This window comes from Bifidobacterium sp. LH_450 (assembly GCF_056356715.1).
On the sequence record NZ_JBKEUU010000001.1, the window covers coordinates 458,598 to 573,940 of the forward strand.

Annotated in this window: 93 protein-coding genes, 1 tRNA gene, 1 other RNA gene, 2 pseudogenes and 1 riboswitch (1 of these 98 only partly in view); of the genes and pseudogenes, 33 read left to right on the forward strand and 64 right to left on the reverse strand. The window is 65.8% G+C overall.

Annotation, left to right across the window (positions count from 1 at the left end):
• From AC1AXT_RS01985 to infC, 6 genes are all read right to left on the reverse strand, one after another.
• Positions 1–170 carry the 5' end (the start) of an MFS transporter gene (locus AC1AXT_RS01985; RefSeq protein WP_476540525.1) on the reverse strand. The gene continues 1,258 nt to the left of window position 1, outside the view, so the window shows 170 of its 1,428 coding nt (coding positions 1–170); it begins with the start codon at positions 168–170; the stop codon falls past the left edge of the window.
• 230 nt (positions 171–400) lie between these two features.
• Positions 401–1,240: a ParA family protein gene (locus AC1AXT_RS01990; RefSeq protein WP_476540235.1), complete on the reverse strand. Its 840-nt coding sequence runs from the start codon at positions 1,238–1,240 to the stop codon at positions 401–403.
• Positions 1,241–1,397: 157 nt separating this feature from the next.
• Positions 1,398–2,333, reverse strand: coding sequence for a site-specific tyrosine recombinase XerD (xerD, locus tag AC1AXT_RS01995; RefSeq protein WP_476540237.1), 936 nt, complete (start codon positions 2,331–2,333; stop codon positions 1,398–1,400).
• A 63-nt stretch (positions 2,334–2,396) separates the two neighbouring features.
• Positions 2,397–2,780, reverse strand: a complete 384-nt coding sequence (gene rplT, locus AC1AXT_RS02000) for a 50S ribosomal protein L20 (protein ID WP_476540238.1) — start codon at positions 2,778–2,780, stop codon at positions 2,397–2,399.
• 55 nt (positions 2,781–2,835) lie between these two features.
• On the reverse strand, positions 2,836–3,030 hold the full coding sequence (gene rpmI / locus AC1AXT_RS02005; protein ID WP_476540240.1) for a 50S ribosomal protein L35: 195 nt from the start codon (positions 3,028–3,030) through the stop codon (positions 2,836–2,838).
• A 12-nt stretch (positions 3,031–3,042) separates the two neighbouring features.
• Entirely contained in the window at positions 3,043–3,756 is a 714-nt protein-coding gene (infC, locus tag AC1AXT_RS02010) for a translation initiation factor IF-3 (protein WP_476540242.1), read from the reverse strand.
• Here infC and AC1AXT_RS02015 point away from each other — a divergent pair.
• The 3 genes from AC1AXT_RS02015 to gap all read left to right on the forward strand — a co-directional run bounded on the left by AC1AXT_RS02015 (position 3,755) and on the right by gap (position 6,140).
• The gene (locus AC1AXT_RS02015; RefSeq protein ID WP_476540244.1) at positions 3,755–3,982 is read left to right on the forward strand and encodes a hypothetical protein; all 228 of its coding nucleotides are present in this window, start codon (positions 3,755–3,757) and stop codon (positions 3,980–3,982) included. The genes infC and AC1AXT_RS02015 overlap by 2 nt on opposite strands.
• A gap of 177 nt (positions 3,983–4,159) precedes the next feature.
• Entirely contained in the window at positions 4,160–4,981 is an 822-nt protein-coding gene (locus AC1AXT_RS02020; protein ID WP_476540246.1) for a thiamine diphosphokinase, read from the forward strand.
• 103 nt (positions 4,982–5,084) lie between these two features.
• Positions 5,085–6,140, forward strand: coding sequence for a type I glyceraldehyde-3-phosphate dehydrogenase (gene gap / locus AC1AXT_RS02025; protein WP_476540248.1), 1,056 nt, complete (start codon positions 5,085–5,087; stop codon positions 6,138–6,140).
• A 180-nt stretch (positions 6,141–6,320) separates the two neighbouring features.
• On the opposite strand, the gene ybaK is transcribed toward gap, so the two are convergent.
• Positions 6,321–6,824 (reverse strand): Cys-tRNA(Pro) deacylase, encoded by a 504-nt coding sequence (ybaK, locus tag AC1AXT_RS02030; RefSeq protein ID WP_476540250.1) that lies wholly within the window; start codon positions 6,822–6,824, stop codon positions 6,321–6,323.
• Positions 6,825–6,864: 40 nt separating this feature from the next.
• The gene (locus AC1AXT_RS02035) at positions 6,865–7,836 is read right to left on the reverse strand and encodes a 4-hydroxy-3-methylbut-2-enyl diphosphate reductase (RefSeq protein WP_476540252.1); all 972 of its coding nucleotides are present in this window, start codon (positions 7,834–7,836) and stop codon (positions 6,865–6,867) included.
• Between the two features lie 158 nt (positions 7,837–7,994).
• Between AC1AXT_RS02035 and AC1AXT_RS02040 the strand changes: the two genes are divergently transcribed.
• Together AC1AXT_RS02040 and AC1AXT_RS02045 are read left to right on the forward strand one after the other, a co-directional pair.
• Positions 7,995–8,960, forward strand: coding sequence for an aldose 1-epimerase family protein (locus AC1AXT_RS02040; protein ID WP_476540254.1), 966 nt, complete (start codon positions 7,995–7,997; stop codon positions 8,958–8,960).
• A gap of 59 nt (positions 8,961–9,019) precedes the next feature.
• A complete protein-coding gene (locus AC1AXT_RS02045; RefSeq protein ID WP_003817083.1) occupies positions 9,020–9,094 on the forward strand; it encodes a 50S ribosomal protein bL37 in 75 nt (24 codons plus the stop codon).
• 310 nt (positions 9,095–9,404) lie between these two features.
• Here AC1AXT_RS02045 and AC1AXT_RS02050 read toward each other — a convergent pair.
• Together AC1AXT_RS02050 and AC1AXT_RS02055 are read right to left on the reverse strand one after the other, a co-directional pair.
• Positions 9,405–10,409: pseudogene (locus AC1AXT_RS02050) on the reverse strand (lipid II:glycine glycyltransferase FemX); the annotation flags it as partial.
• Positions 10,410–10,484: 75 nt separating this feature from the next.
• Positions 10,485–12,044 (reverse strand): UDP-N-acetylmuramoyl-L-alanyl-D-glutamate--2,6-diaminopimelate ligase, encoded by a 1,560-nt coding sequence (locus AC1AXT_RS02055; protein ID WP_476540256.1) that lies wholly within the window; start codon positions 12,042–12,044, stop codon positions 10,485–10,487.
• A gap of 135 nt (positions 12,045–12,179) precedes the next feature.
• On the opposite strand from AC1AXT_RS02055, the gene AC1AXT_RS02060 reads away from it, so the two are divergent.
• Both AC1AXT_RS02060 and AC1AXT_RS02065 read left to right on the forward strand, forming a co-directional pair.
• A complete protein-coding gene (locus tag AC1AXT_RS02060; RefSeq protein WP_476540258.1) occupies positions 12,180–12,947 on the forward strand; it encodes a sigma-70 family RNA polymerase sigma factor in 768 nt (255 codons plus the stop codon).
• 2 nt (positions 12,948–12,949) lie between these two features.
• A complete protein-coding gene (locus AC1AXT_RS02065) occupies positions 12,950–13,186 on the forward strand; it encodes a hypothetical protein (protein WP_476540260.1) in 237 nt (78 codons plus the stop codon).
• Between the two features lie 92 nt (positions 13,187–13,278).
• Here AC1AXT_RS02065 and AC1AXT_RS02070 read toward each other — a convergent pair whose 3' ends face one another.
• Positions 13,279–14,931, reverse strand: coding sequence for a bifunctional folylpolyglutamate synthase/dihydrofolate synthase (locus tag AC1AXT_RS02070; protein WP_476540262.1), 1,653 nt, complete (start codon positions 14,929–14,931; stop codon positions 13,279–13,281).
• 179 nt (positions 14,932–15,110) lie between these two features.
• Between AC1AXT_RS02070 and AC1AXT_RS02075 the strand changes: the two genes are divergently transcribed.
• The 3 genes from AC1AXT_RS02075 (at position 15,111) to AC1AXT_RS02085 (ending at position 18,974) form a co-directional block, all read left to right on the forward strand.
• A complete protein-coding gene (locus AC1AXT_RS02075; RefSeq protein WP_476540264.1) occupies positions 15,111–16,637 on the forward strand; it encodes an aminopeptidase P family protein in 1,527 nt (508 codons plus the stop codon).
• Between the two features lie 171 nt (positions 16,638–16,808).
• Complete coding sequence (locus tag AC1AXT_RS02080; protein ID WP_476540266.1) at positions 16,809–17,423, forward strand: NAD(P)H-binding protein; 615 nt, start codon at positions 16,809–16,811, stop codon at positions 17,421–17,423.
• 405 nt (positions 17,424–17,828) lie between these two features.
• Positions 17,829–18,974, forward strand: coding sequence for an ROK family protein (locus tag AC1AXT_RS02085; protein WP_476552798.1), 1,146 nt, complete (start codon positions 17,829–17,831; stop codon positions 18,972–18,974).
• Here AC1AXT_RS02085 and AC1AXT_RS02090 read toward each other — a convergent pair.
• The 6 genes from AC1AXT_RS02090 to AC1AXT_RS02115 all read right to left on the reverse strand — a co-directional run bounded on the left by AC1AXT_RS02090 (position 18,968) and on the right by AC1AXT_RS02115 (position 27,201).
• Positions 18,968–20,413 carry a UDP-glucose--hexose-1-phosphate uridylyltransferase gene (locus AC1AXT_RS02090; RefSeq protein ID WP_476540270.1) on the reverse strand — a complete coding sequence of 482 codons (1,446 nt, stop codon included), beginning with the start codon at positions 20,411–20,413 and terminating at the stop codon, positions 18,968–18,970. The two genes, AC1AXT_RS02085 and AC1AXT_RS02090, sit on opposite strands and share 7 nt — an antisense overlap.
• Complete coding sequence (locus tag AC1AXT_RS02095; protein ID WP_476540271.1) at positions 20,410–21,483, reverse strand: phosphotransferase enzyme family protein; 1,074 nt, start codon at positions 21,481–21,483, stop codon at positions 20,410–20,412. Before AC1AXT_RS02095 ends, AC1AXT_RS02090 begins: the two co-directional genes overlap by 4 nt.
• Before the next feature lie 148 nt (positions 21,484–21,631).
• On the reverse strand, positions 21,632–23,800 hold the full coding sequence (gene gnpA, locus AC1AXT_RS02100; protein WP_476540273.1) for a 1,3-beta-galactosyl-N-acetylhexosamine phosphorylase: 2,169 nt from the start codon (positions 23,798–23,800) through the stop codon (positions 21,632–21,634).
• 63 nt (positions 23,801–23,863) lie between these two features.
• Positions 23,864–24,820: a carbohydrate ABC transporter permease gene (locus AC1AXT_RS02105; protein ID WP_476540274.1), complete on the reverse strand. Its 957-nt coding sequence runs from the start codon at positions 24,818–24,820 to the stop codon at positions 23,864–23,866.
• On the reverse strand, positions 24,817–25,803 hold the full coding sequence (locus tag AC1AXT_RS02110) for a carbohydrate ABC transporter permease (RefSeq protein ID WP_476540275.1): 987 nt from the start codon (positions 25,801–25,803) through the stop codon (positions 24,817–24,819). The genes AC1AXT_RS02105 and AC1AXT_RS02110 overlap by 4 nt, the downstream gene beginning before the upstream one ends.
• 93 nt (positions 25,804–25,896) lie before the next feature.
• The gene (locus AC1AXT_RS02115; RefSeq protein WP_476540277.1) at positions 25,897–27,201 is read right to left on the reverse strand and encodes an ABC transporter substrate-binding protein; all 1,305 of its coding nucleotides are present in this window, start codon (positions 27,199–27,201) and stop codon (positions 25,897–25,899) included.
• A 253-nt stretch (positions 27,202–27,454) separates the two neighbouring features.
• Between AC1AXT_RS02115 and AC1AXT_RS02120 the strand changes: the two genes are divergently transcribed.
• The 4 genes from AC1AXT_RS02120 (at position 27,455) to ssrA (ending at position 31,767) form a co-directional block, all read left to right on the forward strand.
• Entirely contained in the window at positions 27,455–28,927 is a 1,473-nt protein-coding gene (locus tag AC1AXT_RS02120; RefSeq protein WP_476540279.1) for a right-handed parallel beta-helix repeat-containing protein, read from the forward strand.
• Positions 28,928–29,026: 99 nt separating this feature from the next.
• Positions 29,027–30,226 carry an ROK family transcriptional regulator gene (locus tag AC1AXT_RS02125; protein ID WP_476540281.1) on the forward strand — a complete coding sequence of 400 codons (1,200 nt, stop codon included), beginning with the start codon at positions 29,027–29,029 and terminating at the stop codon, positions 30,224–30,226.
• A gap of 71 nt (positions 30,227–30,297) precedes the next feature.
• On the forward strand, positions 30,298–31,215 hold the full coding sequence (locus AC1AXT_RS02130; protein WP_476540283.1) for a carbohydrate kinase family protein: 918 nt from the start codon (positions 30,298–30,300) through the stop codon (positions 31,213–31,215).
• Between the two features lie 153 nt (positions 31,216–31,368).
• Positions 31,369–31,767: a transfer-messenger RNA gene (gene ssrA / locus AC1AXT_RS02135) on the forward strand.
• Positions 31,768–31,913: 146 nt separating this feature from the next.
• Here ssrA and AC1AXT_RS02140 read toward each other — a convergent pair.
• From AC1AXT_RS02140 to mraZ, 12 genes are all read right to left on the reverse strand, one after another.
• Entirely contained in the window at positions 31,914–33,311 is a 1,398-nt protein-coding gene (locus tag AC1AXT_RS02140; protein WP_476540286.1) for a cell division protein FtsQ/DivIB, read from the reverse strand.
• Positions 33,312–33,316: 5 nt separating this feature from the next.
• Entirely contained in the window at positions 33,317–34,834 is a 1,518-nt protein-coding gene (gene murC, locus AC1AXT_RS02145) for a UDP-N-acetylmuramate--L-alanine ligase (protein WP_476540527.1), read from the reverse strand.
• A gap of 77 nt (positions 34,835–34,911) precedes the next feature.
• Positions 34,912–36,105, reverse strand: coding sequence for a UDP-N-acetylglucosamine--N-acetylmuramyl-(pentapeptide) pyrophosphoryl-undecaprenol N-acetylglucosamine transferase (locus AC1AXT_RS02150; RefSeq protein WP_476540288.1), 1,194 nt, complete (start codon positions 36,103–36,105; stop codon positions 34,912–34,914).
• A gap of 51 nt (positions 36,106–36,156) precedes the next feature.
• The gene (gene ftsW, locus AC1AXT_RS02155; RefSeq protein ID WP_476540290.1) at positions 36,157–37,437 is read right to left on the reverse strand and encodes a putative lipid II flippase FtsW; all 1,281 of its coding nucleotides are present in this window, start codon (positions 37,435–37,437) and stop codon (positions 36,157–36,159) included.
• Complete coding sequence (gene murD, locus AC1AXT_RS02160) at positions 37,430–38,851, reverse strand: UDP-N-acetylmuramoyl-L-alanine--D-glutamate ligase (RefSeq protein ID WP_476540292.1); 1,422 nt, start codon at positions 38,849–38,851, stop codon at positions 37,430–37,432. Before murD ends, ftsW begins: the two co-directional genes overlap by 8 nt.
• Before the next feature lie 50 nt (positions 38,852–38,901).
• Entirely contained in the window at positions 38,902–40,008 is a 1,107-nt protein-coding gene (mraY, locus tag AC1AXT_RS02165) for a phospho-N-acetylmuramoyl-pentapeptide-transferase (RefSeq protein WP_476540294.1), read from the reverse strand.
• A gap of 106 nt (positions 40,009–40,114) precedes the next feature.
• Positions 40,115–41,581: a UDP-N-acetylmuramoyl-tripeptide--D-alanyl-D-alanine ligase gene (locus tag AC1AXT_RS02170; protein ID WP_476540529.1), complete on the reverse strand. Its 1,467-nt coding sequence runs from the start codon at positions 41,579–41,581 to the stop codon at positions 40,115–40,117.
• 115 nt (positions 41,582–41,696) lie between these two features.
• Positions 41,697–42,578, reverse strand: a complete 882-nt coding sequence (locus AC1AXT_RS02175) for a UDP-N-acetylmuramyl peptide synthase (RefSeq protein ID WP_476540296.1) — start codon at positions 42,576–42,578, stop codon at positions 41,697–41,699.
• Positions 42,579–42,614: 36 nt separating this feature from the next.
• Positions 42,615–44,408 (reverse strand): peptidoglycan D,D-transpeptidase FtsI family protein, encoded by a 1,794-nt coding sequence (locus AC1AXT_RS02180; protein WP_476540298.1) that lies wholly within the window; start codon positions 44,406–44,408, stop codon positions 42,615–42,617.
• Entirely contained in the window at positions 44,405–44,863 is a 459-nt protein-coding gene (ftsL, locus tag AC1AXT_RS02185; protein WP_476540300.1) for a cell division protein FtsL, read from the reverse strand. Before ftsL ends, AC1AXT_RS02180 begins: the two co-directional genes overlap by 4 nt.
• A 1-nt stretch (position 44,864) precedes the next feature.
• Positions 44,865–45,932: a 16S rRNA (cytosine(1402)-N(4))-methyltransferase RsmH gene (gene rsmH / locus AC1AXT_RS02190; protein WP_476540302.1), complete on the reverse strand. Its 1,068-nt coding sequence runs from the start codon at positions 45,930–45,932 to the stop codon at positions 44,865–44,867.
• Between the two features lie 6 nt (positions 45,933–45,938).
• Positions 45,939–46,373: a division/cell wall cluster transcriptional repressor MraZ gene (gene mraZ / locus AC1AXT_RS02195; protein ID WP_476540531.1), complete on the reverse strand. Its 435-nt coding sequence runs from the start codon at positions 46,371–46,373 to the stop codon at positions 45,939–45,941.
• Positions 46,374–46,740: 367 nt separating this feature from the next.
• Between mraZ and AC1AXT_RS02200 the strand changes: the two genes are divergently transcribed.
• Positions 46,741–48,993 (forward strand): HelD family protein, encoded by a 2,253-nt coding sequence (locus tag AC1AXT_RS02200; RefSeq protein WP_476540304.1) that lies wholly within the window; start codon positions 46,741–46,743, stop codon positions 48,991–48,993.
• A gap of 19 nt (positions 48,994–49,012) precedes the next feature.
• A complete protein-coding gene (gene serA / locus AC1AXT_RS02205) occupies positions 49,013–50,212 on the forward strand; it encodes a phosphoglycerate dehydrogenase (RefSeq protein WP_476540306.1) in 1,200 nt (399 codons plus the stop codon).
• 183 nt (positions 50,213–50,395) lie between these two features.
• Here the strand turns inward: serA and nrdR are convergent, their stop codons facing one another.
• Positions 50,396–50,842, reverse strand: coding sequence for a transcriptional regulator NrdR (gene nrdR, locus AC1AXT_RS02210; protein WP_476540308.1), 447 nt, complete (start codon positions 50,840–50,842; stop codon positions 50,396–50,398).
• Positions 50,843–51,197: 355 nt separating this feature from the next.
• Here nrdR and lexA point away from each other — a divergent pair, with 355 nt between their 5' ends.
• Positions 51,198–51,833 (forward strand): transcriptional repressor LexA, encoded by a 636-nt coding sequence (gene lexA / locus AC1AXT_RS02215; protein WP_476540533.1) that lies wholly within the window; start codon positions 51,198–51,200, stop codon positions 51,831–51,833.
• 216 nt (positions 51,834–52,049) lie between these two features.
• On the opposite strand, the gene AC1AXT_RS02220 is transcribed toward lexA, so the two are convergent.
• Entirely contained in the window at positions 52,050–53,012 is a 963-nt protein-coding gene (locus AC1AXT_RS02220) for an L-lactate dehydrogenase (RefSeq protein WP_476540310.1), read from the reverse strand.
• A gap of 293 nt (positions 53,013–53,305) precedes the next feature.
• Complete coding sequence (gene hflX, locus AC1AXT_RS02225; RefSeq protein WP_476540312.1) at positions 53,306–54,829, reverse strand: GTPase HflX; 1,524 nt, start codon at positions 54,827–54,829, stop codon at positions 53,306–53,308.
• 210 nt (positions 54,830–55,039) lie between these two features.
• On the opposite strand from hflX, the gene AC1AXT_RS02230 reads away from it, so the two are divergent.
• From AC1AXT_RS02230 to AC1AXT_RS02240, 3 genes are all read left to right on the forward strand, one after another.
• Positions 55,040–55,654, forward strand: coding sequence for a class I SAM-dependent methyltransferase (locus AC1AXT_RS02230; RefSeq protein WP_476540314.1), 615 nt, complete (start codon positions 55,040–55,042; stop codon positions 55,652–55,654).
• A gap of 42 nt (positions 55,655–55,696) precedes the next feature.
• Positions 55,697–59,734, forward strand: a complete 4,038-nt coding sequence (hrpA, locus tag AC1AXT_RS02235) for an ATP-dependent RNA helicase HrpA (protein WP_476540316.1) — start codon at positions 55,697–55,699, stop codon at positions 59,732–59,734.
• 264 nt (positions 59,735–59,998) lie between these two features.
• On the forward strand, positions 59,999–60,907 hold the full coding sequence (locus AC1AXT_RS02240; RefSeq protein ID WP_476540317.1) for a hemagglutinin: 909 nt from the start codon (positions 59,999–60,001) through the stop codon (positions 60,905–60,907).
• Between the two features lie 197 nt (positions 60,908–61,104).
• On the opposite strand, the gene AC1AXT_RS02245 is transcribed toward AC1AXT_RS02240, so the two are convergent.
• The 17 genes from AC1AXT_RS02245 to AC1AXT_RS02325 form a co-directional block, all read right to left on the reverse strand.
• Positions 61,105–62,442: a glutamine synthetase family protein gene (locus AC1AXT_RS02245; protein WP_476540319.1), complete on the reverse strand. Its 1,338-nt coding sequence runs from the start codon at positions 62,440–62,442 to the stop codon at positions 61,105–61,107.
• Between the two features lie 111 nt (positions 62,443–62,553).
• Positions 62,554–63,282, reverse strand: a complete 729-nt coding sequence (gene priA / locus AC1AXT_RS02250; RefSeq protein WP_476540320.1) for a bifunctional 1-(5-phosphoribosyl)-5-((5-phosphoribosylamino)methylideneamino)imidazole-4-carboxamide isomerase/phosphoribosylanthranilate isomerase PriA — start codon at positions 63,280–63,282, stop codon at positions 62,554–62,556.
• 250 nt (positions 63,283–63,532) lie between these two features.
• Positions 63,533–64,177, reverse strand: a complete 645-nt coding sequence (gene hisH, locus AC1AXT_RS02255) for an imidazole glycerol phosphate synthase subunit HisH (protein WP_476540322.1) — start codon at positions 64,175–64,177, stop codon at positions 63,533–63,535.
• A gap of 134 nt (positions 64,178–64,311) precedes the next feature.
• Positions 64,312–65,079: a hypothetical protein gene (locus AC1AXT_RS02260; RefSeq protein ID WP_476540324.1), complete on the reverse strand. Its 768-nt coding sequence runs from the start codon at positions 65,077–65,079 to the stop codon at positions 64,312–64,314.
• A complete protein-coding gene (gene hisB, locus AC1AXT_RS02265; RefSeq protein WP_476540326.1) occupies positions 65,079–65,678 on the reverse strand; it encodes an imidazoleglycerol-phosphate dehydratase HisB in 600 nt (199 codons plus the stop codon). Before hisB ends, AC1AXT_RS02260 begins: the two co-directional genes overlap by 1 nt.
• A 59-nt stretch (positions 65,679–65,737) precedes the next feature.
• The gene (locus tag AC1AXT_RS02270; protein WP_476540328.1) at positions 65,738–66,901 is read right to left on the reverse strand and encodes a histidinol-phosphate transaminase; all 1,164 of its coding nucleotides are present in this window, start codon (positions 66,899–66,901) and stop codon (positions 65,738–65,740) included.
• Positions 66,898–68,280 (reverse strand): histidinol dehydrogenase, encoded by a 1,383-nt coding sequence (gene hisD, locus AC1AXT_RS02275; RefSeq protein WP_476540534.1) that lies wholly within the window; start codon positions 68,278–68,280, stop codon positions 66,898–66,900. Before hisD ends, AC1AXT_RS02270 begins: the two co-directional genes overlap by 4 nt.
• Before the next feature lie 105 nt (positions 68,281–68,385).
• Positions 68,386–71,946: a DNA polymerase III subunit alpha gene (gene dnaE / locus AC1AXT_RS02280; protein WP_476540329.1), complete on the reverse strand. Its 3,561-nt coding sequence runs from the start codon at positions 71,944–71,946 to the stop codon at positions 68,386–68,388.
• Positions 71,947–72,055: 109 nt separating this feature from the next.
• Complete coding sequence (locus AC1AXT_RS02285; RefSeq protein WP_476540331.1) at positions 72,056–72,448, reverse strand: hypothetical protein; 393 nt, start codon at positions 72,446–72,448, stop codon at positions 72,056–72,058.
• A 232-nt stretch (positions 72,449–72,680) separates the two neighbouring features.
• The gene (locus AC1AXT_RS02290) at positions 72,681–73,604 is read right to left on the reverse strand and encodes an RluA family pseudouridine synthase (RefSeq protein ID WP_476540333.1); all 924 of its coding nucleotides are present in this window, start codon (positions 73,602–73,604) and stop codon (positions 72,681–72,683) included.
• 109 nt (positions 73,605–73,713) lie between these two features.
• Positions 73,714–74,322 (reverse strand): signal peptidase II, encoded by a 609-nt coding sequence (lspA, locus tag AC1AXT_RS02295; protein WP_476540335.1) that lies wholly within the window; start codon positions 74,320–74,322, stop codon positions 73,714–73,716.
• A gap of 156 nt (positions 74,323–74,478) precedes the next feature.
• On the reverse strand, positions 74,479–76,002 hold the full coding sequence (locus AC1AXT_RS02300) for a DivIVA domain-containing protein (RefSeq protein ID WP_476540336.1): 1,524 nt from the start codon (positions 76,000–76,002) through the stop codon (positions 74,479–74,481).
• 154 nt (positions 76,003–76,156) lie between these two features.
• A complete protein-coding gene (locus AC1AXT_RS02305; protein WP_476540338.1) occupies positions 76,157–76,447 on the reverse strand; it encodes a YggT family protein in 291 nt (96 codons plus the stop codon).
• A 138-nt stretch (positions 76,448–76,585) separates the two neighbouring features.
• Positions 76,586–77,059: a cell division protein SepF gene (locus AC1AXT_RS02310; RefSeq protein ID WP_476540340.1), complete on the reverse strand. Its 474-nt coding sequence runs from the start codon at positions 77,057–77,059 to the stop codon at positions 76,586–76,588.
• A 47-nt stretch (positions 77,060–77,106) separates the two neighbouring features.
• On the reverse strand, positions 77,107–78,348 hold the full coding sequence (gene ftsZ, locus AC1AXT_RS02315) for a cell division protein FtsZ (RefSeq protein WP_476540536.1): 1,242 nt from the start codon (positions 78,346–78,348) through the stop codon (positions 77,107–77,109).
• Positions 78,349–78,512: 164 nt separating this feature from the next.
• Positions 78,513–79,793: a tRNA dihydrouridine synthase DusB gene (gene dusB, locus AC1AXT_RS02320; RefSeq protein WP_476540342.1), complete on the reverse strand. Its 1,281-nt coding sequence runs from the start codon at positions 79,791–79,793 to the stop codon at positions 78,513–78,515.
• Between the two features lie 103 nt (positions 79,794–79,896).
• Positions 79,897–81,372 carry a glycine--tRNA ligase gene (locus AC1AXT_RS02325; RefSeq protein ID WP_476540344.1) on the reverse strand — a complete coding sequence of 492 codons (1,476 nt, stop codon included), beginning with the start codon at positions 81,370–81,372 and terminating at the stop codon, positions 79,897–79,899.
• A gap of 75 nt (positions 81,373–81,447) precedes the next feature.
• Positions 81,448–81,548: riboswitch (TPP riboswitch) on the forward strand.
• Between AC1AXT_RS02325 and thiM the strand changes: the two genes are divergently transcribed.
• The 10 genes and pseudogenes from thiM (at position 81,540) to AC1AXT_RS02375 (ending at position 91,489) form a co-directional block, all read left to right on the forward strand.
• A complete protein-coding gene (thiM, locus tag AC1AXT_RS02330; protein ID WP_476540346.1) occupies positions 81,540–82,433 on the forward strand; it encodes a hydroxyethylthiazole kinase in 894 nt (297 codons plus the stop codon). Its footprint overlaps the riboswitch before it by 9 nt.
• A 138-nt stretch (positions 82,434–82,571) precedes the next feature.
• A pseudogene (locus tag AC1AXT_RS02335) lies at positions 82,572–83,186 on the forward strand (thiamine phosphate synthase); the annotation flags it as partial.
• A gap of 108 nt (positions 83,187–83,294) precedes the next feature.
• Positions 83,295–84,107: a bifunctional hydroxymethylpyrimidine kinase/phosphomethylpyrimidine kinase gene (gene thiD / locus AC1AXT_RS02340; RefSeq protein ID WP_476540537.1), complete on the forward strand. Its 813-nt coding sequence runs from the start codon at positions 83,295–83,297 to the stop codon at positions 84,105–84,107.
• Between the two features lie 46 nt (positions 84,108–84,153).
• A complete protein-coding gene (locus AC1AXT_RS02345; protein ID WP_476540538.1) occupies positions 84,154–84,591 on the forward strand; it encodes a thiamine-binding protein in 438 nt (145 codons plus the stop codon).
• Positions 84,592–84,943: 352 nt separating this feature from the next.
• The gene (locus AC1AXT_RS02350; protein ID WP_476540348.1) at positions 84,944–86,293 is read left to right on the forward strand and encodes an oligosaccharide MFS transporter; all 1,350 of its coding nucleotides are present in this window, start codon (positions 84,944–84,946) and stop codon (positions 86,291–86,293) included.
• A gap of 121 nt (positions 86,294–86,414) precedes the next feature.
• Positions 86,415–87,992 carry a glycoside hydrolase family 32 protein gene (locus AC1AXT_RS02355; RefSeq protein ID WP_476540350.1) on the forward strand — a complete coding sequence of 526 codons (1,578 nt, stop codon included), beginning with the start codon at positions 86,415–86,417 and terminating at the stop codon, positions 87,990–87,992.
• 173 nt (positions 87,993–88,165) lie between these two features.
• A complete protein-coding gene (locus AC1AXT_RS02360; RefSeq protein WP_476552795.1) occupies positions 88,166–88,987 on the forward strand; it encodes an ABC transporter permease in 822 nt (273 codons plus the stop codon).
• Positions 88,988–89,069: 82 nt separating this feature from the next.
• Positions 89,070–90,158 (forward strand): ABC transporter substrate-binding protein, encoded by a 1,089-nt coding sequence (locus AC1AXT_RS02365; RefSeq protein WP_476552793.1) that lies wholly within the window; start codon positions 89,070–89,072, stop codon positions 90,156–90,158.
• A gap of 276 nt (positions 90,159–90,434) precedes the next feature.
• On the forward strand, positions 90,435–91,025 hold the full coding sequence (locus AC1AXT_RS02370) for an NAD-dependent epimerase/dehydratase family protein (RefSeq protein WP_476552791.1): 591 nt from the start codon (positions 90,435–90,437) through the stop codon (positions 91,023–91,025).
• Positions 91,022–91,489 (forward strand): RrF2 family transcriptional regulator, encoded by a 468-nt coding sequence (locus tag AC1AXT_RS02375; RefSeq protein WP_476552789.1) that lies wholly within the window; start codon positions 91,022–91,024, stop codon positions 91,487–91,489. The genes AC1AXT_RS02370 and AC1AXT_RS02375 overlap by 4 nt, the downstream gene beginning before the upstream one ends.
• Positions 91,490–91,593: 104 nt before the next feature.
• Here the strand turns inward: AC1AXT_RS02375 and AC1AXT_RS02380 are convergent, their stop codons facing one another.
• The 5 genes from AC1AXT_RS02380 to AC1AXT_RS02400 form a co-directional block, all read right to left on the reverse strand.
• A complete protein-coding gene (locus AC1AXT_RS02380) occupies positions 91,594–91,974 on the reverse strand; it encodes an MmcQ/YjbR family DNA-binding protein (protein ID WP_476552787.1) in 381 nt (126 codons plus the stop codon).
• Positions 91,975–92,225: 251 nt separating this feature from the next.
• Entirely contained in the window at positions 92,226–93,269 is a 1,044-nt protein-coding gene (locus AC1AXT_RS02385; protein WP_476552785.1) for a hypothetical protein, read from the reverse strand.
• A 97-nt stretch (positions 93,270–93,366) separates the two neighbouring features.
• The gene (locus tag AC1AXT_RS02390) at positions 93,367–93,609 is read right to left on the reverse strand and encodes a hypothetical protein (protein WP_476552783.1); all 243 of its coding nucleotides are present in this window, start codon (positions 93,607–93,609) and stop codon (positions 93,367–93,369) included.
• Positions 93,610–93,855: 246 nt separating this feature from the next.
• Positions 93,856–94,473, reverse strand: coding sequence for an NUDIX hydrolase N-terminal domain-containing protein (locus AC1AXT_RS02395; protein ID WP_476552781.1), 618 nt, complete (start codon positions 94,471–94,473; stop codon positions 93,856–93,858).
• Positions 94,474–94,574: 101 nt separating this feature from the next.
• A complete protein-coding gene (locus tag AC1AXT_RS02400; RefSeq protein WP_476552779.1) occupies positions 94,575–95,792 on the reverse strand; it encodes an AAA family ATPase in 1,218 nt (405 codons plus the stop codon).
• 330 nt (positions 95,793–96,122) lie between these two features.
• Between AC1AXT_RS02400 and AC1AXT_RS02405 the strand changes: the two genes are divergently transcribed.
• Positions 96,123–100,928, forward strand: coding sequence for a BspA family leucine-rich repeat surface protein (locus AC1AXT_RS02405; RefSeq protein WP_476552777.1), 4,806 nt, complete (start codon positions 96,123–96,125; stop codon positions 100,926–100,928).
• Between the two features lie 132 nt (positions 100,929–101,060).
• On the opposite strand, the gene AC1AXT_RS02410 is transcribed toward AC1AXT_RS02405, so the two are convergent.
• The 6 genes from AC1AXT_RS02410 to AC1AXT_RS02435 all read right to left on the reverse strand — a co-directional run bounded on the left by AC1AXT_RS02410 (position 101,061) and on the right by AC1AXT_RS02435 (position 108,639).
• Positions 101,061–101,858 (reverse strand): isoprenyl transferase, encoded by a 798-nt coding sequence (locus AC1AXT_RS02410; protein WP_476552775.1) that lies wholly within the window; start codon positions 101,856–101,858, stop codon positions 101,061–101,063.
• A 6-nt stretch (positions 101,859–101,864) separates the two neighbouring features.
• Complete coding sequence (recO, locus tag AC1AXT_RS02415; RefSeq protein WP_476552773.1) at positions 101,865–102,623, reverse strand: DNA repair protein RecO; 759 nt, start codon at positions 102,621–102,623, stop codon at positions 101,865–101,867.
• Positions 102,623–104,257 carry an alpha/beta hydrolase family protein gene (locus AC1AXT_RS02420; RefSeq protein WP_476540539.1) on the reverse strand — a complete coding sequence of 545 codons (1,635 nt, stop codon included), beginning with the start codon at positions 104,255–104,257 and terminating at the stop codon, positions 102,623–102,625. The genes recO and AC1AXT_RS02420 overlap by 1 nt, the downstream gene beginning before the upstream one ends.
• A 99-nt stretch (positions 104,258–104,356) precedes the next feature.
• The gene (ispG, locus tag AC1AXT_RS02425; RefSeq protein ID WP_476540389.1) at positions 104,357–105,544 is read right to left on the reverse strand and encodes a flavodoxin-dependent (E)-4-hydroxy-3-methylbut-2-enyl-diphosphate synthase; all 1,188 of its coding nucleotides are present in this window, start codon (positions 105,542–105,544) and stop codon (positions 104,357–104,359) included.
• Positions 105,545–105,687: 143 nt separating this feature from the next.
• Positions 105,688–106,875, reverse strand: a complete 1,188-nt coding sequence (dxr, locus tag AC1AXT_RS02430; protein WP_476540391.1) for a 1-deoxy-D-xylulose-5-phosphate reductoisomerase — start codon at positions 106,873–106,875, stop codon at positions 105,688–105,690.
• Positions 106,876–108,639 (reverse strand): DivIVA domain-containing protein, encoded by a 1,764-nt coding sequence (locus tag AC1AXT_RS02435; protein WP_476540392.1) that lies wholly within the window; start codon positions 108,637–108,639, stop codon positions 106,876–106,878.
• Positions 108,640–108,801: 162 nt separating this feature from the next.
• Here AC1AXT_RS02435 and AC1AXT_RS02440 point away from each other — a divergent pair.
• Positions 108,802–108,875, forward strand: a tRNA-Val gene (locus tag AC1AXT_RS02440).
• A 173-nt stretch (positions 108,876–109,048) separates the two neighbouring features.
• On the opposite strand, the gene AC1AXT_RS02445 is transcribed toward AC1AXT_RS02440, so the two are convergent.
• A complete protein-coding gene (locus AC1AXT_RS02445) occupies positions 109,049–109,480 on the reverse strand; it encodes a DUF3052 domain-containing protein (RefSeq protein ID WP_476540394.1) in 432 nt (143 codons plus the stop codon).
• 146 nt (positions 109,481–109,626) lie between these two features.
• Positions 109,627–110,604, reverse strand: a complete 978-nt coding sequence (locus AC1AXT_RS02450) for a YlbL family protein (protein ID WP_476540396.1) — start codon at positions 110,602–110,604, stop codon at positions 109,627–109,629.
• 120 nt (positions 110,605–110,724) lie between these two features.
• Here AC1AXT_RS02450 and AC1AXT_RS02455 point away from each other — a divergent pair, with 120 nt between their 5' ends.
• The gene (locus AC1AXT_RS02455; RefSeq protein WP_476540397.1) at positions 110,725–112,347 is read left to right on the forward strand and encodes a zinc-dependent metalloprotease; all 1,623 of its coding nucleotides are present in this window, start codon (positions 110,725–110,727) and stop codon (positions 112,345–112,347) included.
• Positions 112,348–112,460: 113 nt separating this feature from the next.
• Here AC1AXT_RS02455 and AC1AXT_RS02460 read toward each other — a convergent pair whose 3' ends face one another.
• Both AC1AXT_RS02460 and AC1AXT_RS02465 read right to left on the reverse strand, forming a co-directional pair.
• Positions 112,461–112,646, reverse strand: a complete 186-nt coding sequence (locus AC1AXT_RS02460) for a hypothetical protein (RefSeq protein ID WP_476540398.1) — start codon at positions 112,644–112,646, stop codon at positions 112,461–112,463.
• 552 nt (positions 112,647–113,198) lie between these two features.
• Positions 113,199–115,061 carry an isopeptide-forming domain-containing fimbrial protein gene (locus tag AC1AXT_RS02465; protein WP_476540399.1) on the reverse strand — a complete coding sequence of 621 codons (1,863 nt, stop codon included), beginning with the start codon at positions 115,059–115,061 and terminating at the stop codon, positions 113,199–113,201.
• Between the last annotated feature and the right edge of the window lie 282 nt (positions 115,062–115,343).

A 115,343-nucleotide genomic window follows, 5' to 3' on the forward strand; every position in this document is an offset into this window, starting at 1 on the left:
ACGTCCATCGCATCGAATGCCCAGCCAATGCCGGAAGCGACCAGCAGGTTCTTGTGGGCCTTGTTGAGCGGCAGCCGGTCAAGCCGTTCATTGCGCGTGAGCGTGCCGGAGTCTGCCGCCGGCGCGCCTTGCGGCTCCCCTTCGCGCCGCGAGGGCGCGTCGAGCCGCATCGTTCCTTCAAAGGAAGTCATCGGGATTGCCTTTCACGATTCGCCCGGCATGGCGGCGCGAAGGCATGGACTGCTTTCCGCCGGCATACCGATGGCGAAAAGCCGGATATGACGACGGCCGCGATGAATCTTCATAGCAGTCTTTCGTTGGCGGCCTCGAATACCGTACTCCGTTCGCCCAAAGCGTAGCGGCGCGAAGTCCGCAATGTGAACGCCGGCGTTCCGGAACGCTAGGCGACGATGCCGCGGGCGATGAGCTCGCGGGCCACTTCGCGGTACTCCTTCGCCGTCTTGTGGTTCGGCGCGTAGATCGTGATCGGGGCCGCCGCAACGTTGGCGTCGGGCAGCTTGATGGAGCGGGAGATGACCGAATGGAACACCTTGTCGCGGAATGCCTCGTAAATGCGCTGGAGCACCTCGTCGCAATGCAGCGTGCGCGTGAACATCGTCACCAGCACGCCATAGACCTCGAGCGACGGGTTGATGCGCATCTGGACCTTCTCGATCGACTGCATCAGCAGCGCCACGCCGCGCAGCGCGAAGAATTCGGCCGCCACGGGGATGATGACGCCGTCGGCGGCCGTCAGCGCGTTGACGGTCAGCAGCCCGAGCGATGGCTGGCAGTCGATGATGATGACGTCGTATTCGTCCTTGATCGGGCGCAGCACGCTCGCCAGCACCTGTTCGCGGGCCACCTCGGTGACCAGCTGCACCTCCGCGGCCGACAGGTCGATGTTGGCCGGCATGATGTCGAGCCCCTCGAACTTCGTATGCTGGATGACCTCGTGGACGTCCATGCGCGGATTGAACAGGGCCGTATAGACGGTGTTTTCCAGCGCGTTCGCGTTGATGCCGAGGCCTACGGTGGCGGCGCCCTGCGGATCGAAGTCGACGATGAGCACGCGGCGGCCATACTGGGTCAGCGCGCCGGCGATGTTGATGGAGCTGGTGGTCTTGCCTACGCCGCCCTTCTGGTTGCACATGGCGATGACCCGCGCCGGTCCATGCTGCTTCAATGGCTCCGGCGCCGGGAAGGTCTGGTATTCGCGTCCAAGCAGGTCCGTAGGCATACGTCTCACTTTATCAGTTGCCAAACAGGCGACGGCTGGTAGGGCGCCCCCGCTGCCCGTTTCGCTTGTTCGAGGGTTTTCAATTCGTATCGTTTTCGTTTGTTCTGTTCAACAGTGTACAGCGTTTGGCGCCGCGCAGGCTTTTCAGCGAGTGGCTTCAGGCACCCGCACGATGGCGCTGCGCCCGCGGATGGGACATGAGGTACGCCTCGACGAGCGCGTCGGGGGTGACATGCGTATAGATCTGCGTGGTCTGCACCGACGAATGGCCGAGCAGCTCCTGCACGGTGCGCACATCCGCGCCTCCGGCGATCAGGTGCGTGGCGAACGAATGGCGCAGCGTATGCGGATGGATCGGACGGTCCAGATGCGCCTTGGACGCCGCCTTGCGCAGGATTTCCCATGCGGACTGGCGCGACAGGCGAGCACCGCGCAGATTGAGGAATACGGCGCGCTGCTCGGGCTGCCGGGTCTTCGGGTTGGCCTTGGCCTGCAGCGCGGGCCGCCCGTCGGCCAGGTACGCCGACAGCGCCACGGCTGCGTAGCTGCCGAACGGCACCAGGCGCTGCTTGCCGCCTTTGCCGTTGACGCGCACGACATGGTCGTCCCAGTCGATGTCGTCGAGATCGAGCCCGACGGCTTCCGATACGCGCGCCCCGGTGCCGTACAGCATTTCCAGCAACGCGCAATCGCGCAGTTCGGCCGGCGTCGAGGAGATGGGGCGCACCGCATCGAGCAGGCGCGCCACTTCATCGACGCTCAGCGCTTCAGGCAGCGTCTGCGCCGCTTTCGGGGCCTTGACCCGCGCCGACACGTCGGCGGCCACGGCGCCTTCCGCCACCAGGAACCGGTGCAGCATGTGGATGGCGGCCAGATGCCGGCGGATGCTCGAGGGGGCCGCGCCCCCGTCGGACAAATCGGCGACGTAGTCCTCCACCAAGCGCTGCGTCACGTCGCCCGGCGCCGACGCCCCGTGCGCTTCAAGCCATGCGCGGTAGCTTTCAAGGTCGCCTGCGTAGGCATCCAGCGTTTTGGAAGCCAGCCCCCTCTCCACGTCGCAATACGCCAGGAACCGGCAGATCCAGTTTTCCATGCCTACACTATACAAAACCCGCCGGCGCGCAGCCGGCGGGTCGGTAGGTCCATATGCCAGGAATCAGGCGTTGGCCGGGGCGTTCACGTCCTCGGGCAGCGCGGCCTTGGCCTGGGCGACGATGGCCTTGAAGGTGTCCGGATCGGACACGGCGAGCTCGGCGAGAGCGCGGCGGTCCAGCTCGATGCCGGCAAGGCGCAGGCCCTGGATGAAGCGGTTGTAGGTGATGCCTTCCGCACGGCAGGCGATGTTGATGCGCTGGATCCACAGCTTGCGGAAATCGCCCTTGCGAGCCTTGCGGTCGCGGTAGTTGTAGTTAAAGGAGTGGAAGAGCTGTTCCTTGGCCTTGCGATACAGGCGGGAACGCTGGCCGCGGTAGCCCTTTGCGCGTTCCAGAACGACGCGACGCTTCTTCTTGGCATTCACTGCGCGCTTGACACGTGCCATAGATTTTTCCTCTGCTTTCTAATTACGCTTGCTTGTGCCGATGCCCTTGGCCGGTTCAGCGGCCGAGCAGGCCCTTCATCTTCTTGGCCTGGGCCGTGGCGAGGACCTTGTTCTCGCTCATGCGGCGACGCTGGCGGGCGGACTTGTGCTCAAGGTTGTGGCGCATGCCGCTGCCATTGTGGACGACCTTGCCGGTGCCGGTCACGCGCACGCGCTTCTTGGCGGCGGAATTTGTTTTCATCTTCGGCATTGCTGCCCCTCCTTATTGGTTCTTCGTTTCACCAGTCGAAGCCTTGGGCTCGGCATCGCCGGCCACTGCGGACTGCGCCTGGGCGGCGGCTGCCGCCTTCGCTTCCTGCTTGGCGGCCAGGCGTGCAGCCTGGCGGGCCTGGCGCTCGGCGCGGGATTCAGCGCCGCGGCGGCGCTGCTCCGACTGCGTATGCACCTTCTTGCCCTTCGGCGCGAGCGTCATGATGATGTTGCGGCCCTCCTGCTTCGGCGCCGATTCGATCGAGCCGTACTCGCTGACTTCGTCGGCCAGACGCTGCAGCAGTTCAACGCCGCCGATCGGACGGGACTGTTCGCGTCCGCGCAGCATGATCGTCACCTTCACCTTGTCGCCGCCATTGAGGAAGCGGGCCACATGGCCCTTCTTCACTTCGAAATCATGGTCGTCGATCTTGAGGCGGAAACGGATTTCCTTGATTTCCGCCGTGCTCTGGTTGCGGCGCGCTTCGCGCTGCTTGATCTTCTCGTTGTACTTGTACTTGCCGTAATCGATGAGCTTGGCAACAGGAGGCTTCGCATTGGGCGCCACCTCGACGAGATCGAGGTTCGCTTCCTTTGCCAGGTTCAGTGCGACGGAAGTCGCGATGACCCCCACCTGTTCGCCATTCGGTCCGATAAGGCGTACCTGGGAGACGCGAATCTCGTCGTTAATGCGTGGTTCGTCGCTAATGATGACTCCAATCCTCATGGTTCATGCAGCGGAAATCTGCCTGCGCGCCATGCACGGACGGATCGAAACGCCAAGCTCGCGCATGCGCAGCCGCATTGCAGCGACCAATCGCACGTTGTTGCCGGCACGTCGAAAACGTCCGGCATGGCATACCGTACAGGCCGTACGGCCGTATGCCGCGCAAGGCTTTGCGCCTGGACCCGAGGCCATGGAAGGCTTCCAGGTGGGTTTCCCGCTTTCTTGATTTCTCAAGCCTTATGGATAGTATCACGCCCCCTCCATTACGGCGTGTCGCGATCTGTCGCCCCGCGCCCGCATAGAGGCGCCCAGTATACAGGAAGCGCAGTCGACCCTCCTGCCACTGCCAGGGCTTGCGACACCGCCTGCATGCGAGTAGGGGGCGCGGGGCACAATCGGGGGCATGGAAACGAACAGGCACGGCATCCTGCTGGCTGCGGGAAGCTATACGGACGAACCGATCGCGCCGGCCTGCGGCGATACCGTCATCGCCGTGGACGGCGGCTACGACGAGGCATGCCGGCGCGGCATCGTGCCCGGCTATGTCGTCGGGGACCTCGATTCGGTGCATGGCGCCCTCCCCCAGGGCACGCGCACCGTCGTGCTGCCTCCGGAAAAGGACGACCCCGACCTGCTCAGCGCGCTGAAATTCGGGTGGTCGCTCGGCTTGCGCGAATTCGACGTCTTCGGCGCCACCGGCTCGCGCATCGACCATGTGATTTCCGCCATGCAGCTGATGGCGCTGCTCGCCGAACGCGGCGGCGCCGGCTACCTGCATGCGGGCCGCCAGGTCGTCACGGCCGTCTGCGACGGCGAGCTCGCGTTCGCCGCGCACGAACCGGCCGCCACCGGGTGCCAGGAAGACGTCATGGTGTCGGTCTTCGCCCATTCGGACGTGGCCGCCGGCGTCAGCGAACCGGGGCTGAAATACGAACTGCGCGACGCCACGCTGACCAACGACGTCGTGCAGGGCGTGAGCAACGAATTCCTTCCCGGCGTCGAGGGGCGCGTCAGCGTGGCCCACGGCACGCTGCTGGTCACCTACCCGGCGCTCGTGGCGGCGCCGCGGCGCCGGCTGTTCCACGCATTCGACGGGAATCTAGGGGAACTCGACACCCGCATCTCCCCCATCCTGGCCACCGAACCCACCGAACGCAGCCGGCGGCAGGCAGACATGCGCGGCCAAGACGCGGCAATGCTGGCCTTCGTCAATGAAAGCCATTAGAGTAGGGGCTGTTGGTTAACCACGGTTTCCACACATTCCCGTCTGGGCTGCCGGCGTGCCGGCCGACTGCGGACGGAAGGAAACCCCCTCAAGGGAGAACTACATGACAGTTAAGATTGGTATCAACGGCTTTGGCCGCATCGGCCGCCTGGCATTCCGCCGCATCTTCGAGCTCCAGGCTCGCGGTGGCGAAGCCTCCGACATCGAAGTCGCCGCCATCAACGATCTGACCACTCCGTCGATGCTCGCCTACCTGCTGAAGTACGACAGCACGCACGGCACGTTCCGCCACGACGACGGCACCCCGGTCGAAGTCACCTCCACCGATGACGCCATCGTCGTCGACGGCAAGGAATACAAGGTGTACGCCGAGCGCGACGCCAAGAACATCCCGTGGGTTGCGAACGACGGCGTCGAATTCGTCCTCGAGTGCACCGGTTTCTACACCTCCGCCGAGAAGAGCCAGGCCCACCTGGACGCCGGCGCCAAGAAGGTCCTCATCTCCGCCCCGGCCAAGGACGACACCACCCCGACCGTGGTGTTCGGCGTGAACCACGACATCCTGCGCCCGGAGGACGCCATCGTGTCCGCCGGTTCCTGCACCACCAACTCGATGGCCGCCATGGTCAAGCTCCTCGACGAGAACTGGGGCATCCAGGCCGGCTTCATGACGACGATCCACGCCTACACCGGCACCCAGATGCTGCTCGACGGCCCGCGCTTCCCGAAGGGCCGCAACAACCGCGCCGCCGCGATCAACACGATCCCGCATTCCACCGGCGCCGCCAAGGCCATCGGCAAGGTCGTCCCGTCCGTCAACGGCAAGCTGCAGGGCCATGCCCAGCGCATCCAGGTTCCGGACGGCTCCGTCACCGAGCTGACCACCGTGCTTGACAAGTCGACGACCGTTGACGAAATCAACGCCAAGTTCAAGGAAGCCTTCGCCACCACCGACTACTACGGCTACAACGAAGACGGCATCGTGTCCTCCGACATCATCGGCGACACCCACGGCGGCGTCTTCGACCCGACGCAGACCGATGTCAACGAAGTCGACGGCCTGACGATGGTGCGCACCGTCTCCTGGTACGACAACGAGTACGGCTTCACCTGCAACATGATCCGCACGCTGCTGTACTTCGCTGAGATTTCCGAGTGAAACCTCCCGCAGCATCGCGCTGACTGAAGCAGAGAGGGGCTCCCCGTCAGGGAGCCCCTTTTCCGTTCGTTGTCCGCTGTTCCGCGGCGCGGGAGCCATCGGGCGCATGCGCGTCGAAGCGCTCCGAGCGGCGCGCTTCGACGCGCCACCGAGAATCGCCATCCGCGGCAGGCGCTGCGCCTACCAGGTGGAGATCGCGGCGGCCTTGGCGCCCAGGACGTCCAGCAGGTCCTGCGGGGCGACGCCGATGGAGAAGCCGCGCTTGCCGCCGGACACGAGGATGACGTCGAAGCCAAGCGCGCTGTCGTCCAGCACGGTGGCATGCTTCGCGCGCTGGCCAAGCGGCGAAATGCCGCCGACGATGTAGCCGCTTTCGCGCATGGCCACCTTCGGGTCGGCCATTGCGCATTTCTTAGCGCCGACGGCCGCCGCGAGCGCCTTCAGGTCCATATGCCCCGACACGGGCACGATGCCGACGACGCGCTCGGAGCCGGTGTCGGCCATCAGCGTCTTGAACACCTGGCGCTCGTCGTAGCCGAGCTTGCGGGCCGCTTCAAGGCCGTAGCCTTCCGCATCGTCGTTCGAATGCTCGTATTCGTGGATTTCAAACGGCACGCCGGCCTTCTCCAGCTCGACGGTGGCCGGCGTGGACCCGGCGCCCTTCACATGCTTCTTCTTCGCCATGCCTCTATCGTAGGTCCGGGCGTCGAAGCCACCGCCCTTCCTATTTGCGCAGGGCGGCGGGCAGGACGAAGTGCATGGTTTCACGGACCGTTTCCACCGGTTCGATGTCGGTGAAGCCAAGCGATTGCAGCCGCGCGACGACGCCGGAAACCAGCTCGTCGGGCACCGACGCGCCCGACGAGACGCCGACGGCCTGCACGCCCTCGAACCAGCGGTCGTCCATTTCGCCGGCGTCGTCCACGCGATGGGCCCGTCCCCGTTCCCCCAGCGCTTCGGCCGCCACTTCCATGAGCCGCACCGAATTCGACGAGTTGGCCGAGCCGACGACGACCATGCAGTCGCTGCGCTCGGCCGCGGCCTTGACGGCCGCCTGCCGGTTGCTCGTCGCATAGCAGATGTCCGAGCTGGGCGGCAGTTCGATCCGCGGGAACCGCCGCTGCAGCGCGGCGATTGTGCCGGATGTTTCGTCGACCGAGAGCGTCGTCTGCGTCAGCAGCACAAGCCTGGTGCTTTCGGTGAAGTCCAGCGCGTCCACGTCGTCCTCGTGCTCGATCAGATGCACGTGCTGCGGGCTCTCCCCCACCACGCCAACGGCTTCGTCATGGCCCCGATGGCCGATATAGATGATTTCATAGCCTTCGCGGGCGAAGCGCTGCACCTCCCGATGCACCTTCGATACCAGCGGGCAGGTGGCGTCGACGACGAACATGCCGCGTTCCCTGGCCTGTTCCTGCACCTCGGGCGCCACGCCGTGCGCCGAGAACACCACCGGTATGCCGGCTTCGGCGGCTTCCTGCGGCACTTCGGCGAGTTCCTCGACGAAGACGGCGCCCTGCTCCTTGAGCACCTCCACGACATGGCGGTTATGGACGATCTGGCGGCGCACGTACACCGGCGGCAGCCCGTCGCCTCGCGGCGACGACGTCTTCAGGATCGTCTGGACCGTCTGGATGGCGCGGTCGACGCCGGCGCAGAAGCCGCGTGGATCGGCGAGGATGATCTTCTTGCTCATGGCTATCCATCCTAACCGCACCTGCGGCATGGCGCCCAGCGCCGCATGCGCATGCAACGCCGCACGCAAGCTGCGCCATATCGCGCTATGATGGCTCATAACCGTTCATAAGCGAACGAAAAACAACAAGAAAGCACATAAACACAACGGAGTGATCCATGATTGAACGCAATCTGCCGCCGCGTACCGGCCAGCAATACACCATCGCCCATGGCGACTACGCCGCCACCGTCACCGAACTGGGCGCCGTGCTGCGCGTGCTGCGCTACAGGGGCCGCGACGTCCTGGCGTCCTTCGGCGCCGACGACCTCGTCAAATGCTGCGCCGGGCAGCCGCTGGTGCCGTTCCCCAACCGCATCGAAGCCGGCGAATATACGTTCGATGGCGTCGACTACAGCCTGCCGATCGACGAGCATGAACGCAACAACGCCATCCACGGCTACGGTTACCGCGCCTACTGGAACCTCGACTACCTCACGGAGGACGCCGTGCGGCTGTGGTGGCGCGTGCCGGACATGGAGGGCTACCCGTTCGACGTCGTCGTGACGATCACCTACCGCCTTGACGACGACGGCATGCACATCACCGTCGACGCAACGAACCACGGCGACAAGCGCGCGCCATGGGCGATGGCGCTGCATCCATGGCTGGCGAATGGCCGCGATGCCTACGGCGACGCGATCGACCCCGACAACGCCGCCTGCCGCCTGCAGATTCCGGCGTCTACGCACGTATGCGTCAACGGGAACCTCATCCCGGTGGGCACCGAACCGGTCGACGGCGGCAAGTTCGATTTCCGCGAAGGGCGCCTGCTCGACATGCAGCCCTACGACGATGCGCTGACCGGGCTTGAACACGGGGAAGACGGCACGGTGACGGCGCTGTTCACGCGCCCGGACGGCATGGTGGTGCGCATCGTCGGCGATGAGACGATCACCAGCTTCCAGGTGTGCGACGGCACCGGCTTTCCCGAAAGCATCCACCCCGCCGGCGTCGCCGTCGAGCCGCAGACCGCCTACGCGAACGCCTTCCGCACCGGCGACGACCTCATCGTCATCGAGCCGGGCTCGAGCAGCGTCACCGACATCCTCATCGGCGTCGTCGAGGAAGGCAACGCCCAATAGTCGCGTGCGGATGCGATAATCCCTTGTGGCTTATTCATTGCAATGAAAAGGAGACCATCATGGGTATGCGCGGACGCAAGCGCAAGGATCGTCGTAAGAAGGCCGCCAACCACGGCAAGCGCCCGAACGCCTGATCCTGCGGGCGCGGCGGCTGCGGCGACAACCGGCCGGTAGCCGGCAGCGCCGCCCTGCACGAACCATCGCATATATGCACAGGGCCCGTTCCGCTTACGCGGAACGGGCCCTGCCGTTATCCCGCCGCTATTTCGCGGCGTTGCCGGATTTCACGTCGTTGCCGGATTTCGCAGCGTTGCCGGATTCCACGCCATTGCCGCCCTTCGGGGCGTCGCCGGCCTTTGCGTCGTTGGGCGCCTTCGGGGCGTTGCCACCCTTCCAGTCCTTGCTGGTCTTGCCGCCCTTCGTGCCCGCTTCGGCCGACGGCTTCCTGCGCAGCTTGCCACGCAGCTCCTTGAGCAGCACGAGCCCCTTGTACAGGCCCTTCTTGAGCGGGAAATCATGGGCCGCGGCCACTTCGGTGATTTCCTTGGAGAACTTCGTCTTGAACTCGTTGAGCGACTTGAGCGAGGGGGCGAAGTCGTTGCCGATGCCCATCAGGTCGAGCTTCTCGAAACCCTCCTGCCCCAGCGTCGTCGCGACGGTGAACAGCAGCTTGTCGGGCACATGCAGCCGGCGCACCTCGGAAAGCATCGACGCATAGTAGTAGATGCCGGTCTTGCCTTCGGCTGCCACGATCGCCCATGCGACGACCTTGCCGTCAACGCGCCCGGCGAAGACGCGGCAATGGTCGGGGCCGAGCGCCTTGATCATGTCGGTATAGTCGCTCATCGGCGCCGGGTTGAACCCGTCGCGCCGGGCCGTCTCGACCATGACCTTGTAGTAGTCGGTGAAATCGGCGGCTGCCTGCTGCGTCTCGTCGGCGATCTCGGCCGGGCATTCGCGCAGCGCCTTGCGCACGTCGCGCCGTCCGCGCGGCTTCATGCGCGAGAGGATCTCGTCCTCGCCGCCGGTGACGTCCAGGACGACGGTGGCGTTGTACGGCACGGTCGACAGCACCGGCTGCTCGCCCGGATGGCTATACCAGGTATCGATGCGCACGAATGCGACGTGCTTGTCGTGCAGCCTGATGAACTTCAGCAGCGCTTCCAGCGCGGCTTCCTCCTGCTGCGGCGTCGGCTTGGCCTTCCACGCCGGCCCGTGGATGGAACGCAGGTAATGGTACCCGTGCGTTTCCATGTCGATCAGCGAAATGACCGCCACGACGGCGTCCCCGGCGCCGTGGTCGCGGATCAGCAGCGAACCCCAGGGGCGCCGCCCCGGAATGCCGGCCTGGAAATCGGCCCAGACGCCGGTCTGCTCGATGGGCAGCTCGATGCCGGCGGCCGCCGCGTTCGCTTCCATCGTCGCCGGCTTGACGCGTTCAATTACCATAGTGGGTTGCATGGTCTCCCGTTTCGTTGGTTGTGCTTATGCCTGGTGAAAGAAGATTACTGTAAGGAACAGGATTCAGGCGCCTGCGGCTGCCGGGGCCGCGAGGACGCGTTCCACCACCGCGTCGTCGCCTTCGTACGGCATGTGCCGGTTGTTGACTTTCAGCCACCGTTCGTTGCCCTTGCCGATGACCAGCACGATCTGCATGCGCCCTGCCGCGGCGCGCCGCCGCGCGTCGGCCAACGCCGTTTCGAGCGCTTCGGTGCGGTTGAGAATGATGGAGGCGTCGAGCGCCGGGTTAGTAACGTAGCCGAGCATCGTGCGGCAAATGCCGGCGATGGATTCGGTGTCGGTGTCCTCATGGGTGAGGATCAGGTGCGCGATGCGGTCCTGCGCCGCCTCGACCATCTCCTGGCGCCGGTCGAATGCCTTGTCGCCGGCGGACCCGGTGACCAGCGTCACTTCCGGATCGCGCTCGCCGTAGCGCTGGTCGACGAAGTCAAGCAGCGCCTTGACGGATGCGTAGTTATGCGCGTAGTCGACGATGGCGAGCACGTTGCCGTCCCCGTCGCCGAATTCCTCCATGCGCCCGGAGATGCGGACGCTTTCCATGGCCTTGAGGCTTTCGGGGCCGACATCGACGCCGGCGGCCGCGGCCAGCGCTACGGCGGCCGCCGCGTTCGCATAGTTGAAATCGCCATCGAGGGCGAGCGAGACGGTGCCCAGATCCTCGCCGAACGCGCGGATCGAGAAGGCGGTATGCCGTTCGTCGGCCGGCACCGCCACGACGTCGGCGGCAGGGTCGTCCAGCGCGAACGTCGTGACCGGCACGCCGGCCAGGGCCGCGTCCTGGCCGATGAGGCCGCGATGCTCGCATTCGGCGCCCAGCACCAGCGCGCCCGTATTGGCCACGAGCTGGCGCTTGCAGTACAGGTAGTCCTCGAACGTGGGGTGCTCGATCGGCGAAATATGGTCCGGCGAGATATTGAGGAACGCCGCCACGTCGAATTCGAGGCCGTAGACGCGGCTGACCTTGTAGGCCTGGCTCGACACCTCCATGACGAGGTACTCCATGCCGTTATCGACGGCCTGGCGCATCATGCGGAACGCATCCAGCGATTCAGGCGTCGTCAGGTCCGATTCCACGTACGTATGGCCGTCCAGGCAGTTGTCGACCGACGAGAACAGCGCGGCCTTGCCTCCCGATGCAGCCGAGATGATGGCCTGCGTGAAGTAGGACGTCGTCGTCTTGCCTTTCGTGCCGGTCACGCCGATGACGGTGAGCTCGTCCTGCGGGTATCCGAAGAACATCGCCGACAGCAGGCTCATCGCCTTCGAGGCGTCCGATACGATCAGCCCCGGCGCCTTCGTATACGCCGACAGGTCCTGCGTGGCGACGTAGGTGCCCAGCCCCCTGTCGTCGACGCCCTGCATGTATTCGGGCTTGAAGCGCCCCTTGCAGAACAGCAGCGAGCCGGGCGTCACTTCCTTCGTGTTGTAGGTGACGGACGTGAACGGCTTGCCGCTGTCCGGAATGTCGGAAGGGTCGAGCGTCCACAGGTCGCCAAGGATGATCTCGTGCAGAAGGCCCTGCTCGTAGAGCAACGTCGCGGCGGAATGCAGCGAAACGGACATTGCGAAGCTCCTTGTCAATGGCGCGGCTTGCGCCAGGGGTTGCGTCTGGAAAATCTGACATGCATTCTAACGCGCCCGCTCTATCGGCAGCTGAAACGCCGGCGTAGGGGGTGCGCAAGCCGATAGAATGGAGCCGTGACGCAAGAACAGGGCGCAGCCAGCGCGCCGGAAACGCTGGACGAGAAGAGGGCGCGGTTCGAGGCGCTGGCGCTGCCGGCCGTCGACGCGCTGTACCGGCAGGCGATGCGCTATACGAACAATCCCGAAGACGCGCAGGACCTGGTGCAGGATACGTTCGAGCGCGGCTTCAAGGCGTTCGATACATTCCGGGAGGGCTCCAACTTCGACGCATGGATGGCGACGATCGAACGCAACGCGTTCTTCAACCACTATGCGAAGATGAAGCGCCGGCCGCAGCGGGCCAATGGCTCGACCGGCGAATACGACGACTGGGACATCTACGAGGCATCCGAACACCAGCCGCAGGGCCTCAAGTCCGCCGAGCAGGAGTTCCTGGAGGGCTACGCGCCGGCGGAGATCATCGCGGCGCTTGATTCGCTCAGCCCCGAGCGGCGCCAGATCTTCATCGACGCGGCGATCGACGGCAAGTCGTACCGCCAGATTGCGCAGGAGCAGGGCGTGCCGATCGGCACGGTGATGAGCCGGCTGAACCGCGCCCGCACGCAGCTGCGCGCCGAGCTCGAGGAGTTCGGGGCCGAACGCGGCTACGGCAAGGGCGGCCATATGAAGGCCGACGGCCGGGGCAAGCGCCCGAAGAAGGCCGTCAGGTCCGCGAAAGGCGCGCAGGGCGCCACGGCCTCGGCCCCACGCCCGCGCGCGGCGGCCGCCAGCACGGCGGACGCCCATGCCCACGATGAGATCCTAGCCGGAAGCGAGGCCTGACGATGCAGTTCTTTGTTGATGCCGATGCCGATGCCGAGCCGGAAGGCGACGACGGCGAGCAGTTCGACGAGTGCCGCTGCGACGAACGCGAGCGCATGATGATCGAGACAATGCGCGCCTACCTGCGCCCCGAAACGGCGCCCGCATGCCTGTATGAACGGCTCAAGGTCACGCTGGACCGCTGCTGCCAGGAAGACGGGCACACGGTCATCACCCATACCGTCATCCATTACCGGTAGGGGCTTCGGGGCTTCCCTTTCCGGCGCCGGATTGCGCTGCCTGCGCCGGCTGCCGCCGCGGCGTCATGCGCTGGCGGCAGCCGGCGCAGCCCTCACCCCTCGTCGGTCGCCGTTTCGGCCACTTCGGGGGCGTCCTCGACGTCGTCGAGCTCCTGCTGCGTCATGCGGTCGATCCACTGCTGCTGGGACTCTTCCTCGACGCTGCCGTCCGCGTAGCGCTTGAGGTCGAGGACGTCGTCGACGTCGAAATCGGGGTTGGCATCCGTTTCGAAATCGAGCTGGGCCTCGTCGACGGGTTCCGGCGCGGCCAGCGGCGTGACCACCGGCTGGTGCGCGCGCTGGTCCTTGGGGACCTTCAGGTCCGGATGGATCGATTCCTTGAGCAGGATGCGCGCATCGCCGGCCGTCACGAAGCTGCCGCATACGAGCACGCCGTGGCCATAGCCGACGCCCAGCTCGTCCTCGCTGTCCACGCGGTCGACGGCCGCCTGGATGGCATCCGGCAGGTCGGGCACGACGGTGACGCGCTCTTCGCCGAACACCTTGGCCGCCACCTTGCCGAGCTCCTCGGCCGGCATGCAGCGTTCCTTCCAGGAATTCTGCGTGACGATGACTTCCGACAGCAGCGGCTCGAGCACGCCGAGGTATTCCTCCACCTGCTTGTCGCCCATCATCGCGACGACGCCGACCAGCTGCGTGAAGTCGTAGTTCTCCTCGATGGCGTCGCGCAGCGCCTCGGCGGCGTTGACGTTATGGCCGCCGTCGAGGATGATCGTCGGCGACGTGCGGATCTGCTCGATGCGCCCGGGCACCTTGACCTGGCTGAACGCCTGCGCCACCAGGTCGCCGTCCAGCGCGCCGCTGACCGGTATGACCGTTTCCGCCGCGCACAGCGCCGCCAGCGCATTGTGCGCCTGGTGCTCGCCGAACTTGGCGAGCGGGACGTCCTCGTAGCGTCCGGCCGGCGTTTCGAACGTCACCATCTGGCCGCCCACGGCCGGCACGCGCGACACGACCCGGGCTTCCTCGCCGTCGCGGACGAGGGTGGCCTTGTTCTCCTGCACCGCTTCGTCGATGATGGGCATGACCTCGTCCTCGTGCGGCTGGCGGCCGATGATCGCCGTCGAGCCAGGCTTGATGATGCCGACCTTCTCCGAGGCGATCTGCTCGACGGTGTCGCCAAGCCATGCCATGTGGTCCATGTCGATCGGGCCGATGACGGCCGCGTCCGCATCCAGCACGTTCGTGGCGTCCCACCGGCCTCCCATGCCGACCTCGACGATGGCGACGTCGACCGGCGCATCGGCGAATTTCCAGATCGCCATGGCGGTCAGCACCTCGAAGAAGCTCATCCGCGGGTCGCCCTGCCGGTCCATCGCCGCGTCGACCATCGCCACGAGATCCTTGACCTGGCCCCACAGCTCGACGAAGTCCTCGTCGGAAATGCTCTGCCCGTCGATGGCGATGCGCTCGCTGACCTTCTCGAGGTGCGGCGACGTGTACAGGCCGGTGCGCATGCCATAGGCCCGGCACAGCGCCTCGGCCATGCGCGCGGTCGAGCCCTTGCCGTTCGTGCCGGTGACGTGGATGACGCGCATCGACTTCTCGGGGTTGCCGAACAGGTCGAGGATCATCTTCATGCGCTTCAGGTCGAGATTGGTGGTATTGCGTTCGCTCGGCCGCGACATGATGTCGCGCTCCACCGCCCGGAACGCTTCGCTGGTGCCGTTGTATTCGTCTGCCATTGCCTGCTCCTCGCTATGCTCTGCCTGCTGGGCCGTTCACGGGCGCCATTCTACTCGCGCTCCTGCTCGCCGGAACGCGGATGCCGCCGCCGGCTGAGTAGTATGGGGCGTACATGCAATCCAGCGTCCGGCACGGGGTGGCAGCGGGCCATGCGTCCGGACGCGGCAAAGGAAGCGAAATGGCACAAGCATCACACGACGGTACCCAGGCGATGGAGGACCGCAACAACAACCGCACCCTCTCCCCGCGTTCCGACGCGTTCGTGGAGTTCATGACGACCGGATGGGACGACAACGAGCCGCGCACCGAGCGCCTCGAGGCGGCTTCGTGGACTCCGGCGCGCCTGGCCGCGCTCGGCCGCCGGTTCCCCGGCGAGCGCATCGTGATTCCGGCCGGCGTCCCGAAGGCGCGCAACAACGACTGCGACTACATGTTCCGCCCCGATTCCGCGTTCGCGTACTACACGGGCCTGGGCCAGGACTACGAGGCCGGCTCCGTGCTGGTGCTCAACCCGGTTGCCGGCGCGGACGGGCAGGAAGGCTCGGCGACCCACACGGCGCAGCTGTTCGTGCCGCCGCGGGCCAACCACTATACGCAGGACTTCTTCAAGGACGCGCACTACGGCGAATACTGGGTGGGCCCCCGCGCCGGCCTCAAGGAGCTCGAGGCGATGACCGGCATCGAGACGGCCGACCTGGCGCAGCTGGGCGACGCGCTGGGCAAGGACGGCGTGCGCATCCGCATGATGCGCGCCACCGACCCCGCCGTCACGGCGCTGGTGGAGAACGCGCGCATGGCGAACGGCTTCGACGACGCGGACGACAACGAGGCAGCCGACGATGAGCTGGCCGAATACGCTTCCGAGGCGCGCCTGGAAAAGGACGCCTATGAAATCGGCGAGATGCGCAAGGCCATCGCGGCCACGAAGCAGGGCTTCGACAACATGCTGCGCGCGCTGCCGGGCGCGCTGGGCAAGCCGCGCAGCGAACGCATCCTCGAGGGGGCGTTCAATTCGGTGGCCCGCGAAGAGGGCAACGCGGTCGGCTACGACACGATCGTCGCCTCCGGCGCCCACGCCCCGATCCTGCATTGGATGCGCAACACCGGCACCATCGAAGGCGGCGACCTGCTGCTCATCGACGCCGGCGTGGAGGTCGACAGCCTCTACACGGCCGACATCACGCGCACGTTCCCCGCCAACGGCAGGTTCACCGACTTCCAGAAGATGCTCTACCAGGCCGTGCTGGACGCCCAGCAGGCCGGTTTCGAGGCGGCCCAGCCGTACCGCACCTATTCCGACATCCACCATGCCTGCATGCGCTCGCTGGCCACGTCGCTCAAGGAATGGGGCATCCTTCCGGTGGACGTCGACGAGGCGCTCTCCCCCGAAGGCCAGCAGCATCGCCGCTGGCATGCCTGCGGCGTGGCGCACCATCTGGGCCTGGACGTGCACGACTGCTCCGAGGCGCGCTACGAAAGCTACCAGGGCGCGCCGCTGACGCCGGGCATGGTGTTCACGATTGAGCCGGGCCTCTATTTCCGCGAGGACGACCTGCTGGTGCCGCCGGAATTCCGCGGCATCGGCATCCGCATCGAGGACGACGTGCTCATGACGGACAACGGCCCCGAATGGCTGTCGGCCGCCATCCCCAAGCAGATCGACGACGTCGAGGACTGGATGGCGCGGATGGCCGCGCAGGCCTGACGGCGCCCCTGCATGCGCCCCGTTGCGCCCGCAGCGTGAATGGCGCAGGGGTATGGCCCCGCGCGTTTACGATGGCTTGGTAAGAACGAATGTCCCCTCCCGGCTCGCGGCTGCGTCGCCAGGAGGGGAGCCAACCGTCACGCATTACCAAGCATTTAGGGGGAAAACGAAATGGCCAAGATCGCTATTGTCGGAACCGGCACCAAGCTCGCGAAGCTCGTCGAGCCGCTGCTGCTGCTCAAGGGCCAGGACCTGGTCCTCGTCGCCCATGAGGGCAAGGACATCGCCAACGACATCCGCGACAACGAGCATGTCTCGATCGTCGAAGGCAGCGTGAAGGACCGCGAGACGCTGCAGGAAGCGTTCAAGGGAGTGGACGAGGTGTGGGCCAACCTCGGCGGCGCAGACATCAAGGAACTCGCCCAGAACGTCGTCGAAGCCATGGACGGCGACGGCGTCAAGCGCCTCGTGTGGACCTCGACGCTCGCCGTGTATTCGAAGGCCCCCGATGAGATCGGCGTATGGAACGACAAGGACCTGGGCAAGATCCTCGTCGACCATCACACCGCCGCCAAGGTGGTCGAGGAAAGCGACCTCGACTACACCGTCGTGCACCCGATCTGGGACGACGGCGAGCAGGCCGTCGAATACGTCTACAACCAGGAAGGCGCCGACCCGGTCAAGGGCGGCCCCGAGGTCCCGATGCCGACGCTGGCCGACACCATCGCCGACATCCTGGTCAACCCCGACAAGCGCGTCAAGGAAATCGTGTCGATCAACGACTGATTCCATTGCAGGACATCAAGCCCCCTTCCCGCGGAAGGGGGCTTTTCGATGCGCGCAGGCAGCCCAAGCGGCTCTCCGCCCACATGGAGGAAGCACAGGCGTGCGGCCAATCCGACCCCAGCCCTTCTGCGTCCGCTCCATCGAAGGGGCCTGGTGCAGCATCGTGCGGCGCGTCTTCGCAATGCCATCCCCCTTCAGGGAACGGCCTCTTTTTGTTAAGGGAAATGGCATTCGGAAAAGACTGAAAATCCGGGCGTTTTGGCATGGGAATCCGGGCAATGTGAACTATACTGAAAGAACATTGTTCCAGGGTTGCCGCGCCGGCGCGCCAACGGTTTTCGCGCGCCGCGCTGCCATGGCCTTGACGAAGGGGGGCGCCATGCGGCGCGAGAAAGGCGGCCTACGATGCCTGAACCAGAAAGCGGCGTGCTGACGCTCCATACTCCGTTGAACGTTTCCAAGGCGAGCCCGTCCGACGCGCGGCGCAAGAACCGTTCGCTCATCTTCTCGCTGCTGTTCCCGTCCCAGCAGCACTCGCGCGCCGAGCTGGGGCGCCTGACGGGCCTGAGCCGCGTCGCCGTCTCCGACGTCGTCAACGACATGCTCTCCGAGGGGCTGGTATGCGAAAGCGGGCTGGAAACGAACGCCACCGGCAAGGGCAAGCGCGCCACGCTGCTGTCCATCGATACGCGGCATCTGAAGATCATCAGCATCGACCTGTCGGCCGACCATCTGGTCCAGTGCGCCGTCACCGACCTGCTCGGCCGTTCGCTGCAGCGCATGGAAATCGCGCTGGGCCCTGACGGCGCCGTCGAAACCGACGCGATCATCCAGCTCGTCGACCAGCTGCGCGGCGACGTCGACGACGGCAACGTCATCGGCATCGGCATCGCAGTGCCGGGCGTCGTGCGCGACGGGCTCGTCGAGGAATCGACGATGCTGGGCTGGCGCGACGTCAACCTCAAGCAGCTGCTCGAATCGCACTTCGACATCCCCGTGACGATCATCAACGACACCGTCGCCTCGATGCTTACCGAACGGTTCTTCGGGCAGGCCGGCCCCAACCTGCTGTTCGTCAAGAACGACCGCGGCATCGGCGCCGCGACGCTGATCGGCGACAAGGCCGTCGTCGGATGCGGGCACGCGGCCGGCGAGATCGGCCACGTGTCCATCGACCCGGACAACGGGCCCGAATGCCCCTGCGGCAAGCGCGGCTGCATGGAGATGACGCTGTCCGCGCGCGCGTTGCGCGAACGGCTCGGCGCCGCCGCGCCCGAAGAGCGCAAGGGTCTGATCGAACAGGCAGGCCGCCGGTTCGGCCGCGTGCTGGCGATGCCGGTCGGACTGCTCGACATCGACGACGTATGCGTCTACGGGGCGCCGGATATCATCAACGTCGCCTTCCTCGAAGCGGCCGAAGAGGAGCTGGCGCGCACCGCCTCCTCGAAGTTCCACCCCGCCACCCGCGTGCGCCGCTGCCAGGTCGGCGCCGACATCACGCTGCGCGGTGCGGCCATCGCCGCCCTGCGCGACCATATCGACCTCTACTGAGCGGGCATGGGCGCCGTCCGCGTGAAGCCGGCGCTTTCCAGGAACGCGGCCGTGTCGGCATACGTCGGCAGCGTCGCCGTATTGGCCAGGATCGCGCGGCATGCCGCCGCCACGGCGGCGCGCATAGCGCTTTCCATGCCTGTGCGCGGCAGCCGGCGCGCCTCGTCGACGCCGCCGATGCGACGGCGCATGTCGCGCCAGAGCACGTCGAATCCGGCCAGCTCCTCCCCCGGCTCCTCCTGGCAGCGCAATGCCCGTGCCAGCCCGGCCAGCTGGCCTTCGAGGCGCGCCGGCAGGATGAACAGCCCCTGCGCCTCGATGAGCCCGATCGGCTCCTGCTTGATGCACCAATACTGCGGATGCGCATGGTAGACGCCCTGCGGATAGCGCTCGCTGACGGCGTTGTTGCGCAGCGTAAGGAACGCCGCATAGCCGCCGGGCGTCCTGATGACGGTCGGCGAAAGCGCCGACTGGCGCCCCCGGGGTCCCTGCGCATGCAGCCCCAGCGACGGCTCGTCGTACGTTTCCCAGCGGCGCCGTATGGCGTCGCAGGCCTCGACGATGCCGTCGCGCGAAGGCGACGTCACCCGCAAGGCGGTGCCCGGCCAGTCAAGAATCTCAATGAAGGCGCCCCCGTCGCCGGCATGCCACGCCGGGCCCCACGGGGCCGCGTCGAAGATCGGCAGCCGTTCGGCGCCGCCCTGGAAATGGTCGTGCGCGAGCACCGAGCCGCCGATGCGCGGCAATGCGGCGTTGCAGCCGATGAAATAGCCGGGAAAGCGGTCGACGAAATCCAGCAGCTGCACGAACGTGCGCCGGCCGACCTTCATCGGCGTATGGCGGGCGTTGACGCAGATGCCGTGTTCCGGGAAATAGCCGTACGGCGAGAACTGCCAGAACCAGCGTTCGCCGTCGAGCTCGACCGGCACCGTGCGCAGCGTGCGCTTCGAACGCGGCCCGTACCCTTCGTTGCCGTGGCAGATCGTGCATTGCGGGCCCAGCGCGCCACCGCCGCCGACGGCGTTGCCTGAACCGGCCTGCTCCATCGTGCGGAACTCCGGCTTGGCGCGGTTGATCGTCACCGTCAATCCCCCGTCCTCAAAGCGCGGGTTGGCGTCCAGCCGGCTTTTCTTGACGTAGCCGAGGTCGCAGCTGAGCAGGTACAGCCAGCCCATCGCCTCCATCGGCCCCAACGCACGCTCGATCTGCGCGAACTGGGCGGCGACGGCGCTGGGCAGCGGCGCCACGGCGCCCAGCAGGCGGTCCGAGTCGTCATCATCGCAGCACCCGGCGCAGAAGCGTTCAGCCAGGGCCGGATCGTCCGCGAGCATCGCCGACAGCTCGTTGCGCTTGATGTCGTCGTCGGCCGCATCGAGCAGCAGGCGCGCATGGGCGAAATCCAGCAGGCGGCCGACGGCGCCGGCAACGTCGCCGCTCACCGTTCCAGCTCCTGCGCCACGATGCGTTCCATCGACGCCATCTGCAGTTCCATTTCGCCGGCGAGCCGGATCTGCGTGCGCGCACGCACCAGGTTGTGCTCGCCGTAGCGCACCGCGAAATAGCGGTCGCCGTCCAGGTAGTCGGCCAGGAAGCGCATGCCGCATTCCAGCGTCATCAGGCGCGCCGCCTGCGCCAGCATCGACGCCTCCGCATCGGTGACGACGTCCTTGAGGGGCGACAGGAAGCCGTGCGCGAAGGCAGCGAACAGCGGCAGGCTGAAATGCACCTTGCCGAGGTCCGGCTCGTCCTCCAGGCCGGTGGAGGCGCCGAAGCGGATGGCGTCGCCGAAATCGGCCAGCATCGTGCCCGGCATGACGGTGTCGAGGTCGATGATGGCCCGCGCCGCGCCGGTGGAGGCGTCCATCAGGATGTTGTTGAGCTTCGTGTCGTTGTGGGTCACGCGCATCGGGATGGCGCCGGACGCCACGAGCCGGTCGATGGCGCCGACGTCGCCGGCGCGCTCCTGGAAGAAGCGCGCTTCGGCCTCCACGCCGGTCAGGCGCCCGGCGGCGTCGCGGTCGATGGCGCCGCACAGCGCTCCGTAGCGTTTCGTCGTCGTATGGAAATCGGGGATCGTCACCGCCAGCTGCGAGGCGTCGAAGTCCGCCAGGTCGCGCTGGAAGCGTCCGAAGGCGCCCCCGGCGGCCTCGAAGACGGACGCGTCGGGCACCAGCTCGTACGATACGGTGCCTTCGATGAACCGGTACATGCGCCAGTAGCCGTCGCGCGCGTGGATATAGGGCGCGCCGCCGGCGCCCGGGACGATGTCGAGCGTTTCGGCACCCCGGGCGCGCAGGAACGCGGTGACCAGCCCGATATTGCGCATCAGCGCCGCCGGATCGGGGAACACGCCGGTATTCATGCGCTGCAGGATCGCGCGGCCGGCCGCCGTCGTGACGAGGAACGTTTCGTTGATGTGGCCATTGCCGTAGGGCTCGACGGACAGCGGCGGCGCGTCGAGGGAGAACAGCGTTGCGGCATACGCGGCATCGAGGTCATGGGAAGCCATGTGCATTGCCTTTCCTTACAGGAGATTGCCTTCCCCGCGAGGCTGGGATCCGGGCGGGAAGGAGCGCGGCGCAGGCCGCGGCACCCCTTCCCGCAAGGCATGGGAATCCCGCCGCGGGGACGGGGAAACGGCCGCGGCGGGAAGAATCTTACGGCAGGCGCCGCCAGGCGATGCCGCTGCCGTCCAGCGAGAACCGCTCGACGCGGCCGCCCGGCAACGTCACCTCGGTGCCTTGCGGCTCGGCGGAATTGTTGACGACGCAATACCAGCCGGCCTGCGTGAAGCGGGCCACCTCGCACTGGGGGTTGGAGGAGCTGAACTCGGCGTACTTGCCTTCGCGGTGCGCCGCATAGAACAGCGCCCGTTCGAGCAGCCGCGCGTTCAGCGCGCTGTATGGCAGCCCCGACAGGTAGATCCCGCGGCCGCTGCCGTAGTCGTTGGCCGCGAGCTGCACCTGGCCTCCGTCGGCGCACAGCAGCTGCACCTGCTCGTCCAGCGGGAAGGTGTTGGCAATCGGCTCGCCGAAATCGTGGCGGTCCGCTGGCAGGTCTTCGGTGATGAAATGCCGCGTGCGCACGGCGGGGAAATACTTGTCGACCGACAGCGTCTGGAAGCGTTCCTCGTCGATGCCGAAGACGTCGGCGAGCTGGAAGAAGCGACTCGCCCGACCGGCCAGCGCGCTGGGCTCGCCGATGCCGACCAGGCCGCCTCCGCGGCGCGTCCAGCGCCGCAGCCGTTCGATGAGCGCCGGGTCGGCCCACGCCGCTCCCCCGCTGAACGCCGTGTCGACCGGGCCGCCGGTGACGACGACGTCGACGTCGTCACCGATGCCGTTTTCGAGCACGTCGTCGAAGCTGATGAACCGCACGTTGACGCGCATGCCGCTCAGCGCCTCGAGCAGCCCGTAATAGGAATAGGTCTGCTTGTTCGGCAGCGCGTGCGCCACCGTGTAGGCCATCCAGGAACGCATGCGCCCCCAGCAGTTGAGGACGGCCACGTTCAGGTCGCCGTCGGCCTTCGCGCCGCCGGTGCGTTCGTGGATGCCGCGGAATTCGTCGGCGATATGCTCGACGGCATCGACGAAGGCGGGGAACTTCGCCGCCAGCGACAGGTAGCCGCCGTAGCCCATCCGGTCCACCGGGCTGCGCAGGATGGCGCGGCGCGCCTTGCGCCAGTTGTCCCATGCCTCGATGCTCGGGTCGTTGCCCTCGTAGAACGTGTCCGGGAAGAAGTACGGCAGGAAGCGGCCTTCGGTGTACTTCACGCCGGTGATGTCGGAGATCATCCTCAGCGTCGTGCCGTCGCCGACGGAGCCGACGACCGCGTCGAGGCCGAGGCCTTCGAAGCCGTCGCGGTAGGGTTCGGTGCCGATCCACTGGTCGCCCAGGAACATCATCGCTTCCTTGCCGGCGTCATGCGCCATCGACGCCATCGTCTTGACGTTGGCACGCACGAACGTGGAAAGGAACTCGATCCAGTCGAGCTGCGGCTTGCGCGGCACGCGCCACGACGAGTTGTAGCAGCCGCCGTCCACGAAATCCTCCGGGCGCATGCGGTAGCCGTAGCGCTTCTCGAAATCGTCCAGCGCCTTCGGGCTGACCGTGCAGGCGCAGCCGAACCAGTCGACGATCTTCTCGCGGTGGCGCTCGTCGAAGAGCAGCGTGAACTGGTAGAAGAACGTCGTGAAGCGCACGACGTCGGTTTCGGGATGGTCCTCAAGCCAGCGCCGGAACGTCGACATGACGAATTCGCGCGTGGCGTCGTGGTAGATGTCGAACGGGATCTCGTGTTCCTTGTCGCCCCAGTCGTTGGTCAGGTGGTTGTACATCTCCACCGGATCCCAGATGATGTACGCGAGGAACGACACCGTGTACTCGTGCATCGCCGTCACGCCGCGCACGCTGACGGTGCCGGCGTCCGGGTGCGCCTGCCAGCGTTCGGGCGGCACCGTCTCGCCGGTGGTGCGGTCGACGACCTCCCAGTAGCGGTGCGGGTCGGCGTCCCAGTTCACGGCCAGCTGCTCGGCATAGAACGTGGCCATCAGGTCGATGACGACGTCGCCGTCGCCATGCGCCAGCACGCGCTGCGTCAGCAGGTAGACCTGCGGGGTTTCATCCATGTGCAGCGTGATCCACTCGTTGTGGGCGCGGCTGGGGAAATAGGCGCTGTAGATTTTCTTGCCCAGCGCCTTGACCTCGTCGTCCAGCTTCGTGCCATCGGAATCGCGGATGGCGTCCGCGCCCCACCGCGCGGCCAGTTCGGCGGTCGTTTCGGCGAAGTTCGATTCGCTGGGGCAGGTGAAGCGTCCAGTGCTCATCGGTTTGTCCTTTCATGTCATGTGGTGCGGTTGCGGCGCCCGAAGGCGCCGCGCGTGGGTCGGTCAGCCCTTGACGGAGCCGGCTGCGAGCCCTGCCTGCCAGTAGCGCTGGAGGAACAGGAACAGCACGATGACCGGGAGCACGCCGAGCAGCGCGCCCATCATCAGCGCGCCGCGGTCGGTGAACGTAGCGAGCGAGACCATGCCGTACAGGCCGAGCGTGACGGGCTGCAGGCTGGTATCGGAAATCATCATCAGCGGCAGCAGGAAGTTGTTCCAGGTGGCGACGAAGAGGAACAGGAAGATCGTCACCATCGCCGGGGCCAGCAGCCGCAGCACCATCGTGAAGAAGATGCGCGCCTCGCTGGCGCCGTCGATCCGGGCGGCTTCGAGCAGCTCGTCGGGCACCGAGCTCTGCGCGTAGACGCGGCCCAGGAAGAAGCCGAAGGGCGACACGGAGCACGGGATGATGATCGACAGCATCGTGTTGTCGAGCCCGATGGCGTTGAAGATCGAGTACTGCGGGATCGTCATCAGGGCGGCGGGCATCAGCATCGACGCCATGATGATGCCGATCATGACACCCTTGCCGCGGAAGTCGAACTTCGCGGTGGCGTAGCCGGCCATGACGGCGACGACGGTGCCGACCAGCGCGGAGACGCCGGAGTAGATCAGCGAGTTGAGCACCCAGCGCCAGAACATGCCCTTGGTCCAGCCGAGCAGCTTCGCGTAGTTGGCGGCGATGGCGTCGGGCAGCTGGTCGAGGCCCACCGCGAACCACAGGCCGTTGCTGCCGGTGAGCTGCGACGGCGTCTTCGTGGACGCGATGATGGCCCAGTAGATCGGGAACAGGAAATAGAGCAGGACGAGGACGAGCAGCACGACCGTCAGCGCCTTGGCGAAATGGCTGGGCTGCATCGAGCGCGGCAGGTCGTTGGCGGCCTTCTCGCGGATGCGGTCGGCCTTGCGGATGCGGCGGCGCTCTTCCTTGGAGATCCGGGATGCGGTTGCGGCGCTCATGATTCATTCACCTTCCGTTCCACGATGGCGTAGAGGGCGGCGAGCACGCCGGCGATCAGCGCCATGACGATTGCGATGGCCGACGCGGGGCCGTCGCCCTTCGGCGTCAGCGAGCCCTGCGACGTATTGAGGGCCATCATCATCGGGGTATAGGAGTCCGAGATCGACGGGTCGGCCGTCTGCATGACCTGGGGCTCGTTGAACAGCTGGATCGTGCCGACGATCGACAGCAGCATGGCCAGCAGCGCGGCGCCGCGCACGTTCGGCAGCTTGATCCTCAGCGCGATCTGCAGGCCGGTGGCGCCGTCGATGCGCGCCGCCTCGTACAGGTCGTGCGGGATGGCCTGCAGGGCCGCCAGGAAGATCAGCATGTTGTAGCCGGTGAACGTCCATGTGGTGATGTTGGCCATCGAGGCGAGCACGACGTTGTTGGCGAAGAAGTCGGCGTGGATGCCCAGGGCTTCCAGGCCCTTGACGATCGGCGAGATCTGCCCGTTGTACAGGAAGACCCAGATGATCGAGGCGACGACGCCGGGGATGGCGTACGGCAGGAAATAGCCGAGCCGGAACGCCGTGACGTGCTTGACCAGGTACGAGTCGAGCAGCATGGCGAGCGCGAGCGCCGCGATGATCATGACCGGCACCTGGATGACGGTGTAGATGAGCACCCTGCCGACGCCGCTCCAGAAGGCCTGCGACGTGATGACGTACGCGAAGTTCTTGAAGCCGACGAACTGGTTGGTCAGCTCGCCGCCGCCATAGGCGCCCGAACCCGTGGCGACCTGCTGGTAGAAGCTGGCGCGGATGGCGTAGATGATCGGGATGACGAACACGACGGCGAAGAGGATGGCGAATGGCGCCATGAAGGCCCATCCGGTGCGTTCTGCGCGCCTGGCCGCGGCGGACCGCTTTGGCTTGCGCCGCGAGGCGGCGCGTTCGCCGTCATGCACGGCCGGCTGCGCCGTTGCGATTGAAGTTGACATGATGACCCCGCCCTTTCTGAATGCTGTGCTGGTTGCTGGAGGGCCGTCCGCCCCCTCCCGCTCGCCGTTGAGCGGGAGGGATGCGGCGGCATGTCACTCGGCTACGGACAGCCCGTAGTCCTTCAGCGTGGCGATGGAGGTTTCCTGGGCCTGCTCGAAGACGGACTTGACGGTGGCGGAACCGTTGGCCGCCTTGGACGCCTGGTTGGTCATGGCCGTGGAGACGGCGGAGAAGCCAGGGATGTAGGTGAAGGCGCCCATGTTGTCGTTGGCCTCGATGAACGTCTTCATGACGTCCTGGCCGCCGTAGAACGCCTTCCAGTCCTCAGGGGTCTTGGCGTCGTCGGTCTTGGCCGCCACGACGAGGCCCTGGCTGATCAGCGCGTCGACCTGCGTGTTGAACCAGTCGAGGAACTCCATCGCTTCCTTCGGATGGTCGCAGCCCTTGAGCACGGCCACGCCGGAACCGCCGTCGGGCCCGGTCTTGCCGTCGTTGGCGAACCAGTCGCCCAGCTGCGCGACGGCCCAGTCGCCCTTGCCGGCGTCCCCGATGGAGTCCATCAGCAGCGGCGCTTCCCATGCGGCGCCGATCGTGCCGATCAGCGTGCCGTTCTGCAGGGCCGCGTCGAACGAGGGGTCCCAGCGCGGATTGGTGGCGATGGCCTTGTCGTCGAGCAGCTGCTGGAACACGCTGGAGACGGCCGTCGAGCCGTCGGTCTCGGTGTCGACGACCCAGGCGTCGTTCTTGACGGCGTACCAGCTTCCGGAAGCGCCCGACAGGCCGGAGAGCATGTTGCCGGCCTCATCGGCCTCGAAGTCGAGGATGTACTTGCCCGACGCGGCCGCCTTCTTCGCTTCCGACAGCAATTCGGCCTGCGTGGACGGCACCGACAGGCCCAGGTCGTCGAACGCCTTCTTGTTGTAGAAGTAGACGAGCGGGCCGGTGTCCTGCGGCAGGCCGTAGGTCTTGCCGTCGACGCCCATCAGCGAATAGGGGCCCGACGCGAAGTCGCCCTTGTACTGCTCGGCGTACTGGGTGACGTCCTCGAGCATGCCCTTGGTGAACACCTCCGGCAGCTCGGAGTAGCCGACCTGCGCGAGGTCCGGCGCGTTGTCGGCCTTGACGTCGGTTTCCAGCTTCTTGATCATGTCGCTGGCATTGCCGTTGAACTTCGTGGCCGTCACCTGGATGTCGGGATGCTCCTTGTTCCACTGGGCGACGATTTCGTCGACGGTGGTCATGCCGTCGTTGTCGGGCAGGCGGTGCATGTAGGTCAGGTGCACGACGCCGTCCGACGACGAATCGGCCGACGAGCCGGACCCGCATCCGGCGAGGCCCATTGCGGCGGCGCATACTGCTGCTACCGCGGATACGATGCGTAAACGATTGCCTTTCATTGTCCTTCTCCTCATCGAGTGGGAATGCATGCCGCCACGGCTTTGTGGCAACTGCCTTCAGTGTACAAACCGTGAAGATTTACGTCAACAATCTTAACTAATCAGCGTGTCGCCTTATCGGACAATCGTTTTTCACTACGATACCCACGACACCACCGTGTCGTTTTTTCTTTTTTGTTAAGATTCATTGCAATGAATCTCGTTCGCCGTTCCGTCGCACCGTTGCCCGGTTCGGCCCACCGGAAGGACAACGATGACAGCCTACCATTTCTCTTCGGCCGCGCCCGACGGCGGCGACGGCAGCCTTGAGCGCCCGTTCAACGACCTCGCCGCCGCCGGGGACCTGAAGCTCGGCCCAAGCGACGCGATCGCGCTGGAACGCGGCTCCGCATTCCGCGGCCAGGCGCTGCACGTGCACGGCGGCGGCGCACTGGGCGCCCCGGTCCGCATCGAGCCGTACGGCGACGAGGCGGCCGCGGCTCCCCGCATCGACGCCGACGGCGCGGGGGTATGGCAGGAGGACTACCGCGCGCCGATCGGCGGCTCGCCGCACCTGAACCGGGCGCCCGTCTCCAGCGCGCTGCTGCTGCGCGACGTGCCGTACGTGGAGGTGCGGGGGCTGGAAATCACGAACCGGCGTGCGCCGGGCGAAGGGCCGTTCAACGCCCTCGACGCGCTGTGCCGCACCGGCGTCGCCGTCATCGCCGAGCGCGGCACCGTATGCCATACGGTGCTCGAGGGGCTCGACGTGCACGACGTGGAGGGCAACGTGTACCACAAGCACCTCGCCAACGCCGGCATCGCCGTGCTCGCCCACCTGAACCCGTCCGCCGACCAGCGCGACCCGGCCAGCGTGGCGCGCGGCGTCGCCCGCTTCGACGACGTCCAGGTGCGCGGCTGCACGGTGCGGCGCACCGACCGCTGGGGCATCGCCGTCGGCTACACCGCCTACCTCAACGTCATCGATAACGGCGAGCGCGGCGAGGACGGCCGCTGGACGAACCGCTTCGACTACGGCGACGGCACGATCGACCGCGCCACGCTGCGCCAGTACGGCGCCACCGGCGTAACCGTGGAGGGCAACGTCGTCGAGGACGCCGGCGGCGACGGCATCACCGTCATGTACTGCGACGCCCCGCATGTCACGCGCAACGTATGCCGCCGCGCCGCGCGCCATATCAACGTGCGCGACTACACGGCCACGTCGCACGACCGCGTGGCCGCGGCGATCTGGCCATGGCGGTGCAAGGACGCGCTGTTCGACTTCAACGAGGCGTACGGCACGCTCGGCGCCGGCGAAGGCAACGCGGACGGCCAGGCCTGGGACGCCGACTACGGCGACGGCACCGTGTACCGCCGGAACGTGTCGGGCGGCAACACCGGCGGCACCGTCATGTTCTGCAACGAGATGGCCGTCGGGTCGCTGTTCGAGGGCAACGTCGCCGTCGGCGACCTGATGGGCGCCATCGACATCCCGCGCAATCCGGACGCGACGGTGCGCGGCAACGCGTTCATCCTGCGCGGGGGCGCCACCCCGCTGCGCGAAGACCGGGCCGACGGCGCCGCCGTCATCGAAGGCAACGCCTTCATCAACGAAGGCGGCGAGCCGCTGCGCCCCGACTGGCACCCGGAAGGTTCCCGCGTGTCGTACCACGGTAATCTCTATGTCGGGTTCGCCACGGCGCCGCAGGACGACGGCGAGCCGATGGCGGCGCCGGGACGCTGACGTACGACACGCGGGCGCGTTGTGTTATATGTTAATCTCGTTAATATATAAATTACGTTAAACACGAAGCCGTGCAACGAACGCAGCAAGGAGGCGCAGATGGCAGGGAACGCACCATCGCAGGCGAGCGTGTCCGAAAGCAACCGCGGACGCGTGCTGCAGCACCTGTACCGGCACGGCGTCGAGTCCCGCGCCAGCATCGCCAAGGACCTGCAGCTGACGCCGGCCGCCATTACGAAGATCACCGGGCGGCTGCTCGACGCCGGCGTCATCCGCGAAACCGGCAACATCGAAGGCGGCCGCAACCGCCGCTCCATCGGCATCGAGCTCGACCGCACGCAGTTCCACGTCGTCGGCGTCAAGTTCGCCCGCTCGCTGGTGGCCATCGGCGTCTTCGACCTCGCGGGAACGCCGCTGGAACTGCAGGAGCTGCCGTGCGTCGGCCACGGCACGATCCCCCAGACGCTCGAGGCCATCCACGCCGCCGTGGAGTCGCTCATCGCCGCCGACCCGGCGATCCTCGCCGTCGGCATGGCGGTGCCCGGGCCCTACCTGAAGAATGAGGGCCGCACCGCCGTCGTGTCGTCGATGCAGGAATGGCGCGCCGTGAACTTCCTCGACGAATTCCGCGACGCGTTCGGCGTGCCCGTCTTCGTCGAGCAGGACGCCCGTGCCGGCGTGCTCGCCCAGCGGCTGTTCAACCCCGGCGAATCCGGCGAAAGCCTGGCCTACTACCTCATCGGCGAAGGCGTCGGCTGCGGCGTGCTCGAACGGGGCGCGACGATCGACGGCGCCCAGGGAGCCGCCACCGAACTGGGGCACATCAGCATCGACGTCGCCGGGCGGCCATGCGAATGCGGCAACGTCGGCTGCCTCGAACGCTACTGCTCGGCCGTGGCGATCCACGAGGAGCTCAACGCCGGCACCCTGGTACCCGGCAGCGAGTCGATGACGCACCGCGAAGCCTGCATGGCGCTGTTCGCGCTGGCGCGCGAAGGCGACGGGCAGGCGCTGGAACTGGTGCGGCGCATCGGCCGCTACGTCGGCTACGGCGCCGTGACGATATTCAACGCGTTCAACCCGTCGCGCATCGTGCTGGGCGACATCGTCGCCGAAGCGGGCGAGCCGCTGCTGGAAGCGGTGCGCGAAACGGTGCATGAACGCGTGCTGCCGGCGCTCGCCGACGCCACCTCCATCGAACTGTCGTCGCTGCCGGCCGACGCCGCCATCGCGGGCGCCGCGGCCGTCGCGATCACCCAGGTACTCACCAACCCCTCCCGCTTCTTCGACGTGGCGTGAGGGCCATCGAAATCTCTCTGCAGACAACCCAGCATCCGCGGCCCGCAGGCCTCCTGAAGGAAGGAACCACCATGACCACACCATCTGACAAGCCCACCGTCGTTTCCCTTGGCGAACTGCTGTGGGACATGCTCCCCGACGGCAAGCGCGCCGGCGGCGCGCCCGTCAACTTCGCCTACCATGCCATGAAGAACGGCGCCGACGGCTATTCCATCAGCGCGGTGGGCAACGACGAGCTCGGCGACGAACTGGCCGAGGCGGCCAGCGGCGCCGGCATCCATGCCGTGCTGCAGCGCAACGAACACCCCACCGGCACCGTGCAGGTGGCGCTCAAGGACGGCATCCCCGAATACACGATCGTCGAGGACGTCGCCTGGGACCATATCGAGGCGACGCCGGAAGTGCTCGCCATCGCCGCGCGTGCCGACGCCGTCTGCTTCGGCACGCTGGCGATGCGCTCGGCCGATTCGCACGCCGCCATCGCGGCGATGCTCAAGGCGACGCGCCCCGACGCGATGCGCTTCTTCGACATCAACCTGCGCGGCGACTTCTATTCGAAGGAGCTGATCGAGGAGGCGCTCGGCTTCGCCACCGTGTTCAAGATCAACGACGAGGAGCTCGACCTGCTGCGCGGCATGTTCGGCCTCGGCGACATGCCCGACGACGAGGCGGCCCGCTGGTTCATCGACCGTTTCGGCCTCGACTACCTGATCCTCACCGGCGGCTCCTCGTTCAGCTCCGTCTACGCGAAGGACGGCGAGGTGTCGACGCTGGCCACGCCGCTGGTGAAGGTCGTCGACACGGTCGGCGCCGGCGATTCGTTCTCCGGCACGTTCACCGGCCGTCTGCTGAACGGCGCGACGATGCAGGAAGCGCACCGCGCCGCCGTCAACACCGCCGCCTTCGTATGCACGCAGGCCGGCGCGTGGCCCGACTACCCGGAGCAGATTCCCGACTTCCTCGCCATGAAGGAAGCCGGCGAGCTCTGACCTCCTCCCCTGCCCTGCGGTTCCTTGGGCGGCTTTGCCGGATGCAGGGGCTCGCCGTCGGCGTACGCTGGCACGCGAGCCCTTGCATTCGGCTGCAAACGGAGTATATTGGCTTGAGCCGGAACGTTCCGGCGGCTTGACAATTGAAGATTCGGGGCCGATTTGGTTTCGACGGCGACCTGTTCGCTTCGGGGAAGCGTGCCGAGAATGCAGAGTCCGCTCGTGATGCTCTCTGCAAAAGAATAAGTGCTAAATCTAACCGCACTGAGTTCGCTCTCGCCGCCTGATTTTTAGGTCAGGACTTAACCCGCGAGTAGCACTCCGTCCACTCCTTGTCGTCTTCGCGAGGATGCTGGGCGTCGTTTAGAGGACTTGCCCGGAACGTTGGTTTGCACGGCGCTTCGGGGACTCTCAGTGTAAATAGGACCGCCATCAGCCGTCTGCGGCATTGATGGGATCCGATAAACACGCCTCCTAGGCCAGCAGAATACGCACGTAGAAGACCGAGGGTACGGTCGCCGGACCGGGGTTCAATTCCCCGCGGCTCCACGAAAACGAAAAGGGGAAACGTTGGGATTCCAACGTTTCCCCTTTTTTCATTGCCGCTCGCGGACCCCTGCGGAGCCCTTTTCGTCACTGTTTCGTCACTGTTTTGTCAGAAGTTCGTCAGAGGTTTTCGTCCGCGCCCGGTATCCGCGCTACTTGATGATCGGGCGGCTGGGCGCCGAGACGTCGACGTTCTTCTTGTCGCCGATGACGTCTGGATCGTTGATGATCTTGTCGACGATGGCGCTCTTGAGCTCGATGTCGTTGTCGTCGCCCCACACGACGGTGATGCCGTTCGACAGCTTCGTCGTGATCGAGTCCTGCGTCTGCGCCGTAACGGAGCTGATCTCCTTGCGCAGCCATTCGGGCAGCTCGTTGAGGATGACGAGCGCGGAGCGCACCCCCTTGCTCTTGATGGCCTCGTCGACGCTGTCGACGTCGATGACCGGAATGCCCTCCACCGACGTGTCCTTGGCGACGGCGTTGAGTACGCGCCCCTGCGAATCGACGGCGGTCAGCGTATCGCTGCCGGACGCCTTGAGCATCGCAGCCGGACGCTGCGCCGTAACGGAGACCTCCAGCCCGTCGGGGAACTTCTTCGTGGCCTTGGCCTGGGAGACGCCCGGAATGGCCTTGAGCGCGTCCTGCACTTCCGAATCCGACACCAGCAGCAGCGATTTGCCCGCCTGCTGCTGCGCGATGTCGAGAATCTGGGATTTGCCGACCCAGGCGTTGTCGCCGGACACGGCGATCTTCGACGCGTCCAGCCGTAGCGCCGGCGAAAAGAACAGCAGCCAGACAATCGCGGCCACCGCGGCGACGGCTGCCGCGATGATCGACACGCGAATCGCCACGGCGCGGATGCTCGCCTTGCGGCGTTCCTTGACGCGCGCCTTGAAATCGACGACCTTCGGACGCGTGGCGACGCCCAGGCCGCCCGATGTTTCACGCAGCGTTTTGCCGAGCGCGTCCTCGCTTTGCAGCCGCCGCGCATCGACGAAGGCGCCCGGACGCGACGACGACTGCGCAGCCGGCTGGCGCTGCATGCCGTTCGAGGCGATGCGGTGCCTGCGGGCCCGTTCGTCATGCGCCTGCATGCCGCCCGAACGCGCGGAGCGCGCCACCGCCTGCCCCTGCGCCGGCCCCTTGTGATGGGCGTCGTTCCTGCGCTTGCCGTCGCCGGCGCGCCTGGCATCGGCCTTGCGCTTGCCGGCGCCTGCACGCATCTGGCTGGCGGACGGCCGTCCCGGCTTGCGTACGCCAGATGACGCGCCCCGGCCCGACGATGCGGCGGCGCGTCCCGAGGCGGTTGCGCGCTCCCCGCCGCCCGTCCTGCCAGAAGCGGAGCGGCCCGAAGCGGTACGGGCGGAAGCGGCGGCATGGCCCGACGATGCGGAGCGCCCCGATGCCGCCGTGCGTCCCGAGGCGGCGGTACGGGCACCCGAGGAACCCCGTGACGGGGCCTGCCCGCGGGAGGATGAAGCGGCGCGGCGGCGCCCTTCGCCATCATCCTGCGGCGAACGCGACGAGCTGGAAACCGAGCGGGCCATCGGCGTCACTCCTTGCCGAAGCGCGCCGCGAGCGCGTGGAGGATGACCGGCGCCATCGCCGTGACGTCGCCGGCGCCGACCGTCAGGATGACGTCGCCGGGCTGGGTGCGCACGGCGATCATGCGGGCGGCCAGGTCCATGTCCTCGACGGCGCTGATGCGGCCATCGTTGCGCAGCGCTTCGGGCGCGGCGTCGACGATGGTCTGCGCGCCGACCTGCGGGAAGTCCTCCTGACGTTCACGTGCCGGGTATACGCCGGTGACGATGACGTCGTCGGCCGCTTCGAGCGCCTCGGCGAACTGGGCCGCGAAGAACTTCGTGCGGCTGAACAGGTGCGGCTGGAACAGCACATGGACCGACGCGCGCGGATAGCGCCGGCGCGCCGCGTCCAGCAATGCGGCGATTTCGGTGGGATGGTGCGCGTAGTCGTCGATGACGGTGATGCCATTGACCGTGCCGCGCACGTCGAAGCGCCGGGCCGCCCCGCGGAACGTGGCCAGGGCGCCGGCCGCCGCATGGGGCTCCACGCCCAGCAGGATGGCGGCGATGATGGCCGCGGTGGCGTTGCGCGCGTTGTGCAGCCCGGGCACCGCGAGCTCGACCGGCAGCTGCAGCCCTTCGCCGCCGGCGAGCTCCGGCGGGATGGCCAGCATAAAGCGTTCGCGGCCGGTGCCGGCGTCTTCGTGCTCGGAGCCGATATGCACGAACGTCACGCCGTAGGCGCGCCCGGCCTCCCCTACCGGCTCGGTGGAATAGGCGACGGTGCGTTCGGCCACTTCGATCGGCATGCGCTCGACGACGTCCTGCGAACCTTCGTCGTCCAGGCAGATGACGACGTGCCCGGTGGCGTTGGCCGCGTGGGCGGCGAACGCGTCGTGGTAGGCGCCGGCGTCGCCGTAATGGTCGAGATGGTCCGGTTCGGCGTTCGTGATGACGGCGATCTGCGGACGGTACTTCGCGAAGCTGCCGTCGGATTCGTCGGCCTCGGCGACGAGCGCCTCGCCGGTGCCGGCATGGCCGCCTTCGAGCGTGCTGCCGTCGGCCGCCTGGATGGCGCCTCCGATGGCGTAGCTGGGGTCGGCCAGCGCGCCGGTGCCGGCATGCACGAGGATGTGGGCGAGCATCGAGCTCGTCGTCGTCTTGCCATGTGCGCCGGCGACCGTCACGGCGCGCTTGCCGTGCATCAGCAACGCCAGGATGTCGCTGCGGTGCACGAGGCGCGCGCCGGCTTCCAGCGCCGCCCCGACTTCCGGATTGTCCGGCTTGATGGCACTGGAGTAGACGACGGTGTCGGCGCCGGCGACGTTTTCGCGCCGCTGCCCGATGAATACCTGCACGCCGGCTTCCCCGAGCCGCTCCGTGCGTTCGTTGCCGTGGGCGTCCGAGCCCTGCACCGGCACGCCGGCTTCATGGAGCATTTCGGCGAGCACGCTCATGCCGGCGCCCCCGATGCCGATAAAGTGGACCCTCCCCAGGTCGCGGATGCCTTCATCGTCGCCAAAACGCGCCTGCGATGGGTCCATCGTCTGCTGCGCCACGTTTCCTCCTTCAGTCAAGCTTTCGTCGGGATATCTCCAAGATTTATCTGCGCGATTGGGATTTATCCGCGCGTCCCCCGCTGCGCATGCGCCGTTTCGAGGATCTTCGCCGCCATCGCGTCGGCGGCATCCCGGATGCCGTACTCCCACGCCTTGGCGCCGTAGGCGCGCAGCGTCGCCGGATCGTCCAGCAGCGCGGGGACATGGGCGGCCACCCATTGCGCCGTGAAGTCACGGTCGGCGACCATGATGCCGCCGCCGGCTTCGACGACCGGCTGCGCATTGAACCGCTGCTCGCCGTTGCCGATGGGCAGCGGCACGTAGATGGCCGGCAGGCCCAGCGCCGTCAGTTCGCTGACGGATCCGGCGCCGGAACGGCAGATGACGAGGTCGGCGCAGGCAAAGGCCCAGTCGATGCGTTCAAGGTATTCGGCGGCATGGTAGTCCCGGCCCGGGTGGCTGTCCTCGCCGATGCCGGTCAGCGCATCGGGACCGGCGCTTGCGGCTACGAGCGAGGCGACTTCGTCCAGCTTGCCCTTGCCGGTCAGATGCACGACCTGCGCGCCGGCAAGCAGCGTCGCGGCGCTCGATGCGACGGCGCGGTTGAGGCTCACGGCGCCCAGCGAGCCGCCGGTGACGACGATGATGGGCCGCGACGGGTCCAGCCCGAGCTTTGCGGCCCCCTCGGCCCGCGCACCCTGCCGGTCGGAGGAGAACCGTCCGGCCAGTTCGGCGATGGCGGGACGCAGCGGCAGCCCGACGCGTTCGATGACGGTGGCTGCGCCGCCCTTGAGGCCGGTGCCGTCGTAGGCGGTGCCGACGTAGCCGGCCCAGCGTGCGCCGAGCTTGTTGGCCATGCCGGCGCGCGCGTTCTGTTCATGGATGATGACGGGGATGCCGAGCTTGTGCGCCGCGGCATAGGCCGGGGCGGACGCGTAGCCTCCGAAGCCGGCTACGACGGCGGCATGGCGGCGTTCGAGCAGGTCGCGCACGCGCTGGTTTTCCCGGCGCCACTTGGCCGGGAACTGCAGCGCCGCGCGGTTGGGGCGCCGCGGGAACGGCACCTTTTCGATGGTGGCCAGTTCGTAGCCCGCTGCCGGCACGAGCGTGGCTTCGAGGCCGACGGCGGTGCCCAGCGCGATGATTTCAGATTCGGGCTCGCGGCGGCGGATGGCGTCGGCGACGGCGAGCAGCGGATTGACATGGCCAGCGGTGCCCCCTCCGGCGAGGACGATGGCGTTGCGTGGTGTGCTCATAGTCTCCCTACCTTAGTACGACGCCTGCCGGGCACGCTCATCCCGGCGGCTTCATATCCGCGTCGTTTCGGCCTTGATCTGCGGCTGGGCGCGCATCATGCTGTCGGCCACCCCCGCCGCCAGCAGGCACATGATCAGCGACGAGCCGCCTGCCGACACGAACGGCATCGGCACGCCCATGACGGGCAGCAGGCCGATGACGACGCCCATGTTGATGAGCGCCTGCCCGCAGATCCAGGTGGTGAACAGCACCAGCGAGATCGACACGTACCGGTTGCGCGTCTTCATGGCGATGACGACCATGCACCAGCCGACGACGACGAACAGCAGCAGCACGGCCAGGGCGCCGACGAAGCCGGTCTCCTCGCCGATGATGGCGTAGATGAAGTCGTTGTGCGCTTCGGGCAGATAGTTCCATTTCTCGCGGCTGTTGCCGATGCCCACGCCGAACAGGCCGCCGGAGGCCATGGCGTATTTCGAATGGGTGGCCTGGTAGCACACGCCTTGCATGGCTTCGGCCGAGCAGGTCTGGTAGGCGGCGAAGATGCGGCTCATGCGGTTGGAGCTGGTGAGCACGGCGACCAGCACGACGGCGAGGACGGCGCCGCCGCCGACGGCCATCCATTTGAGCGGGAAGCCGCCGATGAGGAACCCGACGATGCCGATGGCCACGATGATCAGCCCGGTGCCGAGGTCCTTGCCGAGCAGCACGGTGCCGAGCGCCGCGGCGAACCAGAGGGCCGGCTTGAGGTAGGCCTTCACGCCCTCCTTGTCATAGCGCCCCCTAGCCTCCAGCATGGCCTTGGGCAGCCAGATGCACAGCGCGAGCTTCATGACCTCGGCCGGCTGCATCGTGAAGCCGCCGAAGCCGATCCAGCTGCGGTTGCCGTTGACTTCGACGCCGAGCGGCGTTTTCGTCAGGCATTGCAGGACGATCGCCAGCAGCAGTGCGCCGAAGGCCCAGCGCTGGTAGACGCGGTGCGGCACATGCATCGCGATGAACGCCAGCACGACGCCCACGATGCAGTAGATGCCCTGGCTGAGCGCCTGCTTCCACGGGGAAGCGCCGGCGGCGACCATCGTGACGGCCGACGACGAGAACACCATGATCAGGCCGAACACCGTCAGCACGCATACGCTGATGCGGAACCCGTGGTAGCACCACAGCGGGTTGAGCAGCATGCGCCAGCCGGTGTACGAGCCGAAGTCGGCCCGTTCCTCATGCGTGCCGGTCTGGGCGCCCGATGCGCGGCGGGAGGACGCATTGCGCGGCGCCTTCGCGCCGGACGCGTCCTGCGGGGCCGCTGCCGAACCGCGCACGCTCCTAGCCATGGCCATGCGCCTTCACCCAGGCGCGGGCGGCCTGCGCGAACCGGTCGCCGCGTTCGGCATAGGACTTGAACTGGTCCATCGAGGCGCATGCCGGCGCCATCAGCACGACGTCGCCGGGGGCGGCATATGCGCCGGCCGCCTCGACCGCGCGTTCCATGACCGACGCGTTGTCGGCCGGGTCGATCAGCGTATAGGGCAATTCCGGCGCGCTGGAGCGCAGCGCCTCGACGATTGGGGCCTGGTCGGCGCCGATGACGACGGCCGCCTTCATCGTGTGCTTCTGCGCGGCCACGAGGTCTTCGAACCGCGCCCCCTTGGCCAGTCCCCCGGCGATCCAGACGACGGAACCGGCCGGATAGCTTGACAGCGACGCCTGGGCGGCATGGGCGTTCGTCGCCTTCGAATCGTCGACGAAGCGGATGGAGCCTTGCGGCGAGGCCAGTTCGGCGACCTTCTCGATGCGGTGGCCCCCCGGGGCGAAGCGCTGCAGCGCCGCGACGGCGGGTTCCCGTTCGGCGCCCATGCCCAGCACCAGCGCGAGCGCGGCGAGCGCGTCGGCCATCAGATGGGGGTAGACGGTGCCGTCGGGTTCGGCGAAATGCGTGAACGAGGCCACCGGGGCGATGCGCGTCGCCTCGGGCGAACCGGACAGCCCGCTCTTGTCGACGATCCAGCCATCGGCGATGCCGATCTGCCCGTCGGCGGGTTCGTGGAGGGTGAACCCGACGCGCAGCGCGCCGGGCTGCGTCTGCGCGCGGTCGGCGAGCGCGGTGACTCGGGCGTCGTCGGCGTTGTAGACGATGGCGCGCCGGGCTCCATGGAATACCTTGGCCTTGTCGGCCGCATACGCCTCGATGCCGCCATGCCAGTCGAGATGGTCGTCGGCGATGTTGGTGATCGCCGCGCAGTCGAGTTCCAGCGAATCAGTGAAGTGCATCTGGAACGAGCTCAGCTCCACGCACAGCGCGTCATGCTCCGGCTCGTTCGCCGCATGCGAGACGGATACGCCGATATTGCCGACGGCCGGCGCGTCCAGGCCGCACGCCTCAAGCATGGCGGACACCATCTGGGTCGTCGACGTCTTGCCGTTCGTGCCGGTGATGCCGATCCATGGGGCCGGCGCCCCGGTGCGGGTTGCCGGCACGCGCAGCCGCCATGCCAGCTCCACTTCGCTGACGACGGGGACGCCATGCGCCTGGGCCTCGACGATGAACGGCGTGCGCGGATTGAAGACCGGCGACACGCACAGCAGGTCGACCCCGTCCCAGTCGATGCCGTCGAACGACGTCCGGCCGGCGCCCGGCTTGCGTTCGTCGACGGTGATGACGCTGGTGCCCTGCTGCTTGAGCAGCTGCGCCATGTTCTGTCCCGAAATGCCCATGCCGGCCACGACGGCCGTTGCGATGCTTTCCATTGCTGTTCCCCTCTTGGATCTTGGAAAAATGCTGCCTTCGCCCGGGCTTGCTAGCCGTTCCACAGGCCGGAACGGGCCAGCCAATCGCCGTAGAAGATGACCAGGCCGATGATGACGAACATCAGCTCGATCATCCAGAAGCGCACGACGACCTTGCCTTCGCTCCACCCCTTGAGCTCGAAGTGGTGGTGGATCGGGGCCATCTTGAACACGCGCTTGTGCGTGGCCTTGAAGCAGCCCACCTGGATGACGTCGCTCATCGCCTCGATGACGTACAGGCCGCCGATGATGATGGCGAGGAATTCGGTGTGCGTGGCGATCGACAGCGCGGCGAACAGGCCGCCCAGCGCCAGCGAGCCGGTGTCGCCCATGAAGATCGTCGCCGGGTTGCAGTTGTACCACAGGAAGCCCAGGCAGGCGACGGCGGCGCACAGCGCGATGACGGTCAGGTCGAGCGGGTCGGACACGTTGTAGGTGAAGCCGCTGTGCTTGACGCCGCTGACATGGTAGGTCTCCCAGAAGGCGATGGCGGCGTAGCCGGTAAACGCGATCATCGACGAGCCCGCGCACAGGCCGTCCAGGCCGTCGGACAGGTTGACGGCGTTGGTCCAGGCGGCCATCAGGAAGTTCACCCATATGACGAACAGGATGATCGACAGTGTGCGCCCTGCGAAATCGAACGACAGGAACGGCGTTTCGATGAAGCTCATGCCGGCCTGGGCGCTGGGCACCCCGTTCTTGTTCGGCAGCACGAGCGCGAGCACGGCGTAGATCGTGGCGAAGATGAACTGGCCGACGAACTTGCCGCGTACGGTCAGCCCTTCGTTCTGTTTCTTGCGCACCTTCGCGAAGTCGTCGATGAAGCCCAGCAGGCCCATCGACACCATCGCGAACAGCACCAGGACCGCCGACCAGGTCGGCGTGGTGCCGGTCGACAGATACCGGTAGAGGGCGGACGCCCCCCAGCCCAGCACCGTGGCCAACACGATGACGACGCCGCCAAGCGTAGGGGTGCCGCGCTTGACCTGGTGCGACTGCGGGCCGTCCTGGCGGATGTACTGGCCGTAGTTGAGCTTGTGCACCAGCTTGATCAGCAGCGGCGTGCCGACCATCGTGATGACCAGCGAGACCAGCAGTCCAATGATGAGGGCAATCACCTTCAGTTCTCCATTTCCCTTCCCCGGGCTCCACGCTCCGGGACTGCAATGTCCTTCTTCTTGCTTCCTGTCGTTCCGTATCCGTCCGCGGCGCCGCGCCGGCGCCTCAGCAGGACCCCCAGCGTTCGGCCAGGGCGCTCAGTCCGGAGGCGTGCGATCCCTTGAGCAGCGCCACCGTCCCCGGGTGCCCCGCAGCGAAGGCGCGCACCGCCGCATCGGCTTCGTCGGCCGAATGCGCGTGGACGACGGCGCAGGCGCTCCCCTGGCGCTGCGCGGCCGCCTCCTGCGCGCCGGCCGCCAGCTCGGACGCCAGCATGTCGAGGTGGCTGTCCGAGCCTCCCACGGCGATGACGGCGTCGGCGCCGCCGTCCACGGCGTACCGCCCGATGGCGCGATGCAGGGCGCGTTCCTCGTCGCCCAGCTCGAGCATGGCGCCCAGCACGGCGACGCGCGGGCGCTTCTGGCGCCCCTCGAACGCCATCAGGCCGTCGATGCCGGCGCGCATCGAATCGGGATTGGCATTGAAGGAGTCGTCGATCAGGGTGAACGACGTACCGTCCTCCTCGACGTCGCGCACGGCCATGCGGTGCGGGCTTATATGGTCCACCGACTCAAGCGTATGGACGATGGCGCGCATCGGCATGCCGAAATACCTGGCCACCGACGCGGCGGCCAGCGCGTTCATGACGTTATGGGTTCCGCGGATGCCGAGCGCCAGGCGCTGGTAGGCGCCGTCATCGGCGGCGAACGTGAAGCGCGGCTGGCCTTCGGCGTCCACCTCGATGTCGCGCGCCAGCACATAGTCGTCGTGCTCGGCGGCATGCTCGATGCCGAACCACTTGACGAACGACGGGGCCAGGGGCGCCATGGCGGCCACATGCGCATCGTCCGCGTTGAGGATCGTCACGCCCGCCGGCGCTTCCCCGCGCACGATTTCGCTCTTGGCCTGCGCGATGCGCTCGACGGAGCCGAACTCCCCCAGATGGGCGTTGCCTACCTTGAGCACGACGGCGACGTCGGGAGGGGCGATGGCGGTCAGCCGCGCGATTTCGCCGAGATGGTTGGCCCCCATTTCGGCTACGAGGAACCGCGTGGAAGGCCCCACGCGCAATGCTGTCAGCGGCAGGCCGATTTCGTTGTTGAACGAGCCGACGGGGGCCACCGTCGGGCCCATCGTGGAGAGCATGGCCGCCAGCAGGTCCTTGGTCGTCGTCTTGCCGACCGACCCGGTGATGCCGATGATCGAGAAGGATTCGCCGGATGCCTTCCGGCGCTCCAGATTGGCCTTGGCCAAGGCGCCCAGCGCCTCGACGCTGTCGCCGACGACAATCTGCGCCATCGCGCCATCCGCCGGCACTTCATGCTCGACGATGGCGGCCACCGCGCCGCTGCGGGCCGCCTGGGCGACGAAGTCATGCCCGTCGACATGCTCGCCGGCGATGGCGACGAACACCGCCCCCTGGCCGGCCTGGCGCGAATCGGTGACGGCCATGCGCGCCACCGCGCCTCCGTCGCCGCCTTCCAGGCGCCCGGACACGGCCTGCGCCACCTCCTGCACCGTCATCGGCATCATCGTTGCCTCGCCAGTCACGCTTCCATCCTTCTTGCCTTCATGCGATTGTCCTTGTCCATTGTCGTTTCATGCCCGTCATGCACGTGCGCCGCGCGCCGCCTGGGTCATTCCCGGGTCATTCAAGCTCCCGGGAGACGCGCAACGCGCTCTTGATGCTGTTCTTGCGCACGCCGGCCGCCAGCACCATCGCGATGGCGAGCGACAGCGGGCGCACCCTCGAACGGTCGGATTCGGCCTGCAGCGCCATCGCGTCGGATTCCTCGGTGCGCGAGACGATGCGGGTGTTGTGGTCGATGGCGCAGCCGAACCGCTCGCACGCCACGTCGACGAACTCCTGGGCTTCCCGCGGTCCGGGAACGCCGTCACAGCCGATGACGTCGACGTTGACCGATTGCAGCGCGTCCGGGCCCAGCGTCTTGCCGTCCATCGCGATGATGACGGCGGCCGCGCCGTCCTCGGCGCATACCGACAGCACGCGCTGCATCGAGAGGATGTCGACGGGGTATTCGAGGTCGAGGAAGCGTTCCAGCGACTGCGAATCGCCGGCGTTGACGAGGCCGACCGGATTGCCGAGCATATGCAGGAAGTCGGCCAGTTCGCGCACGTCGCGCCCGATGGTGTCGTCGTCGGGGCCGGCGACGGCGAACACGGCCAGCGTATCGGAGGGCGCCCCGGCGATGTCGCAGGCCACGCGCCCGATCTGCTGGGGCGTCGGGTCGGCGAACAGCACCGGGATTTCCGGATCGGCCAGCGCCGAGCGCATCGAACGCGGCAGCAGGGCGGCATAGGCGCCGCGCGAGGCGGCGGCCGCCACCTGCCCGGGGGCGACCGCCTCGCCGGGCATGAACAGGGCGCCGGGCCCTACCGATTCCAGGTCGTTGGCCAGCGACGTGATGGTCACGTTCTGCGCGAAGGACGGCACGAGCTCGAATCCGTACCGTTCATGCAGCGTCCCCAGCGTCATGCGCTGGGCTATCGACTCGCTGAGCGAACTCATGGGCATCCAACCTTTCGTTGCCGTCGTGCCATCGGCCTACCACTCCACCGGAATGGCGTCGGTGCGGGCCGATGAGGTCGGCACGTCGTATTTCTGCATCAGGAACTCGCCGATTTCGGCGAACACCGGCCCTGCGGTCAGGCCGCCGTAGCTGCCCTGGGGATCCTTGAGCACGACGGTGACGACGAACTTCGGATTATCGGCGGGAATGATGGCGGTGTAGTCGCTGATGACCGAGGAGAGCTTACCATCAGAGCCCGTCACCTCGGCGGTACCGGACTTGGCGGCCACCCGGTATCCGGAAACGCCGGCGAACTTCTGGTAGTGTTCGGAGACCGATTCCATGGCGTTGAGCACGTCCTTGGCCACCGATTCGTCGATGACCCGCGTGCCGGAGCCGGCATCCGCCTCGACGGCGTGGCCGTCGGCTCCCGTCACCGACTTGATGATCTTCTGGGGCTTCTTCACGCCCCCGTTGGCGATGACGGCGATGGCGTTGGTCAGCTGCAGCGCGTTCGTCGAATAGCCCTGGCCGAACAGGACGGTGTTGCGCGTGCGGCCGTCCCACGAGTCCGCCGACGTGAGCACGCCCTGCGATTCGCCCGGCAGCTCAAGGCCGCTGGCCTGCCCGATGCCGAACTTCGTCAGGTACTCGTAGCGTTCCTTGTCGGTGTAGTCGCTCGACGCCATGATCGTGCCCACGTTGCTGGACTGCTCGAGGATGCCGGCCAGCGTCCAGTGGCCGGTCGCGTGCTCCTCGGCGTCCTTGTAGGTCTGCCCGTCGAGGGTCAGCGTGTTGGGCACCGTGAACTTGTCGCTCATCTTGTGCAGGCCCTCCTGCAGCAGCCCGGACATCGTGAACACCTTGCCGACCGAGCCCGGCTCGAACGTTTCGCTGACGGACCGGGCCACGTTCAGCTTGGCGTCGTCGCTGCCGGCCTCGATGGTGTCGGTATCGGCCAGCGCGCGTATTTCGCCGGTCTCCACGTCCTGCACGACGGCGATGCCCCAGCTGGCGCTGTATTTCTTCTGGTCCGTCTTGAGAATCTGCTCGACGCGCCACTGCACGTCGCGGTCGATGGTCAGCGCCACGTCGGAGCCGTTGACGGCGTCCTTCGATTCGGTCATCGTGCCGGGGATTTCCTCGCCGCCATTGCCCTGCTGGTACACCTGGTAGCCGTCGGTGCCGGTCAGCGTGGCGTTCTCCAGCTGCTCGATGCCGGCGACGCCGTCGCCGTCCGCGTTCACGCCGCCGAGCAGCGCGCCCATCAGCGTGCCGTTCGAGTAGAGCCGCTCGTTGCTCAGCTCGCCGTAGACGATGCCGCCAAGGTTCAGGCCGTCGATCTTGCGCTTGACTTCAGGCGTGACGTCCTTCTTGAGCACGGCGTACTGGCCCGTGCCCGACAGCAGGCCGCCGATGGTGGTGGCGTCCATGTCGAGCAGCGGCGCCAGCAGCTGGGCGACGGCCGCCGCCCCCGAGGTCGTCAGGTCCTTGCCGTCGAGCGAATGGCAGTAGCTCTGCGTGGAGGACGTGCATTTGGTCGGCTCGAATTCCTGGGCGGCCGTCGGATTGCCGATGATCGTATAGCGCTCGACGCTCTGCGCCAGCACCGTGCCGTTGACGTCGGTGATCTTGCCGCGCCGCGCGCTGACCGTCACCGACAGCGTGCGGCTGCGCGTCGCCGCGGCGGCGAGGGACGAACCGTTGATCAGCTGCACCCATACCAGGCCGCCGAGGCACGCCACGGCCATCAGGCCGAGGACGGCGCACACGGCGACGGTGCGGTTGAAGAGCTGGCCGCTCTTGCCGGAACGCAACAGGCGTTTCATTGCTTGGTGCCATCCTCCTGTGCCTTGTACCCCTTCAGGTCGATCGTCAGCGAACCGGTGGCCGGCACCATGTTCATGTCCTGGGCCTTCTGGGGCAGCGAAGCCTCGAGTTCGTCGAGCTTGGCCTGGTCGTCGTCGACGTCCTGCGTGAGCGTCGTGATGTTCTGCTGGATCTGCGTGGATTCGAACGAGTTCTGGATCATCTGCGTGCGCAGCAGCAGCGAGCCGAGCAGGCTGGCGACGAGGAACACGACGGCGACCGCGATGTGCATCATCGGGGTCGCGCGCGCCTTCGTCCAGTTGACCAGGCCCTCGACGCCGCGGCTGACGGCGGAGGACTTCGCCTTGCCGGCGACGACCTTGAGCTCGGGCCGCTTGCTGCGTTCGGCTTCCCCGTCCTTGGCGCGCCTCGTCGGCGGCGCCGCGACCGAACGGACGTTGCGTGACTGTGCCATGTCAGCCCCTCCTTGCCCTGGTGCGGGCGCCATGATGCGCCTGGCGCGCGCCGCGGTCGTCCCGCTGCGCGCCGCGGCTTGCCTGTTCCATGCGGACCGCCCACCGGTGCGGTATCGGCCGCGTCAGCTCGACGGCGCGCAGCCGCACGGACTGCGACCGCGGGTTGGCGGCGATTTCGGCCTCGTCGGCCTTGACGGCGCCGCGCGTCAGTTCCTTGAAGAACGGCTGCATGTCGTCGGGCACGACCGGCATCGAGGCGGGTGCGTCGATCTTCAGACCCTGCGCCATGAACGACTTGACGGCCTTGTCCTCCAGCGAATGGTACGACTCGACGACCAGGCGCCCTCCGACGGCCAGCCGCAGGGCCGCCTGCGGCAGCGTGCGGGCGAGCTTGTCGAGTTCGCCGTTGACTTCGATGCGCAGCGCCTGGAATACGCGCTTGGCCGGGTTGCCGGCGCCGCGGTGCGCCTGGGGGACGACGTCGTCGACGAGGCGCGAAAGCTGGGCGGACGTATGCAGCGGCTGCGCCTCGCGGGTGCGCACGATGCGCCGGGCGATCTGGCGCGCGAACCGTTCTTCGCCGTACCGGGAGAAGATGGAGGCCAGCCGCTCCTCCGGGTAGTCGGCCAGCACCTGCTCGGCCGTCAGCGCCTGGGCCACGTCCATGCGCATGTCGAGCGGGGCGTCATGGGAATAGGAGAAGCCGCGGTCCGTTTCGTCGATCTGCAGGCTGGACAGCCCCAGGTCCATGAATACGGCGTCCACCCGGCCGATGCCGTTGGCGTCGAGCACGGCGGTGAAGTCGTCGAATGGGGCGTGCACCGGAATGAACCGGTCCGACAGGCCCTGCGAAGCGATGCGTTCGGTGGCGAGCGCGAGCGCTTCGGCATCGCGGTCGATGCCGACGAGCATGGCCTGCGGCGCGGCCTTGAGGAACGCTATGGAATGGCCGGCCAGCCCCAGCGTGCAGTCGACGGCCACGGCGCCTTCATGGGCGAGGGCGGGCGCGACGAGGTCCACGCACCGTTCAAGCAGCACGGGCTTGTGGATGGCGGCAATATCGGTCATCGTTCGTTAAAACTCCAGTTCCTGCAGTACGTCGTCGGCTATGTCCGCATAGCCTTCTTCATTGGCGGCGAGATAGGCCTCCCATGCCGCCTTGTCCCAGATCTCCGCGCGGGTGCCGACGCCGATGACGACGATGTCGTCGCCCAGCCGCGCATAGTCGCGCAGCATCTGCGGCACCAGCACCCTCCCCTGCTTGTCGGGTTCCTGGTCCACCGCTCCCGACAGGAAGATGCGCAGGTACTCGCGCGCCGCCCGGTTGCCGACGCTGGCGCGCTGTATCTGCGTGGCGATGCGGCGGAATTCGGCGTGCGGCAGCAGGTAGATGCAGCGTTCCTGCCCGCGGGCCATGACGAGCCCCTCCCCAAGCGCCTGCCTGAATTTGGCGGGCAGCGCCATGCGCCCCTTGGCATCCATCCGCGGTTCGTAGGTTCCCAGCAGCATCGGCAGCGCTTCGGCTGCCGGCGCCGCCGCGTGCGCATCGGCGTCGGGGACGTCGCTGGATGGGGCGGCGCAAGGCGTTTCGTCCTGCAGGGCCATCATCCACCTCCCCTCATGCGCATCTTCAGGGTGACCCGGGCAATGTTCCTCCCCACTTTACCCCACAACTCACCGAAATTCCCCACTTATGCAGGTTTTTCTTCCCAATCTCCCATAATTCGCCGCACAGGCGCCCCAAACGGCCCTTTCCGGCGCTGCCGGCGCACGGAAGGAAGGCCGGCGCCCACCCCTTGCGAGCCGTTATGTTCGTAGGTGGCTTGCGCTACATTGAACAAGCTTGAAAGCTTGTATTCGAGGGGAACGGGAAGGCATGTCACAGTATTCGGTTCAGCTTCAGGAAGAGCAGCGTGCCGTCGACCGGGCCTATGGCCGGCTCGACGACCTTCGCGCGCAGGCTCGCGCCCGGCTCGACGCCGTGCGCGCCGCCGGCTCCCACGGCTCGCCGACGCAACGTACCGAACGGGATTCATTCGCCACGATGTACGAGGACCGGCTGGCGCAGCTGCGCGCCGTCGAGGACCGGCTGGTATTCGGGCGGCTCGACGACGACAAGGGACAGCGGCGCTATATCGGCCGCATCGGCCTGTCCGACGAGAACCACGAGCCGATCCTGACTGACTGGCGCGCCGAAGCGGCCCGGCCGTTCTATGAAGCCACCCCTTCCCACCATGGCGACATCGTCATGAGGCGCCACCTGACGCTGCATTTCCGCGACGTGGCCGGCATCGAGGACGAGGTGCTGGACGTCAATTCCGAGCATGTCGGGGCTGCCTCCGACCGCGGCACGCTGACCGGCGAAGGCGCGCTGCTGGCATCGCTGAGTTCGAGGCGCACCGGCAAGATGACCGACATCGTCGCGACAATCCAGGCCGAGCAGGACCGCATCATCCGCGCCCCGTTGCGCGGGGCGGTCGTCGTGCAGGGCGGCCCCGGCACCGGCAAGACGGCCGTGGCGCTGCACCGCGCCGCCTACCTGCTGTATACCCACCGCAAGATGCTCGACCGTTCCGGCGTGCTGGTCATCGGCCCCAGCGGCACGTTCCTGCGCTACATCGACCAGGTGCTGCCGTCGCTGGGCGAGACCGGCGTGGTCAGCCGCACGATCGCCGACCTGATCCCCGGCGTGAACGCCACGCGCCTCGACGAGCCGCACGTCGCCCAGCTCAAGGGGCAGCGGCGCATGGCCCGCATGATCGCCAACGCCGTAGCCGGCCGCGAGCGCGTGCCCGCCAAGCTGCCGAGCATCACCGTCAACGGCGTGCGCCTCGACGTGCGCGCCAGCGACATCAAGACGGCCATCGCCGACGCGCGCCGCACGCGCCAGCCGCACAACAAGGCCCGCGAGACCTTCGTGCGCAGCATGCTGGAAATGCTGCGGTCGCAGTATGCCGAACGGCTCGACTACGTGCCCGAGCAGGCGGAGCTCGCCGAAGCGGCCGCGCAGCTCAAGCTCAACGACAAGCTGCGCGTCACGCTCAACCTCGCATGGCTGCCGATGAACGCCCAGTGGCTGCTCGACCAGCTGTTCAGCAAGCCCGAACAGCTGCGCCGCTTCGCCCCGTGGCTCACGGACGAGCAGGTGGCGATGCTCACGCGCCCCAAGGGCGCCCCGCTGACGCGTTCCGACATCCCGCTGCTCGACGAGGCGATGGAGCTGCTCGGACCCGACCCGCATGAAGCGGCCCGGCTTGCCGCCGCCGACGCCAAGCGCGCCGAAGAGGAGCAGTTCGCCAAGGACACGCTCGCCCAGGTCGGCATCGGCTCGGGCATCGTCACGTCGCAGATGCTCGCCGACAGCATGCGCGGCGAGGCGGCCGACGCCACGGCGCAGCGCGCGGCGGCCGACCGCGAATGGACCTACGGGCATATCGTCGTCGACGAGGCGCAGGAGCTCACGCCGATGGAATGGCACATGCTGATCCGGCGCTGCCCCTCGCGCTCGTTCACGATCGTCGGCGACGTCGCGCAGACGGCCGCCCTTGGCGGCACGCGGTCGTGGAAGTCGACGATGAACCAGCTGTTCGGCCCGAATGGCTGGAGCCTCAACGAGCTGACGATCAACTACCGCAACCCCAAGGAGGTGTCGGACATGGCCTGCGCCTTCGCGCAGCGCGAGGGCCTGTACATCTCCACCGTCAAGGCCGTGCGCAGCGTGCCCGGGTCGGTCGAGCGCCATACCGTCGCCACCCAGGAGGAGCTCTACGACGCCATCGGGCGCGACGCCGTGCGGCTGGCCGGCGAATTCGTCACCGACGACGGCACGGGCCGCATCGCCATCATCGTGCCCGACGCCCTGCGCGACGCGGTGCGCGAACGCGTGGCCCACGCGCTGCGCCACGACATCGGCCTCGACTCGCTCGACGAGCAGATCAGCATCTGCGACACCCAGTCGGTCAAGGGCCTCGAATACGACGCCGTCATCGTCGTCGAGCCCGGCATGATCGAGCAGGAGGCGCCTTCGAGGATCGTCGCGGCGTCCGATCTATATGTCGCGCTGACGCGTCCGACGCAGCGACTGTTTATAGTTAGAACCAAGTCGGATGAACAAATCTTGACAATGTAACCCAAGCAAAGGTGGTCCCATGCCCAAGGCACTGCTCCTCGAAAACATCCATCCGCTGGCCGTCGAATCCCTGAAGAAGGCCGGCTTCGAAGTCGATGCACGCAAGGGCGCGCTCTCCGAGGACGAGCTGATCGACGCGCTGGAAGGCGTCGACCTGCTCGGCATCCGCTCGAAGACGACCGTCACGCCGAAGGTGATCGACGCGCGCGGCTCGCTGACGGCAATCGGGTGCTTCTGCATCGGCACGAACCAGGTGGCCCTCGACTACGCGGCCAAGCACGGCATCGCCGTGTTCAACGCCCCGTATTCGAACACGCGCTCGGTCGTCGAGCTCGTCATCGGCGACATCATCTGCCTGATGCGCCGCATTCCAGCCCATACGCACCACATGAAGCACGGCCTGTGGGACAAGTCGGCCGCCGGCAGCCATGAGGTGCGCGGCAAGACGCTGGGCATCGTCGGCTACGGCAACATCGGCTCCCAGCTGTCGGTCATCGCCGAGGCGCTCGGCATGCGCGTCGTGTTCTACGACCTCGAGGAGAAGCTCGCGCTGGGCAACGCCCACCGCTGCGACACGCTCGACGAGCTGCTCGAACAGGCCGACGTCGTCACGCTGCACGTCGACGGGCGCAAGGAGAACACCGGCTTCTTCGGCGAGGACCAGTTCGCCAAGATGAAGGACGGCGCGATGTTCATCAACCTGTCGCGCGGCTTCGTCGCCGACCTTGGCGCGCTCAAGCAGCATCTGGACAGCGGGCACCTGGGCGGCGCGGCCGTCGACGTCTTCCCCATCGAGCCGAAGAAGAGCGGCGATCCGTTCGAGACGTCGCTGGCCAACGAGGACAACATGATCCTCACTCCGCATATCGGCGGCTCGACGCTGGAGGCCCAGAAGTCGATCGGCACGTTCGTTTCCCAGCGCCTCGAAGACTACTGGGAGAAGGGCTCGACCGGCCTGTCGGTCAACATGCCGCAGATCACGCTCGGCGAATGCCGCGGCGAGGCGCGCATCGCGCACCTGCACGACAACCTTCCGGGCGTGCTGGCGCAGGTCAACCACGTGCTCGGCGACGCCGGCATCAACATTTCCGCCCAGGCGCTGGCCACCGAAGGCGAAATCGGCTACGTCGTCACCGACGTCGCCACGCGCCCGGACGCCGAAACGCTGGAAAAGCTGCGCAGCATCGACGGCACGATCCGCATGCGCATGCTTTCCTGACCGGCGGCATGCGGCCGGCGAAACAGCCTGAATACGCAAGGAAGGCGCCTGCGGTTTGCACAGGCGCCTTCCCCATATCCGCCCTGCGCACTCCCCGAGGGACGTCATGATCGGCAAGCGCGCCCGACGGGGCGCAGCAGCCATGCCGCCAGCGCTTTCCGGGACAGCGCGGCAGCCGTATTGCTAGCGCTCCTGGCGGAGCGCGTCGATGGCCTTCTGGAAGTCCTCGAGGTTCTCGAAATTCTGGTAGACGCTGGCGAAGCGCAGGTAGGCCACTTCGTCCAGTTCGCGCAGCGGCTTGAGGATGGCCTTGCCCACTTCGTCGGATTCGACCTGGGCCAGCCCCTGGGAACGCAGGTCCTCCTCGACCTTCTGCCCCAGCATCTTCAGGTCCTCTTCCTTGATCGGCCGCCCCTGGCAGGCCTTGCGCACGCCGGAGATGACCTTGTCGCGGTTGAACGGCTCGAGGTTCCCGCTGCGCTTGCGCACCAGCAGCGTCGTCGTCTCCATCGTGCTGAAGCGGCGGCCGCACGCCATGCACTGGCGCCGTCGGCGGATGGAATAGCCATCGTCATTGATGCGCGTGTCAATGACTTTCGTATCGGCGTTCTGGCAATAGGGACAATGCATACCTATAACCATAGTCCTTGGGCGCGCCTTGGGGGCTTTCCAGCGGCGCGTAGGGGGATGCGCCCGCCACGATGGCCTCATGGCGGGCAGGGACAGGCACCCGGCCGGGCGCGACGCTTCGCAAACGGACATGGCGCGATCCTTTCGAACGGTATGGAAGATTCCTCATCCATTTTCGAACAGATGTTCGACTTAAGTCAAATCGATTCGAACATCTGTTTGGAATCTCCGGCGTTTCGCGCTATGCTGGAACCAATACGAGCAAGGAGCACCGATGAGCATCCCAACGCATGAGCCCGGGACGGCAGGCGACGCTGGCAGCCGCCCCCAGCTGACCGACCGCCAGCGCAAGATCATGGACGCCATCCGCACGCTGCTGGCCGAGCAGGGCTTCGCCCCTTCGCTGCGCGAAATCGGGCAGGCCGCCGGACTGAAGAGCACGTCGTCGGTCCAGCACCAGCTGCATGTGCTGGAAGAGAAGGGCTTCATCCGGCGCGACCCGAACAAGGGGCGCGCCATCGAAATCGTCGGGGACAAGCCCCAGCCCCAGGGCGCCCCCGCCTCGGGCGGCGCAGCCGTCGACGTCACGACCGCCGGGGACGAGGACGCGTTCCTGCTGTCGCGCGACGTGCCGCTGGTCGGCACAATCGCCGCCGGCGTGCCGATTACCGCCGAGCAGCATGTCGAGGACGTCATGCGCCTGCCGGTGCGGCTGACCGGCACCGGCAACCTGTTCATGCTGGAGGTCCATGGCGACTCGATGATCGACGCCGCCATCTGCGACGGCGACTTCGTCGTCGTGCGCGAACAGCATGACGCCGTCAACGGCGACATCGTCGCGGCATTGCTCGGCGACGAGGCCACCGTCAAGACGTTCCGCAAGGAGGACGGCCATGTGTGGCTCATGCCGCACAACCCCAACTACTCCCCCATCGACGGCACCCATGCGCAGATCATGGGCAAGGTCGTCACCGTGCTGCGCAAAATGTAGGCGCTGCACCAGAGCCTGCGGCGCCCCGGAAAGACAACGGCGGAATACGAAGCGGAAAAGAACGCCTGCAAGTGGACGCTTGAGAGAAGGCGCCCTTGCGCGCCCGGCAATCTACGCCTGGGCAGCGCTGCCGGCAAAGCAACGCCCCACGCTGCACATGGCAGGCGCGGGGCGTTGCTTTGCCGGCGGCCGGACGGGCCGCGGGGCTCGCGGGAATCAGAAGCCGAACTGGGCGGCGGTTTCCTTCAGCGTCTCGGCGGAGCGCTTAAGGGCCGCGAGCTCGCGGTCGGACACCGGGGTGTTGATGCGCGAGTTGACGCCGGAACGGTTCAGCAGCGTCGGCACGGACATGCACACGCCGGAGATGCCGTGGAAGTCGTCGAGCAGCGACGAGACCGGCAGGATGCGGTTCGTGTCGTGCATGATCGACTCGATGATGTCGACGCCGCTCATGGCGATCGCGTAGTTCGTCGCGCCCTTGCCGTTGATGATCTTGTAGGCGGCGTTCTTGACTTCCTGGTGGATTTCCTCGCGCACCTGGGCGTCGAGCGGGGCGTGGCCCGGCAGCGCCTGCCAGTCGCACATCGGCACGCCGCCGATGGTGGCGGAAGCCCACAGCGGCACTTCGGAGTCGCCGTGCTCGCCGGCGATGTAGGCATGGACGTTCTTGACGTTGACGCCGGTCTGCTGCGCGATCAGGAAGCGCAGGCGGGCGGAGTCGAGGTTGGTGCCCGAGCCGAACATCTGCGTCGCCGGCAGGCCCGAAAGCTTCAGGCACACCTGGGTGACGACGTCGACCGGGTTGGTGATGAGCATGTAGATGGCGTTCGGGGCGACCTTCATGAGGTTCGGGATGATCGACTTCATGATGTTGATCGTCGCGCCGGCCAGGTCGAGGCGGGACTGGCCCGGCTTCTGGCGGGCACCGGCCGTGATGACGACCATGTCGGCGTCGCGGCAGATCTCCGGATCGTCGGAGCCTTCGATCGAGACGGTCGGGAAGAAGCTCGAGCCATGCTGCATGTCGAGCACTTCGGCCTCGACGCGCTCCTTCGCGATGTCCTCGAGCACGATTTCACGGGCAACGCCGCGTTCGGCGGCCGCGAAAGCAAGCGTGGATCCAACGGCGCCGGCGCCGACAATGGCCAGCTTGGTTGGCTTGATGGAAGAATTCACCATGTTTCGACCTCTTCAATGCACGTCGTCCCGCCACTTGCGGGATCCAGGTAAGGCCGGCCACGGGGGCGGCCTCCATAGGGTTTTCACCTTTACAGTAATCCCACTCGCTGACGGCGCCAAAGCGTTTTGGCGTACAGCGGCGCGGCGCCTACGCACAATATGGCCAACATCACATTCCGCGCGTCCTTGCCTGCCCGCGGCGGCTATGCGCGAAACCATTGGAGGTGGCCGTCCAGGGGGTTCCCGGACGAACCGTATGAAGGCCGCAGGCCGGAGCGGCACACCGGCAGCGGCTACGCGATGGCCGCGTCCATGAGCCTGGCGGCCAGGCGGTCGTCGACGTCCGCTTCCAGGGCCATGCCGTCGTCGCGGTATTCGACGGAACGCAGCTGGCCGCTCTCGCGCACCTGGGCGAGCAGCGAGCCGGCCGTATACGGCAGCACGGCCTCGACGTGCACGCCGGGCACCGGCAGCATCGACTCGATGCGTGCGCGCAGGTCGCCGATCCCTTCGCCGGTGGCCGACGAAACGAACGCGGCGTCGGGCTCGAGCGCGCGCAGCCGTTCGAGCGTGGCGCCGTCGATCAGGTCGATCTTGTTGAAGACGAGGACCGACGGGATGGCGCCGACCCCTTCGATCTGGCTGAGCGTTTCGTTGACGGCGCGGACCTGGCTGAACGGATCGGGGTGGGACGCGTCGACGACGTGCACGATCAGGTCGGCATCCCCCGCCTCCTCCAGCGTCGACTTGAACGCCTCGACCAGCTGCGTGGGCAGGCGGCGCACGAACCCGACCGTGTCGACGTAGGCGTACAGGCGCCCGTCCGCGCCCTTCGTGCGGCGCACGGCGGTGTCGAGCGTGGCGAACAGCGCGTTCTCGACGAGTTCGGCCGAGCCGGTCAGGCGGTTGGTCAGCGACGACTTGCCGGCGTTCGTATAGCCGACGACGGCCACCGTCGGCAGACCGAAGCGCCGGCGCGAACCGCGCTTGATTTCGCGCGACGGCGCCATCTGCTCGATCTGGCGGCGCAGCTTGGCGATGCGCGAGCGGATGGCGCGGCGGTCCATCTCGATCTTCGTTTCGCCCGGGCCTCTCGAGCCGATGCCTGCATCGGCGCCCGCGGCGCGGCCGCCTGCCTGGCGCGACAGCGACGCGCCCCAGCCGCGCAGGCGCGGCAGCATGTAGTTGAGCTGCGCGAGCTCGACCTGCGCCTTGCCCTCGCGGCTGGAGGCATGCTGCGCGAAGATGTCGAGGATGACGGCGGTGCGGTCGACGACCTTGACCTTCGTCGCGTCCTCCAGCGCGCGGCGCTGGCTCGGCGGCAGGTCGGCGTCGACGATGATCGTGTCGGCTTCGTGCGCGGCGACGAGCCCGGCGATTTCCTTCGCCTTGCCGGAACCCACGTAGGTGGCGGCGTCGGGGCGGCTGCGCTGCTGCAGCACGCCGTCGCACACGACGGCGCCTGCCGTTTCGGCCAGCGCGGCCAGCTCGCGCAGCGATTCCTCGGCCTCGGCGAGCGACGAGTCGCGCGCCGACCATACGCCGACGAGGACGACGCGTTCGAGGCGCACCTTGCGGTATTCGACTTCGGTGACGTCCTCGAGCTCTCCCAGGCCCGCGACGTGCTTGAGCTCGTTGCGGGCCTGGCGCTCCGCCCACTGCTCGTCGCCGGCATGTCGCGCGGCCGCCTGGCGCGCGCCGCGGCTGCCGTCAAGCAGCACCTCCGACTGGCCGGCCAGCACGCCGGTGCGTTCCTTGTCGTCGTCTTCCTGGGCTATCTGCACAAACTGAGCCAAGCACACCCCTTTTTCCGTCATTCACCCATGTACCGCCAACGATAACAACACGAGGCCCCCATGCATTCCCACGCGCGAAGGCGGCGAGCCGGCCGCATGGGCGAAGGCATCCAGCAGGTGCGCCCGGAGCATGCACAGCGGGCCACGGCCCGTTGCGCGGGAAGGCATGTATGTGCGGGGCGCCGATCTTCGCGGCGGCCGATTAAGATCGGACAGCGGAAAGGATGGATGATGGGCGCAGACAACGAGCAGTATTTCGCAGCCGAACCGACGTCGAAGGACGTGCGCACGGCGCATGAGTTCACGGTGCGCGGATACCCGGTATCCGTGGAGACGTCCAACGGGGTGTTTTCCGGCAGCCGCGTCGACCTGGGCACGCAGGTGCTGCTCAGGCATGCGCCCGAGCTGCCCGAGAGCGGCGATTTCCTCGACCTGGGCTGCGGCTGGGGGCCGGTTGCGCTGGCGATGGCGAAGGAGTCGCCCGAGGCGGCCGTATACGCCGTCGACGTCAACGAGCGCGCCATCGGGCTTACGGCGGCCAACGCCGAACGCAACGGCTGCCCCAACGTGCATGCCGGCGACGCCGACGACGTCCCCGAGGGGCTCGAATTCGAACGCATCTGGTCGAACCCGCCGATCCGCATCGGCAAGGAGGCGCTGCACGCGCTGCTGATGCAGTGGCTGCCGCGGCTGGCGCCGGACGGCTACGCCTACCTGGTCGTGCAGAAGAACCTCGGCGCCGATTCGCTGATGCCGTGGCTGGCGGCCGCCCTTGGCGACGGCTACGAAGTGGCGAAGTACGGCAGCTCGAAGGGCTACCGGGTCATCGAGGTGCACCGCAAGTAGCTTCGCAAGGAACGAAGAACGACAGAACCGAAGAAACGAGAAATGAAGTTTTCCTACCCCGACGAGCTGCCGGTCAGCGCGGCGCGCGGCGACATCGCCGATGCCGTGGCCAGCCACCAGGTCGTCATCGTGTCCGGCCAGACCGGTTCGGGCAAGACCACCCAGCTGCCGAAGATCCTGCTGGAGCTCGGCCGAGGCGCGGATGGGCGCCAGATCGTGCATACGCAGCCGCGCCGCCTGGCCGCGCGCACCGTCGCCGAACGCATCGCCAGCGAAATGGACGTGCCGCTCGGCCAGGAAATCGGCTACCAGGTGCGCTTCACCGACGAAAGTTCGCCGAAAACGCGGCTGCGCGTCGTCACCGACGGCATCCTGCTCGCCCAGATCCAGCGCGACCCCAAGCTCACCCGCTACGACACGATCGTCATCGACGAGGCGCACGAACGCAGCCTCAACATCGACTTCCTTCTGGGATACCTGACGGCGCTGCTGCCGCAGCGGCCCGACCTCAAGCTCGTCATCACGTCGGCGACGATCGATTCGGTGAAGTTCCAGAAGCATTTCGAGCAGGCGCTGCATGCGAAGGTGCCGGTCATCGAGGTGTCGGGACGCACGTACCCGGTCAAGATCGCCTACGAGCCGCTCGGCAGCGCGCCGGCGCTCGTCAGCCACGTTCCGGGCTTCGCTGACGGCGCGCGGCCCGGCGAGGAAGGCTACGGCGAGGAACGCGGCGACGCCGAGGACATCCCCACGGCCGTGGCGCGCGCCTGCGCCGAGCTCGTCATCCTCTCCCAGCACGAACGCGGCCCGCGCGACATCCTCGTCTTCGCCGCCGGCGAGCGCGACATCCGCGAATACGAATCGGCGTTGCGGCGCCATTACGGCCCGCGCGCCGCCGACATGCGCCGCCCGGACGCCATCGAGATCATGCCGCTGTACGCCAGGCTTTCGGCCAAGGACCAGCACCGCGTGTTCGAGCCGCATACGCGCCAGCGCATCGTCATCGCCACGAACGTCGCCGAGACGTCGCTGACGGTGCCGTCGATCCGCTACGTCGTCGATCCGGGCCTGGCGCGCATCTCGCGCTATTCGAAGAGCGCGAAGGTGCAGCGCCTGCCGATCGAGCCGGTCTCGCAGGCCAGCGCCGACCAGCGCGCCGGCCGCTGCGGGCGCGTGGCCGACGGCATCTGCATCCGCCTGTATTCGCGCGAGGACTACGAAAGCCGTCCGCGCTTCACCGAACCCGAGATCCTGCGCACGTCGCTGGGCGCCGTCGTGCTGCACATGCTGTCGGTCGGCGTGGCGAAGCGCGCGGAGGACATCACCGATTTCGGATTCATCGACCCGCCGGACATGAAGGCGGTCTCCGACGGCTTCAACGAGCTGACCGAGCTCAAGGCCATTTCCCGCAAGCGCGGCGAGACGACGCTGACCCATATCGGGCGCCAGCTGGCGCGTCTGCCGATCGACGTGCGCCTGGGGCGCATGATCATCGAGGCCGCCCGTTCGACGACGCCGAACACGCTGGCCGCCGTGCTGGTCGTCGTGGCGTTCCTGAGCCTGCAGGACCCGCGCGAAAGGCCCGACGACAAGCGCGAGGAAGCCGACCGCATCCACAACCGCTACGCCGACCCGACCAGCGATTTCCTCACGGCCCTCAACCTGTGGGACCGCGCGTACGGCGCCGACGGCGAGATGAGCAACCATGCGCTGCGCCGGCTGTGCAAGGACGAATACCTGAACTTCCCGCGCATGCGCCAGTGGAAGGACCTTGTCTCGCAGCTGCGCGAGCTGTGCCGGGACATGAAGTTCCGCGTCGGCGAGCCCGAGCCGTCCTCGCGCCCCGACGAATCGGTGCGGGCGCTGCCGATCGGACAGCAGGGCGCGCACAGCCTCGCCTGCTCATGGGATGCGCAGGGCATCCATACGGCGATGCTTTCGGGGCTGCTGTCGATGATGGGCATGCAGGTCGTCCGCGAGCCGAAGGCCTCCGACTACGCGCATCTCAAGGGCGCCGCACGGGCCAAGGCGCTCAAGCGCGCCCAGAAGCAGGCGAAGAACGAATACCAGGGCGCGCGCGGCACGAAGTTCGCCATCTTCCCCGCCTCGGCGACCGCGAAGGCCACCCCGCCGTGGATCATCAGCACCGAGCTGGTGGAGACGAGCCGGCTGTGGGCACGCTACTGCGCGCAGATCGACCCGGCGTGGGCGGAACCGCTCGCCGGGAACCTGACGCGCACGACGTATGCCGAACCCCACTGGTCGGCCTCGCGCGGCGCCGCCGTCGCCGAAGCGAAGGTGCTGCTCTACGGGCTGCCGATCGTCGAGGGGCGCACGGTGCAGTGGGGCCGCATCAACCCGGCCGAAGCGCGCGATTTCCTGATCCGCCAGGGGCTCGTCGAAGGCGATGTCGCCCAGCGCTTCCCGTTCGACGGATTCATCGCGGCCAATCTCAAGAAGCTCGAGGAAGCGGCGGACGATACGAACCGTACGCGGCAGGCGGCGCAGGCCGCGAGCGACGAAGACCTCTTCGATTTCTACAACGAGCGCATCCCGGCCGACGTCACGTCGCTGGCGGCGCTGGCGGCGTGGTGGAAGAAGGAGCGCGAAAGCGACCCGCAGCTGCTGGACTTCGACCCCTCGAAGGTCGAGCGCCTGGGCGACGTCGACGCCGTCTCGCTCGACGACTTCCCCGACCGCTGGCATACCGCCGGCGCCGACGGCAAGCCGATCGACCTGCGATTGAGCTACGTGTACGACACCGCCGACCCGCTCGACGGCGTCAGCGTGCACATCCCCATTGCGCTGCTCGGCCAGCTCGAACCGGACGAATTCAGCTGGAACGTGCCCGGGCTGCTCGACGAGCTGATCGTGGCGCTGATCAAGGCGCTGCCCAAGGCGCTGCGCGTGCAGTTCGTGCCCGCCCCCGACACCGCGCGCCGCATCCGCGCATGGCTTGAAGAGGAATACGGGGACCTGCCCGGCTCGCAAGGCGCGCGCGGGGAACGCTGGCCCGACCTGGCGCACGCGTTCACGAAGGCCGCCATCGCCACCGTCGGCGCGACGATCCACCCCGAGGACCTCGACGGGCTTGCCGAACGGCTGGCGCCGTACCTGAGGATGACGTTCGTCGTCGAGGAACCCAGGCCGGCGGCCAAGGGGCGCGGGCCGCGCCGGCCGCGCGCCAAGGTCCTCGCCACCGGCAAGTCGCTGCCCGACCTGCAGCGTCGGTTCGCGCAGCAGGCGCAGGAATCGGCCCGGCAGGCGGTCAAGCGGCAGGCGAAGGCCGCGGCGGACGAGGGCCGCGCCGTCGCCGAGGCGAATCTGCTGCATAAGGCCGGCGCCACCGACGCCAGCCGGGCGCAGCTGCTATGGAAGGCCGCGCTGGAACGGCTGCGGCTGCCGTCCGAACGCATTTCGTCGCGCTGGCTGGGCACGGAGGCGCTGATGCTCGCCTCCGCCCCCTACGCCGACACGAAGGCGCTCGTCGAGGACCTGCAGCTGGCCGCCGTCAAGTGGCTGCTGCCCGACATCGCGCAGCTGGATACCGACGCGCAGCTCGAGGCGGCCGTCGAGGAGGTGCGCCAGGCGTTCGAGGACACCGTGTACGCGGTGGCCCGCGACGTCATCGAAACGCTCAAGCGCTATGCCGACGTCGACCGCATGGTCTCCGGCAAGGCGGACCTGCCGATGCTGTCGGTGCTGCAGTCGGTGCGCGCGCATATCGGCACGCTGGTGCGGCCCGGCTTCATCGGGGCGACTCCCCCGGTGCAGCTGCAGTACCTGACGCGCTACCTGCAGGCCGACGCCGTGCGCATCCGCAAGGCGAAGGAGGACCGCAACCGCGACGTCAAATGGGCGTGGCAGGCCGACGAGGCGCGCCAGCTCGTCGACAAGGCGCTTGCTGACGCCAAGGGGCTGCCGGCCGGCGACAAGCGCGACGAAGCGATGGCACGGGCCGAAACGGCTCGCTGGATGCTCGAGGAGTTCTACGTGTCGCTATGGGCGCAGGAACTCGGCACGGCGCAGCCGGTCAGCATCCAGCGCATCAGGAAGGCACTGGCAGCCGGCCCGCGCTAGCGGACGGCAGCCGCGGCAGGAACGAAGGAGGGACCCACTACGGCAGGATCTTCGAAGAAACCGGCGGCAAAGCAGGCGGCAGAGGGCGGGAAAAGCCACGCCGGGAAATCCCAGTCTGGAAAATCCCAGGCACGGAAATCCCAGACTGGGAAATCCCCAGCAGCGCAGGCAAAGAAATCTTCCGCCGGGAAATCCCGAACCGGAAAAACCCAGACGGGGAAATCCCAGTCCGGAAAGCCGCGGGCCGGCACATCCCGGGGAGGCGTGAAGAAGGGGCGCGCAGCCCGCAGCGGCAAGCCCTCGCTGGCGCGGCGGTACGTGCGGGCGTTCGCGGCCGGCTCGCCGCGCAAGCGCACCGGCATGCTGTTCGTCACCGCGGTTGCGGCGCTCGTCGTCGTCGCGCTCGTCGTGACGCTCGCCGACTGCGTGTCGACGCAGGTGAAGATCGCCCAGGCCAAGCACCGCCAGGAGCAGCTGACGGAACTGTACGACTTCGACCCGGGCAACATCATTTCGGACAGCCAGTTCTTCAACGGCTCGGCGATGAACGCCGCCGAAATCCAGTCGTTCCTCGACGAACAGGGCGCCGACTGCACGGCGGACGGATGCCTGCGCACGAAGCGGTTCGACGTCGAAAGCCGCGACGCGACCGACTATTGCGCGGCCTACGTTCCCGACGACAAGCAGGAGACGGCGGCGACGATCATCGCGAAGACGGCGAAGGCATGCAGCGTCTCCCCCAAGGTGCTGCTGACGATGCTGCAGAAGGAGCAGCATCTGGTTACCGATACCGAGCCGACCGATTTCCAGTTCGAGGCGGCGATGGGGCTGAGCTGTCCGGACACCGCAAGCTGCGACCCCGAATACGCCGACTTCTTCCGGCAGGTGTACGGCTCGGCGGAACGCTACCAGCAGTACGTGCATCACGAAGAGCAATACGGGTACGTCGAGGACGCGCTCAACTACGTGCAGTACAACCCCGACGCCAGCTGCGGCGGGACGGAAGTGTACATCGAGAACAAGGCGACGGCGCTGCTGTACATCTACACGCCGTACCAGCCGAACGTCGCGGCGCTTGCGGCCGGCGCAGGCGAAGGGGATTCGTGCTCGGCGTACGGCAACCGCAACTTCTCGCTGATCTACGAAGGCTGGTTCGGCGACCCCAGGTCGTAGCGCATGCGCAGCCGCAGCAACGGCAACGGTCCCGGCGCTGGGACTGCTTGCCATTCCCTGGCCTTGAGAATGGCAGAAGATTCCGCAGGGGCTGGCGCAAGGCACCCAGCCCCCGGCCTTGGGGATGCCGGGAAGTTCGGCGGCTGCCGGTGAGAGCGGCGCCGCCAATCCCCGGGACGCCGCTCCATGGGCAGGATTCAGAGCTTCGACAGGTAGCGCTTGCGCTCGAACGGCGTGACCTGGCTGCGGTACTCGGCCCACTCCTGCTTCTTGTTGCGGATGAAGTAGTCGAAGACGTGCTCGCCGAGGACGTCGGCGACGAAATCGCTCTTCTCCATGATCTTGACGGCTTCGTCGAGGCTTTCCGGCAGCGGCTGGATGCCCATCGCCTGGCGTTCCTCGTCGGTGAGCTCCCACACGTCGTCGCTGGTGGGCTCGCCGAGCGTCATCTTCTGCTCGATGCCGTCGAGGCCGGCGGCCAGCAGCACCGAATACGCGAGGTACGGGTTGCACACCGAGTCGAGCGCGCGGTACTCGATGCGCGCCGAGTTGCCCTTGCCGGGCTTGTACTGCGGGATGCGCAGCAGCGCCGAACGGTTGTTGTGGCCCCAGCAGATGTAGCTCGGCGCCTCGTTGCCGCCCCACAGGCGCTTGTAGGAGTTGACGTACTGGTCGGTGACGGCGCTGATCTCAGCCGCGTGGTGCAGGATGCCGGCGGCGAACTGGCGCGCCGTCAGGCTCATGTTGAATTCCTGTCCGGCTTCGTAGAACGCGTTCGCGTCGCCTTCGAACAGGCTCAGATGCGTATGCATGCCGGAGCCGGGCGCGTCGGCCAGGGGCTTGGGCATGAAGCTGGCGTGGATGCCGCGCTCAAGCGAGATCTCCTTGACGACGGTGCGGAACGTCATGATGTTGTCGGCGATCGTCAGCGCGTCGGCATAGCGCAGGTCGATCTCGTTCTGGCCAGGGCCGCCTTCATGGTGGGAATATTCCACCGAAATGCCCATCTGCTCGAGCATGTTGACGGTGGCGCGGCGGAAATCCATGCCTGGGGAGCGCGGGACGTGGTCGAAGTAGCCGCCGTCGTCGATCGGCGTCGGCGCCTGGGACCAGTCCTCCTGCTTCTCGAACAGATAGAACTCGATTTCCGGATGGACGTAGAACGTGAAGCCCTTTTCCTTGGCGTGCGACAGCGCGCGCTTGAGCACGTGGCGGGGGTCGGCAAGCGACGGGTCGCCGTCCGGGGTGAGGATGTCGCAGAACATGCGGGCGGTGCCCTGGGGGCCTCCGCGCCACGGGAGGATCTGGAACGTCGAGGGATCGGGCTTGACGATCATGTCGTCCTCCGACACGCGCGTCATGCCTTCGATGGCCGAGCCGTCGAAACCGATGCCCTCTTCGAATGCGGCCTCCAGCTCTGCAGGCGCAATCGCCACCGATTTCAACGTTCCCAACACGTCGGTGAACCACAGGCGAATGAATCGGACGTCGCGCTCTTCCACCGTGCGGAGCACGAACTCTTGTTGCTTATCCATGGTGCCCAATCGTTGCAGAAGGATGTTACGGATTGCGTTAACACGGCATCATATAAGATTCCCGCCGCGCATCTGCGCAAGCGGGAATCAGGCAGTTGTGGAAAGCCGGGATTACTTGGCGGCTTCGAGGGCCTCGGCCAGCGTGAAGTTGCCGTTGTAGAGGGCCTTGCCGAGGATGGCGGAGTCGACGCCGATGCCCTGCAGCGCAGCGATGGCCTTGATGTCGTCGAGCGTGGCGATGCCGCCGGAGACGGTGACCTTCGCGCCGGTGGTGTTTTCAGCGACTTCCTGGATGAGGTCGAGGTTCGGGCCTTCCATCGTGCCGTCCTTGGTGACGTCGGTGACGACGTAGCGCTGGGCGCCGCACTTGTCGAGGTACTTCATCATTTCGAGCAGGTCGCCGCTCTCCTGCGTCCAGCCGCGGGCCGCGAGCTGGTGGCCGCGCACATCGAGCGAAATGGCGACCTTGTCGCCCCACTTGGCGACGGCGTCGGCGGTCCACACCGGATCCTCGAGGGCGCGGGTGCCGATGTTGACGCGGGTAGCGCCGGCTTCGAGCGCGCGCTCGATCGACTCGTCGTCGCGCATGCCGCCGGAGACCTCGAACTTGACCTTGCCGGACAGCTTGGAGACCATGCCGTTGATCAGCTCGCGGTTGTTGCCGGTGCCGAACGCGGCGTCGAGGTCGACGAGGTGGATCCACTCGGCGCCCTGGGAAATCCACTTTTCAGCAGCCTCCATCGGCGTGCCGTATTCGGTTTCGGTGCCGGATTCGCCCTTGGTCAGGCGCACGGCCTTGCCGTTGCGCACGTCGACTGCAGGAAGAAGCGTAAGAGACATTGGTAACTCCTTAATCGTGATGATGTTCCCCTGATACGTAAGAAACGTTACCGCTCTTCGCTTGGTTCCGGCCGATTCTGTCGCTCGAAGTGAACAAAGGCACTCCGGGCGCCAGGGGATAGAATCGGGCGGAAAGTACTTACGATTGCCACAAGGTCGCCTGAATCGCCGGAAAGCCTGAAGGCCAACGCGGCCGGAAGGCCACGGAGCCGGCCAATCAGCAGCCAGAAGGCACAGGCACCATGCGGGGCTACAGGATGCCGATCCAGTTGCGCAGCAGCTGCGCGCCGGCCTGCGCGGACTTCTCGGGATGGAACTGGGTGGCGAACAGCGGCCCCTGCTCGACGGCCGCGACGAACGTCGAGGCGCCGTAGGTGCACCAGGTCACCTTGGCCGGCGCTTCCACGCCGGGCAGCTCCTCGGCCAGCGTGCCGGGGCGCACGTCCATCGCCGCGTAGGAATGCACGAAGTAGAAGCGTTCGTCCTCCACGCCGCGCAGCAGCACGCTGTTCTCCGGCGCCTGCACCGTGTCCCAGCCCATATGCGGCACGACCGGCGCGTCAAGCCGCTCGACGTCGCCCCCGAACAGCCCCAGGCCTTCGGATTCGTGGCCGTGTTCATTGCCGCGCGAGAACATGATCTGCTCGCCGACGCATACGCCGAGCACCGGGCGCCCGGCGCGGACGCGGTCGACGATGACGCGGTCGCCGGAGACCTTCTTCAGCCCGGCCATGCACGCGCCGTACGCGCCGACGCCGGGCACGACGAGCCCGTCGGCTTCCAGCGCCTGCCGGTAGTCGGACGTCAACGTGACGTCGACGTCGAGATTGGCCAGCGCGCGCACCATCGAGCGCACGTTGCCGAAGCCGTAATCGAAAACCACTGCCGAAACCATCGTCGTCCTTCCGTTATCGGTTGCCTGCTATAGATTGCCTGCCGGCTGCTAGGGCGTCATTCCTTTGCGTCGCAATGCCGCAGCGCAATGCGGTTGCGCTGCCCTTGCGCTGTCCTTGTACTGCCGCTTGCGCGTCAGCCGGCGAACCCGGCGCCGCGCTTGGGGCCGTCGTCGCCGTTGAGATAGCGCGCGATGACCTTGTAGGCCGTCTCCGGATCGCTGAAATCGGAGGAATCGGCATGTTCGACGCCCTGGCGCTCGACGGCATCGAGCGTCGAGATGCCCAGCAGCAGGTCCTCGACGAACGGCGCCGTCGACGTGAACAGGATCGGCGGCGGGATCTGCTCCCCCGGCGTGCCGTTGACGTACAGCGTCGCCTCGAGCTTGTCGGCGCGGTTGACGGCCAGGATGGTGCCAAGCCCCGACACGACGCGCGTCAGGTCGCGGGCGGCCGCTTCCGGGCCGTCGCCGTCGAGATTGCGCAGCACCGCGACGGCGCCCTGCGCCGACGCCAGGCACGTGGCCGACACGTCGGCAAGCTGGCAGAAGGCGGCGAGCAGCTCGGCGGAATTCAGGCGCGTGATGACGGCCGCCGTCTTCGCCTTGTTGCCGAGCAGCCCGGCCAGTTCGTCCTCGAAGCCGGCGGTCGCGTCGCCTTGGGCACCGTCCGCGGCGCCATCGGCACCGCCATCGCCCGGCTCGCCGGCGCCGCTACCCGCGGACGCATCGTCCGACGCGTTGCGCGCGGCCTCCTTCGACGCCTCCTCCTGTTCGAAGCCGGCCAGCGCCGCCTCAAGCTCGTCGTCGTCGAACGACAGCGAATCGTCGGAGGGGACGTCGTCGAACGGATCGTCGAACTGGGCGTCGAAATCGTCGTTGAACGGATCGTCGTGGCCGGCCATCACAGCGCGCCCTTCGTGCTCGGGATGCCGTCGACGCGCGGATCGGGCTCGATGGCGAACCGCAGCGCCCTCGCCAGCGCCTTGAATTCAGCTTCGGCGATATGGTGCGGGTCGCGGCCCGCGATGACGTGCATATGCAGGCAGATTTCGGCATGGAACGCAATGGATTCCATGACGTGCCGCACGAGCGAGCCGGTGAAGTGGCCGCCGATCATGCAGTACTGGAAGCCTTCGGGTTCTCCGGAGCATACGCAGTAGGGGCGTCCGGACACGTCGACGACGGCCTTGGCCAGCGCTTCGTCCAGCGGCACCGTCGCGTCGGCGAACCGGCGGATGCCGCGCTTGTCGCCAAGGGCGAGCTTCAACGCCTCGCCGAACACGATGGCCGTGTCCTCGACGGTATGGTGCGCGTCGATATCGGTGTCGCCGTGGGCGCGGATCGTCAGGTCGATCAGCGAATGCTTGCCCAGCGCCGTCATCATGTGGTTGAAGAACGGCACGCTGGTTTCGATGTCGGTTTTGCCCGTACCGTCGAGATTCAGGCTCAGTTCGACGAAGGATTCGCTCGTCTCACGCGTAATGCTGGCTACTCGGGCCATGGTTTTCTGCACTCCTTTTGCTGGCGCCTGCCGGCGCCGGCGGTATGTTGCGCCGGCGCCTAGCGGCTTTCCGCTACCGCAATGGATTCTACCAGCGCCTGCCGGAAGCGTTCCATCTCCTCGTCGGTGCCCATGCACACGCGCAGCCAGCCATCGGGTCCGACGGTGCGGATCAGCACGCCGCGCTTGAGCATTTCCTCGAAGATAAGATTACGGTCGTCGAAATGGCCGCCGAACAGCAGGAAGTTCGACTGGCTGGGGGCCACCTCGAGCTTCTCGCCACGGTACGTCTGCCCTTCAAGCCATGCGCGCGTCGCCTCGCGCGTTTCGCGCAGGTGGCCGACCTGGGAAAGCTGCTCGTCGGTATGCTCGAACGCGGCCAGCGCGGCAGCCTGCGTGATGGCGGACAGGTGGTAGGGCATGCGCACGATGCGCATCGCGTCGATGATGCCCTTGCTGGCCGCCACGTAGCCGACGCGGGCGCCGGCGAACGCGAACGCCTTGCTCATCGTGCGGCTCACGGCGAGGTTGCCGTAGCGCGACAGCAGCGTGATGGCGGACGGCGTGCCCGGATCGCGGAACTCCACGTAGGCTTCGTCGACGACGACGATCGGGTGCGTGCCCGGCTCGGCGCCGGCGACCTCGGCCGTGGCGGCGAAGTCGAGGATGCGCGTGAGCTCGTCCATCGCCAGCGGGGTTCCGGTGGGGTTGTTCGGGCTCGTGAGCACGATCATCGACGGCTTGACTTCGCGGATGCGCCCGATCGTGCCTTCGACGTCGATGGTGAAGTCGTCGTTGCGGCTGGCGAGCTGCCAGGCGGTGAACGTATCGCGCGCGTATTCGGGGTACATCGAATACGTCGGGTCGCAGCTCAGCGCCGTGCGGCCGGGGCCGCCGAACGCCATGAACAGCTGCAGCATGATTTCGTTGGATCCGTTGGCGCCCCACAGCTGCTCGATGGGCAGCTCGACGCCCGATTCCTTCGCCAGATAGGCGCTGAAGGCGCGCCGCAGCTCTTCATGCTCACGGTCCGGATAGCGGTTGAGCGTCGTGGCGATGGCCTCGACGCGCTGCGCGATGGAATGGGCCACTTCGGGCGTGGGCGCGTACGGGTTCTCGTTGACGTTGAGGCATACCGGCACGTCGAGCTGGGGGGCGCCGTAGGGCTCCTCCCCCTTCAGGTCGTTGCGCAGCGGCAGCGACGGGTCGATGGCCGCGCTCACTTCAGGCCCGCTTCGGTTTCCTGGGCGTCGAGCGTCGCCTTGTCGTACGGGTCGGCCACGAAGCGGCTCAGCACGCTTTCGCCGTGTGCCGGCAGGTCTTCGGAAACGGCGAACGCGTTGACGCGCGCGGCCAGTTCCTTCAGGCCCGTCTCGTCGTATTCGATGACCTCCACCGGCTTCATGAACGTGTGGACGCCAAGGCCGGAAGCGAAGCGCGCGGTGCCGGACGTGGGCAGCACGTGGTTCGAGCCGGACATGTAGTCGCCCAGCGGCACCGGCGAATAGGAGCCGCGGAAGATGGCGCCGGCGTTGCGGATGCGCGCGATGACGGCGTCCGGGTCAGCGGTCTGCACTTCGAGGTGCTCGGCGGCGTACGCGTTGGCGGCGTCGATGGCCTGATCGAGGCTGTCGGCCAGGATGATGCCGGACTGGCGTCCTTGAAGGCTCGTGGCGACGCGCTCGGCGTGCTCGGTGCGCGGCACGCGGGCGTTGAGCTCGGCCTGCACGGCTTCGGCGAGCTTCTCGTCGGTGGTGATCAGCACCGACCCGGCAAGCTCGTCGTGCTCGGCCTGGCCGATCAGGTCGGCGGCCACCCAGCCGGGGTTGGCCGTTTCGTCGGCGATGATGGCGATTTCGGTCGGGCCGGCCACGGCGTCGATGCCGACGATGCCGGAAACGAGGCTCTTGGCGGTGGCCACGAAGATGTTGCCCGGACCGGTGATCTTGTCGACCGGCTCGCACAGGATCTCGCCGTCCTGCGGTTCGGAGCCCTTGGCGCCGAACGCGAACATCGCGACGGCCTGGGCGCCGCCGACGGCGTAGACCTCGTCGACGCCGAGAATCGCGCAGGTGGCCAGGATCGTCTTGTCCGGCAGGCCGTCGTTCGTGGCCTTGCTCGGCGGCGTGGCGATGGCGAGCGATTCGACGCCGGCAGCCTGTGCCGGCACGACGTTCATGATGACCGAGCTCGGGTAGACGGCCTTGCCGCCCGGCACGTACAGGCCGACGCGCTGGATCGGAATCCAGCGTTCGGACACGCGGGCGCCTTCGGCGAGGTCGGTGTGGAAGTTCTCGGGGACCTGGGAGGCGGCGACGGCGCGGGCGCGGCGCACCGATTCCTCGATGGCGGCGCGCACTTCGGGGTCGAGCGTTTCGACGGCGGCGTCGATGGCCTCCTTGGGGACGCGAAGATGCTCCACGCGAACGTGATCGAACTTCTCGCCGTAGTCGCGCAGGGCGGCGGCGCCATGCGCCTTCACCTCGTCGAGAATCGGCTGCACCAGCTCCGAGGCTTCGTTCGTGCCCATTTCGGCACGCGGCATCGCCTCGAGCATTTCGGCGCGGGAGAGTTCCTGCCCGCGCAGATCGATGATTCGCATATAGTTTTCTTCGCTCATAGTCCTCTATCGTAACAAGGCGCCAAGCCGAGCGCCGTTACAATGCCTTCACAACGCCATATGCTGGACGGACCGGCCGCAATGCGCTTACTGCTGGGCGATGCTGGCGGGGCCGAATATCGTCTTGATCTCGGCGAACAGGCTCGTGTCGCGCTTGACCCTGAACCGGTCGCCGAGCGTCAGGACCTGCGCCGCGCCGGATTGGTCGAGCACGGCGATGCGCACCTCGCAGTAGCCGGGATGGTTGCCGATGACGTCGGCCAGCTGGCTGATATGGCTTTTTTCGAGCGCGACCAGCGGCAGCGTGATGATGACGGGGCGCTCGTCCTCGGCCTCCAGGTTCGGCACCTGCATTTCGGTGGCGCGCAGCGACACCGTTTCGTCGCGCACCTCGACCATGCCGCGGATCTGGATGACCGAGTCGACGGCCAGGTCGGCGGCGTTCGCTTCGTACACCTTGCCGAAGAGCATGCACTGGATCGAGCTTTCCATGTCCTCGATCGTGACGATGGCCCACGGGTTGCCCTTCTTCGAGACGCGCCGGTCGACGTTCGTGATCAGCCCGGCGAGCGTGACCTGCGAGCGCTCCTCCATGCCCTTGGCGCGGTCGATCAGGTGGGCGATCGACATTTCGCGCAGGTTGGCGAGCACCGACTGCATGCCGCTCAACGGATGGTCGGACACGTACAGGCCGAGCATTTCGCGCTCGAAGTTGAGCTTCGTCTTCTTGTCCCACTCCTCGACGTTCGGCACGGAGATCGTCACGTCGCCGAGCGCGTCGCCGTTGCCGCCATCGCCGTCGAGGTCGGCGAACAGGTCGAACTGGCCTTCGGCTTCCTTGCGCTTGAGCCCGACGACCGATTCGATCGCCGGTTCGTGGATCTGGAAGATCGCGCGGCGGTTCGGCTCGATCGAGTCGAAGGCGCCGGCCTTGATCAGCGATTCCACGAGGCGCCGGTTGAGCGCCTCGAGCGGCACGCGGCGCACGAAGTCGGTGAAGTTGACGAACTTGCCGCGCCCGCTGTCGCGTTCGGCGATGATGGCGTCGACGGCCTTCTTGCCGACGTTGCGGATGGCGCCGAGGCCGAAGCGCACGACGTCGCCGACGGCGGAGTACTCGTAGACCGATTCGTTGACGTCCGGCGAGAGCACCTGGATGCCCATGCGCCGCGCTTCGGACAGGTACAGGGCCGTCTTGTCCTTGTTGTCGCGCGTGCCCTGCAGCAGCGCGGCCATGAACTCGACCGGGTAGTGCGTCTTGAGGTAGGCCGTCCAGTAGGAGATCAGCCCGTACGCCGCCGAATGCGCCTTGTTGAACGCGTAGCCGGCGAACGGCACGAAGATGTCCCATACGGCCTGTGCGGCCTCGCGCGAATAGCCGTGCTCTTCCATGCCCTTGAAGAACGGCACCTGCTCCTTGGCCAGCACCTCCGGCTTCTTCTTGCCCATCGCACGTCGCAGCACGTCGGCTCGGCCGAGCGAATAGCCGGCCAGGATGCGGGCGGCGGACTGCACCTGCTCCTGGTAGACGATCAGGCCGTAGGTTTCGTCGAGGACCGGCGCGAGCGCCTCGGCCACTTCCGGGTGGATCGGCGTGATCTCCTGCAGGCCGTTCTTGCGCTTGGCGTAGTTGTTATGGCTGTCGACATCCATCGGGCCGGGGCGGTACAGCGCGATCAATGCCGAGATGTCGTTGAAGTTGTTCGGCTTGAGGCTCTTGAGCAGCGAACGCATGCCGTCGGAATCGAGCTGGAAGACGCCCAGTGTGTCGCCGCGGCTGAGCAGCTCGTAGGTCTCCTTGTCGTCGAGCGGGATCTTCGTGTAGTCGATCGGGTCCTTGCCGTTGAGCTCGATGTTCTTGAGCGTGTCGGAGATGACCGTCAAGTTGGACAGGCCCAGGAAGTCCATCTTCACCAGGCCGAGCGTTTCGCAGGTATGGTATTCGAACGTCGTCGTGACGGTGCCGTCGGTGCGTTCCAGCAGCGGCGACGTGTTGGTGATCGGCTCGGAGCCCATGATCGTCGCGCAGGCGTGCACGCCGGTCTGGCGGATCAGCCCCTCGATGCCCATCGCCTCGTCGGTGATGCGCTTGGCGTCGGGGTTCGATTCGTACATCTCGCGGAATTCGCGGGCCTCTTCGTAGCGCTTGGCCTTCGGGTCGAAGATGTCGTGCAGTGGGATGTCCTTGCCGCCGGTCTGGGCCGGGGGAAGCGCCTTGGTGACCTGCTCGCCGACGGAGAACTCGTAGCCCATGATGCGCGCCGAGTCCTTGAGCGCCTGCTTCGTTTTGATCGTGCCGTAGATGACGCATTGCGCGACGCGGTCGTGGCCGTACTTGTCGGCGACGTAGTCGAGCACGCGCATGCGGCCTTCGGGGTCGAAGTCGACGTCGATATCCGGCAGCGAGACGCGTTCGGGGTTGAGGAAGCGTTCGAAGATCAGGCCGTGCTGCAGCGGGTCGAGTTCGGTGATGCCCATCGCGTAGGCGACCATCGATCCTGCGGCCGAGCCTCGGCCGGGGCCCACCATGACGCCGTGCTCCTTGGCCCAGTTGATGTAGTCGGCGACGACGAGGAAGTAGCCGCAGAACTGCATCTGGCAGATGACGCCGCACTCGTAGTCGGCCTGCTTGGCCACCTCGTCGGGCACGTTGCCGTCGTAGCGCTTCTCGAGGCCTTCCTCGACGTTCTTGAGGAACAGGCTCGTTTCGTCCCAGCCTTCCGGGCATTCGAACTGCGGCATGAACGCGCCGTCCTCGTGGTCGTCGAACATGACGTTGCAGCGTTCTGCCACCTCGAGCGTGTTGTCGCACGCTTCGGGCAGCTCCTTGAACAGCGCGCGCATCTCCTCGGAGGTGCGCAGGTAGTAGCCTTCGCCGTCGAACTTGAAGCGGTCCGGGTCGTCGAGCCGGGCGCCGGAGTTGATGCACAGCATGGCGTCCTGGGCGCCGGCGTCCTCGGCGTGCACGTAGTGCGAGTCGTTCGTGGCGAGCAGCGGCGCGCCGAGCTTCCTGGCGATGTCGAGCAGGTCCTTGGTGACGCGCCGCTCGATTTCGAGGTTGTGGTCCATCAGCTCGATGTAGAAGTTGTCCTTGCCGAAGATGTCCTGCAGCTCGCCGGCATAGCGCAGCGCCTCGTCGTACTGGCCCAGGCGCAGGCGCGTCTGGATGACGCCGGATGGGCAGCCCGACGAGCAGATGACGCCCTTGGAATAGGTATTGAGCACGTCCTTGTCCATGCGCGGCCATTTGCCGACGCGGCCTTCGAGGTTGGCCACGCTCGACGCCTTCGTCAGGTTGACCAGGCCCTCGTCGTTCTCGGCCCACAGCGTCAGGTGGGTGATGAAGCCGCCGCCCGACACATCGTCGCGCCGTTGCGCCTCGGTGCCCCAGTGCACGCGCGACTTGTCCTGGCGCGCCGTTTCCGGCGTCACGTAGGCTTCGATGCCGATGATCGGCTTGATCCCCTGCTTGACGGCCTCGCTCCACATTTCGTAGGCGCCGTGCATGTTGCCGTGGTCCGTCAGGCCGACGGCCGGCATGCCCAGCTCCTTGGCGCGCTTGACGAGATCGGGGATTTTGGAGGCGCCGTCGAGCAGCGAATAGTGCGTGTGGTTATGCAGTTGCACGAAGTTCGAGGAATCAGCCATAATGTTCCATCCTACCTGCGCCTTTGCCGAATGGAAGGCCGTGCATGCCGCGTGATGCCGCCGCGGAAAAACCATCGCCAGCGACGACGGCGTTCAGGCTTCTAGACTTCTAGACTTCGCGCGAGCTGTCCGCCTGCGCCTTCCTGGCTTCGCGGGAACGTTCGATGACGCGGAACAGCAGGTAGAACCACGCGCAGATGTCGCCGAACGCCGCGGTGATGGCGACGATAGTGAACAGGCACAGCAGGCAGACGACGACGGTGGCCAGCAGGTCGGTGGCGTAGCCGCCCATCAGCAGCAGCATCAACGCGCAGACGATGGCCGCGGCCACCAGCGCGACGACGAGCAGGACCCAGCCGGTCTTCTTCAGGGACCGGATCGACATGCGCGACGAATAGCTCACATACGAGGAATCCTTCAGCCGCGCCGAATCGTTCATCTCGCCCTGCACTTCGTCGGTCCACTGCTTGACGGCATGGAATTGCGAGATGGGATTGGTCATGGCGTTCCTTTCGGCCGGGCTGCATACAAAAGCTCACCCGCCATTGTAGCGGGCGCTTCCTGAATATGCGCCGAGCGTCCGCAAAGCCACGCACTCTCTTTACGAGTTACGGGTCTCCTCCCCCATGCACGAAGGCATCCAGCCCGGGCCTCCCCTCTCCATGCATCATCGTCCCTTCCCCGCATTGAAAGGCATGCTGAATCAGGGCAGACAGGACACAGAGGGGACGGCCTTAGACGGCGTGGCGGGCGCGCATGGCGTCGAGGGCGTGCTTCAGATCGGCGGGATACGTGGACGACACGGTCGTCCACACATGGGTGCGCGGGTGGCGGAACCCCAGCTGCATGGCGTGCAGCCACTGCCGTTCGAGGCCCAGTTCGGCGGCCGTCTTCGGGTTCGCCCCGTACATCGGGTCGCCGACGAGCGGGTGGCCAATCGACGAGAAGTGGACGCGGATCTGGTGGGTGCGGCCGGTTTCGAGATTGATCTTCGCCAGCGTCGCCTCGTCGCCGAAGCGTTCGAGGACGTCCCAGTGGGTGATGGCCGGCTTGCCGGCCGGCGTGACGCAGAAGCGGAAATCGGAGACCTTCGCGCGGCCGATCGGCGCGTCGATCGTCGCCTTGTCTTCCCTGAGATTGCCCTGCACGAGCGCATGGTACGTCTTCTCGACTTCGTGTTCGGAGAATTGCCGGCGCATCTCCTTGTACGCCAGCTCCGACTTGCATACGAGCATGAGTCCCGACGTGCCGACGTCAAGGCGCGAGACGATGCCCTGGCGCCCCGGGGCGCCGTAGGACGTGATGTGCACGCCCCGGTCGAGCAGCGATCCCAGCACGGTCGGCCCGGTCCAGCCGACGGAGGCGTGCGCGGCGACGCCGACCGGCTTGTCGACGATGACGACGTCGTCGTCCTCGTAGGCGATGGCCATGTCGGTGGCGATGGGCTCTTCGGCCCGCTGCTCCTCGACGATGTCGAACTCGACGAAATCGCCCTGCTGGAGCGTGGCCGCCTTGTCCAGCGCGCGGCCCAGCACGCGGGCCTGCCCGGTAGCCACCAGGTCGGCCGCCTTGGCGCGCGAGATGCCGAGCATCTTGGCGACGGCGACGTCGAACCGCTTGCCGACGAGCGCATCCGGCGCGGGGACAACATGGCTCATGAAACGCTCCTTTCACGGGAAACCGAGGGAAGAATCTTGAAGGAAACCGTAAGCGGGGAATCTTGGGAAAAGATTCGGCAGAAAGCTGGGAGGCGAGGGAATCGGGCGGCTATCCGAGCTGGGGGCCAGCGGCGCCGTCGAATCCTTCGTCGTCGTGGAAACCGGCGCCGCCGGATTCCTTGAAGTTGCGTATTTCCCGCTCGAGTTCCGCCTTGCTGAACGGAACGCCGGAAAACAGCAGGATGACGATGCCGACGCCGGCGACGCACAGGAAGACGTCGGCGACGTTGCCTACCGACCATCCGTAGTTGAGGAAGTCGACGACCTTGCCGTTGAGGAAGCCGTCGGCGTAGGCGATGCGGTCGATCAGGTTGCCCAGCGCGCCGGCGAACGCCAGCGCGAACATGGTGGTCCATGCGAACGAAATCGTCTTGACGGCAAGCCAGACGAGGATGCAGCAGGCGGCGACGGCGACGAGCGAGATCACCCATGTGGCGCCGGAACCCATGCCCAGCGACGCTCCGGGGTTGCGCACCAGCGTCAGCGACAGCATGCGCGGGATGACGGTGACGCTCTCGCCGGGCTGCAGCGCGCGCTGCGCCCAAAACTTGGTCAGCTGGTCGGCCGCCAGCGCGACGACGGCAATCGAGATGAACAGGGCCAGCCGCTCATGCAGCCGGCGTTCCTGATGCGGGGTTCGGGTTCGTTGCTTGCTCACCCCTCTACCCTACCGCACGGGCGCGCTTTGGCCGTGCAACGCATAAGGCCCCGCCGAAGCGGGGCCTTGCGGTGTGGCGAACCGGCCTTCAGCCGGATTGCGGCAAGCCGTTGCGGATTGGACGGCGACCGGCCGCGGATCCGGTTACCAGACGGTTCAGTTGTTCTGCTCGACCGAATCGTAGTTGTTCGTGTCGGACACCTGGGCCTGCAGCTGGCCGAGGAACTCGGTCAGGCGGGCGCGGTACTCCGTCTCGAACTGCTTGAGGCCCTGGATGTTGCCCTGGATGACCTTGGCCTGGTTCTCGAGGTTCTCGCGCACCTGCGTGGCGTAGTCGTCGGCGGCGGTGCGGGTCTTGGCGGAGTACTCGTCGGCCGACTTGTGGGCCTGGTCGGAGTACTCGTTGGCGCGGCGCTGGACCTCGGACTCGTAGGCGTCCATTTCCTCGTGCTTCTCGACGACGTACTGGTCGGCCTCGGCCTTCGCGTTGTCGGAGTACTTGTTCGCCTCGTCCTCGGTCTTCTCGGCGTACTGGTCGGCCTCGGCGGACTTGGCGGCGGCGTAGTTGTTCGCCTCGTTCGTCTTGTCGACGACGTACTGGTCGGCCTCGGCATGCTTGTTCTGCATGTAGGTGTCGGCGTTCTCGCGGGTCTGCGCGGCGTAGTCGTCGGCGTCGGCGCGCGTCGTGGCCGAGTACTGGTCGGCGTCTTCGCGGGTCTTCTTGCTGTACTGGTCGGCACCTTCGTGGACGCGGGCGGAATAGTCGTCCGCCTCGTTGCGCGTGCGGTTCGAGTAGTCGTTGGCCTTCGAAATCAGCTCTTCGTACTTGCGCTGGCTTTCCTCGGTGATTTCCTTGGCCTTCGCCTTGCCCTTGTCGACGTACTGGTCATGCAGCTGCATGGCGAGGGTGAGCATCGCGGTGGCGCGCTCCGGCTCGGAGTTGGCCGCGGCGGCAGCGCCCTGGATCTTCTGCAGCGAGCCGGTTTCGGTGTTCGGCTCGACCTTGGAGACCTGGTCGCGCAGCTGCTCTTCGCGCTTCTTCGAATCCTCGAGCTGCTGGGTGAGCTCCTGGATCTGCGCGGCCTGCTGCTGGGCGAGGACGGTGCCTTGGTGGGCGGAGTCGAGCTCGCGGCGCAGGTTCTCGTTGTCGGCGCGGAATTCGTCGCGCTGGTGGGTGATGTCGGCGAGCTCCTTCGCCAGGTCCGGCTGCTGGCCGGCTTCCTGGGCGGCCTGGGCGGTCAGCTGGTCGATCTGCGCCGACAGGCGGTCCACCTGGCCCTTGAGCTGCTCGTTCTGCGCGGTGAGCGCCTTGTTGCTTTCCTCGGCTTCCGACAGCTTGGCGACGGCCTGCTGGGCCTGCGACTGCGCCGTCGCGATGGCCTGGGACGCCTCGTCGTTCTGCCCGTTCGCCGAAGCGGCGACGGCCTTGAGGTTCTGGTTTTCCTGCTGCAGCGACTGCACCTGCGCAGTCAGCTCGGAAATCTTGGTGTTCAGGGCCGTGACGTCGGGGCCGAGCGCCTGGGTGGACTGGCCTCCCGCAACTGCCTGCTTGCCCAAAGCCTCAACGGTTTCGGTGACCTGGTCAAGAAAATCGTCGACTTCGTCGACGTCATAGCCTTCCTTGAAGCGCACAGTCTGGAAGGTATGCTCCCTTATGTCTTTAGGCGTCAAAAGAGCCATATATCTTTTCACCTCGCTTTGGGGCAATGCCTCGCTTATTTGGACTTATGTTTGATGCTATCACGAACGCGGGGCGCTTCAGGCGGATTCGGGCCATTTCGCCCGCATAAAGAGCCATTGAGCCCGCATTGCGGAAGGGACGGGGGCATCCGCGCTAAATGATGACGCGCAACACGATCAATGCAAAATAGAGCACGAGGAAGCTCGTGTCGAAATAGATCGGCCCCATCGGGATGGGCTTGATGTAGCGCCGCAGCCAGCGCAGCGGCGGATCGGTCAGCGCGTAGACGGCGCGCACCAGCGTGGCGATGACGCCGCGCGGGTACCAGCGGCGCGCCAGCACCCGCACCCAGTCGAGGATCATGCGGATGAACAGCACGGTGATGTAGGCTTCGATCAGCCAGTCGAGAATATGGAAAACAAGCCCGATAAAACCAGAAAGCATGCCCCAAGCCTACAGGAGGACTTGCGACATGCTTGCGTGAAGTGACTGGGGGCCGTTGCGGAACCGCTGCCGGGCACGGAGGGGCGACTCGGGCGCCGCGGGTTCCGACCGCTGCCGGACACGGCGTTGCGCCGTACGCTATTCGGCGAACAGGTCGTGCGAGGAGCGGGATTCGGCTTCCTCGGTGACGATGTTCACCTGCGCCGGGCTGAGCAGGAAGACGCGCGGCGTCACCCGTTCAATCGAGCCGGAAACGCCAAAGACTACGCCTGAAGAGAAATCGACGATGCGATAGGCGATCGGCTCGGCCACGCCGGTGAGGTTCAGCACGACCGGAATGCCGTCGCGCAGCGCGCGTCCCACGAGCTGCGCGTCCTCATACGACTTGGGGTGGATGGTGGTGATGCGGCTGACATGGCCCTGGAACGGGTTGGCGGCCTTGCGCGGCGCCGGGGAGGAGTTCGAAGGAGCGACGGCAGGCATCGGGGTCACCGAGTGGTCGGAGTCGAAGCCCGACTCGCTCTCCTCGACTTCCTCGACGAACTCGTCTTCGTCCTCCACCACGTCGGACATGCCCAGATAGGACATCGCGTTCTTCATGAAACCTGCCATGGAACTGTTCCTTTTCCTTTCGTTCCGTTCGACCTACGGCCCGTGCCTCAGCGCAGGAAGTCCGGGATATCCAGATCGCCGGTGTCGGGGGCCGGGTAGCTCGTGGCGCCCGTCGTCGGGTCGAAGGCCGGGGCCACCGGTGCGGCGGGGGCGGCCGGCGTGACCGGGACGGCCGGAGCGACCGGCTGCTGCAGAATGGGGGCGGCGTTCGGCGCCGGCGACGTCACCATCGCCGGGCTCTGCGTCAGCGGGGCGGCCTTGGCCGGTTCGGGCTCGGCCGCTTCCTGAAGCGGCTTGGCGTCCTGCGCGGCCGGCGCGTTCTTCTTGGAGTTCGGATCGAAGCCGGCGGCGATGACGGTGACGCGCACCTCGTCGCCGTAGGCGTCGTCGAGCGCCAGGCCGAAGATGACCTGCGCTTCCGGATGGATGGCGGCGCGCACCAGCTCGGCCGCGGCGTTCGCTTCCTGCAGGCCCAGATCGGTGGAGCCCGCGACGTTGATGAGCACGCCCGAAGCGCCCTCGATGCTTTCCTCGAGCAGCGGGGAGCTGATGGCGATTTCGGCGGCCTGCGTGGCGCGGTCCTCGCCGCGCGCCGCGCCGATGCCGAACATGGCGGTGCCCGAGTCGCGCAGGATCGTCGTGACGTCCATGAAGTCGACGTGGATGTAGGAGTTCATCGTGATCAGGTCGGTGATGCCCTGGACGCCGGCAAGCAGCGCGGTGTCGGCCGTCTTGAACGCGTCGACGATGCCGATCGTGCGGTCAGAGAGCTCGAGCAGGCGGTCGTTCGGAATGACGATGAGCGCGTCCACTTCCTTGCGCAGCGCCTCGATGCCGAGGGCCGCGGAGGCCGCGCGCTGCGGGCCTTCGAAGGAGAACGGACGGGTGACGACCGCGATGGTGAGCGCGCCCTGCTGGCGCGCGGCGCGCGCGACGAGCGGGCTGGCGCCGGTGCCGGTGCCGCCGCCCTCGCCGCAGGTGACGAACACCATGTCGGCGCCCTTGACAGCTTCCTCGATGTCGGACTGGTGGTCCTGGGCAGCCTTGGCGCCCTTTTCCGGGTCGGCGCCCGCGCCCAGGCCTCGGCTCGAGGCATCAGACAGGGAAATCTTCACGTCCGCATCCGAGCGCAGCAGATCCTTGGCATCGGTATTGATGGCCACGAACTCAACGTTCTGCAGTCCCTCGGCGATCATTCGGTTGACGGCATTGCCGCCAGCGCCGCCCACCCCCACGACCTTGATGTTGGTTTTGTCATTGAAATTGTCACTCTGGGCAGTCTCGCTCACCATAAGTCTCCTGTCATTCACGGTCAAGCTCTACTCTATCGCAAACACTGCGATATTCACGGCGTTTGCCGACATTCGAGCCGCACGTTCACATTCTCGCTGCAATGGATTATATGCGTCCTTCCAGCAAACGTCCTTTCCAGAATGTCGGCGTGTTCAGCGAATCAGTAGCTTGCGTCCATCGGATCGTCGCCGAACAGGGCCTCGCGTTCCTCGTGGCTTGTCGTGCGCGAATCCAGCCATCCGTACGGCAAGTGCACTTTCTTCGCAAAGCGTACCCTGCCGCGGGGCGCGTCCACGACGCGTTCGGGCAGCCGGCTTTCAGGGTCGAGCGTGGCGATGACGCGCTCGAGATCGGCCAGGCTTTCGCATTCCATGAAGGCGCGGCGTACCGCTCCCCCGACCGCGAATCCCTTGACGTACCAGGCGATGTGCTTGCGCATGTCGTGCACGGCCATGCGCTCGTCGCCGTCGAAGAACTCCACCAGCAGCCGCGCGTGCTTCATGATGATGCCGCATACTTCCCCGAGCGTCGGGTCGGCGCGTTCGGGGCTGCCCTCGAACAGGTGCTTCAGGTCGGCGAACAGCCACGGGCGCCCCTGGCAGCCGCGGCCGACGGCGACGCCGGCGCAGCCGGTCTGCGCGACCATGTCGGCGGCGTCCTGCGCGCCCCAGATGTCGCCGTTGCCGAACACCGGCACGTCGAGCTGCCCGACGAGCTCGCCGATGCGGTTCCAGTCGGAATGGCCTCCATAATATTCAGCGGTCGTGCGCGCATGCAGCGTGACGGCGGCGCACCCTTCCTCCTGCGCGATGCGGCCGGCTTCATGGAACGTGATGTGGTCGCGGTCGATGCCGACGCGGATCTTCGCCGTCACCGGAATGCCGGCCGGTTCGCACGCCTTGACGACGCGCGAGACGACTTCGGCGAACAGGTCCGTCTTCCACGGCAGCGCGGAGCCGCCGCCCCGGCGCGTGACCTTCGGCACCGGGCACCCGAAGTTGAGGTCGACGTGGTCGGCCAGGTTCTCGTCGACGACGATCTTCGCCGCCTGCTCGACGATCGAGGGGTTGACGCCGTACAGCTGCAGCGAGCGGATCTTCTCCTGCGGCGCGAACCGGCACAGCCGCAGCGCCTTGGGGTTGCGGGCGACCAGCGCCCGCGCCGTCACCATTTCGGCGACGTACAGGCCGTCGGGGCCATAGCTTTCGCACAGCACGCGGAACGGCCAGTTCGTCACGCCGGCCATCGGGGAAAGGATGACCGGGGTCTTGACGACGAGATTGCCCAGCTGGACGGGTTCAAGCAGCCCGGAGGCGTCGGCCACGTCCTGCGCCGGAGAGTGCGCGGCGCCGCGCGCTTTCGCCGGATCGACGGCGCGGGGGTCCAGCCACGTCGTTTCCTCATGTTCATCCAGCACCGTCAGGGGCTGCTTCGAACTCACGTCGTTCCTTTCAGTGGTCGAAATCGAAGATATTGAAGATTGCCAAAGATTCACCAGGCCATGGGGCTCCCGGCCGCGCGGCCGGAAGCCCCATGGCGGCCGATCAGTACAGGCCGCCCGCTTCGGCGATCTTCACCGAATCGGCCCATGCCTCGCCGCCCAGCTCGACCGGCTTTTGCGGCACGCGCACGCGCTTGTCCTCGATGCGGGCGCGCACGTAGTCGGCGACCTTGTCGAGCGCGACGCGCTCCTGAGCCATCGTGTCGCGTTCGCGGATCGTGACGGCCTGGTCGTCGATGGTGTCGAAGTCGACGGTGATGGCCAGCGGGGTGCCGATTTCGTCCTGGCGGCGGTAGCGGCGGCCGATGGCGCCGGCCTCGTCGTAGTCCACCATCCAGTCGTTCAGGCGCAGGTCGGCGGCCAGGTTCTGGGCGATCGTCGCCAGTTCCGGCTTCTTGCTCAGCGGCAGCACGGCGGCCTTGTACGGGGCCAGGCGCGGGTCGAGACGCAGGACGGTGCGCTTGTCGACGCCGCCCTTCGTGTTCGGGGCCTCGTCGACGTCGTACGCGTCCACGAGGAAGGCCATGAGGGAGCGGGAAAGGCCCGCAGCCGGCTCGATGACGTACGGCACGTACTTCTCGCCGGTGGCCTGGTTGAAGTAGCTCAGGTCCTCGCCGGAGTGCTTGGCGTGCGCGGACAGGTCGAAGTCGGTGCGGTTGGCGACGCCTTCGAGCTCGCCCCAGTCGGAGCCCTGGAAGCCGAACTTGTACTCGATGTCGACGGTGCGCTTCGAGTAGTGCGCGAGCTTCTCCTTCGGATGCTCGTAGTGGCGCAGGTTCTCCGGCTTGATGCCCAGGTCGAGGTACCACTGCGTGCGCGCGTCGATCCAGTACTGGTGCCATGCCTCGTCCTGGCCGGGCTCGACGAAGAACTCCATCTCCATCTGCTCGAACTCGCGGGTACGGAAGATGAAGTTGCCCGGCGTGATCTCGTTGCGGAAGCTCTTGCCGGTGTTGGCGATGCCGAACGGCGGCTTCATGCGCGCCGACGTCATGACGTTCTTGAAGTCGACGAAGATGCCCTGCGCGGTTTCCGGACGCAGGTAGTGCAGCGAGTTCTCGTCCTCGACGGGCCCGAGGTTCGTGCGCAGCATCATGTTGAAGTCGCGCGGCTCCGTCCAGTTGCCGCGGTTGCCGCAGTTGGGGCACACGATGTCCTTGAGGCCGTTCTCCGGCAGCTTGTCGCCGTGCTTCTCGGCGTACGACTCGACGAGCTTGTCCTCGCGGTTGCGCTTGTGGCAGCTGAGGCATTCGACGAGCGGGTCGTTGAACACCGACACGTGGCCCGAGGCGACCCACACGGCGGACGGCAGGATGATCGACGTGTCGACGCCGACGACGTCGGCGCGGGTGACGACCATCGAACGCCACCATTCACGCTTGATGTTGTCCTTCAGCGCCACGCCGAGCGGACCGTAGTCCCAGGCGGAACGCGTTCCGCCGTAGATCTCGCCGGCGGGGAACACGAACCCGCGACGCTTGGCGAGGGAGACCACTTCATCGAGTTTGGATACAGCCACAATGCACCTTCTGGTTTGAACGGTTTGGGGTTTTAGACAAAATAACCTTACCGTCCGCTGCATACACTACATTGAACGCGTATGCAGGGGTGCCCCGCCGGGGCTGAGAGGGCTGCAAGCCCGACCCTTCGAACCTGTTGGCTAGAACCAGTGTAGGGAGCACGACCATGGCCCAGAATGCCGAATATTCCTTTACCACCGTCCCTTCTGCCGATCCGCTGCGCGGCGCGGTGCGCCAGGCCGCGACCGACGTGCGCGCCACGACGCCGCTGGCGCAGAGCTTCACCAATTTCGTGACGATCAATCTCGTTGCCAACGCCCAGCTGGCGGCGGGCGGCACGGCGGCCATGAGCTTCCTGCCGTCCGACATCATCGACACGGCGGCCGTATGCGGCGCGACGTACGTCAATGTCGGCACGCTGCTGCCCAGCTATCGCGAGGCGCTGGGCGAAATCTGCCGCGATTTCGCCGACAACGGGCGCAAGTGGGTGCTTGACCCGGTGGCCGCCGGCATCGGCGCCGACCGCACGGCGATCCTGAAGGCGATGAAGGCGACGCCGCCGACGATCGTGCGCGGCAACGCTTCCGAAATCATCACGCTGGCGAACATGTGGGAACTCGACGTGCCGGAACGCTCTTCGCAGCTCGCCGGGGTCGAGGCCGCCGACGACGTCGACGACGCGGCGCAGGCCGCCGTCGCGCTGGCGCGGTTCCTGCGCGACGGCTCGCCGGACGGGGCCGCGGCGGTCGCCGTTTCCGGGGCGGCCGACCTGGTCACCGACGGCGAGCGGACGCTGCGGCTGGCCGGCGGCAGCGAAATGATGACCAAGATCACCGGCGCCGGCTGCTCGCTCGGCGGCGTCGTGGCGACCTACCTGTGCGTCGCCGACCCGCTGGTCGCCGCGCTGGGCGCGTCGATGCTGTACAACGTGGCGTCCGAAGAGGCGGCAAAGGAGGCGACCGGCCCGGGCTCGTTCCAGACGGCGTTCCTCGACCGGCTGTGGAATACCTCGCCGGAACAGATCGCCGCCGCCCCGCTGGCCGACGAATGCGTGCGGTGAGGGGCGGCAACGCCGGAAAGCCGGGGAATTTTCGCAAGGCAGCGGATTCGCAGGATAAGGGATTTCGCGAGGCAAGGAATCTTGGATAGCGAACGCAAGGAAGGGACGGAGGAGACCGTGGACATTCCATTCGATTCAATGCGCCAGTCGTTCGATCTGGGGTGCTATTTCGTCGTCGGGCCGCAGGACTGCGCCGGCCGCGACGTCGCGCAGGTCGTCAGCGCGGCGCTGGCCGGGGGCGCGACGTTCATCCAGCTGCGCGTCAAGCCGGGGGACGCCGGCGACATCGTCGCGATGGCGCGCCGCATCGCCGACGTCATCGCGGCGCACGGCCTAGCGCAGCGGGTGGCGTTCGTCATCGACGACCGCGTCGACGCAGCGTGGCAGGCGCGGCGCGAAGGCATCAAGGTCGACGGCGTGCACATCGGGCAGAGCGACCTCGACCCGGTGGCCGCGCGGCGGCTGCTCGGGCCGGCGGCGATCGTCGGCCTGTCGGCCAAGACGCTGGAGCAGGTCAAGGCTGCCAATGCGCTGCCGGAAGGCACCATCGACTATCTGGGCGCCGGGCCGGTGCATCTGACGGCCACGAAGCCGGACTGCAGGCTGCCGGGCGACAGCGGCGACGGCACGCTGGACGCGGCGGCGATCGACGCGCTGTGCGCGGCGAGCCGCTACCCGGTGACGGTCGGCGGCGGCGTCAAGGCCGCCGACATCCCGATGCTCGCCGGAACGCAGGCCGACGGCTGGTTCGTCGTGTCGGCGATCTCGGCCGCCGACGACCCGGCGCAGGCCACCCGGGAACTGGTCGAGGCATGGCGGTCGCGGCGCGGCGAGGGGACGCACCGCCATGCGGCGAACGCGATGCGCGAAACGCTGCCGGCGGTGCTGACGGTCGCCGGAACCGACTCGTCGGGCGGCGCCGGCGTGCCGGCCGACATGAAGACGATCATGGCGCTCGGCTGCTTCGCCGAATGCGCCGTCACCGCCGTTACCGCGCAGAACACGACCGGCGTGCAGGCGGTGGAGGAAATCTCCCCCGACGTCATCGCCGCGCAGATCGAATCGGTGTTCGCCGACATCCCGCCGGCGGCCGTGAAGATCGGCATGGTGTCGTCGGCCGCCGCCATCGAGGCGATTGCGCACGAACTGGCGCGGGTAGGCGCGACGAACATCGTCGTCGACCCAGTGATGGTCGCCACCAGCGGCGCGAAGCTGATTGCCGACGACGCCGTCGCCACGCTCACCGAGCGGCTGTTCCCGCTGGCGCGCGTGATCACGCCGAACATCCCCGAAACGCAGGCGCTGTGCGCGGTCATCGGACGTCCGCTGCAGATCGCCGGCGAGGACGGCATGGCCGAAGCGGCCCAGCGGCTCGCGGCGACGTTCGGCTGCGCCGTGCTCGTCAAGGGCGGCCACGGCACGCGCGACGCCAACGACGTGCTCGTCACCCCCAAGGGCGCCGTGCGCTGGTTCCACGGGCGCCGCATCGACAATCCGAACACGCACGGCACCGGCTGCACGCTCTCCAGCGCAATCGCCTCGTACCTGGCGCGCGGGTTCGAGCTGGACAAGGCCATCGAGCTCGCCAAGCGCTACCTGACGGGAGCGCTGGCCGCGGGGCTCGACCTGGGCGAAGGCAGCGGGCCGATGGACCACGCGTGGGGCTGGCGCTGAACCGATGGACGACACGAAACCGATGAAGGAAACGAAAGGAACGCCGATGACGCAGGACGCCCCGGGAATCTCGGAGAATCCCCAAACGCAGGCGGCCAATCCGCTGGACCGCAACGCCGAACGCCAGCCGGTGCCGCTGGACGCCGACGGCAAGCCGTACCTGAACACCGTGGCCGCCGTGGCGATCGCGCCGAGCGGCACCGGTTCGGAACTCTCGCAGTACGTGGCGCAGGCCGTCGCGACGCTGCAGGATTCGGGGCTGCCGTGCGAAACGAACGCGATGTTCACGAATCTTGAAGGAGACCTCGACGCGGTGCTGGACGCCGTGCGCAACGCGGCGGCCGTGCTGGCGGAACAGGGCTACCGCACCGGCGTGACGCTCAAGCTGGACATACGCCCCGGCTTCAGCGGGCAGCTGCACGAAAAGGCGGCCCTCGTCGCCAATCTCCTCTCTTCCGGCGATTCGGCCGATTCCGTACGGTAGAAGCGCTCTCTTCGCTCCCCGCGTGGCATCAGATCGCGCGAATCTGTCATAAAGAGGGGCCGAGAGCGCAAGAAGCGGCGCGTTACCGGGCAACACGCGCCGCTTCAATCGTTGTAGCGCGGCATTTCGTTCCATAGATTGAGGATTGACGGACGCCCCGGCACCCCCAATCCTCGCGATGGGGCGTTCGTCGCCCCATACGCGACGACGTGGCCGCGTATGGCAGCCGACCATGGCTTGCGGAACGCCCAACGGTTCCGCGGGCCATGGACTGGCTGCAGTCCAGCCGCGCAGGCCGGGCCGATTCGCACCATCGAACGAAGAGGTTCCTATGGCGAGCAACGATACTGCAGTGAAGACTGACAAAAAGATCAACGTCTGGCACAATCCCTCCTATCTACAGAGTTCTACCGGCATTTTCCTATTCTTCTGTTCGTGGGGAATCTGGTGGTCGTTCTTCCAGCGATGGCTTGATTCGATGGGCCTTAACGGCGCCGAAGTCGGGACCATCTATTCCATTAATTCGCTGGCGACGCTGATATTGATGTTCGGCTACGGGCTGCTGCAGGACAATCTCGGCATCAAACGGCAGCTCGTCGTCGCCGTCTCGGCGGTCGCGGCACTCGTCGGGCCGTTCGTGCAGTTCGTTTATGCACCGCTCATGCATGTGAACCTCATGGCGGCCGCACTGGTCGGCTCGGTGGTGTTGTCGGCCGGCTTCATGGCCGGCTGTTCGCTGATCGAGGCCGTCACCGAACGCTACAGCCGGCGGTTCGGCTTCGAATACGGGCAGTCCCGTGCCTGGGGATCGTTCGGCTACGCTATCGTCGCGCTCATTGCCGGGCTCGTGTTCAACGTCAACCCGATGATCAATTTCTGGCTGGGCTCCGTGTTCGGCGTCGGGATGCTCGCCGTATACCTGGCATGGTATCCAGCGGAGCAGAAGGAAGCGCTCAAGGAAGCCGCCAACCCGAACGCGCCGAGAACGAACCCGACGCTGCGCGAAATGGGGGCCGTGCTCAAGATGCCGGCGCTATGGGTCATCATCGTGTTCATGCTGCTGACCAACACGTTCTATACGGTGTTCGACCAGCAGATGTTCCCGACCTATTACGCATCGCTGTTCCCCACCTGGGAAATGGGCAATTCAGTGTACGGCATTCTTAATTCAGTACAGGTGTTCTGCGAGTCGGCGATGATGGGCGTCGTGCCGATCATCATGCGCAAGGTCGGCGTGCGCAACGCGCTGCTGATGGGATCGACGGTGATGTTCCTGCGCATCGGGCTGTGCGGCATGTTCCACGATCCGGTCACGATATCCATCGTCAAGATGTTCCACGCCATCGAAGTCCCGCTGTTCTGCCTGCCAGCGTTCCGCTACTTCACGCTGCACTTCAACCCGAAGATGTCGGCTACGCTTTACATGGTCGGGTTCCAGATTGCATCCCAGGTTGGCCAGGTCATTTTCTCCACGCCGCTCGGCGCGCTGCATGACCGCGTTGGTGACCGCGCGACGTTCCTGACGATCAGCGTCATCGTCATCGCGGCTACGATCTACGGCTGCTTCGTCATCAAGAAGGACAACGAACAGGTCGATGGCGACCCCTTCCTCACCGACCGCGAGCGCAAACGCTTGGCAGAGCTGAAGGCGAATCTCGGTCCGGCAGGACAGGATGCCGCCGATACGCCGCTGGGAGCGTAAGCCACGTCCCCGACCCGGGCCCGCAATCTCAGGGCCGCAAAACAGAATCGTGAATCTTCCGCCGCGGCGCATCACTGCATGCATCGCGACGTAGTAAGCAGACATACCAAAGGAGTCCGCCATGGAACGCTTTATTCCGCAGGAACCGGTGCTCGAACCGATTGCCGACGAACGGGAGCTGCTGGCGAAGGCCGAGGAAAGCCTCGCCGCCCTGTCGGCCACGCGCCGCAACCGCTGGTACCCTTCCTTCCACATCGCCTCGCAGGCCGGATGGATCAACGACCCGAACGGGCTGGTGCATTACGGCGGCCGCTGGCACGTGTTCTACCAGCTCAATCCGTACAGCGTGAAGTGGGGTGCGCCGCACTGGGGCCATGTATCCAGCGCCGACATGCTCCACTGGCGGCGCGAACCGGTCGCGTTCGCGCCGAGCCTCGAACAGGAGAAGGACGGCGTGTTTTCCGGATGCGCGGCCATCGGCGACGACGGGCGCGTGCGGATGTTCTATACCGGCCACCGCTGGGCGAACGGGCACGACGATTCCGACGGCGACTGGCAGGTGCAGATGCTCGCCGAACCGGACGACGAAACGCTCACGTCCTTCACGAAACGCGGCATGGTCATCGACTGCCCGGTGGAGGACGTCAACCACCATTTCCGCGACCCGAAGGTGTGGAAGCATGCCGGACGCTGGTACATGACGTTCGGCGTGTCCTCGCGCGAATGGCGCGGGCAGATCTGGCTGTTCAGTTCTTCGGACCTCGCGAGCTGGAAGTACGAAGGCGTGCTGTTCGAGCACCCGGACCCGGACGTCTACATGCTCGAATGCCCTGATTTCTTCCCGCTCACCGACCGCTACGGGCGCCAGAAGTGGGTCATAGGGTTCTCGGCGCAGGGGGCGCGGCCAAGCGGCTTCGACAACCGCAATGCGAACAACGCCGGATACATGATCGGCTCGTGGGAACCGGGCGCCCCGTTCGAGCCGCAAACGGAATTCCGCCCGTGGGACTGCGGCCACAATTTCTATGCGCCGCAGACGTTCTCGACCGGAGATGGCGACCCGTGCGGGGAGCCGCGCCAGCTCATGTACGGGTGGATGAGCCAGTTCGTCGACCCGGTTCCGATGCAGGAGGACGGCTGGTGCGGCCAGCTTACCCTCCCGCGCGAAGTGCGGCTCGGCGCCGAAGGCGATATCGTGACGCCGCCGGCGCGCGAAATGGAGGGGTTGCGGCTGGATACGACGTCGTTCGGCGACATCCGCTTGGAAGCCAACGAGGAACGGGTGCTTGTGCCGGACGGGCAGGCCGTCGAGATCGAGATAGTCATCGACCTGTCGGCAAGCTGCGCCGAGCGCGCCGGGCTGCGGCTGCACTGCACGCCCGACGGCTCGTTCACGGCGCTGCATTTCGACGCGCAGCTCGGGCGCATCGTCCTCGACCGCGCAGCCGCGGCCCGCGGCGACCGCGGCTACCGGACGGCGCCGCTGTCGGCCGCCGAACTGGACGACGGGGCGATCAGCCTGCGCGTGTTCGTCGACCGCGGCTCCATCGAAGCGTACGTCAACGGCGGCCGGCAGGTGCTGTCGTCGTATTCGTTCCCGTCCGAGGGGCCGCGCGAAGTGCGGCTGTCGGCCGAATCAGGCTGCGCGACGTTCCGCAACGTCCTCGTGCATAATCTCGCTTCCCTCGGCCTCGACTGATACGGGCGCGTGGGGAGGCCGACTGGGCCCCTTGCGTTCGGGCACCGTCGCCGCTACACTGGGGACGTTGTTTTCATAGCTTTTCTGGCCGACGGCGGGCTGACTCCTCACCTTGCTGCCAAGCGCCCCGGCCGCGCAGCGCGACGTTACCCGCGCAGAAAGTAAGGTGTGCATTGTCTTCATGCGCGCACTCGCCGTCCGGCCCCCACCGCCAGCGTTCCGGCTGGCTTGCGCGGCGCTGGCCGACGATAGCCGCCGTTGCGCTGCTGCTGGTCGCATGGCAATGCTGGGTGGATTTCGGCCACCTTCCAGCCACCTTCCTCGCCTCCCCCACCGAGATCGTCCGCTCGATCGCCACGTCGTGGCCGACGCTGTGGCCGGCGACGGCGACGACGCTGGGCGAAGGGCTCGCCGGCTTTCTGGCGGCCGTCGCCATCGGCATCGCGCTCGGCGCGCTGCTGTACCGTTCGAGGCGCGCCAACGCCGCCCTGTTCCCGCTGATCGCCGCAGCGCAGACGCTGCCGCTGATTTCCATCGCGCCGCTGTTCCTCATCTGGTTCGGGTTCGAACCGGCTGGCAAGGCCGTCATCGTCGCCGTGTTCGCGGTGTTTCCGGTCATCGTCGCCACGATCCGCGGGCTGGAATCGGTGCCTGCGTTCTATTCGGACGTCGCGCTGACGTGCGGCGCGACGCAGCGCTGGACGCTGTGGCATGTCAAGCTGCGCGTCGCGGCGCCGCAGGTGTTCTCCGGCGTGCGCATCAGCGCGGCGTACGTGTTCTCGACGGCGGCGACGGCGGAATATCTCGGCGCACGCGGCGGCCTGGGAATCTGGATCCAGGCAGCCTACAATTCGTTCCGCACGGCGCGGCTGTTCGCGGCGACGGTCATGATCGCGCTGATGACGGGACTGCTGCTGCTCGCCGTTCGCGGCGTCGAGCGGCTCTCGCTCGGCGCCCCGGGTGCGAACGACGATCCGGATGCCGGACAGCTATGAACCGGCGCAACCTCGGGAACCTGCGCGCCCGCGCAATCCAATCTCAGGCGTTGCGGAAAACCAAACGAAAGGACCCAACCCGATGAAGAAGCTCATCTCCACCGTGGCCGCGGCCACCCTCGCCTTCGGCGGCATGGCGACGCTCGCCGGCTGCGGCTCGTCGAACTCCGGCCTGTCGAACCTGACGGACGTGACGTTCATGAACTACTGGACGCCGGACACCAACCATATCGGCGTCTATATCGCCAAGGACAAGGGCTACTACGAAGCGGAGGGGCTCAATGTCGACATCGTGGGCGTCTCGTCGTCCGGCGGCGAGCAGGCCGTCAGCTCCGGCGTGGCCGACTTCGCGCTGTCGACGCTGACGAACATGGCGCAGTACGACGCGGCCGGCGGCGACCTTGAAATGGTCATGCAGGTGCAGCAGGAGCCGAGCGCGATCTGGTGCGCGCTGGCAAGCAACAGCGCCATCAAGAGCCCGAAGGACTTCGACGGCAAGACGTTCGCGACGTTTGGCTCCTCGGAATCCGATGCCGTCGTGCGCAAGATGATCCAGTCCGACGGCGGCAAGGGCGAGTTCGACAAGGTGACGGTCGGCACGTCGACGCTGCAGGCGCTCTCCAGCGGCCGTGCGGACTTCGGCGGCTTCTACTCCACCTGGGAAGGCGTGCAGGCGGAGATGGAGGGGCCGGCGCTCAACTGCTTCACCGAACCGGACTACGGCGTGCCGGGCAATGCCGACTCGATCGGCGTCATCACCAGCGCGAAGACGGTGTCCGACGACCCCGAGCTGGTGGAGAAGTTCGTCGCGGCGACGAAGAAGGGCTACGAGTTCGCCTACGCGAATCCGGCGACGGCGGCGCAGATGCTCGTGCGCCTCGCGCCGGAAGCCGACCTCGACGTCGACATGGTGACGAAGAGCATGGAAACGATCGTCGAAGGCGCCTACTGGGGCTCGCCGCAGGAAATCAGCGACGGCAGCTTCCAGCTGGGCACGATCGACGTCGACGGCGTGCAAAAGTACCTCGATTTCCTCGCCGATGCCGGCGCGTTCACCGACGCCGACGGCAACGAACTGTCCAGCGCGCCGGAAGTCTCCAAGATCTCTACCAGCGAGTTCGTGCAGAAAGCCGCCTCGTCCGGGCAGTCCAGCGCATCGGCGTCCAACTGAGGGCGGAGCGAACCACGGTTCACGCTCCCCTGACAGCAACGCCGATACCCTTCCGGAAAAAGATAGAAGATTCAGCATGCTGTTAGAAATGGATAGACGATCCTAGAAGTAGCTAGAAATAGCTAGACGATGATAGAGGCTGCTAGAAATAGATAGACGATCATAGAAACAGTTAGAAATAGATAGAACCAAGCGCATGGTAGCGGAAGCGGTTCGGGGTGGTTATTATGGATATTTAATATCCATGGAAGATTTTCCATCATCGAAAGGTTCGCCATGACCACCGTCATCATGCTTGGAGGCAACGGATACATCGGCCGCAACGTCATCGAACGCTGGCACGCCGCCGAGCCGTCCACTGAATTCATCGTCGTCTCGCGCAAGCAGGACGGCACGCCGCAACTGCCGAATGTGCGTTGGGTCGCCGGCAACGCCGACAGCGCCGCCGACCTCGACAAGGTCCTCCCCGCTCGGTTTGACATGATCTGCGATTTCGTCGGCGGCATGGACCCGGCGTCCAACATGCCGGCGGCGAAGGCGATGGTCGCAGTCGCGGCCACGCACGGCGCCTACGCGATGGGCTACGTGCAGGGGCGCCTCGGCGGCCGCGCGTTCGTTAAGGCAAAAAGCCAAGTGGCAGCCTTCTTGAAGCAGCAGAAAATCCCCACCGTCATCGTCAATCCGACGCTCGTCTACGGCAACGGGCGCCACGACGCGATGTCGAAAATGGTACCTCTGCTCAAGTTCGCCGGACTGTTCAACCACAACCTCAAGCCGGTGACGGTTACGCAGGTCGCCGATGAACTCGTCGCCGGAATGATGAAGATCGAGCGCGCGCATGCCGCCAAGGAAAGCGGCGCCAGGTGAAGGCGAATGCAAGCTGCGAGACGGCGCTGTGCGCCGTCATCATGATCGCGCTGCAGGACGGCCACCGGCCGGTGCCGGGTGCAACGCTGGCGCGGTGGCTGGAAGTCTCGGAATCGTACCTGATGAAGACGATGCGCAAGCTCGCGGTCTCGGGTCTTGTAACTAGCCACGTCCAGCGCGGCGGAGGCTATACGCTGGCGCGAGCGGCCAGCGAAATCGGCGTCGGCGATATCGTCGCCGCGCTGTCAGCGGAGCCTACGCTGCCCGCCAGCGGCCTGCCGGCAAGGATTTTCCCCGACGCCGCACACACCGCCGAGGTGCTGGATCTGCTGGAACGCACGGCGCAGCAGGCGCGTGACGATTACCTATCCGCATTGAACCGCCTGACCATCGCCGATCTAGTGCGCCCCGACGCGGCCGACGGCGTCATCGACTGGGCAAGCGAGCACAGCCGCGCGCAATGATCGTAGAACTTTCGAACGCCCCATGCAGCGAATCTTCTACCATTCCAGAAGATGGTAGAAGATTCCGAACGCTGCTAGAACTAGTTAGAAATCAATAGATGCACTTAGACGTCGCTAGACTCTGCCCAGGCGGAACCGACCGGGCGGCGGGATTTCGGGAGCTTCTCCACGACCGCGAGATAGGAAATGGCGACCAGTTCGCGAACCAGTCGCCCATCCATATCGCTGCCCGCACGAAGCGTAATCCAATGTTTTTTGTTCATGTGGTAGCCGGGCGTAATCGACTCATGCGCCTGCGTAAGCGCGACGGCATCCTCGGGATCCGCTTTCACGTTGATAAGCTGCCCGTCATGCACGGTAGCAAGAAGGAACCACTTGCCGCCCACGCGAACGGCTTCCCAGCCCTCGGCGAACGGGTAGGCCTCCGTTCCCGGCAACTCGAGCGCGCATTCCATCGCCACGTCATAAAGCTCTCTATCATCCATGGCAGCCTCCTCTGAACTCAATCCGGAAGGGTGATAACCTTGCCGTCTTTCGATGTGACAGTGATGCTGACTGTAGCTCCGAATCCTTCCGCGTACCAGTAGAGCACTTCCGTTGACATGCGGCGTATCGGCGTGGATTCGATACGGCTGACACGCGCTTGGCTCAATTCCAAGTATTCACGCATATCAAGGTGGGCGGGCTCCGCAAAAAGGAAACCCGGCCACCTCTAGCGTGAGGAACCCCCCAACCCTTATGGCAGATACGTTTTCGACCCGTAGGACTGCCCGTTATAGGTGACGCTGGCAACCATCATCACGTCGCCAGGACTGCCAGCCATCGAATCGAAAGACTGGACGATAGTTTGCAACCCGTCGTCCGCCGCTCCTTTGGCGAGCTGTTCCGCCACGGCCTGAGCCATTTCAGGCGACGCGGTGACGATGTTGCACGTAACGCTGTTGCCTTTGGCTGTGAACTCGAAATAGAAAGCATCCGTACCGGATTCCTCAAGCGTCCACTTGCCGCCGAACGCGTCGTCAAGGTAGTCTTCGACGGTTTTCGCGGAGGAAGTGCCGGAAGTCGAGGACCCCGACGACGAGCCGGACGTTCCGGTACTTGGTGTGGTCACGTCGAACTTGCCCGCGTATTTCTTCTGCGTAATCTTCCCGATGCATTCGGCGCGTTCATCTACCGTGGAGAGTGTCAGGCATTGTTCTGCTTGCGCTTGTTCCTCGTCGGTGAAGTCCCAATCGTCCGAATCCGTGTCCGGGTCGCTGGAAGAACCGCCAAGGCTATCGTCGGTGCCCATGCTTGGCGTGGTTGCCGTCGCGGACGGCTGCTCGGTGTTCGCCGCTACCGTCGTATCCGACTTGCCGCCTCCGATAACGCCGGTTGCCCAGAGAACCACGACGACGATGACGACTACCACAGCAGCTGAGATGCCGATGATGATGCCAGTCTTGCGGTTTTTCTTTGGCGGTTCGACCGGCGGGTACTGCTGGTACGGGTTTCCAGCCGGGTAAGGGTTGGGTGCGTATGGGTTGCCGTTGGCGGGTGGCGGGGTTTGCGGCGGGTAGGGCGCGTTGTAGATGGGCGTGGCTTGCGGCGCATACCCATAGCTCCCGCCCGGCGAAGGCGCGCCCGATGCAGGTGCGGGCGTGGGCGCGCCCTGCATTGTGGGATTACCGCCGGACGGCATGGCAGTGGTGGGCGCATCATCCTGCACCGTGCCGTACTGTCCCGGCTGCGTCGACGGCTGTTGCGGGGCTGGCTGGTACGGATTATTGGGGTCGCTCAACGTGGCTCCTTCTTCTTTCTGGCGTATTGGATTCAGCCAATTCTATCGAAAGCCGCGGGCCGTTTTTGCTGGAAACAAGGGGGTTTCCGGCTTTGAATCATTGACGTTTCTTCCGCATGGCCGTGATGCCGTTGCCGACTTCTCGCGCCAAGTCTGTCGCGTAGCTGACCTGCTCGACGAACGCCCAGAGGTCGCCCTCCAAGTCTGGGTCCAGCACGTCATCGTCGGCAAACGTGGTGAGAATCTTCGTTGCCGTGCCCATTGCGTCATACAGTTGGTAGTCGTCGCACTGGTCGAACAGCTTGCCGAGCATCTTGTCCAAAACATCATCGTTGGGCATGGTGTTATGCTTCCTCCTCATGTATGGCGTCCTCGAATGTGCGTTCCACGGTCTGGCAGCTCAACGGGATTCCGCTGGCCGGTGGGGCGCCTATATTTTTCCGTCCAGACTTTGCGAGCCACCTACCCCACTGGACAACTACCAGTTCCTCGACCCTCCAAAAATGGCGGATTTCCAACAAAACCACTTGAGACTTGTGTCCAGAACCCTCAAGGCCTCGCAAAGTCTGGACAGCAAAACCGTGGCTTAGTCGAAAAGCGTCTGCCAATCGGGGTCGCGAGCAGCCTTCAAGCACATGGCGATCTGTTCGGCGCTGTTTTTCTCCTCGGCGAGCGTAGGCAGCGCATCGAGCGGGAAATACCCTGTTTCCGTGGTCTCGATGTTCTTCTCGAAATGGCCGCCAATGACCTCGCATAGCACGAATACCTTGCACACGCCATAGGCATACACCAGCACGTTGTGCTTGTTGCGGTCCTGCACGGCGATGATGCGCTTGGGCACCACGTCGAGCCCGGCCTCTTCCCTAGTCTCCTTGACGGTATTCGACGCCACGGATTCCAGCACGTCCATCCAGCCACCCGGCAGTGCCCACAGCCCGTTGTTTTCATGGACCAGCAGGATTTCGTCGCGGTCGTTGACGATTACGGCCCGCGTCTCCATCTTCGGCGTCTGGTAGCCGGTCTCGTTGCAGAAGAGCCCGGTCACCTTCTCGAGCGGCAAGTCGGCATTGATGGCGACCATCCGCGCCGCAATCTGCCGGATCCGCTCATAGCGCTCCAAATCGTAGCAGTCGCGTCCGTACTCAAGACCCGCTTGCGCCAGCGCCTGCAATTCCATCGCCAGTTCCAGCCACTCGTCGCGCATGCCGCTCCCCTCTTTCCGCTCTAGCCCAAGATTCGGTGCGGTTCAATCCTACTTCCGAACGTCTCCAGAGCGACGCCGTAGTAGGTACCAGCTATATCGCACTATTCGTCTTGCTCGGCGGAATCGTAGGGTTGGGCGGCGGACGGGGCCGTTCGGCGGATAAAGTCGCCCATGCCAGGAACCGAGAACGCAACCTTCCCGCGCTCAGGAGCGTAGATCAGGCCAAGCTCTATCAGAGATTGGCGGGCGCGGGTCATTTCGCCGGGGCGTCGACCCAGCACTTGCGCTACGTCGGCACTGCGGCATTCGTCGCCGCCAAGGCGCGCCATCGCCTCCATGTATTCGCGGGCCACGCCAGTGGCGCGCTGCCAACGCGACTCATACAATCCGCGGTCCAGCAGCGTCTGCGCCTTCGGCTTGCCGTCGCTGACCGCCTGCACGCCAATAGGGTTCGAGGTCGCCGCGTTATACGACGCATCGCCGTAGGCCTGCACGAAGAACGGATAGCCCTGCGCCAGGTCCACCAGCTCGTCAAGCGCCTCGTCGCTGAACGACGCTCCGGCACCTTGTGCCGTCTTTGTCAGGCATAGCCGCGTCTGTTCGTCGGTCAGGCGTCCCAGCCTGTAGTAGCGGAACAGCCGTTCGGCGTATGAACGGGACTTGGACAGCACGCCCGGCAGATCGGGCAGCCCGGCGGCAACGATATAAAACGGCAGGTTCTGCTGGCCCATGCGATGCTGGATGGTAATCAGCGTTCCCATCAATGACTCGTCCATCTCCTGGAACTCGTCAATGAACAGGAAGAAGCCCGAATGCTTCTCCTTGAGCTCGCCGCACAGCTCCTCGATGGCCATTTCCAGCTGCAGGCTGTCTGACTTGGCCGCATCATCTTCCTGTGAACCCGAGGAGAGCGAGAGCTTGAAACCGGGGAACTCCAGCGCGACGCTCTGCACGCGCTTGAGCGTATCGACCAGCGCGGTCCGCAGCTCATGGTCGCGTTCCATCATGACGGCTTTCTGGATGGCCGCCGCAACGGCCTGCAAATCATGGTTTTCATCGCCGGTCGCCTCGATGTAGCCGGCCAACAGCCCGGCTTCCTTCACCATCGCGTAGGCGCGCAGCAGCAGGACGGTCTTGCCGACGCCGCGCAAGCCGCTGTAGACGACGCCTTGATCCGTCAAGCCGTTTTGCACGCGCAGGATCATGCGCTGGATGGTCTCCAGTTCGTCGCCACGCCCGGCGAGCTCTACCGGCTCACGCCCAGCACCCGGAGAAAAAGGATTCAGCGCATGCATGGATACATCGAAAGCGTCGCTCATAAACCCTCCTTGCTGCACGTCCCGGAACCGCCTGCAGCTCATTGCTTCTATGAGGCATTATATCGCTATATGCAATTTTATGTAGGAATATGCGCGTATATGCGGCTATATGCGTTTATATGCGCGCGTATGCATTGGGTTGACGGCGTTGGGAGCGAACCGGCGAAAGCAGCAGAGGAATCACGCCATTCGCATTATCCAGCAGGTGTTGCGGCGCCTGACCGTCAGACAAAAGGAAGTGGGCAAACCTACGAAAGCCGCTCAGTCATCCTGTAGGATTACTCCTTAAGCGAAAAATATGGGTGATCGATTCTCGCGAAGGGGCAAATCATGGCTGGGATAGGCAAGCGTGTAGTGGCACTGTTGGCTTCGTCAGGGGTCGCGCTGTCGTTATTTGCGGCACCGGCGTCCGCGTGGGCGGCTCGGATCGGCGCGGACGCGTTCATCCAGACCGGCTCGCAGACGACCGACGACACTGTCAATAATGACGATGCTGGCAACATTGACGATTCCGCCAACGGCGGCAGCACGAACACCGACAGCAATGGAGCTGACGGAGGTTCGGGCGGCACTGGCAGCGCAGTGCTGGAATACACTGTTGTGGACATTGACGGCAGCGGCAGTACTGCTGGTTCGAGCGGGACTGCGACTTCGCAGTCATCTTCCAGACTGGGCCAGAGCCTGTCAGTTTCCGGCAGCCTGGCGATGGCCAATGCCGCCAACGGCGGCATCTCCACCGCCTCCCTCGAAATGGCCTCTGGATGGTGGGGCGACTGCGCTTGGACTCTCGATATGGACGGCGTGCTGACTATCGGATCTGGTTTTGGCGCGGACATCGAGAGCTACGAAGAAGTGCCCTGGTATGACCACCGTTATGAAATAGTGAAAGTCGTGTTTAGCGGTGACGTGGTGTTCCCCGCACAAAGCCTATTCCTGTTCTATGAGTGCGAGAATCTTGTGGAAGTGGAAGGTGCTCCTGACACCATGAACGTGATGTCGATGCGAGGCATGTTCTCCTGCTGCCGGAACCTCGTGTCGTTGGATCTTTCCGGCTGGAATGTGGAGAGGGTGAATGAATTCGGCGAGATGTTTGACCGCTGTACAGCTCTAGTCACGCTTGACGTCTCGGGTTGGAATCCCTCCTCGGCATTCACGATGTTGGGCATGTTCAGTGGGTGCGAATCGTTGGAATCGATTGAAGGTATTCGTGACTGGCAGCTGACCAACATGGAGTACGTCGCCTATATGTTTGCTAACTGCTCGTCGCTCAAGTCGCTGAATCTGTCGAATTGGAATACCAGCAACATCATAGATATGAGCAACATGTTCCGAGACTGTTCGTCGCTTGAATCGCTCGATCTATCCGGTTGGAATACGACGAGCGTGACGTCGGCGAATGATATGTTTGCCGGTACCGGCAATCTGAAGGAAATATCAATTGGGGATGAGTGGTTCAATTCTTCGGTGATGAAGGATAATTCTGGAACGTATCCGTTCGATAATTCGACGACGGCAACCTGGACCAAGGAGGGGAGTTCGCTCGCTGCGGTAACGTGGAGCACGCTGACGGAAAAGTATGGGACGGAAGGCTATACGGCCGGCACGTATGTGGTCTCTGAAATAGAAGTGAATTACTGGGGCACCTGCCCGTGGTGGATTACCGACGACGGCGTGCTGCATATCGGTGCGGGGACGGGCGAAAACATGCAGTCGTTCTATCAAAAAGGACCGTGGTGCAGCGAGAGTGAGCAAATCAAGAAAGTCGTATTTGAAGAGGGTGTCATCTTCCCGGAAATAAGCCGGAATCTATTCAAAGGCTGCGCGAACCTCGTTGAGGTGGAGGGTGTTCCCGACACGTCGAATGTGACGATTATGAGCGGCATGTTTATGGATTGTTCAAGTCTTACGACGCCTCACGTTGAAGATTGGAACGTGGAAAAAGTACAACAATTTTGCGATATGTTCTGGGGTTGCACGTCACTGGAGTCACTTGACCTTTCTAGCTGGAACACCATCTCCGCAATCTACACGACTGCCATGTTCTTCGAATGCACATCGCTTTCAACACTGAAGGGTCTTGACGGTTGGCAAACGGAGAAACTGGAAGACGCTGGTTCGATGTTCTTTCGCTGTTCATCGCTCAAATCGCTGGATCTTTCCGGATGGAACACGTCGAATCTGGAAACGGTGATGGAGATGTTTGCTGATTGCTCGTCGCTTGAATCATTGGACGTCTCTAACTGGGATACGTCACAGGTAAGAAGCGGCGAGCATATGTTCGCATTTACCGACAATCTGAAGAAGATCACGATTGGCGACGGATGGTTCAAGTCTCGCGTGATGACAGAGGAGTGGATGGGTACGTATCCCTTCAACGAGTCGACTACTGCGACATGGACGAAAGTTGGCAGTTTCGCGGCGCCTGTGACGTGGGGGACGTTGGCGGAGAAGTTTGGTATGGAAGGTTACACTGACGGCACGTATGTGGTTGTCGACGTGAATTACTGGGGTACCTGCCCGTGGTGGATTACCGATGATGGCACTCTGTATATCGGCGCTGGTACTGGTGCGGATGTCTCGGGAGGCGGAGGAGCGCCTTGGTATGACGAACGAACTTCAATTACGAAAGTTGTGTTTGAAGAAGGCGTCATCTTCCCGTCAAGCAGTTGGTATCTGTTTCAGGATTGCGCGAATCTCGTTGAAATCGAGGGGGTTCCCGACACGTCGAATGCAACGACTATGACGCGCATGTTTTCAGGTTGCGCAAGTCTTACGACGCCCAACGCTGAAGGCTGGAACGTGGAGAAGGTAACGAACTTTGAAGGCATGTTCGCGAACTGCTCGTCGCTGGAGTCGCTTGACCTGTCCCACTGGGATACCATCTCCGCAATCAACACAATATCTATGTTCTACAAGTGCACTTCGCTTTCAACACTCAAGGGCCTTACCGGCTGGCAAACGGAGAAACTGAAATTCGCCGATCGGATGTTCGCTTGCTGTTCGTCGCTGAAGTCGTTGGATCTCTCCGGATGGGATACGTCGAGTCTGGAAATGGTGATGGAGATGTTCGCAGAATGCTCGGAACTTCAGGAATTGGATGTCTCCGGCTGGGATACATCAGATGTGGGCGACACCAGGTATATGTTTGTGGAAACCAGCAATCTGAAGAAAATCACGATTGGCAACGGATGGTTCAAGTCATGGTCGATGACGGAGGAAGGGGAAGGAGCGTATCCGTTCAATATGTCGACGACGGCGCTGTGGGCGAAAGAAGGCAGCGCGCTGACGCCGGTGACGTGGGGGACGCTGGCGGAGAAGTTTGGAACGGACGGGTATACGGCCGGGACGTATGTAGTGGTTGATGTCAACTACTGGGGCACCTGCCCATGGTGGATTACCGACGATGGCACTCTCTATATCGGGTCCGGTACCGGCACGGACATTGTGGGGGACGATGGGTCTCCTTGGTACGACGAACGGGACCGAATCACGAAAGTCGTGTTTAGTGACGACGTTATCTTCCCGTCAAATGTGCAGCGTCTCTTTGTCGAATGTTCCAATCTGACGGCAATTGAAGGCGTTCCTGATACGTCAGGAGTGACGAAGATGTCGGAGATGTTCAAAAACTGCTCGGCGTTGAGCATGCTGAACCTGTCGGACTGGATTGTCGGGGGTGTGGAAGATTTCTCGATGATGTTTGAAGGCTGTTCGTCGTTGGAATCGTTGGATGTTTCCGGATGGGATACCGGGTCGGCAATCGGGATGGATGGGATGTTCAAGAACTGCTCCTCGCTTACTGCGCTTGACCTGTCGAATTGGCAAACGGGTTCTGTCTGGACGATGGATTACATGTTCCAGGGCTGTTCGGCGCTGGAATCGTTGAATGTGTTCGGTTGGGACACGACGAATGTGGGGCAGATCCACTTGATGTTCGATGGAACATCGTCGCTAAAAACGATAACGATTGGCGACGGCTGGTTCGGATCTCGGCGAATGAAAAATGACGTTACCGCGTATCCGTTCAATATGTCGACGACGGTGCCGTGGGCGAAAGAAGGAAGTTCGCTGGCACCGGTGACGTGGGGGACATTGGCGGAGAAATATGGCGACGGTGACTATACGGCCGGCACGTATGTGATCGACGTGAATTACTGGGGAACGTGCCCGTGGTGGATTACCGACGACGGGGTGCTGCATATCGGCGCGGGGACTGGCGAAGACATCCCGACGTACAACAAGGGGCCATGGTGCAGCGAGAGTGAACTGATCACGAAAGTCGTGTTTGAAGAGGGTGTCATCTTCCCGGAGGTGAGTCAGAATCTATTCAATGGCTGTGCAAATCTTGTTGAAGTCGAAGGCATCCCCGACACGTCGAACGTGACGAACATGATGGGAATGTTTACTGATTGCTCAAGTCTTACGACGCCCAACGTTGAAGATTGGAACGTGGAGAAGGTAACGAGCTTCGGCAATATGTTCACGAACTGCTCCTCGCTGGAATCGCTTGACCTTTCCGGGTGGAATACCATCTCTGCAACCGTGATGACGGGTATGTTCTTCGGGTGCACGTCACTTTCGACATTGACAGGGCTCGACAGTTGGCAAACGGAGAATTTGAAAGATGCTTCGTGGATGTTCTATCGTTGCTCGTCATTGACATCATTGGATCTCTCCGGATGGAATACGTCGACCTTACGGTCTGTGGAGTATATGTTCGACTACTGCTTGGAGCTGCAGTCGCTGAATGTCTTTGGCTGGGATACGTCAAATATGCGTAGCGTATTCCGGATGCTCGAGGGAACTGTTAATCTAAAGCGGATCACGATCGGCGACGGATGGTTCAAATCTCCGGGAATGGCGAAGGAATGGATGGTAACGTTTCCGTTCAACGGGTCGACGACGGCGCTGTGGATTAAGGAAGATGACAGCTCGATGGTTCCGGTGACGTGGGGCACATTAGCGACTAAATACGGTACGGAAGGCTATACTGCCGGCACGTATGTGGTCTACGAACCGGGAGTCGAGCTGCCGAGCGTGGGCGGCGACGGTATCCAGTGGGGACTCACCGCGATCGGCGCCCTCCTTACGTTGCTTGGGGCTGCGATCGCGCTGTCCTTGAGGCGGCGGGACGCTTAAGACTGAAGTGACGCCTGCACTTAGTTGACGGCGTTGGAGCGAACCGGCGAAGCCGGTTCGCTGACCACCCCTCGCTTCGAGCGTCGCTTCGCTCGCTCTCAGCGGTCCCCGCCAGCGGAGACGGAGAAACGGTTACTTCTTGACGCCGCCGAAGCGACGGTCGCGGTGGATGTAGTCGTCGATGGCGCGCCACAGGACGTTGCGGCCGCAGTCGGGGAACAGTTCCGGCACGAAGTCGAGTTCGGCGTAGGCGGCTTCCCACGGCAGGAAGTTGCTCGTGCGCTGCTCGCCGGAGGTGCGGATCACCAGGTCGCAGTCGGGGATGTCCGGGTTGTACAGGTGGTCGGCGACCATCTTCTCGGTCACGCGGTCGCCGGAGATCTTGCCGTCGCGCACTTCCTTCGCGATGGCGGCGCAGGCGTCGGCGATCTCTGCGCGTCCGCCGTAGTTGATGCAGAACACGACGTCGATGACGTTGTTGTGCTTCGTCTTCTCCATCGCCACTTCGAGCTCGTCGATCACCGACTTCCACAGCTTCGGCCGGCGCCCGCTCCAGCGCACGCGCACGCCCCATTCGTTCATCTGGTCGACGCGCCGGTGGATGATGTCGCGCGAGAAGCCCATCAGGAAGCGCACTTCCGAAGGCGAGCGCTTCCAGTTTTCGGTGGAGAACGTATACAGGCTCAGGTAGCGCACGCCGGCTTCGATGGCGCCGGCGATGGTGTCGAACACGACCGGTTCGGCGGCCTTGTGGCCTTCGGTCCGCACGAGGCCGCGCTGCTGCGCCCACCGGCCGTTGCCGTCCATGATCACGCCGACGTGCCGCGGCACCGCGCCCTTCGGGAAGTCGGGGATGATCGACGGGTCGGAAAACGGCGCCGCGGGGATGTCCAGCGAAGTGGTGTCGGCGCCTTCGAAAGAGTTAGCCATAACGCCTTAATCTAGCAACCGCAGCGAACGTATCGGCCGTTCGAGAATCGCCTGCGCCCAATCCTCCACCATCGCCGTGGCCAGATGCGTCACCGCATCGCCTTGGGAGCCTTGAGATTCTTGAGATTCGCCCCCCGCGCCTTCCAGCCCCGCCCAGTCGCCTTCCAGCAGCGCCCGCATGCGCGCCAGCTCGGCAATGCCGACCCGGCGCGCTTCCGGCGTGTGGTCGGTGCCGCACATCGCTCCCCCGGCGCGGCCGGAGAAGAACCGCAGGTCGTCGGGGCGGCCGCATACGACGCACGCGTTGAGCCGCGGCGTCCATCCGGCCAGCGCCAGCGCGCGCAGGACGTACGATTCGGCGGTATCGAGCGGCCGGTGCCGCCCTTTCGCCAAGGCGTTGAGCGCCCCGATGAGCAGGCGGTACTGCGCGAATGCCGGCTCGTGCTCGGCGGCCACGAGGTCGTTGGCGGTTTCGGCGATGACGTTCGCCGCGGTGAACGCCGCGTAGTCGGCGGTGATGGGCCCGGCGTAGGCATCGATGGATTCGGCCTGGCTGATGACGTCGAACGTGCGGCCTTCGGCGAGCAGCAGGTCGACGCGCATGAACGGTTCGAGCCGGCCGCCGAACCGGCTTTTCGTGCGCCGCACGCCTTTGGCGACGGCGCGCACCTTGCCGTGGTTCTGCGTCAGCAGCGTGATGATGCGGTCCGCCTCGCCAAGCTTGGCGGTGCGCAGCACCACCCCTTCATCCCTATACAGCGCCATCAGTAGACGAACAGCCCCCAGAACGCGAAGAACAGCAGCACCATCAGCATCGCGGCTGCCGTCACCCAGAACACGACGCGACCGAAGCGCCGGGTGGCGAGCACCGGCCGCTTGCCGGTGACGATTTCGGTGACGGCGCCCTTGCGCATCGGCCATTGCACCAGGCCGCGGTGCGAAGCCGCCTCGATCATGCGCGTGAACACGAGCGCCCACGCCCACACGACCACGACGCACATGATCTGGATGACCGGCCAGCTCCACACCATGACGCCCGGGTTTTCGGTCGGCGCGTCGCCCCAGGCGAGCTTGACGACGCCCATGACGACGTCGACGAGCCCGGCGAAGAACAGCAGCAGCGCCGCCATCGTCGCGGCCGACAGCGTCAGCAGCGCCTTGCCGAAGCCGTTTTGCATGCCCGGCGTCGAGCCGCGCGGCCGCTTCCTCGCCCGGTTGATGGCCCACTTGACGACGGCGATGATCCAGATGACGATCGTCGCCAGCAGCGTCACCACCATCAGCGCGACGATGACGGCGCCGAATATGGTCATGCCCTTGCGCGCATGCAGGTCGGTGGGCACGGCGATGGACTGGTAGAGCTCGTTGCCGGCTATCGGCTCGCTGGTCTGCGTCAGCCCCCGCGCGGTGCCTGCGGCCCAGTCGATGACGTCGGTGACGTAGTCGTCGGCGAACGGCGTGCCCTCGTTCGATTCGTCGCCCAGCCTCAGCACATGGTTGGCGACCGGGTAGCTGCGGATCGTCACGTCGTAGTTGCCGGCTTCATGGGCGTTCTTCAGTATTTCCTTGACGCCCTGCACCTGCGCCGTCATGACGTCCTTCGAGCCGTAGGCGACCAGCGTCGGCACCGAATACGCCTGCGGGTTGAGGATGTCGAGGTCGACGTTGCCGAGCCCGAACATGCCCAGGTCCGCGGACAGCAGCCTGCGCACGATCGACTGGTAGCCGTCGTTGGCTCCGGCGAGCGCGAAGTCCTGCGCCGCGAGGAACCCGAGCGAAATGCGCGGCGAGAACACCATCGGGCTGAGCAGGATCTGGAACGCCACGTCGGGGTCGATGTCGAGCAGGTAGGAGGAGATCCACGTGCTCTCGCTCGTCGCGTAGATGCCGACGTTGCCGGAGTCGACGTCGTCCATGTCCCGCAGCAGGTTGATGACCTGGTCGTAGACCTGCGCGGATGCCGGGTAGTCGCGCGTCAGCGCACTGGTGGACCATACCGGCTTGTCGATGACGGCGGTAACGAATCCGGCGGACGACATGTCGTAGGCGATGTCGCCGAACGAATCGTCGCAGGTGCCGCCGGTGCCCGCGCCGTGCATGAACACGACGCCGGGAAGGTCCTTGCCGGCGTTCACCGGCTCGCGCACCAGCACGGTGATTTCCTGGGTTTCGCCGGTGGACGGCCGGGTGGCGGTGAACGTTTCGTAATGCTGCGTGACGTCGTACTCGCCCTTCGCCGGCAGCGCTTCGCCGCCTTCGGTATCGAACGTGATGGCGGTGTCGCCGGTCAGCGTCGCCATCGACTGCCCGGTGGGTTCGTAGTTCCACGGGATGCGCGTCTGCGTCGACACGGAGACGAGGATGGCCATGAGGATGATGAAGATCGGCAGCCCCACCATGATCCGCTTGACGCGGCTCCAGGGTGCGATGCTGCCGTTTTCCGCTTCGTTCACGTCCTGCCTCTTGCGCACGGCAGACTATTCTACCGGCAGCCTACCCTACGCGCCGACGGGAATGACGACCGGCCCGGTGGCGGCGGGTTCCTCGCCCGAGGCTGCGGCTTCGGCCTGCATCGAGTCCGCAATGTCGTGGGCGTACTTGAGCAGCGTTTCGACGATCTGCTCCTCGCGCACCGTCTCGACGACCTTGCCCTTGATGAAGATCTGCCCCTTGCCGTTGCCGCTCGCCACGCCGAGGTCGGCTTCGCGCGCCTCGCCGGGCCCGTTGACGATGCAGCCCATGACGGCGACGCGGATCGGCGCGGTGACGCCCTTGAGCCCCTCGGTCACGGCGTTGGCCAGCTGGATGACGTCGACCTGCGCGCGCCCGCAGCTCGGGCACGAAATGATGTCGAAGTGCCGTTCGCGCAGCCCCAGGTATTCGAGGATCTTGCAGCCTACCTTCACTTCCTCCACCGGCGGCGCGGAAAGCGAAACGCGAATCGTGTCGCCGATCCCTTCGGCGAGCAGCGCGCCGAACGCAAGGCAGCTCTTGATCGTGCCCTGCCATGCCGGCCCCGCTTCGGTGACGCCCAGATGCAGCGGCCAATCTCCCTTCGAAGCCAGCAGACGGTACGTTTCGACCATCGTGACCGGATCGTGGTGCTTGACGGAAATCTTGAAATCGTGGAAGCCGACGTCCTCGAACATGCGCGCTTCCTTCATCGCGGAAGCGACGAGCGCTTCCGGCGTCGGCCCCCCGTACTGTTCGTAGAGTTCCTTGTCGAGCGAGCCCGCGTTGACGCCGATGCGCAGCGAAATGCCGGCGTCGGTGGCGGCGCGGCAGATCGACGGGCCGACTTCCTCGAACTTGCGGATGTTGCCGGGGTTGACGCGCACGGCCGCGCAGCCGGCGTCGATGGCCTGGAACACGTACTTGCTCTGGAAATGGATGTCGGCGATGACCGGAATCGGCGACTTCGCGACGATCGCCGGCAGCGCGTCGGCGTCCTCCTGGCTGGGCACCGCGACGCGCACGATGTCGCAGCCGGCCGCCGTCAGTTCGGCGATCTGCTGCAGCGTCGCCGGAATGTTCGCCGTGCGGGTATTCGTCATCGACTGCACCGAGATCGGCGCCCCGCCGCCAACGGGCACCGGGCCGACCATGATGCGCCGGGACTTGCGGCGCGGATGCAGCGGGCTTTCCGAAATCGCGGCCTGCCCGGTCTTCTTGAATTGCGTACCCATCGTTCCTGTAGTCCTATCTCTAATCTCTAGTACAAAGCGAACCCCCTCGGCGAGGAGGGGGCTGGCTGGTTCGGTTGCGTTTGCTTGCTTGCGTTTGCTTGCTTGCGTGAGATTGCTGGCCGGCGCAAGATCGCCGGCGGCGTTCAGCCCTTCCGGGCGATGATGTCGTCGGCGCGGCGCCTGGCCTGGCGCTCGACGTCCTCCACTTCGGCGACGCTTTCGAACAGCGGCGCCGAACGCAGCTCGCCGTCCATGTCGTCGAGCACGGCGGCGACGGTATCGACGATGCCAAGATAGCCTAATCGCCCGTCAAGGAACGCGGCGACGGCCTGTTCGTTGGCGGCGTTGAGCACCGCCGTATGCTTTTCGGAAGCCGCCAGGCACTGCCGCGCAAGATTCACGGCCGGGAACGCCTCGTCGTCCAGCGGCTCGAACGTCCATGTCGCGGCGGTGCTCCAGTCGCACGGCGCGGCGACGTCGGCCATGCGTTCCGGCGCCGACAGGCCCAGCGCGATCGGCAGGCGCATGTCGGGCGGGGAGGCCTGCAGGATCGTGGCGCCGTCGACGAATTCGACCATCGAATGGACGATCGACTGCGGGTGCACGGTGACTTCGATGCGGTCGGGCCCGATGTTGAACAGCCGGCTCGCCTCGATGACCTCGAGCCCCTTGTTCATCATCGTCGACGAGTTGACCGTCACGACCGGCCCCATGTTCCACGTCGGGTGGTTGAGCGCCTGCTGCGGCGTGATCGCCGTCATGTCGGCGCGCTTGAGCCCGCGGAACGGGCCGCCGGACGCGGTGACGATGAGCCGGGCGACCTCGGCGTGCTTGCCGGCGCGCAGGCTCTGCCAGATCGCCGAATGCTCCGAGTCGACCGGGTTGATCTGCCCGTCGCGCACCTGCGCCGAGAACAGCAGGTGGCCGCCGGCGACGACGGATTCCTTGTTCGCCAGCGCCAGCTGGGAGCCGGCCTTGAGCGCGGCGATGGACGGTTCGAGGCCGATCGAGCCGGTGATGCCGTTCAGGACCACCGACGAGCCGGAACCCGCCAGCGAGGCGACTTCGCTGCGTCCGGCGCGAATCTGGGTGAATGACGCGCCGGCTGCGTCGAGCGCTTCGCGCACGGCCGGCACCGCCGTTTCGTCGGCCACGACGACGACCGGAACGTTGAACCGCGCGGCTTGCTGCGCGAGCAGCTGCGGGTGCTGGCCGCCGGCCGCGAGCCCGGTGACGGCGAAGCGGTCGGGATGGCGCGCGATGACGTCGAGCGCCTGCGTGCCGATGGAGCCGGTGGAGCCGAGAATCGTTACCGTCTGCTGGTTGATCACTTACGCACGCTTTCCGTCGGCGTCGTCGTCGCCGAACGACGGGAACGACAGGTCGGGAATCTCGACGTCGAGCGACTGGCGTCCCAGCGGGCGCAGCGCTTCGAACGACGTGCTGTCCGACGACGGTTCGCTGGCCTGGGAAGTTGCTTGAGAAGCTGCCTGAGATTGCGCGGAGGCGCCCCCGTCGGTGCGGTGGAACGGCGGCAGGTCGGGAATCGTGATGTTGGCCAGCTTGGGGACCTCGGGAATCTGGATCGAGGATGCCGTGTCGGAGAGGCTCGGCGCGGGGGTGGCGGAAGCGGCCGACGGCGCTGCGGTTGCGGCAGCCGGCTGCGACGGGGCGGCCGAAGAGGCGGAAGCGTGGCGCGAGCTGCGCGTCGCGCTCGGCGCGAACGACGGCAGCACCGACGATTCGGGCAGGTCGACCGGCGGCAGGCCGGAGCGGATCGGCGCGGAGGAAACGGATGCGGCGGAAGAAGAGGCCGGCGCGGAAGAAGCGGAAGAGGCCGGAGCGGGCGCCGGGAACGCATCCGCCGCGGTGAACGCGGGGGTTGCGGCGGCGCTGGAGGAGCTGCCCGTGTTGACGGTCGGCGCCGGCGCGGCCGCGTGTTCGGCGAAGATGTCGGTGTGGCTCGGGCGCCTTTCCGGCTCGCTGACCGGCACGTGCACGGTGCGCGGGGCCGGCGTAATCGGCTGGATGGAGTGGATCGTCGGCTTGGCCGGCTCCTCCGGCACGAGCATCGACGGCACGGCGCCGGACGCTGTGGCAGCATGCGCGCTGGAAGCGGGCGCGAACGACGGCGGCATGGCGGCGGCAGCCGTCTGCGCGGTTTCAGCGCCCGAAACGGCCGTCGTATCGGCTGCCAGCGGCGCGTTGGCCGGCGGCTGGGACGCGGTGGCGGTGCCAACGGAAGCGGCGGAAGCGGCGGCCGACGCGGCAGGGGCGAAAATCGCCTGTTCGGCCTGCTGGACGTCGTCGAACGACTGCGGCGCTTCGGGGGCCAGCGACGGCGCGGGCTCCTCGGCCGGCTGGGGGGCCGCCGCGAACGCGTCGAACAGCGACGTCGTCTCGCCGGCGGCCGGGGCGGCATGGCGCGGCTCCTCCGGATCGGACGTCACGAAATCGGCGATGCGTTCGTACGATTCGATGCGGCTGAGCAGCTGCACGCACGCGTTGAGGAAGTAGTCGACCTGGCGTTCGTCGTAGCCGCGCTTGCCCTTGCGCTGCGTGAAGACGGTGTTGGCGACGGTGGAGGACTTGACGTTTTCGAGCGCGGCTTCGTCGATGTCGTCGCGACCCGGCAGCGCTTCGCCGAGCTCGAGACTCGCCTTGTCGACGATGCGGTCGACGAGCCGGTCGACCTGCTTGCGGTCGTACGACGGCGACTTCGCGCGGCCGGCGGCGAACCGCTCGCCTTCGGCGCGGGAAGCGTGCGCGGCGATCTGGCGGAAGAGGTCCTCGGTCTGCGCCTTCCAGGCGACGCGGCCGTTCGCCGAAATCTCGTAGCTGGTCTGCTTGTCGACGACGGCGCGTTCGAGGCGTTCGAGCGTCCCGTCGACCTGGGAGATGACGTAGCCGCCCTTCGTCAGGTCGAACGACACGTTCTGGATGTCCTTCTGGGTCAGGTTCAGCTCATCGCTTTCGTACCGTGCGTGGGCCTGCTCGAGGAATTCGTCGACCTGCTCGGGATCGTAGCCCCACTTGCGCTTCTTGGCGCGCGCAATGCTCGGCGTGTCCTTATGGATTTCCGTATCCTGAGCCATAGGCTATCGTCCTCCTGAAAAGTCGTACCGTTTCTAGATTACGTGACCGAGCCGACGCGGCGCACCTCTTTTTATACCTTCCTTCCGCTCCCGCAGCAAACTTCCAGCCCGCGTTCACCGAGCGCTTGCGTTCGTCCGGCCTTCCTGTAAAGTTATGTCCGCGGGCGATTAGCTCAGTTGGTTAGAGCGCCACCTTTACACGGTGGATGTCGGGGGTTCGAATCCCTCATCGCCCACCCTTGCAAAACCCCTGCAATTCCAGCGTTCCGCCCCCTCCCCTTCTCCTCTATATGAGATTTTGGACACGTTTTCACGTTGCCACTCCCGCTGGCGGCCGCCGCTTACGGCGCGTACGAAAAAGGGCCCCGCGAAAGGGCCCCGAAAAAGTCTTGGCGTGAATAAATCTTGGTTACTCTGCGCGGCCCTTGCCGAAGGCGCGCAGGTGGATGCCGTTCCAGTCGGGGGCGACGGTAAACGGCGTCGAAGCGTTCATGCCGGCGGTCTTGGCGGCGTTCTGCACGATGCCGGAGCTCGCGGCGCCCGGGCGGCCAGGCTTCGGGGTGAGGACCCACAGCGGGCCGTCCTGTCCGAGCACGGCGTAGGCATCGACGATCGTGTCGCTCAGCTCGTCCTCGTCGTCGCCGTCGCGCCACCAGATGACGGCGCCGTCTACGGCCGAATCATAGTCTTCGTCGACAAGTTCCTCTCCGGTGAGGGCTTCGATCTTCTGGCGGATGTCGTCGTCAACATCATCGTCCCAGAGCCATTCCTGGACGATGTCCCCCGCGTGAAAGCCGAACTCTTCTGCCTTGCTAGATGCTGTTTGATTCACGCTCGCCAATATACCAAGAAACCTGAACAGTGGCGCGAAAAGACCACAACGCGAAGGGGCGCCCCGCTCACCGCGCCGCCAATGCCGCAACGGCGCCGAAATACGGAAATCCTGGAAAAATCTTGGATAAAAGATTTCCGCAGGGACGCAGCGAATCACGCGGCGGTGCAGGTGGGCAGCGACGATCCCTTGCCCTCCCCGATGGCGACGAGCGCGTCGTACGCTTCCTGCAGCGTCGATACCCTGACGACGCTCAGACCGTCGGGAACGTTGCCGACGACGGACGAACAGTTGGCTTCGGGAGCCAGGAACCAGGTGGCGCCGTCTCGCTTGGCCCCCATCATCTTGAGCACGATGCCGCCGATGGAGCCGACGTTGCCCTTCTCGTCGATCGTGCCGGTGCCGGCGATGGTCAGGCCGTTCGTTTCGGTGGCCGGCGTGAGCATGTCGACGAGGCCGAGCGCGTACATCATGCCGGCGGACGGGCCGCCGATGTCGTCGACGTGCATCGTCACCTTCGCATTCGACACGTCAACGCCAAGCGACTTGGCGAACGCCAGGCCGGCGGTGACGGCCGCGTCCTGCGACGTCGCCATCTGCGTATTGCTTTCCTCCTTGTATTCCTCGGCGCTCTGGCCGGTCGGGTAGACCACTTCGGTGGGCAGCACCAGTTCCGAAGGCGAAACCCACGCCGCGAGGATCTGCGCGTTGGTGACCGGGTAGCCGGGAACGCCCATCGCGCCGACCGTCACGAGGCGCAGCTGGCCCGGATCCTCGTACGTCTTGACGCCGGTGACCTCGATGATTGGCGTGTCGCCGTCCTTGCCGAGGACGTTGGCGGTGCGGCCCGGCATTTCGACGACGTAGGCGCCCGGCAGCGCCAGGATGACGATGGCGAGCAGGACGGCAAGCAGGCCGATGTAGAAACGCTTGGGCCTTCCGGTGAAATAACGGCGCAGCCGCCCCGGTTCCTTAGTATTAGTGGTACTGAAAGCGTCGGCGGCGTCCTGCGGGGGGCGGCCGGAGCCGGGGGCGCCGTACGGGGCTTCACCAGACTGGCTGCCGGGCTCGTTGCCGGGCTCGTTGGCGGACTTTGGTGAAGCTTGGGCGCGTTCGACATGCATGATGGCCATGCCTCCAATAGTATGGAGGCAATTGACCTAGGCGCCCCGCCCGGAGCGGCAGGGGCGGCCGTGGCGGCTGGGACGGCGAGTCGCGTCCCACAACACAGCGTTCGACAAGCGGGGTTCGATATGGACGAGAACGAAATCCACCAGTGGCTGATCAAATGCTTCGGCCCGATCCAGGGAGAAATGGCGTGGAACCAGCTGTCCCAGCTGCCCGAGGGGCTGCGCGAGCAGATGCTTTCGCAGGGCGCGGAAGGGCTGCCGGACCCCGAGCAGGTGCGGTCGCTGATGGCCGCGTTCACCTCCGGGGGCCTGGGTTCGTATGCCGGCATGCAGCAGGCGGTCGAGGACGGCCCGATCAACGTCAAGCTGGCTCAGTCGCTCGCGCTGCAGCAGGCGAACAAGGACGGTTCCGAGGCGACCGTCAGCGCGTCGGAAGGCAACGCGATGCGCCGCGCGATGAGCGAGGCGAACCTGTGGCTGGACACGGCCTGCGAATTCAACCCGGCTCCCGGCGAGGCGGAGGCGCTGACCCGCGCCAGCTGGGTGGAGGGCACGATCGAGAACTGGGCGGCGCTGGCCGCTCCGGTGGCGCAGGCGATGAACGACGCGCTGACCGACGTCATCACCGAGCGCCTCGGCGACGCGATGGACTCCGAAATCACCGCGATGTTCGCCGGACCGGTGCCGATTCCGATTCCGGAGGGCATGAAGGACCCGAAGAACATCATGAAGCTGTTCGCCAACACGTCCTACGCCACGCAGCTCGGGCAGGCGGCCGGCGCACTGAGCCGCGAGGTGCGCGGCAGCTTCGACCAGGGCATCGCGATGCTGCCGAACGCCGCCGGCGGCCTGGTCATGCAGAACGTCAAGGAATACGCGGAATCGCTGGACATCGACGTGGCCGAAGTGACGGCGTTCCTCGCGCTGCACGAAGCGGCCTACGCGCGCCTGTTCGCCAACGTCGCGTGGCTCAAGCCGCGCTTCGAGGCGCTGATCGGCAAGTATGCCCGCGGCACCGCCATCGACCTCGACGCCATGGAGGAGCAGCTGCGCGAGGCGTCGGCGCTTGATCCGGACAGCCTGTCAGGCGCGGTGAACATCGCGAAGGTCGGCATCGCCGACACCGAGGAGCAGGAAGAGGCGATGCGGTCGATCGAAACGCTGCTCGCCCTCGTCGAAGGCTGGGTCGACACCGTCGTGTGGCGCGCCGGCATGGCCCACATCCCGCATATCGAGCAGCTGCGCGAAATGACGCGCCGCGAACGCGCCGTCGGCGACCCGGCCGAACGCACGTTCGAAAGCCTGATGGGACTCGAGCTGCGCCCGCGCCGCATGCGCGAAGCCGCCGCGCTGTGGGAGCAGATTACGGCCGCCGACGGCATCGAGGCGCGCGACGCCATGTGGAGCCACCCGGACCTGCTCCCCCAGCTTCCGGACGACGCCGCCGCTGCCGGCGAAGGCGGCGAGGGGGCTGCCGGCGCTTCCGGCACTGCCTCCGCGGGTGCGGAGTCCGGTACGTCGGCCTCCGGTTCCGGTTCCAGCTCCAGCGAAATCGATTGGGACAGCGAGCTGAGCAAGCTTCTCGAGGATCCGGGCGCAATGGGAGAGCCGTCCGACGGCACCGACGGCGAGTCGGATAACGCCAAGGGCCCGTCGGACGACGCCGAAGGCGAGTCCGGAACCAGCGACACCGAAGGCGAACCCAAGGCCGGCGAAGGCGACTCCCCCACCGCCCCGACCGACTGATTCATTCCCCCAAATCTACGTTCCAGTCGCTGAGCCGCTCCCAGCGACTGGAACGTATTTTCCCCGGCACGTTCCAGTCGCCCAATCACCGTCACCGACTGGAACGTAGATTTTCAGGCACGTTCCAGTCGCTCAGGCGTCCCCACCGACTGGAACGTATTTTTCCCGGCACGTTCCAGTCGCTCAATCACCGTCACCGACTGGAACGTAGATTTTCGGGCACGTTCCAGTCGCTCAGGCGTCCCCACCGACTGGAACGTATTTTTCCCGGCACGTTCCAGTCGCTCAATCACCATCACCGACTGGAACGTAGATTTTCGGGCACGTTCCAGTCGCTCAGGCGTCCCCAGCGACTGGAACGTATTTTTCCCGGCACAAGTCGGTCACTGATTGCGTCAGCGACTGGCTTGTGCCATTTTGTCTACTTTTCAGTCGGTGAGAGGGTGGCAGCGACTGAAAAATAGATTCCTTGGCATAAGTCAGTCGCTGCCGGATTCAGCGACTGACCGGTTCCCACCGCTCTACATTCCAGTCGCTGAGGCGTTCCCGCCGACTGGAACGTATTCTTTCCGGCACATTCCAGACGCGCAGGGGTCGGCAGCGACTGGAATATAGATTTTCCGGCACGTTCCAGCGGATTCATTCAGATTGCTTCGCACGCCGGCGAGGATCATTGCCGGCTCTGCGAGCTGCGTTCAGTTTGCAGTATCATAATACGGTATATCGTAATACTGTAAATCGGTTTAACAAATTGGCGGAACGCGAGTTTGCGCGGATGCGGATGGAGGGCCCGAGGGCCCTCCGTGAGCATTCGCATTCCCGGCGGCAATAAAGCCGCGGAACGCGGAATCTTAAGCCGAACGCCTGCGCAACGCGAGCGCCAGGCCACCGAGCGCGACGGACACAGCCAACGCGCCGGCACCGTAGAACAGCGCCGCGCCGACGCCGCCAGTCTCGGGAAGCTTGGAACCCGAGCGGTTGACGACGGTGACCTTATCGGCGGATTCGCCGTCGACGGTCAGCGTCAGCTTCGTTACCTCGCCATAGCCGGCATCCGTGACCTTATGTTCCGCCCCAACCGTAAACGAAACGTCATCCGCGGTGTTGTAGCCGTCCGGCGTCACCGTTTCAATCAGCGTGTACTCGCCCGTATCCAAGCCGACGATATTGAAATTGCCATCGGACTGGGAGGTGATCGTCATCTTTCCTCCCACCTCTTGGCCGTACATTGCTGTGAAGTCTTCATCGTCCCCGAAAGGATGCCCCTCCTTAGGGAGAAGTTGTCCATTTGCGTTCGCTAGGTAGTAACCAGGGTACCAAGCGCTTTTCCTCGCCAGAATGGTGCCAGTAACGACCCAGCCTCCCTGACCGCCGTCAGCCTCGCTGTAGGAGGGTTCAAAAGTCAGGTATTCGTATGGATTGGCCGTCTTGACCACGAAGCTGGCTCCCTGAAGCGCTTTTCCATCCACGCTGTCAATCGTCTTCTTCGTAGCGATTTTGTATGTGGCTACGTACACCGTGACGGGTTCCGTCTGCCCTAGCTCACTGCTGTCGTACGGGTTGTTCGAGAACTGCAGATACACGGCGTTGGTGTTCTCGATCTTCCCCGTCTGGGAATTGACCACCGCTTTTTCGGTGAGGTGGGCGGAGTAGACAACGGTGACGGTAATCGCCTTTGCGATATTCGCCGTTACGTAGCCGTCACGGAAGTCATTGGGCGTTTCGACGAAGGCACGCAGGTCGTCAATGGTGACGGTCAGCGTATTGGCGGCCGAGTCGCCCGGAGCAATAGCCACGCCATCCTCCGGCGTGAAGGTCCCCTCGTTCAGCGTACCCAGCGCAATGTCGGATGCAGTGCCGTCGCCGTTATCGACCGTGGCGACGATGCTCTCGACGCCGTCATAGGAGACGCCGCTGCTCATCGTATCGTTGAAGACCAGCTTGTAGGAAGGATAGTCGGCGCGATCAGCGTCAGCCGGCAACGTAGCGACGAGCTTGAACTGGAATTCCTCGCCGATGGCATGGTCAGCCGTCTTGCCCCACTCGATCCCGCTGTCGTCGGGGTCGGCGGTTGCGCCGGATTCAGCGTCGGCCGCCTCGTCCGCAACGAACTTGTCCACCGTCGGCAACGTCGATTTCGGCTCGACGGTGACGTCGGTGACGACGCGGAAGATGTGGGACGTGTAGGCATCGTTCTTGTCCGCGAGCGTGCCGTCCTTGTCCTTGACCAGGTAATAGCCGGCCTGCAGATTGGAAATCGTGTAGTTGACGGTATCGCCGTCGCCGTTCTTGTTTTCCGTCAACGTACCGGAAGGAGACGCCAGGTAACTCTCTATTGTGCTGGAGAACGTCTCCATATAGGTAACGTTGTCGCAGAACGTTTTGGAACCGTTGGCGGTAAGCCATTCAGCGACGTCCGCCGCATTCTTGAGTTCCCCTTCGCCGCCGCCGGTGATGAAGTTCAACCAGGATGTGATTTCCTCCTGACCGAATTTGGTGACGCCATCTCCCCATTCTATATTGGACAGCGTCGTGCCGTACGCGTCGCCCTTGAAGATCTGATAGGCCTCGTATACATGGCCCGGCGCGGTGCTGTTGATTGTAATCGTGTATTTGGTTTCATCGGCGGACGCTGCCGTCACGCCGACAAAACCCGCGGCGGCGAGCGCCACGACGGACACGAGTGCTACCAGCGCATTCCATATCCTCTTCATCGTCCTTCTCCTTCACGAGCAAGCCGTCAAGGAATCGACTTCGAAGCTGACGGCTACGTACGCGGGGAGATTGCGCCGCAGAGCGCTACCCCCCCGCCTATTCCCGCTCCATTACGAGCCGTCACAAACGAGGATCTCCAATTGATTCAGTTATCAGCTATTTGCGAACCAATATTCCCCATGGCTCGCAAGCAGCCCGTAATGCCCAAGCCTAGCAAACCGTTAAATACTGCGGTAACCTCGCCCGAATCGCGGGCAACCGCGACGAGACAGGAGACGCAA

Coding starts and splice junctions, on each gene's coding strand:
- AC1AXT_RS01990 (WP_476540235.1), bottom strand. CDS start 1,240: ATGCCTACGGACCTGCTTGGACGCGAATACCAGACCTTCCCGGCGCCG.
- xerD (WP_476540237.1), bottom strand. CDS start 2,333: ATGGAAAACTGGATCTGCCGGTTCCTGGCGTATTGCGACGTGGAGAGG.
- rplT (WP_476540238.1), bottom strand. CDS start 2,780: ATGGCACGTGTCAAGCGCGCAGTGAATGCCAAGAAGAAGCGTCGCGTC.
- rpmI (WP_476540240.1), bottom strand. CDS start 3,030: ATGCCGAAGATGAAAACAAATTCCGCCGCCAAGAAGCGCGTGCGCGTG.
- AC1AXT_RS02015 (WP_476540244.1), top strand. CDS start 3,755: ATGGTTCATGCAGCGGAAATCTGCCTGCGCGCCATGCACGGACGGATC.
- infC (WP_476540242.1), bottom strand. CDS start 3,756: ATGAGGATTGGAGTCATCATTAGCGACGAACCACGCATTAACGACGAG.
- AC1AXT_RS02020 (WP_476540246.1), top strand. CDS start 4,160: ATGGAAACGAACAGGCACGGCATCCTGCTGGCTGCGGGAAGCTATACG.
- gap (WP_476540248.1), top strand. CDS start 5,085: ATGACAGTTAAGATTGGTATCAACGGCTTTGGCCGCATCGGCCGCCTG.
- ybaK (WP_476540250.1), bottom strand. CDS start 6,824: ATGGCGAAGAAGAAGCATGTGAAGGGCGCCGGGTCCACGCCGGCCACC.
- AC1AXT_RS02035 (WP_476540252.1), bottom strand. CDS start 7,836: ATGAGCAAGAAGATCATCCTCGCCGATCCACGCGGCTTCTGCGCCGGC.
- AC1AXT_RS02040 (WP_476540254.1), top strand. CDS start 7,995: ATGATTGAACGCAATCTGCCGCCGCGTACCGGCCAGCAATACACCATC.
- AC1AXT_RS02055 (WP_476540256.1), bottom strand. CDS start 12,044: ATGTCCGTTTCGCTGCATTCCGCCGCGACGTTGCTCTACGAGCAGGGC.
- AC1AXT_RS02065 (WP_476540260.1), top strand. CDS start 12,950: ATGCAGTTCTTTGTTGATGCCGATGCCGATGCCGAGCCGGAAGGCGAC.
- AC1AXT_RS02070 (WP_476540262.1), bottom strand. CDS start 14,931: ATGGCAGACGAATACAACGGCACCAGCGAAGCGTTCCGGGCGGTGGAG.
- AC1AXT_RS02075 (WP_476540264.1), top strand. CDS start 15,111: ATGGCACAAGCATCACACGACGGTACCCAGGCGATGGAGGACCGCAAC.
- AC1AXT_RS02080 (WP_476540266.1), top strand. CDS start 16,809: ATGGCCAAGATCGCTATTGTCGGAACCGGCACCAAGCTCGCGAAGCTC.
- AC1AXT_RS02085 (WP_476552798.1), top strand. CDS start 17,829: ATGCCTGAACCAGAAAGCGGCGTGCTGACGCTCCATACTCCGTTGAAC.
- AC1AXT_RS02095 (WP_476540271.1), bottom strand. CDS start 21,483: ATGGCTTCCCATGACCTCGATGCCGCGTATGCCGCAACGCTGTTCTCC.
- gnpA (WP_476540273.1), bottom strand. CDS start 23,800: ATGAGCACTGGACGCTTCACCTGCCCCAGCGAATCGAACTTCGCCGAA.
- AC1AXT_RS02105 (WP_476540274.1), bottom strand. CDS start 24,820: ATGAGCGCCGCAACCGCATCCCGGATCTCCAAGGAAGAGCGCCGCCGC.
- AC1AXT_RS02110 (WP_476540275.1), bottom strand. CDS start 25,803: ATGTCAACTTCAATCGCAACGGCGCAGCCGGCCGTGCATGACGGCGAA.
- AC1AXT_RS02115 (WP_476540277.1), bottom strand. CDS start 27,201: ATGAAAGGCAATCGTTTACGCATCGTATCCGCGGTAGCAGCAGTATGC.
- AC1AXT_RS02120 (WP_476540279.1), top strand. CDS start 27,455: ATGACAGCCTACCATTTCTCTTCGGCCGCGCCCGACGGCGGCGACGGC.
- AC1AXT_RS02125 (WP_476540281.1), top strand. CDS start 29,027: ATGGCAGGGAACGCACCATCGCAGGCGAGCGTGTCCGAAAGCAACCGC.
- AC1AXT_RS02130 (WP_476540283.1), top strand. CDS start 30,298: ATGACCACACCATCTGACAAGCCCACCGTCGTTTCCCTTGGCGAACTG.
- AC1AXT_RS02140 (WP_476540286.1), bottom strand. CDS start 33,311: ATGGCCCGCTCGGTTTCCAGCTCGTCGCGTTCGCCGCAGGATGATGGC.
- murC (WP_476540527.1), bottom strand. CDS start 34,834: ATGGACCCATCGCAGGCGCGTTTTGGCGACGATGAAGGCATCCGCGAC.
- AC1AXT_RS02150 (WP_476540288.1), bottom strand. CDS start 36,105: ATGAGCACACCACGCAACGCCATCGTCCTCGCCGGAGGGGGCACCGCT.
- ftsW (WP_476540290.1), bottom strand. CDS start 37,437: ATGGCTAGGAGCGTGCGCGGTTCGGCAGCGGCCCCGCAGGACGCGTCC.
- murD (WP_476540292.1), bottom strand. CDS start 38,851: ATGGAAAGCATCGCAACGGCCGTCGTGGCCGGCATGGGCATTTCGGGA.
- AC1AXT_RS02170 (WP_476540529.1), bottom strand. CDS start 41,581: ATGATGCCGATGACGGTGCAGGAGGTGGCGCAGGCCGTGTCCGGGCGC.
- AC1AXT_RS02175 (WP_476540296.1), bottom strand. CDS start 42,578: ATGAGTTCGCTCAGCGAGTCGATAGCCCAGCGCATGACGCTGGGGACG.
- AC1AXT_RS02180 (WP_476540298.1), bottom strand. CDS start 44,408: ATGAAACGCCTGTTGCGTTCCGGCAAGAGCGGCCAGCTCTTCAACCGC.
- ftsL (WP_476540300.1), bottom strand. CDS start 44,863: ATGGCACAGTCACGCAACGTCCGTTCGGTCGCGGCGCCGCCGACGAGG.
- rsmH (WP_476540302.1), bottom strand. CDS start 45,932: ATGACCGATATTGCCGCCATCCACAAGCCCGTGCTGCTTGAACGGTGC.
- mraZ (WP_476540531.1), bottom strand. CDS start 46,373: ATGCTGCTGGGAACCTACGAACCGCGGATGGATGCCAAGGGGCGCATG.
- AC1AXT_RS02200 (WP_476540304.1), top strand. CDS start 46,741: ATGTCACAGTATTCGGTTCAGCTTCAGGAAGAGCAGCGTGCCGTCGAC.
- serA (WP_476540306.1), top strand. CDS start 49,013: ATGCCCAAGGCACTGCTCCTCGAAAACATCCATCCGCTGGCCGTCGAA.
- nrdR (WP_476540308.1), bottom strand. CDS start 50,842: ATGCATTGTCCCTATTGCCAGAACGCCGATACGAAAGTCATTGACACG.
- lexA (WP_476540533.1), top strand. CDS start 51,198: ATGGACGCCATCCGCACGCTGCTGGCCGAGCAGGGCTTCGCCCCTTCG.
- AC1AXT_RS02220 (WP_476540310.1), bottom strand. CDS start 53,012: ATGGTGAATTCTTCCATCAAGCCAACCAAGCTGGCCATTGTCGGCGCC.
- hflX (WP_476540312.1), bottom strand. CDS start 54,829: ATGACGGAAAAAGGGGTGTGCTTGGCTCAGTTTGTGCAGATAGCCCAG.
- AC1AXT_RS02230 (WP_476540314.1), top strand. CDS start 55,040: ATGGGCGCAGACAACGAGCAGTATTTCGCAGCCGAACCGACGTCGAAG.
- hrpA (WP_476540316.1), top strand. CDS start 55,697: ATGAAGTTTTCCTACCCCGACGAGCTGCCGGTCAGCGCGGCGCGCGGC.
- AC1AXT_RS02245 (WP_476540319.1), bottom strand. CDS start 62,442: ATGGATAAGCAACAAGAGTTCGTGCTCCGCACGGTGGAAGAGCGCGAC.
- priA (WP_476540320.1), bottom strand. CDS start 63,282: ATGTCTCTTACGCTTCTTCCTGCAGTCGACGTGCGCAACGGCAAGGCC.
- hisH (WP_476540322.1), bottom strand. CDS start 64,177: ATGGTTTCGGCAGTGGTTTTCGATTACGGCTTCGGCAACGTGCGCTCG.
- AC1AXT_RS02260 (WP_476540324.1), bottom strand. CDS start 65,079: ATGGCCGGCCACGACGATCCGTTCAACGACGATTTCGACGCCCAGTTC.
- hisB (WP_476540326.1), bottom strand. CDS start 65,678: ATGGCCCGAGTAGCCAGCATTACGCGTGAGACGAGCGAATCCTTCGTC.
- hisD (WP_476540534.1), bottom strand. CDS start 68,280: ATGCGAATCATCGATCTGCGCGGGCAGGAACTCTCCCGCGCCGAAATG.
- dnaE (WP_476540329.1), bottom strand. CDS start 71,946: ATGGCTGATTCCTCGAACTTCGTGCAACTGCATAACCACACGCACTAT.
- AC1AXT_RS02285 (WP_476540331.1), bottom strand. CDS start 72,448: ATGACCAATCCCATCTCGCAATTCCATGCCGTCAAGCAGTGGACCGAC.
- AC1AXT_RS02290 (WP_476540333.1), bottom strand. CDS start 73,604: ATGAGCCATGTTGTCCCCGCGCCGGATGCGCTCGTCGGCAAGCGGTTC.
- AC1AXT_RS02300 (WP_476540336.1), bottom strand. CDS start 76,002: ATGGCTCTTTTGACGCCTAAAGACATAAGGGAGCATACCTTCCAGACT.
- AC1AXT_RS02305 (WP_476540338.1), bottom strand. CDS start 76,447: ATGCTTTCTGGTTTTATCGGGCTTGTTTTCCATATTCTCGACTGGCTG.
- AC1AXT_RS02310 (WP_476540340.1), bottom strand. CDS start 77,059: ATGGCAGGTTTCATGAAGAACGCGATGTCCTATCTGGGCATGTCCGAC.
- thiM (WP_476540346.1), top strand. CDS start 81,540: ATGGCCCAGAATGCCGAATATTCCTTTACCACCGTCCCTTCTGCCGAT.
- thiD (WP_476540537.1), top strand. CDS start 83,295: ATGCGCGAAACGCTGCCGGCGGTGCTGACGGTCGCCGGAACCGACTCG.
- AC1AXT_RS02345 (WP_476540538.1), top strand. CDS start 84,154: ATGACGCAGGACGCCCCGGGAATCTCGGAGAATCCCCAAACGCAGGCG.
- AC1AXT_RS02355 (WP_476540350.1), top strand. CDS start 86,415: ATGGAACGCTTTATTCCGCAGGAACCGGTGCTCGAACCGATTGCCGAC.
- AC1AXT_RS02365 (WP_476552793.1), top strand. CDS start 89,070: ATGAAGAAGCTCATCTCCACCGTGGCCGCGGCCACCCTCGCCTTCGGC.
- AC1AXT_RS02370 (WP_476552791.1), top strand. CDS start 90,435: ATGACCACCGTCATCATGCTTGGAGGCAACGGATACATCGGCCGCAAC.
- AC1AXT_RS02380 (WP_476552787.1), bottom strand. CDS start 91,974: ATGGATGATAGAGAGCTTTATGACGTGGCGATGGAATGCGCGCTCGAG.
- AC1AXT_RS02390 (WP_476552783.1), bottom strand. CDS start 93,609: ATGCCCAACGATGATGTTTTGGACAAGATGCTCGGCAAGCTGTTCGAC.
- AC1AXT_RS02395 (WP_476552781.1), bottom strand. CDS start 94,473: ATGCGCGACGAGTGGCTGGAACTGGCGATGGAATTGCAGGCGCTGGCG.
- AC1AXT_RS02400 (WP_476552779.1), bottom strand. CDS start 95,792: ATGAGCGACGCTTTCGATGTATCCATGCATGCGCTGAATCCTTTTTCT.
- AC1AXT_RS02405 (WP_476552777.1), top strand. CDS start 96,123: ATGGCTGGGATAGGCAAGCGTGTAGTGGCACTGTTGGCTTCGTCAGGG.
- AC1AXT_RS02410 (WP_476552775.1), bottom strand. CDS start 101,858: ATGGCTAACTCTTTCGAAGGCGCCGACACCACTTCGCTGGACATCCCC.
- recO (WP_476552773.1), bottom strand. CDS start 102,623: ATGGCGCTGTATAGGGATGAAGGGGTGGTGCTGCGCACCGCCAAGCTT.
- AC1AXT_RS02420 (WP_476540539.1), bottom strand. CDS start 104,257: ATGGTGGGGCTGCCGATCTTCATCATCCTCATGGCCATCCTCGTCTCC.
- ispG (WP_476540389.1), bottom strand. CDS start 105,544: ATGGGTACGCAATTCAAGAAGACCGGGCAGGCCGCGATTTCGGAAAGC.
- AC1AXT_RS02435 (WP_476540392.1), bottom strand. CDS start 108,639: ATGGCTCAGGATACGGAAATCCATAAGGACACGCCGAGCATTGCGCGC.
- AC1AXT_RS02450 (WP_476540396.1), bottom strand. CDS start 110,604: ATGGCCATCATGCATGTCGAACGCGCCCAAGCTTCACCAAAGTCCGCC.
- AC1AXT_RS02455 (WP_476540397.1), top strand. CDS start 110,725: ATGGACGAGAACGAAATCCACCAGTGGCTGATCAAATGCTTCGGCCCG.
- AC1AXT_RS02465 (WP_476540399.1), bottom strand. CDS start 115,061: ATGAAGAGGATATGGAATGCGCTGGTAGCACTCGTGTCCGTCGTGGCG.